Here is a 110,312-nt window from a genome sequence, read left to right on the forward strand (position 1 = left end):
TCGCCACCGTCATTGCCGTTGTCGCCACCGTCATTGCCGTTGTCGCCACCGTCATTGCCGTTGTCGCCACCGTCATTACCATTGTCGCCGCTGGTACTGCCGAAATTAGAGTCAGTACCCTCACCATCGCGCGCAGATGCTGCGGAAGTGGCTGTTGGCAGGTCAGTCAGCACTGTGGCAAAAGCCGGACAGCTTTCCAGCGTTCGTGCCAGGATATCATCGAAATCAGCTCGTCGCTGAATGTACTTCAGCATTCGGGTATCGACGATCGTGCAGGCACATAGAGTGTCTGTCGACACCGACTGCCGCGCCGTTTTGATGTTACATCTTTCTGCTAGCGCCGCACTGGCTGTGATCAGTGGGAATGTCGCTGAAACAAATACAATAGACAATAGTCGAGACTTCACGCACATGGCGCCACTCCTTCAAAACTCGTTACACACTTTGCCGCACAAATTGCGGAGACACATTAATTGGTAATACTATCGTGCCACATTTATTCCCTGATTACATCCGTTTTTGGACACAATTTCAAGGGGAGCATTAGTAGAGTGAATTCGAATGATGCAACTTAAAGTAGAAATTGACCAAGAAACAAAAAGTAAGCCCGCCAATCTGGCGGGCTGTACAGTTTATTAGTGGCATCCTTTGGATGTAAATCTGCCACTGTTGTAGTATTGTTTCACATTTGTGAACGGTACCATTGTCAACCTTAGGCAGACTTAGCCATGCGTTTGCGTTCGTGCGGGTCCAGAAAGCGTTTGCGCAGGCGTACTGCGTTCGGTGTAACCTCGACCAGTTCGTCATCGTCGATATACGCGATGGCTTCTTCCAGCGAAAACTTAACATGGGGCGTCAGCCGGACCGCGTCGTCAGAACCGCTGGCGCGTACGTTAGTCAACTTTTTGCCCTTGAGCGGGTTCACCTCAAGATCGTTGTCGCGTGAATGCTCACCGATCACCATGCCCTGATAGACATCGGTTTGGGGGCCAACAAACATGCGACCACGCTCTTCCAGATTCCACAGCGCATAAGCCACGGCCTGACCATTCTCCATCGAGATCAGAACTCCTGCACGACGGCCCGGTATGGGACCTTTATGGGCCGCCCAGCCATGAAACACGCGGTTCAGCACGCCGGTGCCGCGGGTGTCGGTCAGAAACTCGCCGTGGTAACCGATCAGGCCGCGTGACGGCACATGTGCGATGATCCGGGTCTTGCCAGCACCAGCGGGGCGCATTTCAACCAGTTCGCCTTTGCGCGCACCAGTGACCTTTTCGATCACCGATCCCGAGAATTCGTCGTCCACGTCGATGGTAACCTCTTCGATCGGCTCCATACGCTGGCCGTCCTCGTCACGGAACAAAACCTGCGGGCGCGAGATGCTGAGTTCAAAGCCTTCGCGGCGCATATTCTCGATCAGAACACCCATCTGCAATTCGCCACGACCGGCAACCTCAAATGCCTCGCCGCCGGGGGTGTCGGTGATGCGGATGGCGACATTGGATTCCGCCTCTTTCATCAGACGGTCGCGGATCACACGCGACTGCACCTTTTTACCGTCGCGACCAGCCAGCGGTGAATCGTTGATGCCGAAGGTCACGGTGATGGTCGGCGGATCAATGGGTTGCGCGGGCAGGGCCTCTTCAACCTGCGGCGCCACCAGCGAGTCGGCCACGGTGGCCTTGCTCATGCCAGCGATGGTGACGATGTCACCGGCTTCGGCCACGTCGATGGGCTGTTGCGCCAGGCCACGGAAGGCCAGGATTTTCGAGGCGCGGAAGTTCTCGATCAGCGTTCCGTCACGGCTGAGCGCCTTGAGGCTGTCACCGGCCTTCAGCGTGCCGCTTTCCACGCGTCCGGTCAGGATGCGCCCGATGAACGGGTCACTGCCTAGCGTGGTGGCCAGCATCCGGAAAGGTTCGTCTTTTTTGTCGGCTTGTTTGGGCGCAGGGACGTGATCTACGATCAGGTCGAATAGGGCCGTCAGGCCCTTGCGGGGGCCGTCCAGCTCCATGTCAGCCCAGCCCGAACGGCCCGATGCGTACATGGCCGGAAAGTCCAGCTGATCATCATCGGCACCGAGGTTTGCGAACAGGTCGAAACATTCGTCCAGTGCACGGTCGGGTTCAGCGTCGGGCTTGTCGACCTTGTTCAGAACCACAATGGGACGCAGGCCAAGCGCCAGCGCCTTGGATGTTACGAACTTGGTCTGAGGCATTGGACCTTCGGCAGCATCGACAAGCAGGACCACGCCGTCGACCATGCTGAGAATGCGCTCAACCTCACCGCCGAAATCGGCGTGGCCGGGGGTATCGACAATGTTGATACGTGTGCCTTTCCACTCTACGCTGGTGGCCTTGGCAAGGATGGTGATCCCGCGCTCGCGCTCGAGGTCATTGCTGTCCATCGCACGTTCAGCGACGGCCTGATTTTCCCGGAACGCGCCGGATTGTTTGAGCAGCTCATCTACCAGGGTCGTTTTGCCGTGGTCCACGTGAGCGATGATTGCGATATTGCGCAGGTCCATGAGGTCAGCCTTTGAACGGGAAGTTGCCGCGCGCATAGCGCGGTTTTACCAAATAGGCCAGCCCTAACCGGAGATCAGTGGCCAGCGGTCTTGGAAAACAGGTGAATGATCAGAATTCCGGTCAGAATCATCATAAGGCCAATGACTGCCGGCCAATCCAATCTCTGTCCAAAGACGATAAAGCCGATGATCGCGATGAAAACGATGCCAAGACCGGACCAGATCGCATAGACGATGCCGACCGGCATGAATTTCAGCGTCAGACCCAGCAGGTAGAAGGCAATACCATAGCTGATCACGACCAGAACGGAGGGCCAGAGGCGGCTGAACTGCTGGCTGGCTTGCAGTGCGGTAGTGCCGATTGTCTCAGCAATGACCGCCAGAAAAAGGATCAGGTAAACGTGGGGCACGGTGCATTTCTCGACAGAAGTTTTGCGAGGTTGAGCACGAAATCTGTCAAACGGGCAAGTGAAATCTCTATTCCTCCGCCTGTGTGAAGACGCTGCGTCATTAGCGCTGGCCTTTCGTAAGGTCAGGATAACCTGACTATTTTTTGAGAATGCTTTGTGATAAAAAACCGTTGTTTTTAAAGGTTTTTTGTTTGTGAGTGTTTTTCATGACGAAGTTTGCAAGGTATATCGTATTTGTTTCGGCGTTGATTGTGGCGCTTGGGTGGCTTGCTGGCGGGGGGTCCGTCGACAAAAACGCAGCCAGTTTTGTTGAACGGTTAGATAGTGATCAGGTTTGAGCGTCTGCTGAAACACAGGAAAAAGAGGCCTTTGGGCCTCTTTTTCTTATTTCTAAGTATTGATTGTAGTGGCGAAAAAGGCATCAAGCTGCGGCTGAAGCCATGTCCAAAGGCCCGGTGCGCCGCGCTGTATAGGAGTGCCGACCCGCTGTTCGATTTGGGCGAATGTGACGTTGTAATCCACCCATGAACCACCGCCCGTGGCAAGATTGCCGACCGGGGCCTGAAAGCGATCTATGGCTTTGGCGAACCGGGCATCCGGGCTTTCGGCCGCTTCGAACTCGGACCACAAGGACATAAAGCCCGTTTTCTGATCATCCGGAAGCAACCCGAACAGACGTTCGGCGGCGGCCTGTTCCTCGGCCGCTTGCGCGGCGTGGTCGACCTGACCGTGGATAGGGTGATCTCCGGCATCGATCTCCACAATGTCATGTAGTAACAGCATTTTCAGCGCACGGTCGATCGAAACGCCGGGGGCCGCATGTTCCGCCAAAATCCACGCGTACAGCATGATATGCCATGAATGTTCGGCCGAGTTTTCGAACCGTTTGCCGCTGAGCAGGCGTGAGGCGCGGTAGACCGACTTCAACTGGTCGGTTTCTGCCAGAAAGGCGAGGCGGGTCGAGAACGTGGTTTTCGTCGGTTGGACGCCTTCCAACAGGCTCCGGGCGGCGGCGTGGGCCTCGGGAAACTCGGTCTTCAGATAGGCCGCTCGGCCACCATTCAGATTGTCCTGCACGATTGCACTGTGTTCGGGCAGTGGGTCGGGCGCGCACAGAACCTGAAACATCGGCTGGCACCGATCCAGATATTTGGCGAATTTCGCGTCCGGGCTCTGGTCGGCTTCGAACTCTTGCCACAGGGCAAGACAGTCCGCAGCCTGATCCGCGGGTAACAGGCCGAACAACTCGGCTGCGGCGGCATTCTCAAGCCGCTCGACGGCCTGCCAGTCGGTTTGCAGATGGATAGGATGGTCACCAACGATGATTTCGACCAGATCATGCAGCAATAGCATTCGGATGACCCGGTCGATGCTGACGTCAACACCGGCCAAAGGCTGCATTACCAACGCCCAAAGCGCCAGTTGCCAGCTATGCTCAGCAGCATTCTCCGGGCGGGACTGATCCAGCAGGAAGTTGGCGCGATCAACCGATTTAAGGCTGTCCGCGCGTTTCAGGAATTTGATCTGCGCAGACAGTCTTTCAGTCATTGTTTCTCGATCGCTTTAGTCTTGGCGCGGTGATCCGTCAGCTTCTTGATCACGAATTGACGGGCCTTGCGTTCGGCCAGCCGGACGCGGACTTCGGTCAGGAACGCTTCTTCCAAGGTCTGAGAGGACGCCCCTAGAAGATCACCCACTTCGACAAAGAATCGGTCGTCCCCGGTTTCGTCCATCACTTTCATCGTGTCCTCGGCCAGTTTAGAGGCAAGGGTGGTGATGGTGTCAGACATTAGCGCGTGTTCTCGGTCAGGCGGCGTTTCACATAGTCGCTGACATCGGTGATCAGCGTGTCCATGTGGCGATCCTGGAAGAAGTGATCGGCGCCCTCTACCTCGTTATGAGTGATGGTGATGCCCTTTTGTTCGTGCAGCTTGTTCACCAGTGAGGTGGTGTCAACCGGAGGCGCCACGCGGTCGGCTGATCCATTGATGATCAGGCCGGATGAGGGGCAAGGTGCCAGGAACGAGAAATCATACATGTTGGCTGGCGGAGAGACGCTGATAAATCCGGTGATTTCCGGGCGGCGCATCAGCAATTGCATACCGATCCACGCGCCGAACGAGAACCCCGCGACCCAGCAGTGTTTCGAGTTGTTGTTCATCGACTGCAGATAATCCAGCGCCGAGGCCGCATCGCTCAACTCACCCACGCCTTGATCGTATTCGCCCTGACTGCGGCCCACGCCGCGGAAGTTAAAGCGCAACACGGTGAAGCCCATGTTGTAAAATGCGTAATGCAGGTTGTAGACGACCTTGTTGTTCATGGTCCCGCCAAATTGTGGATGCGGGTGAAGCACGATGGCGATCGGTGCGTCTTTTTCCTTTTGCGGGTGGTAACGGCCTTCCAGGCGGCCTTCGGGTCCGGGAAAAATCACCTCGGGCATGTGTGCTTTGGTCCTGTCTTTTTCTTCTTGGCGCCGGGATATACTTGACGGTTATCGTCAGGCACCTTAGAACGGTTCTAATTATGTTGCTTTGCGCAAGTTGCTGCCTGTCGGAGATACGCACTGGCAGCGGCGGCGTCAATGTTTTCGCGCGGTACCTGCCAAGAGGAAAAGACAATGAAGCTCTCGACCAAGGGTCGTTACGCAATGGTTGCACTGGCCGATATTGCGACTCAGCCTCAGGATACCCTGGTCACACTGGGGGAAATCTCGGAGCGGCAGGATATCTCTCTGCCGTATCTGGAGCAGCTTTTCGTCAAGCTGCGTCGCGCTGATCTGGTGTCCTCGGTTCGGGGGCCGGGTGGGGGCTATCGCTTGGCGCGCCCCGCATCGGAAATCCGCGTGGTTGAGGTTTTGGCGGCCGTAGATGAAACGGTTGATGCGCTGCAAAAGGGTGCAGGGGCGTCTGGTGCGTCATCTGGAAGCCGGGCGCAATCGCTGACCAACCGTCTGTGGGAAAGTCTGAGCGCGCATGTCTATGTCTTCTTGCACCAGACGCGTTTGTCGGACGTGATAAAAAACGATCTGGCCCCATGTCCTGCGGTGCCAAGTCTGTTCGCTGTTGTGGATGAGTGATGTTATGCGTCAGAAATCCGGCAACGCGGTTATTCGCATTTGGAAAAAGGTGAATCCGTGACTCGCATTTACCTGGATCACAACGCGACAACCCCGCTGCGACCCGAAGCGCGTGAGGCGATGATTGCAGCGATGGAACTCTGCGGCAATCCGTCCTCGGTTCATGCCGAGGGGCGCGCGGCCAAGGCGGTGGTTGAACGCGCGCGAGCGCAAATCGCATCCGCTTTTGGGGCGGACGGGGCGGATATTGTGTTCACCTCTGGCTCGACAGAAGGGGCGGCGTTGGCGCTGGGTGGCCGCGATCTGCACGGATCGGCAATTGAACATGATGCTGTAAGGGTTTGGATTTCAGAGGATCTACCCGTTGCGATGTCCGGTCAGGTTCAGGTGTCAGAGCCGGGAAACTCGACCCTGCAACTGGCCAATTCAGAAACCGGAGTTGTTCAGAATCTTCCCAAGGGATTGGCAGTAACCGACGCGACGCAGGCGTTTGGCAAACTGCCAGTTGCGTTCAACTGGCTGGATACTCAGATGGCCTTGGTCTCAGCCCATAAGTTGGGCGGACCGAAGGGAATCGGTGCCGTCGTGATGAAACGCGGCACGGACCTGCCTGCCCAGATAAAGGGGGGCGGTCAGGAAATGGGCCGCCGTTCTGGTACGGAAAATGTCATTGGAATCGCGGGTTTCGGGGCAGCGGCTGAGGCAGCTGCACAGGATCTGGCCAATGGCGATTGGGAGCGGGTCCGGGAAATTAGAAATATTCTAGAAAAGGCCCTTGAGGCTGGGTCTAAATCTACTATTTTTGTCGGGAAAGATCAGGATCGCCTGCCCAATACCTTGTGTTTCGCCACCCCCGGCTGGAAGGGCGAAACGCAGGTGATGCAGATGGACTTGGCAGGTTTCGCGGTCAGCGCGGGCTCGGCTTGTTCCAGCGGCAAGGTCCGCGCCAGCGCGGTTCTAACGGCAATGGGATACGACGAGGTCACGGCAGCCAGCGCTATACGCGTGTCGCTCGGCCCTTTGACCACGCAAGAAGATGTGCTGCGTTTCGCCGAAGCGTGGCTTGAAAAAGAGAAAAAGCATCGCGCGCGAGCTGCGTGATCTGACGGAGTGAAGGATATGGCCGCTTTGGACCAGACCCAGGTAAAAGAAGGTGTCGATCAGGAAACCGTGGATGCGGTGCGCGAGGTCGGCACCTATAAATACGGCTGGGATACCGATATTGAGATGGAATATGCGCCCAAGGGCGTGAACCCGGATATCGTCCGCCTGATCTCTGAAAAAAACGAAGAGCCTGAGTGGATGACCGAATGGCGTCTGTCGGCCTTTGAACGCTGGACCAAGATGGAAGAGCCGACATGGGCGATGGTGCATTACCCGCCGATCGACTTTCAGGACCAGTATTATTACGCTCGCCCCAAGTCGATGGAGGAAAAGCCGAAATCGCTGGATGAAGTCGATCCCAAGCTGCTTGCCACTTACGAAAAGCTGGGTATCCCCTTGAAAGAGCAGATGATTCTGGCTGGTGTAGAAGGGGCTGAAGATGCTCCTGCAGAGGGCCGCAAGGTCGCTGTGGATGCGGTGTTTGACTCGGTGTCCGTTGGTACGACTTTTCAGGACGAACTGGCCAAGCACGGTGTAATTTTCTGTTCGATTTCCGAGGCAATCCGGGAGCACCCCGAGCTTGTTAAGAAATACCTAGGCACCGTCGTACCGGTCTCGGACAACTTCTATGCCACACTGAATTCGGCCGTGTTCTCTGATGGCTCCTTTGTCTACATCCCGCCGGGCGTTCGCTGCCCGATGGAACTGAGCACCTATTTCCGCATCAACGCGGAAAACACTGGTCAGTTTGAACGCACCCTGATCATCGCTGACAAGGGCTCGTACGTGTCCTATCTAGAGGGCTGCACCGCGCCTCAGCGCGACACCGCGCAACTGCATGCGGCCGTAGTTGAGATCATCGTCGAGGAAGACGCTGAAGTTAAGTACTCGACCGTTCAGAACTGGTTCCCCGGGGACGAAAACGGGAAGGGCGGCATCTACAACTTTGTGACCAAGCGTGCCGACTGCCGGGGTGACCGGTCCAAGGTGATGTGGACACAGGTTGAGACCGGTTCCGCCGTGACCTGGAAATACCCGTCCTGCATCCTGCGCGGTAACGAAAGCCAGGGTGAGTTCTATTCGATCGCGATCACGAACAACATGCAGCAGGCCGACACCGGCACGAAGATGGTTCACTTGGGAAAGAACACAAAATCGCGCATCGTTTCCAAAGGCATCAGCGCGGGTAGGGCTCAAAACACCTATCGTGGTCTGGTCTCGATGCATCCAAAAGCCAAGGACAGCCGGAACTACACTCAGTGCGACAGTTTGCTGATCGGTGACAAATGCGGGGCGCATACGGTTCCGTATATCGAGGTCAAGAATAACTCTTCACGCGTGGAACATGAGGCGACGACATCCAAGGTGGATGACGATCAGCTGTTCTACTGCCGTCAGCGCGGCATGGACGAAGAAGAGGCCGTGGCGCTGGTCGTCAACGGGTTCTGTAAGGACGTGCTGCAGGCGCTGCCGATGGAGTTCGCCATGGAAGCGCAACAACTGGTGGCAATCTCACTGGAAGGCTCTGTCGGTTAATGGCGCGGACACCCCGGAATCGCATCCAGAGAGATGATGTGCTGACCTGGCTTGGGTATGCACTGCCAGTATTGGGCGGTCTGCTTGGGGTGGCCTACGTCAACATCTTCTACATGGCTTTCATCAACCCGGTCTGGGCGGTGGGCATTGGGGCAATACTTGGTTGGGTTGCCGCGCGTCTGATCCGCAAAGTGCTGGGATAGGAATTTATCGGGGCCTGGGCGCCCCTTGCGATACGCAAAAGGACAAAACATGCTGGAAATCAAGAACCTGCACGTACGACTTGAAGAAGAAGAAAAGCAGATCCTGAAAGGTGTGGATCTAACTGTTGAAGCTGGCAAGGTGCATGCGATCATGGGGCCGAACGGCTCGGGCAAGTCGACGCTCAGCTATGTGCTTTCGGGGCGCGATGGCTATGAGGTCACCGAAGGCTCGGCCACTCTGGACGGTGAAGACTTGCTGGAGATGGAGCCTGAAGAACGCGCCGCAGCGGGTGTCTTTCTGGCGTTCCAGTACCCGGTCGAAATACCGGGCGTTGGCAATATGACCTTTCTGCGGACCGCCGTGAATGCTCAGCGCAAAGCGCGCGGTGAAGAGGAATTGTCGGCTGCTGAGTTCCTGAAGGTCATTCGAGAGAAAGCCAAGTCGCTCAAGATCGACGCAGACATGCTCAAGCGTCCGGTGAACGTCGGCTTCTCGGGTGGTGAGAAGAAGCGAAACGAGATCCTGCAGATGGCGATGCTGGAGCCCAAGATGTGCATCCTGGATGAGACAGACTCGGGCCTAGACGTCGATGCGATGAAACTGGTCTCTGAAGGTGTGAATGCGCTGCGCGACGAGGGGCGCGGGTTCCTGGTGATCACCCACTATCAGCGTCTGCTGGACCACATCAAACCTGACGTCGTCCACATCATGGCGGATGGTCGTATCGTAAAATCCGGTGGCCCTGAGCTGGCGCTGGAAGTTGAACACAACGGTTACGCCGACATTCTGGCCGAGGTGAACTGATGGCTTTGCCGCAAGCAAAACAAACCGCAACCGAGGAACGGCTGGCGGCCATGACGTTGCCCGAGATGTGCGGGTGCACCAGCGCTGCGCGCGACGATGCCTTGGCCCGTGTGCGTGAGATGGGCCTTCCCAGTCGCCGTGACGAATACTGGAAATACACTCGTCCCGACACGCTGATTTCTCCGGAAGCGCCGCATGCCGCGCTGTTCCACTCGGATGAGGCGACGTTGTTCGGTGAAATCGACCGATTGAAAATCGTCTTCATAGACGGCGTGTTCAGCGCAGAAGAATCGGATGATCTTGAGCTGGAAGGCGTCAACATTGATCGGATCGAGGATATCTGCAGCAAGGATATTCACTGGGCCAAGGAGTTGTACGGCGTTCTTGAGGCGCGTGGGCAGTTTCCGGTGCAACGGCCTCTGGCATCGCTGAACACGGCCTTTGCCGAAGATGGCGTAGCGATTCACGTTACCGGCAAGCCGTCAAAGCCGATCAGTCTGATCTATCGCCATGCGTCAGAAACGTCGGATGCCATGCTGCATCACATTGTCCGTGTCGAAAACGGTGCCGAGGTGACGATCCTGGAAAACGGCCCGGCAGCGTCGCGTTTCAACAAATGCATGGAGATCGACATTGCCGACAACGGTACGCTGCATCACGTGCGCGCGCAGGGTCGAGATCACGAGCGTCGGGCAATGACACATATGTTCACCCGTCTGGGCAGGGAATCAACCTACAAGTCGTTCACCCTGACCGCAAATGGCGTTCTGACTCGTAACGAACAGGTCGTCGAACTGACCGGTGACGATGCGGTGGCCCATGTGGCCGGTGCCTGCGTCGGCGATGGTGATTTCCATCACGATGATACCGTCTTTGTCACCCATGATGCGGTGAACTGCGAAAGCCGTCAGGTGTTCAAGAAGGTTCTGCGCAACGGCGCGACCGGTGTTTTCCAAGGCAAGATCCTTGTGAAGGAAGGCGCGCAAAAGACCGACGGGTATCAGATTAGCCAGTCGCTGCTGTTGGATGACGACAGCCAGTTCCTGGCCAAACCCGAGCTTGAAATCTATGCCGATGACGTGGCCTGTTCGCACGGTTCCACTTCGGGTGCGATTGATGAGACGGCCCTGTTTTACCTGCGTTCGCGCGGGGTTCCGGTCAAGGATGCCACCAATATGCTGACGCTGGCCTTTCTGGCCGAGGCAGTGGAGGAGATCGAAGACAGCGAATTAGCCGATGCGATCGTGACCCGTCTGGAAGGCTGGTTGGCGCGGCGCAGCTGATGCCTGTCACATCGGATATCGTGGCCACGTACCGGGGGCCGGGGCGAGTAATGCGCCGGCTTCTGGACTTGGGTGAACGGGAAGACAGAGCGCTGATCTTTGTCATGGGATTCTGCGTGGTGGCTTTTATCGCGCAGCTTCCCAGCCTAGCCCGGCGTGCGCATCTGGAAGGGCTAGAGCTGAACATGCTGATGGGTGGGGCCTTGTTGGGCACCGTCATCATCTTGCCGCTGTTTTTCTATTTTCTTGCCTTTATGTCCTATGGTGCTGCCCGTTTGATCGGAGGGCGCGGTACAGCTTACGGAGCCCGGCTTTCACTTTTCTGGGCGCTGTTGGCATCAACGCCTCTGGTGCTGTTAAACGGCTTGGTCGCCGGGTTCGTTGGACCCGGCCCGGCATTGACCTTGGTTGGATTGATCTGGCTTGGGGTTTTTGTATGGTTCTGGTTGGCAGGCCTCAAACAAGCACAAAGGCGGTCGGAATGAATTCTACGTCCCTCGCCAACCTTGCGGTTCTGACGGTGACCAACCCGGTCCAGACCGCGCGCCTGTTGCTGGCCATGCGCCCCGGCCGCGAGGTTTTGTGGCTGGGATTCTCTCTGGCCGTAGTGCTGAGCTGTCTGCTTCAGGTGGGGGTCGCGCAACTGCTGCCTATCCCTCCGGACCAGCCTGTTCCCGCGACCGAGCCGGTTCTGCTGATCCTTGCCCGTTCAGCCGGCGCCATTATGCTGAGTATCTTGGCGTTTTTAATGTTCGGGCGTTTGCTTGGCGGTGTCGGGACTTTCGACGACGTTTTCCTTCTGACGGTCTGGCTGCAATACCTGCAGATCGCCGGGTTGGTGTTGTCGCTGGTATCGTTGTTGGTGTTGCCGCTGCTGATCGTCGTAATTACCCTCGCGACAGCTGTGTTGAGCCTTTACGTCACGCTCCATTTCCTGAATGAAGCGCATAAGTTCGGATCGCTCTGGAGATCCTTCGGGGTCATATTGTTATCTGCCTTGGTGGCAGTGCCTTTTGTCCTCGCTTTAACACCTAGCGGCCCGGTATAGGGATAAGAAGACCATGTATGACGTTGAAAAAATCCGTGCGGACTTTCCGATTCTTTCGCGCAAGGTGAATGGTAAGCCGCTGACCTACTTGGACAATGGGGCCTCAGCGCAAAAGCCTCAGGTCGTGATCGATGCAGTAACGCGGGCCTATTCCGAGGAATACTCGAACGTTCACCGTGGTCTTCACTACTTGTCGAATCTTGCGACCGAGAAATACGAGGCCGTTCGCGGCACTATCGCCCGTTTTCTGGGTGCGGAAGATGAGGATGAGATCGTCCTGAACTCGGGCACGACCGAGGGGATCAATCTGGTCGCCTATGGCTGGGCGATGCCGCGCCTGCAGGCGGGGGATGAGATTGTCCTCAGCGTGATGGAGCATCACGCAAACATTGTACCATGGCATTTCCTGCGCGAGCGGCAGGGCGTTGTCCTGAAATGGGTTGATGTGGATGCCGAGGGCGGGCTGGACCCGCAGGCCGTGATTGACGCGATTGGCCCCAAGACCAAGCTGGTCGCAGTAACCCAATGCTCGAATGTTCTGGGTACTGTGGTTGATGTAAAGACCATCACTGCAGGTGCTCACGCCAAGGGTGTTCCCGTACTGGTCGATGGCAGCCAGGGCGCCGTGCATATGCCGGTCAACGTGCAGGATATCGGCTGCGATTTCTACGCGATCACCGGACACAAGCTATATGGCCCGTCTGCCTCGGGTGCGATTTTTATCAAGTCCGAACGTATGGCCGAGATGCGCCCCTTTATCGGTGGCGGCGACATGATCAAAGAGGTCAGCAAGGATCAGGTGATCTACAACGACCCGCCGATGAAGTTCGAGGCCGGAACTCCCGGTATCGTTCAGACCATTGGCTTGGGTGTGGCGCTTGATTACATGATGGACTTGGGGATGGAGAACATTGCGGCCCATGAAGCCGGGATTCGTGACTATGCGATGCAACGCCTGACCGGTCTGAACTGGGTTCAAGTGCAGGGCACTCGCGCGGACAAGGCGGCCATCTTCAGCTTTACGCTGGACGGGGCAGGGCACGCGCATGATGTGTCGACGATTCTCGACAAGAAAGGCGTCGCTGTCCGCGCGGGCCACCATTGCGCAGGTCCTTTGATGGATTTCTATGGTGTAACCGCGACCTGCCGCGCCAGCTTTGGCCTGTATAATACCAAAGAAGAAGTCGACACACTGATTGACGCGCTGGAACTGGCGCATGACCTGTTTGCCTGAACCCTGACCGATCCGGGCAGATTTGCAGTTGCACCCGGATCGGAACAAGGTTAGCTAACGGCCAAGGCACCTGTAGCTCAGCTGGATAGAGCGCTGCCCTCCGAAGGCAGAGGCCAGAGGTTCGAATCCTCTCAGGTGCGCCATATTTTCCAAGAATGCTGATGCAGAAAGGCTGAATATGGCCTTAGCTTGAAGCCATTAGGGTTCGAACTAACCCAACATTTTATCGTCATTATACGTCAGCCGTTCGTAGCGCTAAGCCCGAACCATCAAAAAGTGCCACACGCGTGCGCGATGAATCTCTGGTATTGTGTTGGCAAACCTGTGTTAGCTCTTGTTTTATGGAAACAACAACGCAACCCAGACCGACTGTTCCCTATGCGCTAGCGGTTGGTGGTGTTCTTTTTGCCTCAGTTTGTTTCGGGCTGGTTCCATACTTCACCCGGGGGCTGACTGAGCAGGGCGTTGCTCCATACGCCGTCGCATTTTATCGCTACATCGTTGCCGCAATTCTGCTGCTGCCTGTTCTCTTCATACATCGTAAATCATGGCGCGAGATTTGTTGGGGGCTTGCTGTCGGTGTGGTGATGGGACTTGGGTGGATAGGATATGTGACCGCGCTAGAGACATTGCCCGCTTCGACAGTAGGTGTGCTCTATATGACCTATCCGGTTTTCACGGTGATTATCGCCTGGGTTTTGTTCGCCGATTCACCAACGAGGCGTGCCTTGGTTGCCTCAGGGCTTATTACGTTGGCGGCGATCATAGCGGCTGGCTCACCCGCGTCTGTGCCCCTAGAGCACATCCCAACGCTCTTGATTTCGCTTACAGCTCCTTTTGGTTTCGGCTTTGGTATATGCGTCTTGGTCCATAGGTTGTCCCGCATCGCGCCTCTTGCGCGCATTGCCTCTGTTTCCCTGGGATCTGTTCTTGGACTTTTACCTCTTATGATGAGTGCCGATCTGGCAGAGATTTTCCCCGACGGGCAGTCTGACTGGGCTTTGATAATTGGGATAGGCTTAGTTACAGCGCTTGTCCCACAGCTCATATACACTATCTGTTCCCCGTTGATCGGAGCTTCTCAAACTGCTGTCGTCGGGAGCGTCGAACTGCCCACGATGTTTGTAGTTAGCTTTTTTGCTTTTGGCGAAGCGATTACAGTGCCGCAGGCCATGGCCTGCGTTTTGGTTCTGAGTGCAATTGCAATTACCAGAAGTCGAACGACGCGCACTGTTACCACAGTGATCTCCAAGGAACCAAAATAGAAAGTCGGGCGCTTTGGTAGCAGTGACCCATGTGCTTCGTGGTTGACAGGAATACATGGCGTTTTCGGTTTTACGCTGAGAGCAGACAGCACCTACCGGCAATTAGAAAGGGTGTGAGGGCCTAATCAGTCAGTGTGCGTGGGTTGATAGCCTCCTTTCAGAGACATCACAAATTGCATGGCGAAAGTTAATCAGATGCAAAACCTATACGTTGAGGGAAGCACTTTGCCGACCTCCTGGCCAGTTGATCCGCAGGCTGTGTCACGGATTCAAAAAGTACCGCTTTCTTCACACTAAAAAACAAAGAGCGCCCAAGGGCGCTCGTCGTTTCGAAAATGTCCAGGGATCTTAGCCGCCCCAGCTGCGGACTTCTCCGCAATCCATATGAACAAAGTTCGAGCGGGAGTACTTACCCACACCACCGGCCCGGCAGGACATGGCCGCCTTGGCCATCTGCGAAACCGAACGCGAAGACAGGCGAAGGTCGGCGGCTTGGCCTCTCATATGCAGTGAATTCTTGGCAACCCGACGCGACCGCGACCGCAGCATGGCATTGGTCTTCGGAGAGCGATATCCCGAAAGCAGCATGTACGGTTCGTTCACATCCAGAAGGTTGTGCGAGGCCGCCATGATGTCGATGGTGCGCAGGTCCATGTCCTTGACCTGATCGGTCCGCCAGTCGCGCATGAAATGGTTGACCTCTTTCACGGCGTCCTTGATGTACTTGCCATCGACCCAATAGATCATGTCGATACGTTCGCCAGTGCGGCCGGAATACATGCGTATACGCCGGATGTCGCCACCGCCGCGAAGAAACCCTGCCGCATTGGAAAAAGTCGGTGCTGCCACAACTGCCGTAGCCGCAAATGCGCCCAGAAGGGCACGCCGGGTCAAGCCCGAGGTACTGCTCATCGTCATTTCAGTTTCGTCCCGTACTGTTCCTGCCTGCGCACGATGTTACGCGCGCGTTCTTAATTTTTTCCCATCCCAGATGCGGGATTTATGACACAGTCGCGAAAATCAGCCAAGAAGTCTTTCAAAATCACCTTTTCAAGGGGGAATTTTCGGCAGTTTTTTGCGCAGGTGATGCGATTATGTATAATTCAGAAGCATTTGGCGGCGCCATTTCGCCGGGCGATGCAAACACGCATCACGCACCGATTGATGCGCCGCGTTGATACATTTGTGAATAGACAAGCTGCCCGAGACGCAATCATAGTTGATCGGCACGCTCCCGAGCGGCGTAAAATAAAGAGTAATCAAGGCCATCCCATGTTCTCAGGTTTTCGGACGCGTACTGGTTTCATTTTAACGGCATGTTTTCTGGCTTCGGCATCTGTCTCAAGCGCAGGCACCCAGCCGGCAACGGCTTATCAGATGGCGGTAGCTGAATTTGCCCCGTCGGGGTCCGGAATTGCGGAGTTCTACCGGGAAAACAAATTTGCACCGGTTTGGGTAGGGGAATCGACTGAGCATCTGGCGCGGCGGGCGCGGTTGATCCGGGCGTTGTCGGGCACCGACATGCACGGTCTGCCGCAGGGCTCGTACAGCGTTCAAGCGCTTTTGGATCAGATGCAGAATGCCCGCACGACACGCGATCTTGGCGCGGTCGAGATTCAATTGAGCCGCGCGTTTGTGGAATATGCCCGGAACCTGCAGTCCGGCGCATTGCGGCCCTCTGCAATTGATGACGGTTTGGTTCGAAAAGTCGAACGGACCTCGGCCAAGGATCATCTTCAGGGGCTGATCGCGGCGGAAAACGGAAGCTATTTCGATCAGCTTGCTCCGCAATCAACGCAATACCGGGCGTTGATGAAACAGAAACTGGTTCTGGAAACTCTCGTCAACCAAGGCGGCTGGGGACCGACGGTTCCGGCTTCCAAGTTGGAATACGGTGACACGGGACCAAATGTAATCAAGTTGCGCAACCGGTTGGTTTCCATGGGTTATCTGCGACCTACGGCCAGCCCCGATTTCGATTACGCCTTGTTGAGCGCAGTTCAGGCGTTTCAGACAGACCACGGCCTAGCGGCCGATGGTGTCGCCGGGCAGGGCACAATCACCGAACTCAACCGCAGTGCCTCGGACCGGCTCAAGGCCGTCTATGTTGCGCTTGAGCGCGAACGCTGGTTGCCGCGCGAAAGGGGCGCACGGCACATTCTGGTCAATCAGACCGATTTCTCGGCCAAGATCATTGATGACGGTTTGATCTCCTTCGAAACCCGCGCCGTGATCGGCAAGAACACCCACGACCGCCGCAGCCCCGAATTCTCGGACGAGATGGAGCATATGGTCATCAATCCCAGTTGGTATGTTCCGCGTTCGATCATCACCAAGGAATACCTGCCCAAGTTGAAGTCCAATCCGAACGCGGTAGGTCATATCCAGATTACCGATCGTCGCGGTCGACAGGTCAATCGCGGTGCCGTGGATTTCACCCAGTTCAACGCGCGCAACTTTCCGTTTGCGATGCGTCAGGCGCCTGGCAACAGCAACGCTCTGGGGTTGGTGAAGTTCATGTTCCCCAACAAATACAACATCTATCTGCATGATACGCCTCAGAAAAGTCTATTCGCGCGTGAGGTGCGGGCGTTCTCACATGGTTGTATCCGACTGGCGCAACCGTTTGAATTCGCCTATGCACTGCTTGCCAAACAGGAAGAAAACCCAAAAGCGTTTTTCCACCGGGTCCTGAACACGGGGAAAGAAACAACGGTGCAACTGGATCAGCACGTTCCGGTTCACATCATCTATCGAACAGCTTTTATCGGGCCCAAAGGCAAGGTCCAGTATCGTCGGGATGTCTATGAGCGGGACCAGAAAATCTGGGAGGCTTTGCAGAAAGCAGGGGTAGCCCTGCCGGACGTTCAGGGGTAATCAGCGGGGCAGGTCCTTAAACCGGGAAGCCCGATATGCACTACACCATCCAGCAAATCGCCGACGCCCTTGCGGCGGAAAGCCAGGGGGATACCAGCCTGATTATCGAGCGCGTCGCCGAACCGTCGGATGCGGGGTCCTCCGATCTGGCAATGGCGATGTCTCCGAAGTATGCCGAGGCGCTGAGCGGTGGGTCCGCACGGGCCGCCGTTTTGTGGGAGGGTGCCGACTGGCGGGCGTTGGGTCTGGAAGCAGCGATATTCGTACCCCGGCCACGCATGGCGATGGCGGGGGTGACTGCGATGCTGGACCGCGGGCAGGGGGTTGAGCCGGGGATTCACCCCTCGGCCGTGATCGACCCGACGGCTGAAATCGGTGAGGGCGCCTCGATCGGGCCGCTGGCCGTCATCGGCGCGCGTGTGCGGATCGCTAAGGGCGCGGTGATTGGCCCGCAGTGCGTGATCGGGATGGACGCCGTTCTGGGTGATCATGCGATGCTGCGCGAGATGGTTAGTATCGGCGCGCGGGCGCAAATTGGCGACCGGTTCATTGCACAACCCGGCGCCCGGATCGGTGGCGACGGGTTTAGTTTCGTCACTCCCGAAGTGTCCGGCGCCGAAAACGCGCGCAAGACGATGGGCGATCAAGGCGACGCGCGGGCGCAAAGCTGGCTGCGCATCCATTCTCTGGGAGCGGTAGAGATCGGCGATGATGTCGAGGTAGGTGCCAATTGCACGGTTGATAACGGTACGATCCGCAATACGCGCATCGGCAATGGCTCGAAGCTGGATAACCTCGTGCATGTCGGCCACAACACACGCGTCGGGCAAGATTGCCTGTTGTGCGGCCAAACCGGCGTATCCGGGTCGGTCGAGATCGGCAATAACGTGGTTTTGGGCGGCCAGACCGGTGTGGTTGACAACATCTTTATCGGCGACGGCGTGATCGCGGGGGGCGGCACCAAGATTCTGTCCAATGTTCCTGCGGGCCGCGTGATCATGGGCTATCCGGGCGTCAAGATGGAGACCCATACCGATATCTATAAGGCGCAGCGTCGTCTGCCCCGAATTGCACGTGACGTAGAGGCGTTGAAAAAGGCTGTTTTCAAACAGCCTCCGAGTGATTAAATCATCCTCAACGGGATAATCAGAGGACCGACATGAGCATCACCGACCGCGTCATCGCAATCATTGCTGAGCAGGCCGTGCTGGAGCCTTCTGACGTCACTCCCGAAAGCACGCTTGAGGACCTGGGAATCGACAGTTTGGGTCTGGTCGAAAGCATTTTTTCCATCGAGGAAGAATTCGACATCTCGGTGCCGTTCAACGCCAACGAACCCGCGGCCAGTGACTTTGATATTTCGAACGTGGCAGCCATTATCGCCGGTATCGAAAAGCTCGTGTCGGAAAAGGTCTGACAAAACCTCATGAAACGCGTTGTCATTACCGGCGCCGGGACGATCAATTCGCTGGGCCATTCCGTTGCCGATACGCTGGAAGCCATGCGCGAAGGGCGTTGTGGCATCTCTGAGCTTGAGTTCCGTGACGTCGAACGCCTTTCCATCAAGATCGGCGGTCAGGTCCGAGGGTTCGAGGCCGAAGGGCGATTCAACCGCCAACAGATAAGCCTTTACGACCGGTTCACCCAGTTCACCCTGATGGCCGCCAAAGAGGCGATCGATCAATCCGGGATCGAGTTTCACGGTGACCTTGCCGCCCGGTCGGGCGTCGTTTTGGGCACCGCTGGCGGTGGTGTGTCGACCTGGGACGACAATTACCGGTCGGTCTACGAAGACGGCAAGAACCGGGTTCACCCGTTTGTCGTGCCAAAGCTAATGAACAACGCTGCGGCCAGCCATTTGTCGATGGAACACAACCTCAAAGGCCCGAGCTTTACAGTCTCGACCGCCTGTGCGTCGTCAAACCACGCGATGGCGTTGGCGTTCCAGATGGTGCGCAGCGGGGCTGCGCCTACGATGATCACCGGCGGGTCAGAATCGATGCTGTGTTTTGGAGGCGTGAAAGCCTGGGAAGGACTGCGCGTCATGTCCCGGGACGCTTGCCGCCCGTTTAGCGCCAACCGCAACGGTATGGTTCAGGGTGAGGGCGCCGGCATTTTTGTCTTTGAAGAGTATGAACACGCCCGCGCCCGAGGTGCCGATATCCTGTGCGAGGTCGTGGGGTTTGCCATGTCCTCGGATGCCGCTGATATCGTAATGCCCAGCAAACAGGGCGCGGCCCGGGCCATGGCGGGCGCCCTTGCGGATGCGCGTTTAAATGCGGATCAGGTCTGTTACATCAACGCGCACGGAACCGGCACAGCGGCGAATGACAAAACCGAATGCGCCGCTGTGGCGGATGTGTTCGGTCCGCACGCTGATGATCTGATGATCTCATCCACGAAATCCATGCACGGCCACCTGATCGGTGGAACCGGCGCGGTCGAACTGCTGGCCTGTATCATGGCGCTGCGCGATGGTGTGATTGCTCCGACCATCGGCTATGAAGAACCCGACCCGGAATGCGCGCTGGACGTGGTGCCCAACGACGCCCGCGAAGCAAAGGTCGAGGTGGCGCTGAGCAACGCGTTTGCCTTTGGCGGGCTCAACGCGGTGCTTGCGCTCAAGAAGGTTTAAATCAGGAAGCGAACTAAAGTAACGTCGCCGCTTCGTACGGCGACGTTCTTGTCGTGTTTAGTTCTGGTTCACGTTCAGTCCGTCATACCCGGCTGTGAAGCCCGACAGGGACATTTCCAGTTCCACCAGTTGATTGGGGGCAAGAACCGAAACCATGGACAATTTCGCATTGCTGCCAGCTTTCATAGCATCCACGTCACCCTGAGTGAAACCCAGTTGAGCAATGCACCCGACGGGGTTGCAGGTGTGATAGTTGTAGCGCTTGCCCGGTGCCCCATCGATCGAGAAGGCCAGCTGCGCTTGCAGAAGAATTTCCAGAGGGACGATAACGGTTGCGCCCGCAACGGCCGGGGCCCCCTCGGCAAGCTTTTCAATGGTAACTTCCGCGATGGGCTGACGCTGAGGGCCCAGCAGTATCTGACGCAAGGCGCAGGGGTCATTGTCTGTGCCTGTATTGATGCACGTAACGGACCAGTCTCCGACCTCTTCTTTGACGTATTGTTCGCCAACGCGAGGCCCGCTTTCACCTAGATCAAGATCGGTCCCTGTTTCTGTCTGCGGCGTTTCGGCCGGAGTTTGATCTTCCTGTGCCGTTTCTTGCGCGTACACGGCACCACAGCAAAGCGCAGCAGCCACTACGTTGAAAGAGAAAAGTTTCTTGATCATGAATGCCTCGGCAGATTGATTGATCTTTTTTGTGGGTCATACCACCGTTCGATCATGGTGTCAGGCATTAAGCTGAACAAACGGCCGGATGTGATCAGTTTTCTGCCATTTATCGGTGTTCCCGACCAATGAAAAAGGGAGCCGGTGGAGCGGCTCCCTTCAAAAATGTTCTCCCCGTCGGACTGGCCGACTTAGTTATGCGCAGACGTTACGAAAGGCGGGCGCAGCGGTCAACTGCAAACCTAAAAAATTAACGGCAGATCCAGTGTTCTGATAAAAAAGCCGCGCCCGAAGGCGCGGTCAGTCGACAGGGAGGAAGTTTGCCGCCTTGCTCCATTCGCAACGAAGGCGGCGAATTGACTATCGCAGTCAAAGGTTAACTTTGTATGCTGGGGGCAGATCGGTGGAAATTAAGGCCTTACATACATGGAAAAAAACATCTTTCTGGGTGGCGGGGGTGACGACTATAGCCAGCCTCAATCCCTCACGTTGAAATATGCCAATCGGCACGGGTTGATTGCCGGTGCGACGGGGACTGGCAAAACCGTAACGCTGCAAATTTTGGCTGAGGGCTTCTCAGCCGCAGGTGTTCCGGTGTTTCTGTCCGATGTCAAAGGGGATTTGTCCGGTCTGGCCAAGGCGGGAAGCGACACCCACAAGCTGCATCAGGCGTTTCGAGACCGCGCCAAGCGCATCGGGTTTCAGAATTATGCCTATGCCGCGTGCCCGGTGACGTTCTGGGACTTGTTCGGGCAGCAAGGCCATCCGGTGCGCACAACCGTGACCGAGATGGGTCCGCTACTGCTTTCGCGTCTCATGGACCTGAGCGAGGCGCAGGAGGGCATTCTGAACATCGCTTTCCGTGTGGCGGATGAAGAAGGAATGCCGCTGCTGGACCTCAAAGACTTGCAGGCATTGCTGGTCTGGATCGGCGAGAACCGGGCGCAATTATCCCTGCGTTATGGCAATGTCTCGACTGCTTCGATTGGGGCGATCCAGCGGCGCTTGCTGGTGTTGGAGAACCAGGGCGGGACCAACCTGTTCGGTGAACCAGCGTTGGAGCTTGCTGATCTGATGCGCACGGATGCGAACGGGCAGGGGATGGTGAACATTCTGGCCTCGGATAAGCTGATGGGCTCACCTCGTCTTTATGCGACCTTCCTGTTGTGGTTGCTGAGCGAGCTGTTTGAGGAACTGCCCGAGGTCGGCGACCCGGACAAACCCAAGCTGGTGTTTTTCTTTGACGAGGCACATCTGCTGTTCGAAGACGCGCCCAAGGTTTTGGTCGACAAGGTTGAACAGGTCGCGCGGCTGATCCGGTCCAAAGGGGTCGGGGTCTACTTTATCTCACAGAATCCGGCGGACATCCCCGAGGACATTCTGGGGCAACTTGGCAACCGGGTGCAGCACGCCCTGCGTGCGTTCACGGCCCGGGATCGCAAGAACCTGCGCCTGGCCGCCGAAACCTACCGCGAGAACCCCGCCTTCGACACCGAAGCCGCAATACGTGAGGTCGGGGTGGGTGAGGCGGTGACCTCGATGCTACAGAAAAAAGGGGTGCCGGGGATTGTAGAACGCACCCTGATCCGACCGCCCGGGTCGCAGCTTGGGCCAATCACTGAGGCCGAACGTCAGGCGATTCTGGCGGCCTCTCCGATGCGTTCGAAATACGGCACGCTGAAAGATCGCAGGTCCGCATTTGAAATCCTTCAGGGCCGCGCGGATGAAGCGGCTCAGGCTGCCGCCAAAGCGGAGGAGCAGGAAGAGACGCAGACAGTGGTTGAACGTGAATTTGCCACGGCTCGCCGGTACTCCGGTGGCCGTGTCGGGCGGTCTTCTTCGCGGTTGACGCGTAAGAAGGACACCTTTGCCACCGCCATGAGCGAGGCCGTCATCAAAGAGCTCAAAGGCACCACTGGCCGCCGCATAGTTCGCGGTATTCTGGGCGGGTTGTTTCGGGGCCGATAGGTGTATGGCGCCGCGCGGCGCCGATCCTGTTACTTCAGGCGGCGCTGGCCTTCTTGTCTGCAATAGGCGTCCGCCTCGGGCACCGACATTTTGGCGGCTGGGAAATCAATGGCGCGGTCCCAGGTAACTCGGTCATGTCGATACAATTGGCAGGTCACCACTCCCTTTGGGGTCTGGACCTTGACCGGTGTGGTCTCCAGATCTTCGGGGGACGGGATACATGCGGCCAGGCTGGCGACCATCGGCAGCATGAGGATCTTGGGGATGAAGGAACTTTTCATGTGTCGTCTTCTTACTCTCGAGAGGTGGCCAGTAGTTTCAGCCTTGATTGACTAATTAAACGTGAAGGCGATCTGGCGCAGGTCCGGAACGCGCCCAACAGTAACTTGGTCTATTCATGTTCGGTTCATGAATCAAGAAACCGCGCCAGTTATGCGGCGCGGTTTTCAAATTTCCCCCTGATGCGATCTATTTCTCGGGGATCAGCCCCCTTGGGCTGAATCTGAGAACAATCAGCAAGATCAGGCCCATGGTCAGCAGGCGCATATGCGCGGCACTTTCGATCAGATGCGCCTTGAGCGCACTGCCATCGGGCAACCCTGATGTGATCAGGTTCATCAGCCACAACCCGATGGGTTCGACCTGCACCCAGAGGAACCAAATGACAAACGCTCCCAACACCGCCCCGAGATTGTTGCCCGATCCGCCGACGATCACCATCACCCAGACAAGGAAGGTAAACCGCAGCGGCTGATAGGCGCTTGGGGTCAATTGACCGTCCAGAGTGGTCATCATCGCACCGGCAATGCCGCAGATGGCCGAGCCCAGAACAAAAATCTGCAGGTGGCGGCGGGTAACATCCTTGCCCATCGCCTCGGCCGCGACTTCGTTGTCGCGAATAGCGCGCATCATGCGGCCCCATGGGCTGTGCAGCGCCTTCTGCGCCATCCACAGTAGAAGCAGCAACACGATCAGGAACAGCAGCGAATAGCCCAGCTTGACAGAGAGGGTAGAGGCCGTGACCAGGTCCAGCCCCAACCAATCGGCGCGCGCGATAAAGCCCGGATCATTCTGTAGCTCGACCTCATAACCAACAACGGGGGCGGGGCGCGGGATGCCGTAGACGTTCTTGACGCCACGCGCCAGCCAGTCCTCGTTCTTCATGATAGCGATAATGATCTCGGCGATACCAAGCGTTGCAATCGCCAGATAATCAGACCGCAGACCCAGCGCCGTTTTACCGATCAGCCATGCGGCACCCGCAGCCAGCAGGCCACCCGCGGGCCATGCTAGCAACACAGGCAGATTCAGACCGCCAAGGTTACCCGCGACCGCCGGCTCAATCGCCTCAACAGCCGCCGTGTTGGGATCGAGAACGGCGCGGTACACAAAGAACCCCACGACCAGAATGGCGATGATCGACAGGGTTCGCACTCGGCCTTTCGGCATCTTCTGCGCCACCAGTACGGTGGTTACGACGGTCGCGGCACCCAGCAGCAAGGCCAATACGATACCGTACCCGCCCGCCGACCATGCTCCGGGCGTGGTCGGGGTTGAAACCAGCACAACCGCCAGCCCGCCCAGTGCGACAAAACCCATGACGCCAACGTTAAACAAACCTGCAAAGCCCCATTGCAGGTTCACCCCGAGCGCCATGATGGCCGAGATCAGCCCCATGTTCAGGACCAGGATCGCCGCATTCCAGCTTTGCGTGAAACCCGTTAGCACGATCAGGCCGCCGACTACGGTGAAAAGCAGCGTGTTTTTGACGGACTCGGTCATACAGCTTTCCCTTTAAACAGACCCGTAGGTTTGAACAGCAAGACGATCAGCAGGATCACAAAGCTGACGGCGAATTTGTAATCGGTGGACAGAAACTGCACCAATCCTGACGGCTCCAGGCTTTCGGGTGCCAGATAGGTCAACACCTTCTTCCAGGCATAGGTGATCGTCACTTCGGAAAAGGCGATGATAAACCCGCCCGCGATGGCACCCAGAGGGCTGCCGAGGCCGCCCACGATGGCCGAGGCAAAAATAGGCAGCAGCAGTTGGAAATAGACGAAGGGTTTGAAGCTCTTGTCCAGCCCGTAGAGCACTCCGGCGGTGGTGGCCAGCGCAGCGACGATGATCCATGTGATCATCACCACACGTTCAGGGTTGATGCCAGACAGCAGCGCCAAGTCCTCATTGTCGGAATAAGCGCGCATCGATTTGCCGGTGCGGGTCTTGTTGAGGAACCAGAACAACAGCGCCACGGCGACAACGGCCACGATAACGGTGATACCCTGAGAGGTCTTGATCGCCAGCCCCTCACGCAGCCCGGTCATCGCCTTGAAATCCCGCGCGGAAACAATGAACCGCGCGCCGTCCGAGAACCTCTGATCATCCGGCCCGATGATGAAACGCACAAGGCCGTTCATGATGAACATGACACCCATCGACACGATGACCAGAATAACCGGCTTGGCCTTTTGCTCGCGATAGAACCGATAGACCAGCCGGTCAGTGATCAGCACCAGAACGATACAGCCCAGAATGGCAAAGGGCAGGGCCAGCAGAGCGGTTGGCAGCGGCCCGAAACTGACCCCGGCGGCCTGCAGGCCCCATGTAACCAGCACGGCAATCATCGCGCCAAAAGCCATCGTGTCGCCATGGGCAAAGTTTGAAAACCGAAGGATGCCGTAGATCAGAGTGACCCCCAACGCACCCAGTGCCAGCTGGCTGCCATAGGCAATTGCCGGCACCAACACAAAATTCGCAAGCGCGACTAGCGCGTTCAGTATGTCCATCTCACCTTCTCATTCCGTCGGGTGCGGCCTTATGGCATATCAGCGAGGAAAGACACAATAATTCAGCAGTGTTGAGATGCCGAAATCCAGAGATAAAACGGCAAAAGTGCAACCTTTTGCGCCTCGGAACGGGATGCGCCGGATCAATGGAAATCTACCCGGCGCAGAGAAAGCTTAAATCCGCAAGTTGTAAGATTTGGAACGCGATCTCAGTTTGCGATCTTGCAGGTCCCGCGGTCGTTTCGTTGTTGTCCACCTGTCGCACGAACCTCAAGGTGGCCGGTGTCAGATTTCACTGTATACCCGACGCTTCCACCGGCCAGAACCTGAAGAAACTCCTGCGCTCCAAGACTTGGGTATACGAGAACCTCATGCTCTTGACCTTCAGCGACCAGGAGCCCTTTGGATTGGCCTTCAAATTTCTTCAACGTCACATGACCGGCTGAATCCAATGGCTTACAACCGCTGGACTTGCAGCTTTCGGTAATCTGGCACTCAAAAACAACATCACCTTCCACCGGGTTTTGCGATACGGCCTGCGCGGTCGCAGGTAGGGCAATAGCGGCAAGCGCTGCCAGATATTTCATACTGTGTCTCCTGAATGGGGCTTTTGCCCGAATTAGTTGAGAATCAAATGCACGATTCCCGCTGTTCGCGCGCTGTGAGTACGTGCGGATCGTGGCGAAAATTTAGCCAACGGGAGAGGTTTCAGGAGGTTGACGAACAGCTTTTAGAGCGTTGTAAATGAACGGTTTTGGTTGTTCGTGTTGAAATCTTCAGAAAGCACGATCACAGTTTAGCCGTAATCTAGTAGAGCAAGCGGATCGATAGGTTTTAAGGCGCAAGGACGAAGTTGGAGAGCGCCACAAAGGCGTTGAGGAAATCCATTAGTAGTCTTCCCCGCAGTGGCCGAGAAGAACAGAGATTTCGACCATCCAACCTCTGGTTTGCGTTGTGATCGTCACGTCGGTTGGTTGACCCTTGTGCAACTCGACCTGCATGATGGCTATTTCTTCGTCATTAGTACGGCTTGCTACAAGATCGTCATCTGTCGAAAGCCCTGAGTCAAACTCAAACCCGGCTAGCGGAAATTTGGAGTCTTTGTCTGGCCCGACAGCAAAAGTGTTCAACTGGTTGCCGATGGAAGAAAGCTCCATGTTAAAGCCGCCATCTAGACACTCGACGGCATCACAGTCGTTCGAGATGCAATGCGCGCGAACTTCACACATTTTCACACGACAGTAAGTTTGGGGGACGATTTCGGCATAGGCTATGCTAGTTGAACTGAATCCGGCGACAGTCAAAAAAAGAAAATGTTTCAGTCTTCGCAGAGCAAACACAGTAATCATCCCCCCAAGAAACTCTTCCGAACTTCGGGATCAGCCAGCAGTTCCTTACCCGTGCCGCTATACGCATTCCGCCCCTGAACCAACACATACCCTTTATCCGCGATCTCCAGCGCCTGACGGGCGTTCTGTTCGACCATCAGGATTGGCAGCCCGGTGCGTGAAACCTCGATGATCCGGTCGAACAGTTCGTCCATCACGATGGGTGAGACACCGGCGGTGGGTTCGTCCAACATCAGAACCTTGGGCTGAGTCATCAGCGCGCGGCCCACGGCAACCTGTTGGCGTTGACCGCCCGACAGCTCTCCGGCTGGTTGGTTGCGCTTGTCGCGCAGGATGGGGAAGAGGTCATAGACCTGTTCCATCGTCCCGGAAAAATCATCGCGGCGGATGAAGGCCCCCATTTCGAGGTTTTCCTCGACCGTCATAGACGTAAAGATGTTTGAGGTCTGCGGCACGAAACCCATGCCCTTGATCACGCGATCTTGTGGCGAGAGTTTGGTGATATCCTCTCCATCCAGCCGCACGGAACCGGCGCGGACGTCCAGCATTCCGAACACGGCCTTCATTGCGGTGGATTTACCGGCGCCGTTGGGGCCGACGATGACCGCGATCTCGCCCTTGTCCACGGCGATGGTGCAGTCGTGCAGGATATCCGGCCCCTTGCCATAGCCGCCGGTCATGGTGTCACCAATAAGGAACGGGCCGCCGCCGACGTAATGCGTCTCACCGCTGGACTGGTGCGCGGGCGTCATTGTTCCGGCGCCATGCGGATTGGTGATAGTGGCGTCCTTGTTGCCGTGATCGTCCTGGTAAGGGTTGTCGCTCGCGCCCGCGGTCATGTCTGGGCCTCCAGCTTGTCTTTGTTCTTCAGGCCGGTGCCCAGATAGGCCTCAATCACGTGCTCGTTGGCCTTGATTTCGTCCAGAGTACCCTCGGCCAGAACTTTGCCCTCGGCCATACAGATGACCGGGTCACAGATCTTGCCGATGAAATCCATGTCATGTTCGATAACCACGAAGGTATAGCCGCGTTCCTTGTTCAGGCGCAGGATCGTGTCGGCGATGGTCATCAGCAGGGTGCGATTCACGCCCGCGCCGACCTCGTCCAGAAACACGATCTTGGCGTCGACCATCATGGTGCGGCCAAGCTCCAGCAATTTCTTCTGCCCGCCCGAGACCTGACCCGCCTTGTGATCGGCAAGATGTTCGATGGTCAGAAATTCCAAAACCTCATCAGCTTTGGCCTTTAAGGCGCGTTCTTCATCCGCGATGCGCTTGCGGCCAAACCATGTGTTCCAAAGCGATTCACCTGATTGCGCACCGGGGACCATCATCAGGTTCTCGCGGCAGGTCATCGAAGAGAACTCATGCGCGATCTGAAACGTGCGCAGCAGGCCCTTGTGGAACAGCTCATGCGGGGGCAGGCCGGTGATATCCTCACCATCCATGATGACGCGGCCAGAGGTCGGCGGCAGTACGCCCGCGATCACGTTGAATAGGGTGGTCTTACCGGCGCCGTTCGGTCCGATCAGGCCGGTGATCGAACCCTTTTCGATCTCCAGCGAAGCGCCGTCCACCGCGTGGAAGCCGCTAAAATGCTTATGCACGTCTTCAACGACGATCATGGTATTCCCTTGTCTTTTCCCCGAAAACAGAGGTGCAGCCTTTTGTCACTGAAACAGCCCGGGCACAAGGCCCGGGCTGTTCCGTTTGGTCTGAATTGACGCTGAATTAACGGTAATTAACCGTCTTCATCTCACCGTCGATTACTTCGATCTCACGATACGCGCCAGCGCTTTCACCGGGGCCGATCAGCTCAACGCCCGACGCACCGACATAGTCGATGTCTTGACCGGCGGCGAGCAGCTCCAGACCTTTGGCCAGTTCACCCGGATAGATTTTCTCACCCGGTTCGTTGGCGACATCCATGATCTTTCCGCCGTAGTCCGCCGGGTTGCTGGAACCTGCGGCCTGCATGGCCAGCAGGAACAGAGCTGCGGCGTCATAGGATTCAGGTACGAAGATCGATGAACCGTCAAAGCCTTCGCCTTCGGCCATTGCAAAGAACGAATCCGCGGCCTCGCTTTTCGAACCCGGCGCCTGACCGTACGACCCATTCAGATCCGGACCGACGTTTTCTGGCAGCGAGTCACCGATCATCCCGCCCGGCAGGCCGAACGTGTCAAACGCGCCGCTGTCCAGCGAAGACTGGATGATGCCCAGACCGCCCTGGTCCAGGTAACCAGCCACAACTAGAATGTCACCACCAGCCGACGCCAGAGCGCCAACTTCGGCCGAGTAGTCGGCCTTGCCGTCTTCGTGCGCGGCCACGATGGTTACTTCACCGCCCAGCGCCTCGAACGAGGATTTGATCGCCTCGGATAGGCCCTTGCCGTAGTCGTTGTTGGTATAGGTCAGAGCGATCGAGTTCACGCCACGCTCTTTCAGGATGTCGGCCATGATTTCACCTTCGCGCGCGTCGGACGGCGAGGTGCGGAAGAACAGGTCATTGTCTTCCATTACAGACAAGCCGGGCGAGGTTGCCGACGGCGAGATCATCACCATGCCGTTCGGCACGGCGACGTTCTGCAAAATCGCGCCGGTCACGCCCGAGCAGTCACCACCGACTAGGCCGTTGATGCCTTCGGCAACCAGACGTTCAGCGTTGGCGGTGGCTAGCGCGTTGTCGGCGCAGCCGGTGTCGGCACGTACTGGGGTTACGGTCGAACCGTCCAGAAGCTTGCCCGATTCTGAAACTTCTTTCATCGCCAGTTCCGCACCGGCGGCCATGGCGGGTGAAAGCGATTCAATCGGGCCGGTGAAACCGAACATAATGCCCAGTTTGACATCTTCGGCCATGGCGGTGCCGGCCAGCAGAGCGGTTGCTGCAGTTGCAGTAAGCAGCTTTTTCATGAGGTTACTCCCTGAAGTGGTCTTCATTCTGGGCACGACCCTAGGCAAGCTCTTCGGAAAAGAAAAGTCCTAACGAAAAAGTGTCTTTGCGGCCGGGAACCCTATTTGATCTTATGGGTAAAAGGGCGCAGCTGGCGCAGGAAACGACGGAGGACCAGGATGATCCGGACGACCGCAATCTTGATGCTGGCATGGACCAGCGTCGCATGGGCTGACAGGCTGCAAACATCACAAGGCGCTGTCGAAGTTACTGAAATGGTGGGCGGTTTGGACACGCCATGGGCAGTTGGGCTTTTGCCGGATGGCGGGTTTCTGGTGACCGAACGGGACGGAGAGCTGCTACACATCAAGGACGCCAATAGTCAGCGCGTTTCCGGTGTGCCCAACGTAATGGCTAAAGGGCAGGGTGGGTTACTGGACGTGACCGTGGCCCGCGATTTCAATCAAACCCGAGAGATTTTCCTGACGTTTTCGAAGCCACAGCGGGGCGGCGCCGGAACCGCCCTTGCGGTGGCCCGTTTGTCAGAGGCAGGCGACCAACTGACCAACCTGCGCGTGATCTTCGAGGCTGTACCGGGAGGATCAGGCGGTCGGCACTATGGCTCGCGCGTGGTTGAGGCCGAGGACGGAACCCTGTTTGTCACCATCGGAGACCGGGGTGAGCGTCCCAAGGCGCAGGACAGGTCCAACTTCAATGGCACCGTCATCCGCGTGAACCGCGACGGATCAGTGCCTGCAGATAACCCCTTTGTTCAGGAAGACGGTGCGCGGCCTGAGATCTGGTCCTTTGGCCACCGCAACCCGCAGGGGGCCGGTCTGGATTCGCTTGGGCGATTATGGGTTTCCGAACATGGGGCCAGGGGCGGGGATGAGGTCAATATGGTCCGGCCCGGCCGGAATTATGGCTGGCCGGTAATCTCTTATGGTGTGCACTATTCCGGTGAAAAAATCGGAGAGGGTATTGCGAAACCGGGCATGGAGCAGCCCGCGCATTATTGGGACCCTTCCATCGCGCCCTCGGGGCTGCTGGTTTATTCGGGCAAACTTTGGCCGGATTGGAAGGGAGACATCTTTGTCGGTTCGCTGAAATTCGACTATATCGCGCGGCTGGCGGGATCACCGCTGCGCGAGGTCGAGCAGATCAAAGGCCCCGAGACCGAACGTGTGCGCGACGTCGTCGAAGCACCGGACGGGTCGATCTGGTTCATTTCGGTCGGGCAGGGCGCGGTTTACAGGATGACCCCTTAGTTCTGAGGAGCGTTGAAGGCTTCAATTCTAAGGCGTTAAAATGTTTCGAGTTTTCCTTTCAGCGTTTCTGAGCGTATGCGCGGCTCCGGTGATAGCGGGCGACCTGTTCGCTTCTTACGAAGATTATGCGTCGTTTGTTGACGCAAAGATGAAAAACCGAGATTTTTCCGATTTTATTAATCGGTTAGGCAGCGAGGCCCAGATCGTACCCCAAGAGGTAAGAACTGTTAACAATCAACTCCGTGAAGTGATTCCGTATTATTTGACAAATGCTAATGTCATTAAGCGCGTAGAACTTGAAAACGGATATTGGCAAGAAATGCGCGCTTACTGGAATGGCAAAGGCAGCAACAGATACGTTTACGCTTTTTTACACGAGAGAGACGACGGCCTGGCTGTTCTTCATTTCGCAATTAACACCAATTCCGAAGTCATATTCGGCATGTTCTAGAGATCTAAACTGACAGGCGATCACCCTGCGCACCACGCTCGCGATAGGGCGTCGTGTTGTAATGCGCCCGGTAGCATTTCGAAAAATGCGACGGGCTGGCAAACCCACAGGCAAGCGCCACGTTGATCACGCTCATATCCGTCTGCATCAGCAGGTTGCGCGCCTTGTGCAGACGCAACTCCATGTAATAGCGCTTGGGCGAACGGCTGAGGTAGCGCCGGAACAAGCGTTCCAGCTGCCGAGTCGACATGCCGACATCCTTCGCCAGTATCGAAGGCGAAATCGGCTCTTCGATGTTCTTTTCCATCATCAGGATCACTTGGCTCAGCTTGGGGTGACGCACTCCAATGCGCGTCGGAGTCGACAGGCGCTGGGTGTCCTGATCTGTGCGGATCGAGGAATAGATCATCTGATCTGCCACGGCATTGGCAAGATCTTCGCCATAATCGTCGGCGATTATCTTCAACATCAGGTCAATGGACGACGTGCCACCCGCCGTGGTCATCCGGTTCGCATCGAGGATAAAGACAGACTTGGTCAGTTCAACCTCGTCAAACTCCTCAACGAAACTGTCGGCGTTTTCCCAGTGGATCGTGGCGCGCTTACCGTCCAGAAGCCCGGCCTTGGCCAACGTGTAGGCTGCGGTACACAGGCCACCGATGCGAAGGCCTCGGCGTGCTTCGCGTCGCACCCAGTTCAACACCCTCTTGGTGGTCGCCGCCTGAACGTCCACGCCACCGCAGATCAAAACGACATCATCGCGTTGAAGTTCGACAAGGTCCTGGTCCAACTCGAATGTCGTACCAGCCGAACAATTGACCGTTTCGCCACCTTCGCCCATCAGGGTCCAAGTATACAGCGTCTTGTCCGCCATACGGTTGGCAATTCGCAGGCTGTCCAACGCCGAAGCGAATGACAGCAGCGAGAATTTGTCCAGCAGGACAAATACGTAATTGCGAGGGTTGGCCGCAGTGTCTTCCACCGTGACAACTTGGCGTTGCTCTTGCATGGCGAGGTGTCCTTGATTCGGCGCTTTATGACGTTACGTCCGGCGACAGATTTGACAGCCACCATGATCAAAGCTTGTTTCCCGCGTCAAGAGGCCCAAATCGGATATGGTCAGTCTTCGATGCTTTTTGTATAGAGACGACCTGACTACTTCTGCGGAGATCAAAGCTATGACCGAATGGCAAAAAACGAACTGGCGCAATAAGCCCCGGGTTCAGATGCCAGACTATACCGACGAGGCCGCTTTGGCCAAGGTCGAGGCCCAGCTTTCACAGTATCCCCCGCTGGTCTTTGCTGGCGAAGCACGGCGCCTCAAACAACATCTGGGCGCCGCCGGTCGCGGCGAGGCTTTCCTGTTGCAGGGCGGGGATTGTGCTGAAAGCTTTGAACAGTTCAGTGCGGACGCAATCCGTGACACCTTCAAGGTGATGCTGCAGATGGCAATGGTGTTGACCTATGGCGCCAAGGTGCCGGTGGTTAAAGTTGGCCGCATGGCGGGTCAGTTTGCCAAACCGCGTAGCGCGCCCACCGAGGTTGTGGATGGTGTGGAACTGCCCAGCTACCGCGGTGACATCATCAACGAGCTGGCTTTCACGCCAGAGGCACGCATTCCGAATCCCGGCAAAATGCTGCAGGCCTACACCCAGGCCGCCGCAACGCTGAACCTGCTGCGCGCGTTCTCGACAGGTGGTTTCGCGGATATGAGCATGGTGCATTCCTGGACGTTGGGTTTCACCGACGAACAGGATGTCAGCAAATACTCGGAGATCGCCGACCGTATTCAGGACACGATCGATTTCATGAACGCTGCCGGGATCACTGCGGACACCACTCATGAATTCTCGACCGTTGAGTTCTATACCAGCCACGAAAGCCTGCTGCTGGAATACGAAGAGGCGCTAACCCGTCTTGATTCAACCTCGGGCAACTGGCTGGCGGGATCTGGTCACATGATCTGGATCGGCGACCGCACGCGTCAACCTGACGGTGCGCATGTTGAGTTCTGCCGCGGCGTTCTGAACCCAATTGGTTTGAAATGTGGTCCGACAACCACAGCCGAAGACCTCAAGGTTCTGATGTCCAAACTGAACCCCGAGAACGAAGAAGGTCGCCTGACCCTGATCGCGCGCTTTGGTGCGGGCAAAGCGGGTGAGCACCTGCCGCGTCTGATTCAAGCTGTCAAGGAAGAAGGCGCCAAGGTGACTTGGGTCTGCGACCCGATGCACGGTAACACGATCAAGTCGGCGACCGGCTATAAAACCCGCCCGTTCGATTCCGTGCTACGCGAGGTTCGCGATTTCTTTGGCGTGCACCAGGCCGAGGGCACCATCCCCGGCGGTGTACACTTCGAGATGACCGGTCTGGACGTCACCGAATGTACTGGCGGCGTGCGGGCTGTGACCGAAGAGGACCTCTCGGACCGTTACCACACCGCTTGCGATCCGCGTCTGAACGCGTCGCAATCGTTGGAACTGGCATTCCTTGTTGCCGAGGAACTGACCAACCTGCGCCGGGATCGTAACAAACGCGTGGCCAGCTAAGGCTTGCGTTCGATAAAAAGGAAAGGCGGGCCATTCGGTCCGCCTTTTTTGTTGGCATCAGTCGTCGCGGGACGAAACCAGCCGTAAGTGTGATCCGGGGCGTTTGAACGTATCCTGATCCTCGGCGAAACCGGCAAGCTCGCGTTCCACTTGTTGCAGCGGCGCCTGAACGTCGGATAGCGCCCGAACGCGGGTGTCCGGAATGGTGAACCGGCGAGGTGTTGCACCAATTGCTCCGTCACTGACCATCACGCCCAGCACGCGGCTGACATCGCCAAGATCGCTTTTCAGCGGCAACAGGATTATACGTGCCTGCATTTGGGCACGCCCCAGCCTGCCAGCGGACACAAGACCAAGCTCGGCAATTGCAGGCAGGTCGAAGACCTGTTCCAGCACGTCCGAGATTTCGCCGCGGGCGTTGGGTTCGAAAAACGCAGTCAGGGGCATGCCACGGACTTCCATGCCCGCCAGTTTGTTCAGATGGCTACCGGCCAGACGAAACCGGGCCAGCCCTGGTGCGATGCGCTCCAGAATAAACGTGTATTCCAGAACATTCTCAAGACCACGAGGATCAACCTGCGAACGCCGGGGCACGCCGTCGCCTGTCAGTAACGCGGTCCAGTACGCTTCGACTTGTCGGAGGGGCGAGAGGCTGCGCCCGCTGTCAAAACGATCCATTGCGACGATCTTTCCAAAACTTGACCCGGAACCGTTTCCGAAAAAGGTTTTCATTTTCATTACCCTAGCGTCGATTGACCGTCATTTTCCTAAAATGCCAGATACCGGGACCATTTGCACCCGACCGGCCTCCGGCTCAGGTCAGATTGACACGGGTTAAGTCAATTTTGGTGGAATTCTTTAACGAATGGTTAACTTCTGGAGATCGGCTTACTGTGAGCAAACTCTTGCTCTGTGCCTGCCGATGGCTTTAGGTGCGGCAAGCAAGCAAAAAAGAGCAGCGACGGAAAGGGCAGGCATGATCAGATCCATGACCGGTTTCGCCTCGGGCAAGGGGGCTTTTGGCCCCCATAGCTGGACGTGGGAACTGCGCAGTGTAAACGGCAAGGGGCTGGATATGCGCCTGCGCGTACCCGATTGGCTGACCGGGCTCGAATCCGCCCTTCGTGCGCAAATTTCGAAAGCGTTGAGCCGGGGCAACGTTACCCTGTCGCTGAAGCTGAGCCGCGAAGAAACTGCACCCGATCTTGCCCTGAATGAAACGGCCATGGCCGCCGCGCTGACCGCACTGGCCCGCACACAGGAGATGGCGGCCGCCAGCGGTGTCACGCTGGCGCCGTCCACGGCGGCTAACCTGATCGGCATCAAGGGCATGATGGAGGCCGGCAGCGATGTCGATGACCCCGCGCCGCTGGTCGAGCAACTTACCAAGGAGTTTTCCGCGCTTTTGGCTGCCTTTGTCGACATGCGCCAGACGGAGGGCAAGGCGCTGGCCGACATAGTTGACGGGCAGTTGTCGCAGGTTTCTCACCTGACCGAGCAGGCGGCGGAACTCGCCGAGCAGCGCAAGGACAAGACAGCCGAGGCGCTGCGGGAAAACCTGGCGCGCGTGTTGGGTAATGCGCAGGGCGCCGACCCGGACAGGGTGGCGCAGGAACTGGCGCTGCTTGCCGTGAAATCGGATATCACCGAGGAGATCGACCGACTGAAAGCGCACGTTGTGGCCGCGCGGGACTTGTTATCACAGGAAGCAGCTGTCGGTCGCAAGCTGGACTTCCTGATGCAGGAATTCAACCGCGAGGCCAACACGCTGTGTTCGAAAGCGCAAAGCGCCGAACTGACCTCGGTAGGGCTTGAGTTGAAGGCGATAATAGACCAGATGCGCGAACAAGTGCAGAATGTTGAATGACTATGGGAACGACTGATATGGCAGATCGCCGCGGCCTACTTATCATCCTGTCTTCGCCTTCGGGCGCAGGGAAATCCACTCTGGCCCGCCAGCTGATGGCCTGGGACGAAGATCTGGAGTTTTCGGTCTCGGCTACAACGCGCGCGCCCCGTCCGGGTGAGGAGCACGGGCGCGAATACTACTTCCTGTCCGAGGATGAGTTCAAACAGCAGGTTGCCGATGGGCAGATGCTGGAACACGCGCACGTATTCGGTAACTTTTATGGTTCTCCTGCCGGTCCAGTTCGGGAATCGATCAATGCCGGCCGGGATGTACTGTTTGACGTCGACTGGCAGGGCGAGGTGCAGATCCGCAACTCGGATCTGGGTAAGCACGCGCTGTCGATCTTCATCCTGCCGCCCTCGATCCCCGAATTGCGCCGCCGTCTGGAAACCCGCGGGCAGGACAGCGAGGATGTAATCGCCAAGCGGATGCTGAAAAGCTGGGATGAGATCAGCCACTGGGGCTATTACGACTATGTTCTGGTTAATGACGATTTGGATGCGACCGAAGAAAAGCTGAAAACCATCGTCAGCGCCGAACGGATGCGCCGGATTCAGCAACCGAAACTGCAAAACCACGTGCGCACCCTGCAAAATGAATTCGAGGGGTTGTCATGACCATCTATGCTTTGGGTGAACACGCACCGCAAATTCACGGGGACACCTGGGTTGCACCCGACGCCAACCTGATCGGCAAGGTCGTGCTGGAGCAGGGTGCCTCGGTCTGGTTCGGCTGCACCATCCGCGCTGATCACGAAGAGATTCGCGTCGGCGAAGGCAGCAATGTGCAGGAAGACTGTATCATGCATATCGACGCCGGGTTCCCGCTGACCATCGGAAAAAACTGCACCATTGGACACAAAGTGATGCTGCATGGCTGCACGATCGGCGAAAACACTCTGATTGGGATGGGTGCCATTGTTCTGAACGGGGCCAGGATTGGAAAGAACTGCCTGATCGGGGCAGGGGCGTTGATCACCGAGAGCAAGGAAATCCCCGACAATTCGCTTGTCATGGGTTCGCCCGGCAAGGTCGTGCGACAACTGGATGAAGCGGCGGCGCAGAAAATCACTCTCAGCGCGCTGCATTATCAGCAGAACATGCGTCGGTTCCGTGATGAGATGAAGCCTGTGTCCTGAAGCGTCCGGAAAGATCGAGAAAATGTCTGACGATCTGCTCGCCGAATTTGTCGCAGCCATTCCGATGCCTGCCCTGATGGTCGATCAGACCGAGCGAATTATTGCCGCGAATATGGATGCAAAGACCCTGCTGACGCAGAATATCGTTGGTCGACATTTCGCGACAATCCTGCGGCAACCTCAGGTCATTGAGGCGATAGAGCAGGGTCTGCGCACCAAAGGCCCCTCCAAAACGCGCCACCTGTCCAATGACGGCGCGCAGGACACCACTTTCGAGATCGAATGCCGCTATATGACCGGTGTTGGCGCGGTGTCCGGCGGGGCTTTGCTGGCAACTTTTCAGGATGTCACGCATGTCGATCAGGCCAGCCAGATGCGCCGCGATTTTGTCGCCAATGTCAGCCACGAGCTGCGTACACCTCTGACCGCTTTGATGGGGTTCATCGAAACGCTGCGCGGTCCGGCCCGTGACGATGCCGCAGCCCACGACCGTTTCCTACAGATCATGGCCGATGAAGCCAACCGGATGAATCGATTGGTTGGGGATTTGCTGTCCCTGAATCGCGTTGAAAGCGAAGAGAGAGTACGCCCGAAAGAGCAGCTTGAACTGACGGGCCTGTTGCAGTCCACGCTGAACTCGCTGCGTCCTCTGGCCGAGGATGCGGATGTGCAGTTGACGCTGATGGCGCCAGACGAACCCGTCTTGCTGGTAGGGGACAACGACCAACTGCGCCAAGTATTCACAAACCTGATCGAGAACGGCATCAAATACGGCGGCAGCGGCGGGAGTGTCGAGATTCGCGTGCTTCCGTCCGAACGCGATTCCGCAATGCGGGGCCCGGCGGTCCGGGTTCAGGTGATCGACAAAGGGCCGGGCATTGATGCGGTCCATCTGCCGCGTCTGACCGAACGATTCTATCGTGCCGACAGTCACAGATCGCGGCAACTGGGTGGGACGGGGCTGGGCCTTGCCATCGTGAAACACATTATCAACCGCCATCGTGGGCGGCTGCGGGTGGAAAGTGATCTGGGCGAAGGGGCGACGTTCACCGTTATTCTTCCACGGTGACTTCGTAGCTTCGAAGTCGACAGAGTGGAGTCGTTTACCTATGTGAAAGCTGCATGTCTGCTTTGCGTCGCTTCTGTAAGAAATTCTGCGGACTGTCATATGGCTGTTACAAACCTGTCACAAAAGGCTTACGCGCAGACCTTAGAGGTGGCTGCAAGATCATCATGGGGGTGATCACAAACTACTTTCTCAAGGAGACTGAGATGTCCTTTGTAAAACTGTCGGCTTCGGCTCTTGCTATCGCTGCTGTCTCGGCCACTGCGGCCGCTGCTCGTGATCAGGTTCAGGTTGCCGGTTCCTCGACCGTCCTGCCCTACGCCTCGATCGTAGCAGAAGCCTTCGGTGAGAACTTTGACTTCCCGACGCCGGTTGTTGAATCGGGTGGTTCCTCGGCAGGCTTGAAGCGTTTCTGTGAAGGGGTTGGTGAAAACACCATCGACGTTGCCAACGCATCCCGCCAGATCCGTGAAAAAGAGATTAAAGCCTGTGCCGACAATGGCGTCACCGACATCATCGAAGTTCAAATCGGTTATGACGGCATCGTTTTTGCATCCGACATCAACGGCAACTCGTTCGAGTTCACGCCGGAAGACTGGTATAAAGCCCTGTCCGCGCAGATCGCTGTTGACGGCCAGCTGGTCGACAACCCGAACAAAACCTGGGCCGACGTGAACCCGAACTTCCCGGCGCAGCCGATTGCGGCGTTCATCCCGGGGACCAAGCATGGCACCCGTGAAGTGTTCGAAGACAAAGTGATCCTGGCTGGCTGTGAGCACTTGGGCGACTTTGACGCCTATCTGGCCGCCGCAGAAGGCGACAGCGACAAAGCCAAGAAGAACGCGGCCGAGAAAGCATGTATCGCTCTGCGCACCGATGGTGTTTCGATCGACATCGACGGCGACTATACCGAAACTCTGGCCCGCATCGACAGCAACAAAGACGGCATCGGCGTCTTTGGTCTGGCGTTCTACGAAAACAACACCGACAAGCTGCAGGTTGCGACCATGTCTGGCATTGTGCCTTCGACCGAGTCGATCGCGACCGGCGAATACCCGGTTTCGCGTCCGTTGTTCTTCTACGTGAAGAAAGCACATATCGGCGTGATCCCCGGTCTGAAAGAATATGCTGAGTTCTTCGTCGCCGACGAGATCGCAGGACCCGACGGCCCGCTGGCCGAATACGGTCTGGTCTCCGATCCGGAGCTGGCAAAGGTTCAGGACGCTGTTGCCAACGAATCCGTTCTGGGCGGCGGATCCTAATCACCATTGTGAACGGAACCGGGGCGTTTTAGGCGCGCCCCGGTTCTTTTTGACTCCATCTCTGCCATCCCCACGGAGTTATCATGACGTTATCCTGGCTTTTGCTTATCCTGCTCGCGCTGGCAGTGATCGGATACTTCACGGGTCGGTCCCGCGCCCTGGTAAGCGCGGGAGGTGATGTCCGCGAATTGCATTCTCTGCCATCCTACTATGGCTACAACGTCGCCATGACAGCCTTGGTTCCGGCTTTGGGAGTGCTGATTGTCTGGCTTCTGGTGCAGCCGATGATCGTGAACAGCACCGTATCCGGTCTCATCCCCGATCAGGCGATTTCCGAAGGAACGGATCGCGGCCTGGTCATGAGTGAGGTACGCCGCGTGGCTGACGGCTTGGACGGCGCGGTTGCGACAGGTGCCGTGACTGAAGCACAGGCGCAGAACGCGAACACGGATATTGATGAGCTGACAAAAGCGCTGAAAGACGCGGGGCAGGTACTGACGCAGGATATCACCCAACCCATTCTGGTTGCGGCTCAGAAATACCGCAGCATGACCGGGACCGGGTCGGTGGCGATGCAGGTTGTTGTGCTGGCGTTGGCCCTATTGGGCGCAGCCTTTGCCTATGTGCGGACGAACAAGGAATTCCGCGCGCGCAACGTGGTCGAGCAGGGTGTTCTGGCACTGCTGCTATTGGCAGCGTCGATCGCAATCCTGACCACAGTCGGCATTGTGCTGTCGATGCTGTTTGAAACGATGAACTTCTTCCAACTGCATTCGTGGAAGGACTTTTTCTTCGGTAGTACCTGGGCTCCGAACTTTCGCGGAGGCAGTGAGCTGTCGATCCTGCCGCTGTTGTGGGGCACACTGTATATTTCGCTGATCGCACTGCTTGTGGCCGTGCCGATTGGCCTGTTCGCTGCGATCTACCTGTCCGAGTATGCGACAGGCGCGACCCGATCCATTGCCAAGCCATTGCTGGAAATTCTCGCAGGTATTCCGACCATTGTTTATGGTCTGTTCGCGCTGCTGACCGTGGGTCCGGCGCTGGTGTCGATGTTTGGTGAGGGCGGTATGCTGGGCGTTGGCTGGATGGCCAGTTCCAACGCGGTTCTAACCGCCGGGCTGGTCATGGGAATCATGTTGATCCCGTTTGTATCTTCGCTGTCGGACGACATCATCAACGCGGTGCCGCAGTCGATGCGCGATGGCTCGCTTGGGCTGGGCGCAACCAAATCCGAAACGGTGCGCCAGGTGGTTCTGCCCGCCGCGCTGCCGGGCATCGTAGGGGCGATCCTGCTGGCAGCAAGCCGCGCCATCGGTGAAACCATGATCGTGGTGATGGCCGCTGGTGCGATTGCCAAGTTCTCGGGTAACCCGTTCGAGGCGATGACCACCATCACCACCCGGATCGTCAGTCAGCTGACCGGCGACACCGATTTTGCCAGCCCCGAAACGCTGGTGGCCTTTGCCCTGGGTCTGACCCTGTTCATCATCACGCTGGGGCTGAATATCTTTGCCCTCTACATCGTACGCAAATACCGGGAGCAGTACGAATGACCGATATATCCCAATCCCCTGGCGCTGCTCCTGCTGCAAAGCCGAAAGGCGGGTCGCTGTTCGAAAAGGACCCGCGCACCAAACGCCGTAACGCAGCCGAAGGCAGGTTCAAACTGTACGGCATCGCGGCCATCAGTATCGGACTACTGATGCTGGTCATTCTGGTGACCAATATTGTGAGGGCTGGCACCGGTGCCTTTCAGCAAAGCTTTCTTGAGCTGAACGTCGAGCTGAAGGAAGACAAGCTAGACAAGAAGGGCAACCGCAATATTGAGGATATCAAGAAGGTTTCGACCTTTGGCTATGCTCCTCTGATCTCTGCCGCGCTGGAAAGCGAAGTGGAAAAGCTGGGCATCCAGACCGACTTGAAACCCAAGGCGATGGGAAAAATCCTGTCCAAGGCTGCGCTGGCTGATCTGAGGAACTATGTCATAGCCAACCCAGAGGAAATCGGCAAAACGGTCAGCTTCCGCTTTTTGGTCAACAGCCGTGTCGACGGCTACATGAAGGGCCGCGTCACCCGCGAGTCGATTGCCAACGACAAGAGCATCTCGGTCGAGCAACTGGACTTCGTGGATCAACTGCGAGACGCCGGTGTCCTGTATAAAGCCTTCAATCCCGATTTCATTTTTGGCTCGGATGCCTCTGACCAACGGCCCGAGGCTGCGGGGATTGGTGTCTCCATGCTGGGTTCGCTGTTCATGATGTTCGTGGTTCTGGCGTTGGCGCTGCCGATCGGCGTTGCCGCCTCGATCTATCTTGAGGAATTTGCGCCGCAAAACCGGCTGACGGATATCATCGAAGTGAACATCTCGAACCTAGCAGCCGTTCCGTCCATCGTGTTCGGTATCCTCGGTCTGGCGGTGTTCATCAACTATATGCATCTGCCGACCTCGGCCCCGCTGGTAGGCGGCCTGGTGCTGACGCTGATGACCTTGCCGACAATCATCATCTCGACCCGTGCGTCGCTGAAGGCCGTGCCGCCGTCTATCCGCGATGCAGCACTTGGGGTAGGGGCCTCGAAAATGCAGGCGGTGTTTCATCATGTTCTGCCGTTGGCGGCGCCCGGTATTCTGACCGGAACCATTATTGGCCTCGCGCAGGCGCTTGGGGAAACCGCACCGCTGCTGCTGATCGGGATGGTGGGCTTTATCGCCTCGAACCCGCCGGACGGTATTGTCGCGGGTTTTCTGTCACCGAACTCGGCCATGCCAGCGCAGATCTACGAATGGTCAAAACGCGCCGACCCGGCCTTTTATGAACGCGCATGGGGAGGCATCATCATCCTGTTGATCTTCCTCGTGACAATGAACACCATCGCGGTACTTCTGCGCCGCCGCTTTGAACGCCGCTGGTAAATGGGGGCTACTATGAATGACATGACACGAGTGGAGAGAACCGTGGACTCCAAAGCCATCAAGATCGCTGCGAACAACGTTCAGGTCTATTACGCTGACACGCACGCCATCAAAGACGTGAATGTCCAGATCGAGGACAAGACGGTTACGGCATTCATCGGCCCGTCGGGTTGCGGCAAGTCCACGTTCCTGCGCTGCCTGAACCGGATGAACGACACGATTGATATCTGCCGGGTTGAAGGCGACATCCTGCTGGATGGCGAAGACATCTATGACAAGCGCGTCGATCCGGTGCAACTGCGTGCCAAGGTGGGCATGGTATTTCAGAAACCGAACCCGTTCCCCAAGTCAATCTATGACAACGTGGCCTACGGACCACGCATCCACGGCCTTGCCAAGAACAAGGCGGAACTTGATGACATCGTTGAGAAATCCCTGCGTCGAGGTGCGATCTGGGACGAAGTAAAAGACCGTCTGGACGCCCCCGGCACCGGCCTGTCCGGTGGTCAACAGCAGCGCCTGTGCATCGCCCGTGCCGTTGCTACTGAGCCGGAAGTTCTGCTGATGGACGAACCATGCTCGGCGCTGGACCCGATTGCGACCGCTCAGGTCGAAGAGCTGATCGACGAACTGCGCTCGCGTTATTCGGTGGTGATCGTGACTCACTCAATGCAACAGGCCGCGCGGGTCAGCCAGAAGACCGCGTTTTTCCACCTCGGCAATCTGGTCGAGTTTGGTGAGACCGGGCAAATCTTCACCAACCCCGAAGACCCCCGCACGGAAAGCTACATCACCGGCCGGATCGGCTGAGTAAAGGTACAAAGATATGACTGAACAACATATTGCATCTGCTTTCGACCGGGACCTTGAGGCGATACAGGCGCACATCATGAAGATGGGTGGGCTGGTCGAAGCCGCCATCATGAGCGCCGCACGTTCGTTGGAATCCCGGGACGAGGAGCTGGCACAGCAGGTCCGTCAGGGCGACAAGGCCATCGACGCGCTGGAAGAACTGATCGACGAAGAAACCGCTCGTCTGATTGCACTGCGCGCACCGACCGCCAGCGATCTGCGCCTGGTTTTGTCTGTCCTGAAAGTGTCCGGCAACCTCGAACGGATCGGCGACTATGCCAAGAACATCGCCAAACGGACCACGGTTCTGGTCAATGCGGGCGAAATCAACGGTAGCGCCGCAGCCCTCCGCCGCATGGCGCGTGAGGTCGAGCGTATGCTGCGCGATGCCCTGGACGCCTATATCCAACGCGATGCCGAATTGGCGACCGATGTCATCAATCGCGACGAAGAAGTGGATCAGATGTACAACGGCCTGTTCCGCGAATTTCTGACCTTCATGGCCGAGGACCCGCGCAATATCTCGTCCTGTATGCACTTGCATTTCATCGCCAAGAACATCGAGCGCATGGGCGACCACGTGACCGCAATTGCCGAACAGGTTGTCTATCTCGTGACCGGGGAACGCCCGACCGAGGCGCGCCCGAAAGCTGATGTAACTTCGCATACACCTCAGGAGATCTGACAAATGTCTGCGGATCAGCCCACAGTTCTGGTCGTTGAAGATGAACCGGCGCAGCGAGAAGTGCTGGGCTACAACCTTGAAGCCGAAGGCTTTCGCGTGTCCAAGGCCGCCAGCGGCGACGAAGCCATGCTGTTGGTTGACGAGGAGCACCCGGACATCATCGTGCTGGACTGGATGATGCCCAACCTCAGCGGGATCGAGGTTTGCCGCCGTCTGAAATCCCGTCCGGAAACGCGGTCGATCCCGATCATCATGCTGTCGGCCCGCACCGAAGAGGTCGACAAGGTGCGTGGTCTGGAAACCGGTGCAGATGACTATGTGATCAAGCCCTATTCGGTGGTTGAACTGATGGCGCGGGTGCGTACTCAGCTGCGCCGCGTGCGCCCGGCAACTGTTGGTCTGCGGCTGGAATTTGACGACATTGTTCTGGACTCTGAAACACACAAAGTCAGCCGTAACAGCAAACCTTTGAAACTGGGTCCGACCGAGTTCCGCCTGCTGAGTACTTTCATGGAAAAGCCGGGCCGAGTCTGGAGTCGTGAGCAATTGCTGGATCGGGTCTGGGGCCGTGATATCTATGTAGATACGCGCACGGTTGACGTCCATATCGGACGTCTGCGCAAAGCACTGACTCAACATGGCGGCGAAGACCCGGTGCGTACGGTCCGCGGCGCAGGATATGCACTGGGATAAAATTATGGGGTAGGGGTATGAGTTTTGCTCATGGTTAGATGCGAAACTCTTACTGTCTTTTGCTGGGGCGGCGGGTTAGGTTGCGTCGAAGCTGACTGAGCGGAGAAGCACTATGAACGCCCCAGACACCAAGCCCGCATTGCGTGCCAAGGATGCGCCCGACATGGGCAAGTTCGCGTGGGATGATCCGTTTCGTCTGTCCGATCAACTGAACGAAGACGAACGGATGATTGCGGCCAGCGCGCAGGCTTACGCGCAGGAAAAGCTGCAGCCACGGGTGACTGAGGCGTTTCAAAACGAGGAAACCGACCCCGAGATATTCCGCGAGATGGGCGATATGGGCCTGTTGGGCACCACGATTCCTGAGGAATACGGTGGCCTTGGGGCAGGGTACGTCTCCTACGGTTTGGTTGCGCGCGAGGTCGAGCGTGTGGATTCCGGATACCGCTCGATGATGTCGGTGCAAAGCTCTCTGGTGATGTACCCGATCTATGCCTATGGCAGTGAAGAACAGCGCCGGAAATATCTGCCGAAACTGGCCAGTGGCGAATGGATCGGCTGTTTCGGTCTGACCGAGGCTGATGCCGGCTCGGATCCGGCCGGCATGAAGACAAAGGCCGAGAAGATTGACGGTGGCTATCGTCTAACCGGCAGCAAAATGTGGATTTCCAACGCGCCGATTGCGGATGTGTTTGTTGTCTGGGCCAAGTCTGATGCTCATGACGGCAAGATCCGCGGTTTTGTTCTTGATAAGGGGCTTAAAGGTCTGAGCGCCCCGAAAATTCAGAACAAACTGAGCCTGCGCGCCTCGATCACCGGCGAAATCGTTCTGGATGGTGTTGAGATCGATGAAAGCGCGTTGCTGCCGAATGTTCAGGGCCTCAAGGGACCGTTCGGCTGTCTGAACCGCGCGCGTTACGGTATCAGCTGGGGTGTTATGGGTGCCGCCGAAAGCTGTTGGCACGCCGCGCGGCAATACGGCTTGGATCGGAAGCAGTTCAATCGACCATTGGCACAGACACAGCTGTTTCAACGCAAACTGGCGGATATGCAGACCGAAATCGCCTTGGCGCTGCAAGCGAGCTTGCGTGTCGGTCGCCTGATGGATCAAGCCGAAGCCGCGCCCGAGATGATCTCGATCGTCAAACGCAACAACTGCGGCAAGGCGCTGGATATTTCGCGGATGGCGCGCGACATGCACGGGGGCAACGGCATCTCGTTGGAGTTCCATGTCATTCGACACATGGTCAATCTTGAGACCGTAAACACGTACGAAGGCACGCATGACGTTCACGCGCTGATCTTGGGACGGGCGCAGACCGGGCTACAGGCATTCTATTGAAGATGCCGTGTAATTGGTATTATGGTTAAAAAATGAAAAACCCAAATACCAGATTGCACAACAAATCAAACAAGTTACGGTTTGAACCCGAACCAGCGTTTGGGATTGTGACATGGAACTGAGCGGAAAAACTGTGATTGTCACCGGAGCCGCTCGGGGCATCGGCAAAGGTCTGGCTGAACGTTTTGCCCGCGACGGTGCCATTGTCGTTTGTTCAGATATCGACGCCGATGGCGTTCAGCGTGTGGCTGAGGATATTGGCGGCCACGCATTGGTTTGCGATGTTTCGCAAGAAGCTGACATCCGGATGATAATCGAGACTGTCGAGGATACTTTAGGTCCGATTGATCTGTTCTGTGCTAATGCTGGCATTCTCACGCTTGGTGGCCCGGAAGTTCCTGACGACGACTGGGACCGGACCTGGAAGATCAATGTCATGTCTCACGTTTGGACCGCGCGCCACCTCGTGCCACGTATGATTGCGCGTGGCAAAGGTTACATCATGATCACGGCTTCAGCTGCGGGATTGCTGAACCAGCCGGGCGCTGCGCCGTACGGCGTGACGAAGCACGCAGCGGTCGGGTTTGCCGAGTGGTTGTCTTTGACCTATGGACACAAAGGTCTGCGCGTGTCGGTCCTGTGTCCGCAGGCCGTTCGGTCTGAGATGACGCGCGGACACGAAGTCTCGGTTGCGTCGATCGATGGCATGTTGGAACCTGAAGACGTGGCGCAGGCCTGTGTCGAGGCCATAAGGGCTGAACAGTTTCTTGTTCTGCCACATCCACAGGTTCTGGATTACATCCGCCATAAGGCCGAGGACTACGATCGCTGGATTGGCGGAATGCGTAAGTTAAATCAGAGATTTATCGAAGATACCTAAAGTTTCTTGCGCGCTTTACGCATTAAGCCTTCCTGTGCGACCGACGCGACTAAAGTGCCGTCCTGAGCGAAAATCGAGCCGCGGTTGAAGTTGCGTCCCTGCCCGCTCCAAGGCGATTCCATCGCATAAAGATGCCAGTTTTCAAAGTGAACCGGCGCGTGGAACCACAACGCATGATCCAAGCTAGCATAATTGACCTCGCGGCTGAACAAACTCAGCCCATGCGGCCGCAATCCTGATGTCATCAGGTACATGTCTGACGCGTAAGCCAAAAGAAGATGCTGGGTTACCGGATCGGCGCCCGCGGCGGCGCCCATGCGGAACCAGATTTGATTGTGATCGTCAGATTTTCTGGGGTTGAAGGGGTTAAGGTGGTTCACTTCACGCACCTGAATTGGTCGTTCACGCAACAACTCTCCACGCAGTTTTTCCGGAACCAGATCCACGTAACGCTGCCGTAATTCTGATCGTTCCGGGTAGTTTTCCGGGGCCTCGGTCTGCGGCATCGTATGTTGGTGGTTCCATCCTTCGTCCTGAACATGAAAAGAGGCGGACATGTTAAGGATTTGCTTGCCGTGTTGGATCGCGACCACGCGCCGTGTGGTCATTGAGCCCCCATCCCGTGCTCTATCGACTTGATAAATAACGGGAATGGATGGGTCTCCGGCGCGAATGAAATAGGCGTGCAGAGAATGGCACAGCCGATCTTCTACAGTTCGATATGCAGCCGCCAGCGCTTGGGCAATAACCTGTCCGCCGAAAATGCGGGTTGGGGTCTCGCCACCTGATCCCGTGCCACGAAACAGGTCGACCTCAAGCCTTTCGATGTCCAAAAGGTCCAGAAGGATGCGTTCTGCTTCGGTCATGCTGGGGTCTCCGGTTGATCGTCTCGGGCTTGGGTATCAGCGCCGGAAAGGTCATTCAATCATTGCCCCAAGGACAAGCGCTTTTAACTCAGCCCTCGAAGGGTATGAACTGGACGGCGACAGCTGCGTGAAGAAGACCGTTGTCAAATCGTTCACCCTATCAATCCAGAAAAAGGTCGAGGCCATGCCGCCCCAGCTGAAATCGCCAACAGAGCTCGGCACCCTGGTTCGGCCGGGGTTCAGCGCCACCGCGCCACCCAGTCCGAAACCGGTACCTTCCATGGGTTGTTCAGCAAAGCTCTGCGGTCCCATCGAGGCAATATCGCCCGGTAAGTGGTTTCGCAGCATATAGTCTATGGTTTTTGGCCCCAGCAGGTGTTGTCCATTACCCTGCCCTCGATTCCGCAACATTTCGACAAACCGGGAATAGTCGTCGATTGTCCCAACCAGACCACCACCGCCCGAGAATGTGGTGGTGTGTTCAAACGGAGATTCTCCGGCATGATCAACAAGCCGCAGGGTTTCGCTGCCGGTTTCGGCAGAATTAAGCGCCATCGCGTCCCCGGCCAATGGCGTGTAGAGCGAGGCAAATCGATCCCCTGCCCCCGGCGGCACCCGGAATCCGGTTTCCCGCATCCCCAGCGGCTCGAAGATTTCCTGCGCGAAGAACTGATCCAGCGACTGACCCGTGACCACCTCTATCACGCGGCCCAGAACATCTATGCCGACAGAGTATTCCCAGCGAGCGCCGGGTTGAAACGCCAGCGGAAGATCGGCCAGATCGACCACACGGTCAGCAAGAAGGCCCTGATTTGGTTTGAACATCAGGTCCTGCTCATCCATCGCCTTGGGCAGAACTCCGGGATTGAACGGATAGCTGAAACCGCTTGTATGGGTCAGCAACTGATGCAGTGTCGGTGTCGGAGCATCCTCGGTCTGGTCCAACCGTTCCGCCCCTGGGATCAAAGCCTGCATGTTTCGAAATTCCGGAAGGAAATCTGACAGTTGTGCGTCAAGATTAAATAGCCCGCGCTCGGCCAACATCATAAGTGCCACCGTGGTCACCGGTTTGGTCATCGAATAGATACGTGCGATCGTATCACGCTGAAACGGTAGATCGTTTTCTACGTTTCTTTGACCGAAGGCGTGGAAAAACACCTCGGTTCCCTCGTGCTTTACCAGCAAGGAACTGCCTGCATATTTCCGCTCATCGACGTAGCGTTGCATCCAGTCGGTGATACGGTTCAGGCGATTGGGGTCGAACGCAGCCATCTGTGATTTGCCCTCCGCATTTTTATCCAGATATTGCGGTGTTACGCGCTGAATTGACAGGGAATTCGACCGTAGCGGTACGTCCGACCCAACGGCTGCTACACTGAGTGCGTAGCGGATTCGCTGGTTACGAGTTGGAGATATTTCACCACCCAACCCTCCCGGAGGATAAATATGACGCAACGTATTGAATTATTGTATGATTTCTGTAGTCCGAATGCGTTTCTTGCCTATAAGGCCCTGCCCGCACTCGCTGCCAAACATAGCGCAAAGGTAACACTTATTCCTGTTCTGCTGGCTACGGTTTTCAAGGCCACTAACAACCAGAGCCCGTTTCAGGCGTTCTCGGAAAACCGCCAGAAAACGGCATATCTGACCCATGACCTGCACAGGTTTGCGCGGGCCCGTGGCCTGAGTTTTCACATGAGCCCGCACTTTCCGGTCAATACCAGATTTGCCATGCGCGGGGCGGTGTTTGCGGCTGGAAAATCTTGGGAGAACAAATATATAGACGCCATATTTGACGCTATTTGGATCCATGGCCAAAAGGTCGATGAGCTTGGCGTTCTTACCGAAATTATGCAGGAGAATAAGCTGCCGGTGCGCAAGCTCCGCGAAGCGATGACCAGCGTTGAGGTCAAGCAGCAACTCAAGGATCAGACCAAGGCCGCCGTAAAACGTGGGGTGTTCGGTGTTCCCAGCATGTTCGTGGGTGCCGAGATGTTCTTCGGCAAGAACAGTCTGGGAAACCTGGAACTGGAACTTTCAAAGGACTCCTAGGCGTTTAGCGCGGCCAGACCATGTTGCGCGAACATCGGGACATAGGAACCAAGAACCAAGGCACGCTTCGGGTCCGAGGCGTTGCCATCCTGCGCACGTTTGTAGACGCCCTGCAAGATTCCCGCCATGCGGAAGAAATTGAACGCCAGATAAAAGCCGAAATTGTCGATGCCGGACAGGTCGCGACGCTGGCAATACTGATCGATGAAGGCCTGATCTGTCGGCAGGCCTACGCGGTCCCTATCAATGCCCGCCAGACCGCGACCTTCAGTACCGGGCGGCATTCTCCACTGCATGATCACAGCAGCCAGATCCGCATAAGGATGTCCGATGGTTGAAAGTTCCCAATCCAGTACACCGATGCACCGGGTTCCATGTTTCTCGAACATCAAATTGTCGATGCGATAGTCGCCATGCACAAGCGTCCTTTGCCCGTCATCCTCTGGTGCTGCATGCTCAAGCGCGCCAATCAGCGCATTCATCTCGGGAATCTCTGAGGTTTCGGAGGCGCGGTACTGTTTGGTCCAGCGCGCAATCTGGCGTTCAAAGTAGTTTCCGGGCGGGCCATAATCTGAAAGTCCGGCAACCTCGATATCGACCATATGCAGCGCGGCCAAAACCCGGTTCATTTCATCCAAAACAGCGGTGCGTGTCTCGTTGCTTTCTCCTTTCATGGTGGGTTCAAGAAAGACGCGTCCGTCGAGGTGCTCCATGACATAAAAGTCCGAACCGATCACGCTGTCATCCTGACACAGCAGATGCATTCTCGGGACCGGTACAGCACTTTCAGCTAGAGCTGTCTGCACACGGAATTCCCGGTCCACCGCATGCGCGGACTTCAGCAATACGCCCTGGGGTTTGCGACGCAAAACATACGCTTTCTCAGGGGTTTGTAGCAGAAAGGTCGGGTTGGACTGGCCGACCGAGAACTTGGTTGCCGCCAGCGGGCCTCGATACCCCGTAAGATGGGTGCTGAGATAGGTGTCAACGGCCGCGATGTCCAATTGCGTGCTGCTCATCCTGCGCCTCCGTGTCTCGGCTTAAAAGGCTTCGGCAAAGATGTTACCGGCCGTCACCACATTGATGCCGCCCGACACCGGAATAACCGCGCCGGTCACATAACTGCCGCCGCGACCGCACAGAAACAACATGCAGCCGGCGATATCGTCTTCGCGACCAACCCGGCCCAAGGGAACGGATTTACCAACTTTATCCCGCGTTTTTTCATCGCCTGTGGCAAAGGCAGTCATGCGCGAGACAAAAGGCCCAGGCGCCAGCGCGTTGACCGTGATGTGGTAAGGCGAAAACTCCTTAGCCATGATCTTCGTCAGGTGCAGAACAGCCGCTTTCGACGCCGAATAGCTGTAGGCGCCGTCACCCATGGGAACCTCCCCCATGACCGAGCCGACATTGATAACCCGAGCCGGATCGTCAGCCGAGCCAGAATTCATCAACATTGGCAGCAGCTTTTGGGTCAGGTCGAACAGGCCCGCGACATTGACCGACATGACTTTGTCCCACGCTTCATGGGGGAATTGACCCATCGGCGCGCCCCAACTGACGCCCGCATTATTCATAAGGATATCCAGGCGATCCGTGCGAGCCCTGACCTTGGATGCAAGCGCTTCAACACCTTCTTTGGTCGCGACATCGCCGCCGAATCCCTCGGCCTGACCCGAGGCGTCCAGCGCATTCAGTTCCGCCGCGACAGCTTCGCAGGCCTCGGCCTTGCGCGACGCGATTAGAACTCGCGCCCCGGCCCGCACCAGCGCTTCGGCAGCCATGCGACCGATCCCGGTCGCTCCACCGGTGACAAGCGCAGTCTTGCCCTGCAATGAGAAAAGCGTATCGGGGGTCATTGTCTGCTCCTGTTCGTTTGTGGCGGGCGCATCGCCTTTTGGGGATTTGGTGCTTCGTCGAAACTGGTGGTTTCTTGACAAGACCTGTTGCTGCGCCAAAGCTCGTCCTTACCGAATAACAAGGATAACGGGTCTGATATGCAAGCTTTACTCAGCGTCGCGCCAGGTGGACCGGAAACACTGGAGCTGACCACCCTCCCCGATCCTACCCCCGGACGCGGCGAATTACTGATTGGAATCAGGGCGGCGGGCGTCAATTTTCCAGACACACTGATCATACAGGACCTTTATCAAATCAAGCCGCCGCGCCCCTTTGCGCCGGGCGGTGAAATTGCGGGGGAAGTACTGGCCATCGGTGAAGGTGTAAGCGGGTTCGAAGTCGGTGACCGAGTTCTGGCGCTGACCGGGCACGGTGGGTTCGCTACGCATTTGAACGTCCCGTCGGCTACCGCGATCAAGTTCCCCGACACGATACCGTTCGAAGACGCGGCTTGTTTCATTTTCACCTACGGCACCTCTTATCACGCCCTGAAGGACCGGGCCGATTTGCAGTCCGACGAGACGCTGTTGGTGCTTGGCGCCGCGGGCGGTGTCGGGTCCGCTGCGGTCGAGTTGGGCAAAGCCATGGGCGCGCGGGTAATTGCCGCCGTATCCTCGCGGGACAAGGCGGATTTCTGCCGGAGCCTTGGGGCGGACGAGACAGTTCTGTACGCGCATGACATGGACAAGGAATCTCAGAAGAAATTCACTACAGAAATCAAAGATTTGTCCGCGCCATTGGGGGTGAATGTTGTCTATGATGCGGTTGGTGGAGACTATGCCGAACCGGCGTTGCGCAGCATGGCCTGGAATGGGCGCTATCTGGTGGTTGGCTTCCCGGCTGGCATCCCCAAAATCCCACTGAACCTGCCGCTGCTTAAAGGGTGTCAGATCATGGGTGTGTTTTGGGGCGCTTCGGTGATGCGCGATCCGGTCGGGCATTCGGATAATGTGAGGGATTTGTTTAGGTTATACGGAGAAGCGAAAATCAAACCAAAGATCAATGCGCGGTACCCACTGGACCGCGCATCCGAGGCGTTGGCGCATATGACAAGCCGTTCCGCACTGGGTAAGATCGTAGTGACAATGCCAGTTCACGCCGAAGGTGAGTGACGTAACTTCCTCCATTCGCCTTATGCGCGCGCTGGCCGGTGGACATTGACACCAGTTAGCGTCTATGAATTTCCAATGGGAACAGTGAAATAATGCACAAAGCTCTGATTTTGAACGGCCCGAACCTGAACCTCCTGGGTACAAGGCAGCCCGAGGTTTACGGCGGCACCACGTTGGAAATGGTTGAGGACTTGTGCCTGAGCCATGGGTCTTCCATCGGGGTGCAAGTGTCGTGCTTTCAGTCCAACCACGAAGGTGCTTTGATTGACGCCATCCATGAAGCCAAAGGGGATCAGGACGGGATCGTTCTGAACGCCGGAGCCTATACGCACACCTCCATCGCCTTGATGGACGCCATTGCGTCGGTCGAGCTTCCGGTGATCGAGGTGCATCTGTCCAACATCCACGCGCGCGAGGCGTTCCGGCACGTGTCCTATGTCTCTAAGGTGGCTGTCGGCCAGATTTGCGGATTTGGCGCGCAGGGATATGTTCTGGCCCTGGATGCATTGGCCGCGCATCTGAAAGGCGGGTCATCTGAATGACGCTGGGTGAATATCTGCACTTTCTCAGCTACACCAAAACTCTGGAAGAGCTTTGGGATGCCCATTGTCGTCAGATGGCGAGTTTCGGATTTGATCGCCTGATCTATGGCTACACCCAGTACCGCACTGAAACCTCACTCGGTGACCCCGAAGATTTCGTGATCCTGACCAATCACGAAAAAGCTTATCTGGATGGGTTTCTGCGGGACGGGATGTACTTCCACGCTCCGATGCTGAAATGGGCGCTGCACAATGAAGGCGCGGCCAGTTGGAGTATCGCGCAGGAGATGGTGGCCAACGGAAAGCTGACTGCAAAAGAACTGGACGTGCTCGAGTTCAACCGATCGCAGGGTGTGACTTTCGGGTACACGATCAGCTTCACCTCGGTCTCGATGCGGTCGAAAGGGGCGATTTCCCTGTCGGCCGGGGACGCGGCCAGTCAGGCCGAAGTGGACGCGACGTGGGCGGAACACGGCGATGACATCCTGCTGATGAACAACGTCGCGCATCTGAAAATCCTCACCCTGCCCTACAACGCCCCCAACCGGGCCCTGACCAAACGCCAGCGCGAAGCGTTGCAATGGGTCGGAGACGGCAAGACCACGCAGGACATTGCGCTGCTGATGGGGCTGACATCGGCAACGGTTGAAAAGCACCTTCGCCTCGCACGCGAGGCCCTTTCTGTCGAGACCACAGCGCAGGCCGTTCTGAAGGCGTCTCTGCAGAATCAGATGTTCGTAATGGAGGCCTAGCGCCCCGAAATCTGACGCCAAATTGCGTCAATTTACCCTAGGTAAGGAAAACATGACTTTCCATTCCGGAGGCGGGGTTGCAAAGTGAGATAGTTCCGTGAGTGGTGGCTTTAGCCAGGGAACATTTGGTTGGATCTTTGCAATACCAGAGCTCTTCAGCCGCTCTGACAATAAGGCGCCCATTTGTCCGCGTCTGATTGCCGGAATTTTGGGGGGCCTCGACCATCCCCATCATGCGGGGCCCCTCATTCCTATCTATGAATGCCAAGACGCTTCGGCGTCTTTTTTTGTTTCGACACGAAAAAACCGGCTACGTCTTGCGCAACCGGTTTCGGCATTTTCATGTCCGGACCTCTTGCGAGGCCCGGAGGTATTGTTTAGCCCTGAGCGGCCTTGGCAACTTCGGCCGCGAAGTCTTCTTTTTCGACCACGATGCCTTCGCCAACTTCCAGACGGATGAAGCCGGTGATGGTTGCACCCGCTTCCTTGGCCGCCGCTTCAACGGTCAGGTCAGGGTTCACAACGAAAGACTGGTTCAACAGGGTCGATTCAGCCACGAATTTCTTCATGCGGCCTTCGATCATCTTTTCGATAACCTGCTCCGGCTTGCCGGATTCGCGGGCAATGTCCATCTGAACCTGCTTTTCCTTCTCGACAACGGCCGGGTCCATGTCCGCTTCGGACAGAGCCGCCGGGTTTACAGCCGCGATGTGCATCGCAACCTGCTTGCCGATCGCTTCGTCACCGCCGGTCAGAGCAACCAGAACGCCGATTTTGCCCATGCCGTTGGTGGCTGCATTGTGAACGTAGGAAACAACGGTATCGCCCGACAGTTTGGCCATGCGACGAACCGACATGTTCTCGCCGATGGTGGCGATCTTGTCGGTCAGGGTGTCGGCAACGTTTTTGCCGCCCAGATCGGCAGCCAGCAGCGCTTCGACATTGTCGACGCCTTCAGCGGCGTAAGCGATCTTGCCGACCATTTCCTGGAAATCGGCGTTTTTCGCAACGAAGTCGGTTTCCGAGTTCACTTCGACCGCAACACCGTTGCCGCCGTCGACGTGCACTGCAACCAGACCTTCCGCTGCGGTACGGCCCGATTTCTTGGCCGCTTTGGCCAGGCCTTTGGTGCGCAGCCAGTCGATGGCTTCGTCCATGTTGCCGCCGGTTTCGGTCAGCGCTTTTTTCGCGTCCATCATGCCTGCGCCGGTTGTGTCGCGCAGTTCTTTGACCATTGCTGCTGTGATTGCCATCTTTGGCTCTCCTCAATTCAAACGGATTTGGGGCAGGTCTACCCTGCCCCATATGTCATTTACGGGACGGGCAGCTTACGCTTCGGCTTTGGCTTCCGGCGTGGCTTCTTCTGCAACGGGTGCTTCTTCCGCAACGACTTCTTCAACCGGAGCTTCTTCGAATGCACCCAGATCAACGCCTGCTGCACCCATCTGAGCGGTCATGCCGTCCAGAGCGGCACGTGCGGCCAGATCACAGTACAGTGCGATTGCACGGGCTGCGTCATCGTTTCCGGGGATGATGTAGTCAACACCATCGGGCGAGCAGTTGGTGTCTACAACAGCCACAACCGGGATACCCAGTTTGTTGGCTTCGGCGATGGCCAGCGCTTCTTTTTTTACGTCGATGACGAACAGCAGGTCCGGAACGCCGCCCATTTCGCGGATACCGCCCAGCGATGCCTGCAGTTTGCCCTGGTCACGTTCCATGCCCAGACGCTCTTTCTTGGTCAGGCCTTCGGCGCCCGATTCCATCGCTTCGTCGATCTGGTTCAGACGGTTGATCGACTGGGAAACGGTTTTCCAGTTGGTCAGCGTGCCACCCAGCCAGCGGTGGTTCATGTAGTACTGAGCCGACTTTTCAGCGGCGTCTGCGATCGGCTGAGCAGCCTGACGCTTGGTACCAACGAACAGAACGCGGCCACCTTTTGCGACGGTGTCACGGACAGCCTGCAGCGCCTGGTCCAGCATCGGAACAGTCTGGGTCAGGTCCATGATGTGGATGCCATTGCGCGAGCCGTAGATGAACGGGCCCATGCGGGGATTCCAACGCTGTGTCTGGTGACCAAAGTGAACGCCAGCTTCCAGCAGCTGACGCATGGTGAACTCGGGAAGAGCCATGCTTTACTTTCCTTTTCCGGTTTACGCCTCGGCGGGGGTGAAAGAAGCGGATGCTCCAACCGGCGGGCCAGATAGGGATGTCTCCCCTACAAAGCCCAAACCCCGCCTGCGGGTTTGAATGGCGCGCGTATACGGCAGGTTTTGAGGTAGTGCAAGGTAAGTTTCAAGTTCTCTGGGATTTTGGAGAATTTTACCCAATGTGCTACATTGAAACTCATCCCCGACGAGCAAAGGCTTTTGGGGGTATTATTATTACGAGAAAATCAATTGCCTGAATTTTATACCGTTACATATTTCTCGGAGAACAATAGATGGGTCGCCGAACTACGAGAAAGAAAGCGAACGACGAAAACCAAACAGGATCAGTTTGGCGTTCTCGAATGGCCAGCCTTGCCGGCTTTCTCAAGGACGCAGGGATTATTCTTGCTGTTGTTGCAACCCCAGCTATTTTCATTCTGGCGTTAACGTGGACAGGGGTCGTTCGGCCGTGGCTGGCTTCCGAGCTATTCGAGGAACTTCGAGATAAAGACGAAGAAAAAGCCTACGATGAGCTGACCAAAGAATTTGTTCTAATGACGCTGTCCAACTTTGATGACGACGTTGTTCAAAAGTGGATGAGTCACTCCGGTCCGATAATCGAACGCCTGGATCGGTCTCCCACATCAGAAGATATGACAGTGCTTTTTTCTTCTCCCGAGTTTCGGCAGCAATTTCTAAGAGAAATACTGATGGCGTTGCTCAACAGGCAAGAAGAAAAAGTGAATGAGGTACTTAATGAACATGCCAACAAGGATTTAGTTGAAAGCTGGTTACAAAGCCAAGTTTCCGATCTGTCGCAAACAGTCGTGCAGCAAGTAGATGATGTTCACGTTCGAAGGATGTACTTCAAATATGGAGAAAACGAGCAAGAGAACCCGGATGCAAATACAGTAGATCGATTTTATGCGAGCAGAAATCAGATTTACTCGCTGGAAGTCGATGTTAACGCCTTTGATCACTTTGACGAGGTGGTTGAACAACACAACCGGGCTTTGTTTTTGAAATTGGGTAGCGAGCGTCCCAGAATAATCCGCAATGGCGCTTTATCAGCAAGGGATATTACATGCGAGGTTCGCAAGATCCTGACATCTCCGTCGGGATTTGTCCGATTGGAGGCCGGTGTTGCTGAGCAAGACGGAGTAACTCGCGCCCCCATTCCCAAAGGCGGATTTGACATCACTGTAATTGTTGCGGCGAAAAAAGGGCGAAAGATATGCAGCTAGTATTGGCCGTTTTTGCACTGCTTTTCTTTTTTTCAAGTGCCGTTAGAGCTGAAACAGGCAAGTGGACAGAGACGTATGAAGATAGCGCATTTTGGACAAAAGAAGGTGCTCGCTTTGTTCCGAAGGATAATGACAAAAGGCAGTTTCAGTATACCGCGTTAAGGTTTGATCGATCCCGTTACTCCTACGAGTTATTGGATATTGAGAGGTTACTGGACACTGCATTCCCGGAAAAAACTAAAGATGGCTTTGTATTTGACCAGAGCACGGGCCAATACAGGGTGATTCAAGCCAGCGTACTGCAAGCTTGGGAAGCTTTTCAGGAGGACAAGTCCGTCGTAGCGCTGGTACCAATGGGTTTCGCCAGAACTGCAGGTGAACCACGCATCGTTGGTTACCGGAAAATAGACGGCAAGCTGTTCAGGGGGCTGTTCAGCGCTAGCAATTTAGACACTATTCTTTGCTTGGATGACGTCGGGGACCCCCGTAAGAATAGATACCCTTTTCAAGTGCCTCTGATAGTAGGCATTAACTTTCCAAACCAAAAATTCACTTTCAACTATCTGGGAGACTTGGCGCCAATTAATCTGGCCGGGAAAGAAACGAAAAGCAGCGCCGAACAGATTGATTACTATAAATCACGCCTAGATGCATGTCCCGATGCCGTACAGGTTGGGCCGAGAATTCTACAGCCTCGCGATTACGAACCAGCGGAAAACGCTCCCGGTAGATTGGCCTACAGCATAAATAGTGTCGCCAGCGACAAAAGCACAAGCCGGATCGTGATGCTATACGACTGGAATGGATGGGTAAATTTCGTCAGAACGAGTGGAAACTCAACGCTTTACGATATTGGCACCTTACTCAGTTCTGACGCGTTCTATGACAAGGAACCGGACGACCCCAGAAAATGTAAGTGGGGCCCTCTACCACCTTCTCAGAGCTGCGAGTTATGGGCGGTAACGGTGGCAGCCTTTGATAATGCAGCGGTTGCTATTCGCAAAGGAGCTGAAGTGGAGTTCTGGGGTGATCCAAATGGTTTCACTCCGGGTGTTTTGGTGATCCGAAAACGACCGGAAACAAATACGATCTCCTCGCAAGTCGAAGAAGACCAAATTGAGAACCAGTAACCTGATGCAGCGTATATCTCAGAGCGGGAAATCGCCCTCAATCTCGGGCTCGAACAGCAGCATGAGAATTCCGTATCGCCTGTTCACAATGCGCGGCCAGCGCCTTGCGGTTCTCATAGTCGCTGACCTTGGCCGGTGTATGATAGATCAGTTCTACGTAACCTTGCCTGCGCGCGCCAAGTGTTTTGAGTAGATGCGGCCCGAACTCCATGTCGCCCCACCAGCCATAGAACCTTTCCGGCTGACCTTCGGGTGCGTGAAAGATCACTGAGACCGGCTGGACATACATAAAGTCACGCAGTTCTTCCCCGAAGAACGCGGCGAATAGCGTTGTTTTAAAAGGTAAAACACGCAGCCCGTCGGTTGAGGTCCCTTCGGGAAAAAACAGCAACTTGTGACCGGCTTTCAGGCGGGTCTCGAACACTTTCGTTTGCTCTTTAGCCTTTTTGCGGTCCCGCTCAATAAACACGGTGCCGGTCGCGCGGGCCAACCAGCCGATGCCCGGCCATTTCGCAACTTCTGCCTTGGACACAAAATACACCCGCTTTCGCGCGTTCAGTGCAAAAATATCCAGCCAAGACGTATGGTTCGCAACAACGGCCCCGCGCTGCCACATCAACTCTCCCGAGGTTCGAAAGCCCATCCCGAGGATGCGAAATGCATTGCGGCACACAAACTGACTGATGAATGGTGTAATCGGACGGCGCACGCCGAAAAACGGGACTTCGATCAGACGAATGGTCAGTAGTAAAATCAGACCGCCAAAAACCAGAAGGGCCAGAGGCACACCACGCAGGATGACCAATATCCAACCCACCAGACCCAGATCGATTGGGTCCGGCGCATTCTCACTGTTCCACAGCGCGTCGTTCACCGGGCTACGCTCCGCCATAGATACGTTTCTGCCGCTCGTTCATCCGGGCAGTGTCTAGGATCAGGCAAATGTCAGTTGTGTTGAAGGCGTGATCGATGAAGGCCCCCTCGCCCACGAAACCACCCAGCCGCAGATAGGCTTTGATCAGCGCCGGAACCTGCACCATCGCAACGCGACGATCCAAGTTGTCCGGTGCGACAAGGTCCATAGATTGAAACGCGTCCGGTTGTACCCTAACCCGCAGGTCCGGCGGCGCCAGATGGTTGTGATGCAGCATCGACAAAGGCTGCGCCAGATCCTGAACGTTCGTACCGTGAAAACTGGCCACGCCGAACAGAACCTCGATCCCGCGTTCGGAGACATAAGCAGCCAACCCGTTCCACAAGTGATACATGGCCGTACCACCGCGATAATCGGGATGCAGGCAGGATCGACCCAGTTCCAACAACTTGCGGCCGCTTTGTTTCAGAACGGTCAGATCATATTCGTCCTCGGAATAAAACTGCCCAAGTTCCGCTGCACGTTCGCCCGGTAACAGCCTGTAAACGCCAACTGTTTCCCCGGTCAGGTCATCAATTGCAAGCATGTGGTCGAAATACGGATCGAACTTGTCGCGCTCCAACCCGGTCTCGTGATCGACCATCTCTCCACCACCACCCAGTTCGCGAACGAAAACGTCATAGCGCAGCCGTTGGGCAGCTTGCAGCTCGTCCTCGGATTCGGCGAGTTTGACGGTAAAGGAAGGGCCTGCATCCGGCATCTGTGTTTCCGTTCATGTTTTTGCGCTGATACCGCAGTTTCCTGGGGGATAGCAACAAGAGCGGATTTGCCGGGATGTTAACCATTCCTAAACCAGTTTCACGGATCAAAGACCGGCACCAGGGCGATGCGTGTTCCGTCAATCACCACTTTCCCCTGCTCGCGAAAGTTGACGGTGATCTTGCCTCCGATGTTGGACTGCACCTGTCCAATGCCCCAGTCGGGGAAATCGGGGTGGCGGACATACATGCCCGGTGCAAGAATGGCATTAAGGTCTGACATGTCTGGGCTCCGGTCCGACGGCAGATGCAGCAGGAGGTACGCATGAGCGACACCACAGTCAACCTGGCCGAGCTGATCGGCTCTCGGATCTGCCACGATCTGATCAGCCCCATCGGCGCAATCACTAACGGTCTGGAGCTGCTTGAGATGGTTGGGGGCACCCAAGGTCCCGAGATGGAGCTGATCTCGGGTAGTGTCGGCAGTGCCGGGGCGCGGATACGGTTTTTCCGTGTCGCATTCGGCTCGGCCAGCGACCAGCCCTTGGGACGGACCGAGGTGTCAGACCTGCTGAAGGATGTCGAGCGTGCGGGCCGTGTGCGTGTCAACTGGCAACTGACCGAATCTGTTCCGCGTAATCAGGTGAAATTGGCGTTTCTGGCACTGATGTGCTGCGAAAGCGCTATGCCCTTCGGCGGTGAGGTCACAATCGCAAATACCGGAGCCACCTGGGCGGTGACCGGCTTGGCCGACAAGCTAAACCTGGATAGCGATCTGTGGAAGAACCTTCCTTTGGGCCGGTTTGCCAACAAGGTCACCCCCGCTCAGGTGCAGTTTGCCCTTCTGCCCGAGACCGCGGCGTTGATGGGGCGGCGGGTTGCGGCGGAAACCACCGCAACCCGTATTGTGATCCGGTTTTAGGACCGGGTCGTTCCATTCCCACGCACCAGGTATTTAAAGCTGGTCAACTGCGCGGCGCCCACGGGGCCGCGCGCATGCATCTTTCCGGTGGCGATGCCAATCTCGGCACCCATCCCAAATTCACCACCATCGGCGAATTGGGTCGAGGCGTTGTGCATCAGGATTGCGCTGTCGAGCCGTTCAAAGAACCGCGCGGCGGCGCCTGCATCCTCGGTCATGATACAGTCGGTGTGGTTCGAACCATGCTGACGGATATGCGCGATTGCCGCGTCGATATCCGCCACCGGTTTCGCGGCAATAATGCTGTCGAGGAACTCTTTGCCCCAATCGTCAGCAGTGGCCGCGACCGTGCCTTCTGCGACCAATGCGCCTTCGGTATGTACCTCTACGCCGACAGCCAGCAGAGCCGCAATCACATCCCGACCCAGCGTTTCGGCCACGTCCTGATGGATCAGCAGGCACTCGGCAGCGCCGCAGATTCCGGTGCGGCGGGTCTTGGCGTTCAGCACCACATCCAGCGTTTTCTGCGGGTCAGCGGCTTTGTCGATATAGATATGCACAATGCCTTCAAGATGTGCGAAAACCGGCACGCGGGCTTCGCGCTGCACCAGACCGACCAGGCCTTTACCGCCGCGCGGCACGATGACATCCACGTAGTCGGTCAGTGTCAGGAGTTCCTGAACCGCTGCGCGGTCGCGCGTAGGCACCAGTTGGATGGCGTCTTCGGGCAGGTTTGCGGCCTTCAGCCCTTCAACCAGACAAGCATGGATCGCGCCCGAGGAATGAAAGCTTTCTGAGCCGCCGCGCAGGATCACGGCATTGCCGGATTTCAGGCACAGTGCACCTGCATCCGCTGTCACGTTCGGACGGCTTTCGTAGACGACGCCGATCACGCCCAAAGGCGTGCGCACGCGTTGGATGTTAAGTCCCGAGGGCATGTCCCATTCGGTCAGCACTTCGCCAACCGGGTCCGCTTGTTCTGCCACAGTGCGCAGACCGTCAACCATGCCCTGAATACGCACCTCGTCCAGCATCAGGCGGTCCATCATAGCCGGGCTCAGGCCTTTTTCGCGGCCAAATTCCAGGTCTTTCTTGTTGGCCTCGATGATGTCAGTCCGGTTTGCCCAAACTGCGTCCGCCGCTGCTATCAGCGCGGCGTGTTTACGTTCGGCGCTGGCATAGGCCAAATCTGCCGAGGCTGCCTTGGCGCGTTTTCCAAGATCGGCCATCAGGGTGGGAATGCTGTCGAAATCCTTCATCTCATGTGCCTTTCGGTCGGTCTTTTGGTGTTCTAACATCGCGCGTCTACAGCGCCAAATCGTCCCGGTGGATCAAAACGGCCCGCCCCGGATAGCCCAAAGTCGCCTCGATTTCCGAGGACTTGCGTCCCTTAATCGCATCTGCCTCTTGCGCAGTATAGCGGCTGAGACCTTGCGCCAGACGGCGCGCGGACGGGTCAAGGATGGCCACCGGGTCACCGCGGCCAAAATCCCCGGTCACTTCGACGATGCCTGCAGGCAGCAGGCTTTTACCATTGCCGAGCGCCCGGGCGGCGCCTGCATCCACCACGATCTCTCCCCGCGGTTTCATCGCTGAAATCCAGCGTTTCCGGGCTGCATGCGGATCCAGTGTGGCTGTAAACCAGGTGCAGTTCGCGCCATTCTCTAGCTTTTTCAGCGGGTTCAGGATCGATCCTTCGGTGATCGCCATGTCGCAGCCTGCCGCCGTCGCCATCTTGGCGGCCAGCAGCTTGGTCTTCATGCCGCCCTTGGACAGGCCCGATCCGGCATCGCCTGCCATCTCTTCGATCTCAGGCGTAATGTTGTCGATCACGTCATAGCGCGTGGCCGACGCATCCTCGTTCGGGTTGCCGGTATAGAACCCATCGACGTCCGAAAGCAGGATCAGCTGGTCTGCGCCAACGGTCACCGCGATCTGAGCGGCAAGACGGTCATTGTCGCCGTAACGGATTTCATCCGTCGCAATTGTATCGTTTTCGTTAACAATAGGAACCACACCGAGGCTCAGCAGTGTCTCGAGCGTCGCACGCGAGTTTAGATAGCGGCGCCGGTCGGTGCTGTCTTCCAGCGTCACCAACACCTGCGCTGTGGTGATCGTGTGCGGGGTCAACGCTTCTTCATAGGCCCGTGCGAGCCGGATTTGGCCCACGGCGGCAGCGGCCTGAGATTTCTCAAGCGCCAATGCCTCCATCGGCAGGTTCAACACGCCGCGCCCTAGGGCGATTGACCCGGACGAAACCAGAATGACGTCCGCCCCCTGTCCCTTTAGCCACGCCACATCTTGCGCCAGCGAATGCAGCCATTCCGATCGCAACAACCCTGTTTCCCGGTCCACCAGCAGTGCGGACCCGATCTTGACCACAAGACGTTTGGCAGAGGTCAGGGTTGCCACGTCGTCGCCTCCTCAGCGGGCTTTTGGCGCAGGCGGTTTTCGTCGATCTGAGTGCGCAGCGCCCGCAGCACCTCGGTTACGCCCAGATGCGCCACGCCAGACATGGTCATGACGGGGCCGCCAACGGCCTCTTCCAGTTCGGCCCTGGCCAGATCGCGTTCCTCGTCATCCAGCGCATCGACTTTGTTCAGCACTGTTATGCGTGGTTTTTCAGCCAACTCACCGCCATAAGCCTCAAGCTCATGTATGATGGTCCGGTAGTCCTCAGCCACATTCTCCGAGGTACCATCGACCAGATGCAACAGAACGGCACAACGTTCGACATGTCCCAAGAACCGATCTCCAATTCCACGGCCTTCGTGTGCACCTTCGATTAGGCCGGGTATGTCGGCCACAACGAATTCCACGTTATCCACGCCCACAACGCCCAGATTGGGGTGTAGAGTCGTAAACGGATAGTCCGCAATCTTGGGGCATGCGTTGGATGTAGCGGCCAGAAAGGTCGACTTGCCCGCATTGGGCATGCCCAGCAGACCCACATCGGCGATCAGCTTCAGCCGCAGCCAGATGGTGCGATCTATCCCCGCCTGCCCCGGATTAGCACGGCGCGGCGCCTGGTTGGTGGCTGATTTGAAATGCAGGTTACCAAAGCCGCCATTACCGCCCTTGGCCAGCAAGACCCGCTGTCCGACCTCGGTCAAATCGCAGATCACCGTTTCTTCGTCTTCATCCAGAATTTCCGTGCCAACCGGTACGCGCAGGACGATATCGTCGCCGTCCTTGCCAGTTCGCTGCTGCCCCCGTCCGGGCTGACCGTTCTTGGCAAAGAAATGCTGCTGATAGCGGAAATCAATCAGGGTGTTCAACCCGTCGACGACCTCGGCCCAGACGGACCCGCCTTTGCCGCCGTCCCCACCGTCGGGACCGCCGTATTCGATGTATTTTTCGCGCCGAAAGCTGACGCAGCCGCCACCTCCGGCCCCGGACCGGATGTAGACCTTTGCAAGATCGAGAAATTTCATGGCTGTCCCCTACTGCAAAGGCCCCATCGGCCACAAGTCAGAGTTTTTTACTGTATGTCCAGGTGGGCACGTTTGCATCACGCGCCACCGAATAGGTTTCCGCGTCACCAAGGTATTGGAATCCGCAATGGGTCAGAACCCGGGCCGAAGCCGGATTGTCCTGAAAAACGCTGGCGAACATGGTGGCGTTCTCCAACGGGTTTGCATTGACCAGCGCCTCGACGGCCATCGACGCGATGCCGGTGTTCCAATACACCGGCGCGACCCAATAGCCGACCTCGGACTGATTGCGGTCCAGTCGTGTCAGCGTAATCAGGCCGATCAGTTCCGGGCCGCCATCCTTGGTGGCATCCATGACCCAGACGTCCTCGTCGCGTTCCTCGGCCATGGACCGGGTTACGAAAGCCTCGGTCGAGCCGGGCGGCAACGGATGCGCGATGCTGGTTGTCATGCGCGCCACACGCTCGTCGCCTGCGTAATGTTCGATGAGACCCATATCCGACCGACGCAGCGGGCGCAGGTCGAACCGCTCGGTTTCTATGACCGGCTGGTTTATTATCGTCTCAAGTTTCATGAGTTCGTTCCTCCTCCGAACAACACGTAAATCGCGGACGCAACGGTGAAACCAATTAACGTCCATATCAGATATTTCCGGCCCATCCGATCTTCAACCGCAGGGGCGATCCTGCCCTGAATCAGGGGCGGGATTATGCTTGCTGAGTTTGTCATTGGAGCCATTGTTCAAAATTGCGTTAAAACGAGAAAGGGGACCGGCATTTTCTGCCGGTCCCCCAGGAATGTTTCAAACCTTATGGGTTTCGGCTTACTCTGCGGCCTCCGCCACTGGCAGGACCGAAATAAAGGTGCGGTTCTTGAGGCCCTTGTGGAACTTCACGGCGCCATCGACAGTTGCAAAGATGGTGTGGTCTTTGCCAATGCCCACGCCTTCGCCCGGCCAGAACTTGGTGCCGCGCTGACGCACGATGATGTTGCCTGCGATGGCAGCCTGGCCACCATACAGCTTCACGCCAAGGCGGCGCCCAGCTGAGTCGCGACCGTTACGGGAGGAACCGCCAGCTTTTTTATGTGCCATTCTCTCTCTCCTTAGCCTTGAGCCAGCTCTTTGGCTTGCTCAACCCATTCGGGTTTCACTTTGATGGTGTCGATAGCAGCAATCTGCTCGTCCGACAAGGCGGCCAGAGCGGCAAAGCTTTCGATTCCGGCTTCAACCAGCTTTTTGGCAGCGGCAGGGCCGACACCGTTCAACTTGGTCAAATCGTCAGCGGCGGCGGCGGGTGCCTCTGCTTTGGCTGCAGCTTTCTTGGCGGGCTTTGCAGCAGGTGCCGCTTCGCCAGCCGGAGCCGAACCGGTTGCAGCTTTGATGCCCGACTTGTCAGCGCCCGATGCCAGGATGTCGGTGATTTTGACCAGTGTCAGTTTCTGACGGTGGCCAACGGTACGCTTCGAACTGTGCTTACGACGGCGCTTGACGAACTTGATGACCTTGTCACCTTTGACCTGTTCGATCACTTCGGCCTGTACGCCTGCGCCTTCAACGAAAGGTGCGCCGACAACCGGAGCGTCACCGCCCAGCATCAGAACATCGTTGAATTGAACTTTTTCACCTGCGTCGGCAGCCAGTTTTTCAACGCGGAGCACATCGCCCGCCTGAACCTTGTACTGCTTGCCGCCAGTCTTGAGGACCGCAAACATGCGTCTTTCCTTTTCCAAACCGCGTTCTGTGGTCCCCATCTGGGTGTTTTCGGCCTGAGCCACCTCGAACAGCGCGCCCTTTTCGGGCTGTGTGACGACCCTTGGGGCACGCCCTATGGGTCAATAATAACGATACCCGGCGCGGAAATCCGGCCGGGATGCGCGCTTATCCATAGATCACAGAGGAAAGTCAACATCAAATACGGGCTTAGAGATCGGACCCTTGCAGCACCTGCGCGACGGCTTGACCCAATTGAAAATAGATCGTGTCGAACATCTGGTCAAAGCTTTCGAACAGGGCATCATTGATCGCCCTGCCCGCCTCGGTTCGGGAAAACGCGATATTCTCGCGTATTTGGGCCTCGCTCAGCGGTTGATAGGCCAGCAGAAAGAAGGAATACAGCCAGTTACGGGTCTCTTCGCTCATGCTGTCCTTTTGCGTCAGAAGTTGGGATAAAAGCTCGGCATCATCCACATTACCATCCAGGTCCATCCCGCGGAAAAAGTTGTAATCGGCGCTGATAGAGTTCTGGACGTTTTCTTCAATCAGGTTGTTGATCCGAATGTACTCATCAACCAGCCGGTAAAACACAGACTCTTGGTCCCCGTTCTCATAAGCGTCCTGCGCCATTTCTTCGATGGTTTCATCAGCAAGTGCGATGCGGGCGGTAATTTCAAGCGACACGATGGCCTGGCCCAGATCGCTTTCATAAAAAAGGATGGCGCGGTCCAGATCTCTTTCGGTCAGGGTCTGATCGAAGACCTCCACAACCTGATTGCGCATCCTGTCAGCGTCGTAAATCCGGTCGACCTGCTTCTGAAAAACCTGCCCACCATTGTTGTTCAGAAAGTTTTCCTGCAGGGTTTGGCCCATCATACCACCTTCATCCCGCAAAATCTCGATGATCTCATCCAGTTGCAGGGCTTGTAGCAGACGCTCGACCTTTTCTTCGGCCAGCAGCGGTAAGGTCCACAAAAACAGTGCAGCAGACGCCAAAACCAGTCGCATCAGATGTCCTGTGCCGGGTGCAATTCGGCCATCCGCGAGGCCAGAACTTCGAATTTCATCGCCATGATTTCGTATTGAACCGCATTAAGAAGTTCATAAACCTCCTGCATAAGCGGCTGCTCCAGCGCTTCAGCATAGGCGATGACATCGGCGTCCGAAAAATCCTGATAGGTGTATGCGGCGCCCGCAAGCGCGGATAGTTGCAGCGCTTGCCGCATGCTGGTTTCGTTCTGCTTCATCATTTGCCGCAGCTCATCAGCGCCCAGTTGAAGGTCGATCACTCCGGATGCACTGGCAGCCAGCAGAAAACGCAGTTGGACCTCCTGCAATGCCCTCAACGCCGTTCCGCTGGAATCAATGGCAGCGTTCATGCGTTTAAGGTTTTCGACCCGCATGGATCCTTCCTTGATCAGACCAGCCACGATTTCCTGCCCCTGCTGCAGCTTGGCGTCGTCGTCCTCGACCATGTGAGACGCATTTTCCGCCTCGACCAGACGCTGTCCCAGTTCCGAGGCATAGAATTCGACCGCATGGTTCAGGGCGGCGTCACTCAGAGTCTGTTCCAGGATAGCAACGGCGGTTTCGTGCATGTCTTGGGTATCGAAGACCTCTTCGGTCAGGCGTGCCCAGTCCGAGCCGAACCCTTCGGGATCGATTCCCAGCATCCGAGGGGCCGAGGCCGACGCAAGCGCGATGCTTTCGAGCGCCACGTCAAAACCGGTGGTGGTCAGAAAGGCTTCTATCCGGTCGCGTCCGGCGGCAAAAGATTGCGCAGGTAGCATGGCAAGCGCCAATAGCAACGGAACAAAGGTCAATGCGATGCGGCGAAGGTGATATGTCATACTCAGAAGCCTAGGTGTTTTATGCCATCTGGCAATGGAAAATCCCGTGTCGGTGAGTTTCCGGAATTTTCTGCTTGCACCCCCGCACGTTCCTCACTAAATCCCCCCCTCACAGACCCCCGCGGAGAGGTGCCGGAGTGGTCGAACGGGGCGGTCTCGAAAACCGTTGTGGGTGCAAGCCCACCCAGGGTTCGAATCCCTGTCTCTCCGCCACTATCCATGACGATGACCAATTTCGACCGCCAATGCATACTCCCTTTGGTGTCGCATCGGTTCGCTTCGCCATCGTGTTGTTACCCGTCCAACAACAGGTGGGACCTTATAAATAAAGTCCAAAGTGGTTTCTTCGATTACTCAAGCTTTCCGATTCAATTATCCGATACACGTTGAAAGAACCCACTTCCGGCCCAAATCGGACTTTCGACCAGCCCTCGAGATGCTGCAGAGCGGACCTTCACTGCTGGCGCGAAACGTAACACCACCCAACGTGGATAACACGCAACAAAGTGTAAACCCGTTGCGGCTGATGCCTGCAATCGGTGGTGTAGATTATCAGCACTTTCTAATTGCCGACAGATGAGGTTGTACAGTTTTGCAAGGATAACTTTGGTTCAGTGAACAAAGCTAATCGTCGAAAATGCTCCGGAAGCAGATGCGCCAAACTGGTAAAAAACCTTTGCGCTTGGTGTTTCAAACACTCCGTCACAAGGAAAACCAACAGGCTAACAACGATTTTCATTTTTCTCCTCCCAAAGCCTAAGATTCGAACCAACCAGATGAACGTCCCCCAAAAATCAGTTTCAAGTCGGAAGGTAGAAAACAATAGCTTCGGTGTTGCGTACTCTGACAAATGACTCTGCCTTAGATCTCGGCTGGTCTCTTCGCCAATGGGCTCACTGTAGGAATAGAAGGCCGCGCGCCACACACGCGCACTGGATTTTTCTTTTTGCTGAGAAAGATTGCAGAGACGCGATAACAGTCTGATCTATAATCATTTAAATAAATGATTAGGCAAATCCTAATGTTTAGTGAGGAAGTCAATTCTTAGGAGGATTACGCAGCCCGTATATACCCGATTGAAAATTCGCGGTGCTCAGGGAGGCGCAATTGTCTGACAAGGAAAATATCGCGATTGACGTGCGGGACGCGGTAAAACGCTACGGCGATTTTACGGCGCTGAAGAAGATATCGCTGTCGATCATGGACAATGAGTTCTTTACTCTTCTGGGTCCGTCTGGTTGCGGCAAGACCACGCTGCTGAGAATGATCGCCGGGTTCGAGGCCGTAACTGAAGGCGCGATCTATCTATTTGGGGATGAGATCGAGAACCTGCCGCCCAACAAGCGCCCAGTGAACACGGTTTTCCAGAACTACGCCCTGTTTCCGCATATGACCATTCTGGACAATGTGGCCTTCGGGCTGGAAATGCGCGGGAATTCCAAATCGGATGCTCTTAAGAAAGCAGGCGAGATGCTGGAACTGGTTCAACTCTCCCAGTTTTCGGCCCGCAAGCCCAGCCAGTTGTCCGGCGGTCAACAGCAGCGCGTTGCGTTGGCGCGCGCCCTAGCGCCTCAGCCAAAGGTTCTGTTGTTAGACGAACCCCTGTCGGCACTGGACCTGAAGCTGCGCAAGGCAATGCAGCTTGAGCTGAAGCACCTGCAACGGGAAACCGGGATTACCTTTATCTTCGTCACCCACGATCAGGAAGAAGCTCTGACCATGTCCGATCGTATCGCGGTTATGTCGGCAGGTGAGTTGCAGCAACTGGGTGCGCCAACGGACATCTATGAACGCCCACACAACATGTTCGTGGCGGATTTCATCGGCGAGACCAACTTGCTGGAGGTTTCGGTAGATGGCGTCCAAAACGGTCGTGCGACATGTCACTTGGGTGGTGGGCATGAGCTGACTTGCAACGCCGTAGAGGGGATCGACGTTGGTTCCAAGGTACACATGTCGATCCGCCCTGAGCGGTTGTATATGTCCGACACTCCTGCAGAAACCGAAAGCCTGAAGGGGCGGATCAAAGAGAACATCTTCGTCGGAACAGACATCACCACCATCGTGGATTTGCAGGATGGCCCTGATTTTGTCGTGCGAACGTCGAACTCCGACCGCGGGAACAAACGTATTTTCGAACCAGGTACCGAGATGTTCGTCAACATGGAGCTGGGGGCTGGACGCCTCCTGGTCGACTGATGGCTGCGGGTGCAGCAAGCGGCGGCAGCGCAACGACGGATACCTATAAAGAGGCTCGTACCTGGCTCTTGCTACCTGCGTGGGTGACACTGGCCATTCTCGCTTTGGCACCAGTAATCATGATGCTGATTTACTCTTTCCTGACGAAAGAGTTCAGGGGCGGCGTGATCTGGGAATTCTCGCTGTCAGCCTATGATCAGTTCTTCTTTGACCGAGGGCTGTTCGGTGACGACCCGCCCAAAATCGAATGGACCTATATCACGATATTCTGGCGCTCAATCTGGCAGGCAGGTGCGGCGACGTTGTTGAGCCTCGCGATCGGTTTTCCAACAGCCTACTTCATCGCGACCCGGTCCGAGAATATGCGACCGGTTTGGGTGTTCCTTATTACTATCCCCTATTGGGTGAACCTGTTGATCAGGACCGTGTCGATGAAATTCCTTCTACGCGATCAGGGACCGCTGAATGACTTTCTGATGAATATCGGTCTGATCGACAGCCCATTGCATATCGTCAACACCAATTTCGCGGTACAGCTGGGTCTGTTCTATTCCTATCTGCCGTTCATGGTGTTGCCTATCTATGCAGCGGTAGAGCGCTACAATTTTGCCCTGTCTGAGGCTGCAGCCGACCTCTACGCATCGAAATGGACCACGCTGCGCCGCGTGCTGCTTCCTGCGGTCAAACCAGGCGTATTTGCGGGCTGTATTCTGGTCTTTGTCCCTTCGATGGGTTCGTTCCTTGCACCCGATCTGTTGGGCGGAGCCAAGAACTTTATGATTGGCTCGCTGATTGAAGAACAGTTCAAGGGCAATGCAGGCAACTGGCCGTTCGGAGCAGCCGCGTCGATGATCCTGCTGACGATGGTTCTGATCATTCTGATGTTCTCGGCCCGACAGCAGGCCAAAGCCGACAAGGCGGGGGACTGACCAATGGCAAGCAAGCAATTCGACATCAAGTCATACACTGGCTTCAAGGGGATCACCCTGCTGTGTCTGGTTATTCTCTATGCGCCGCTGGTTGTGGTCACGATCTACAGCTTCAACGCGTCTCAATCGCTGACCAATTGGGAAGGCGTCTCGCTGCGCTGGTATGCGGATGTGTTCACCGGCCCTGAAAGCGGCAAATTCAAAACAGCCGCCAAGAACAGCTTTATCATCGCGATCGTCGCTGCGACCACGGCGACCACGATCGCCACGCTGGCCGCTACGGGCATGGTGCGAGGAGGCAAGTTTCGCTTTCGTACGTTGTCCTTCGGTTTGATCAGCCTGCCCCTAATGGTGCCCGAGATTGTGCTGGCCGTTGCGACGCTGATCTTTTTCAATTCGATCGGTTTTGAGCGTGGGCTTCTTACCATCCTGCTGGCCCATATCGCCTTCTGCATTCCTTTTGCCTACCTGCCAATCTCGGCACGGATGCAGGGGATCGAAGACAGCTATGAACAAGCAGCACTGGACCTCTACGCCACCAAGCGGCAGGCCTTCACCAAGATTCTGCTGCCATTGATGATGCCGGGGATTATTTCGGGCTTTCTGCTGGCATTCATCGTCAGCCTGGATGACTTCATCATCACAAACTTTGTCAAAGGCGCTGGGGTCGAGACCTTGCCAACGGCGATCTTTGGATCGGTCAAACAAGGTATCAAACCGAATATCATGGCGATTTCGACCATGTTGCTGAGTGTGTCCATCATCATGGTCACGATCAGTTATTTCGTTAGCAAGTCTGACAACACAAAATAACCAACAGATGGAGAGACACATGAAACAAATGATGAAAAGCGGCGTCGCTGCTCTTGCTCTGGCAATTGGCGCAAATGCTGCCGCAGCCGAAGGTGAGTTGGTTCTGTACCACTGGTTCGAATACATCCCCCAGGAACTGCTGGACAAATTCACCGAAGAAACCGGCGTCAATGTCACCATGGACACCTACGACTCGAACGAGGCGATGCTGGCTTCGCTAAAGGCCGGTGGCATCGGAACCTATGACGTGTCAGTGCCGGGTGACTACATGGTATCGATCATGGCGGGTGAAGGCATGTTGGACACAATCGCTGATGGCGAGTTGAAGAACAAAGGCAACATCGCCGAGGAATGGGCCGATCCCGGTTTTGATCCCGGTCGCCAGTCCTCGATCCCGTATCAGTGGGGCTCGACCAGCTTTGCGGTCAGCCGCGATGCTTATGACGGTGACATCCAGACCACTGATATTCTGTTCAACCCGCCCGCCGAGTTGCAGGGCCGGATCAACATGCTGGACAGTCAGGGTGAAGTAATGGCCATGGCTGCGTTGCATATGGGTATTCCGCAATGTTCCACCGACCGTGAGCAATTGAAGGCGCTGAATGCCATGCTGCAAGAGGCCAAAGTGCACTGGGCCTCGTTCAATTCGGACACCGCGAAAGAGGTGCTGGTTTCGGGTGACGCCGCCGTGGGTCAGATCTATGATGGGTTCTCGGCTAAGGCGCGCGAAGAAGGCGCCAATGTGGAATACGCCTTTCCGACGCAAGGTTACATCGCTTGGATGGACAATGTCGTTCTGCTGAAAGACGCTCCTAACCGCGAGAACGCGTTGATCTTCATGGACTTCTTGTTGGAGCCTGAAAACATCGCAGCCGTGTCAAACTTCGCGCAGTACAACGCCGGTGTGAACGGGGTGGAAAGCCATCTTGATCCGGCGCTGGCGGAACAGCCGGAAAAGAACCCCCATGCCAATGCAGGTCCGGGAGTATTTATCGAAGTGTGTGATGAAGAAACCCAGGCGGTGTATGACCAGATCTGGACGAACCTGAAGAAGTAGTTGGGATTACATCCTTCACTTAACGCCCCCGGTTTTTCCGGGGGCTTTTTGCCTCCAGCAAGTATTTTACTGTTTATCGACTGATGTCCTGCAGGATGCGATCCATCATCGCGTCGCAGGCGTTCAGTTGGTCAATCTCCAGATACTCATCCGGTTTGTGCCCCTGGCCTTCCATTGATCCGGGGCCGCAAACGACCGTGGGAACGCCAAGTTCGCTAAAAAACCCGGCCTCGGTTCCAAAGGCAACTTTGGTGGTGGCGTTGCTTTGCGCGAGTTTTTGGGCATAGGCGATTACACCTTCTGTCTCAGCGACCTCCAGCCCGGGATAGGCGTTATACTGTTCGACCTCGATGCGCGCCTCGGGGCACTGGTCCTGATACATCGCACCGACCCTGCCGGCCGCGTCCTGTATCTGTAACAGGATGTCCTTCCCAAGATCCGACGCAAGGTGGCGATACTCAAAGGTAAGTTCAGCGCGATCTGGCACGATGTTCAGCGCCTTGCCGCCCGACATCATTCCAACATGGAAAGTGGTGTAAGGCACCGAATAGGCCGGATCGCTGTTGCCACTATTGGCATAGGTTTCTTGCAGCGCGCGCAGTTCGGCCACAAAGTCGTTTGCCAGATGCAAAGCATTGACGAACTTTGGAGCCAGCGCCGAATGCCCGCTTTGGCCGTGGCAAACGGCTCTCAACGCTGCCTTGCCTTTATGGCCCACAGCCACCTGCATTTCGGTCGGTTCGCCCACAAAACAGGCGCGAGGCTGGCCCAGCATCGGGGCAAGCCGGTCCAGCATGTGCTGAATGCCAACGCAGCCCACCTCTTCGTCATAAGACAGTGCGATCTTGAGCGGTTCGCGCAGATCTGCCTCGGCAGTTCGATTGGCAAGCGCCATGACCGACGCCACATATCCCTTCATATCCGTAGTGCCGCGCCCATAGACGCGGTTGCCTTCCCGGGTCAGTCGAAACGGGTCCCTCGTCCAGCTTTGGCCTTCGACCGGGACCACGTCAGTATGCGCCGACAGCAGGACGCCATCGCCTTCGGGCCCTTTTTCTGCATAGAGCCCGGTTTTGTCACCGCCGGGATCGGTGATGCGGTGAACAACAAAACCGCGCGCCTCCAGAAACTCTTCGACATAAGTGGCTAGCTCGAGATTCGAGTTCTTGCTGACCGTATCGAAGCCAACAAGTTTGTCGAGAATATCCAGTGTAGAGGTCATCGGATCGAACCTGTCTCTTGAATTGGCCGCCCCTTTGTATTTGGGGACATTCTCACCAAGCCTATACGACAGGCAGAATAATTAAATCCGGGAATGGCGAAGCACAGGTTAGGAGACTTCTAAGACCCGGTGATCACTCTTGCTCCCGCGCACAAAGACCTGGAAGCGCTCCTGATTTCACGGCCTGCGTACAGTGTTCGATGAAAGCCTTTGACGTGTTCGTCTCATTCTCGGCGCGCGCGCGGAGAAGGCCAAGACGCATTGGGCGCAACTCTCCGGCCAAAGGTACAAAGATCAGCTTCTTCCCGTCCGGTGATAACGTATTCAGCGGGCGGATATTGGCAATCGAAAACCCAAAACCGTTGGCGACAAGAGACCGCATTACCGACATGTCCGCTGTGCGTTCTGCAATATTCGGTTTGATATTGGCTTCACGGAAAAACGACAGAAAATACTCACCGCTGAACGGCAGGTCCAATAGGACCATTGGGCTGTCCTGCAGATCTGGGATCGTCAGCTCGGCACGGTTTGCCAAGGGATGACCTTCGCCCAAAGCGACGTAAGGTGGCAGTTCATGTAGGGCTTGAAACTCAAGGTCGGCCGGAATGTCCAGATCATAAGTCAGGGCGATGTCCAGCTCGGCCCGGCGCAATTGGCTGAAGATATCGGCCTGATTCAGTTCACGCTGTTCGATGCGGACATCCGGATAGCTATGTTCGAAGTCGCGCCGCAACCCCGGCAGAACGATTTGAGCGAATGTCACAAGACAGCCAACGGACAGAATGCCCTGAACCTTGCCGGTGATTTCCCCAGCAAGAGTTGCCAACAGTTCAGCTTCGCGCAAGACAAACTCGGTACGCTCCATGAACTTGTGCCCGGCCTTGGTCAGCGATAGGCCGCGCGCGTGTTCGCGTACAAACAAGGTGACGCCGAATTCCAGCTCGAGCTGGGTGATCGCCGCCGAGATTGACGGCGATGACACGTTCAGTTTGTCGCTGGCGGCGGCGATGCTGCCAGCCTTTCCCACTGCAACAAAATACTCAAGCTGCCGCAGCGTGTATCTGAAAGGCAATGGCATATCTCCGCTTGATCGCGGATCAGGCCTTGTACTTGATCCACGTAGTCTTCAAAGCAGTATACTTATCAAGCGAGTGCAATGACAAATCACGCCCAAAACCCGACTGCTTCATACCGCCAAATGGCGTCATCGCCGATAGAGCGTCCACCGTGTTCACCGAAACTGTGCCTGCCATCAACCTGTCCGAAATCCGACAGGCACGGGACAGGTTGTCGGTCCAGACCGATGCAGCGAGACCATAAATCGTGTCATTTGCCATGGCGACGGCTTGTTCTTCGGTATCGAAAGGAATGACCGACAAGACCGGGCCAAAAATTTCATCGCGCGCCAGTGGGTTGTCATGGGCGACGTCGTCAAAGATGGTTGGCTGAACAAAACAGCCCTTGCCATCTACAGTGACGCGCTCACCGCCTGTCACCAGATTGGCTGCTTTCTTGCCGACTTCAACAAAGCGCATGATGCCTTGCGTTTGCTTTTCGTCGACAATAGCACCCATTTTCGATGCGGGATTCAGCGGGTCGCCCGGTTGCGTCGCTTGCGCACGCGCGATCAGCTTTTCGACAAACGCATCCTTGATCGATCGTTCGACATAAAGCCGTGAGTTGGCCGAGCAGACCTCACCCTGATTGAAGAATATGCCGAAGGCGGCCATGTCAGCGGCGGCGTCCATATCCTCGCAATCGGCAAAGACCAGATTGGGGCTTTTGCCACCGGTTTCCGGCCAGACCTGTTTCAGGTTCGATTGACCCGAATACTGCATGAACATTTTGCCGATCGCGGTCGAGCCGGTGAAAGCTAGGCAATCGACATCCATATGCAGACCCAGCGCGCGGCCCGCTGTTGCACCAAAGCCGGGAACCACGTTAAAGACGCCGTCTGGAATGCCGGCTTCGGCCGCCAGTTCCGCCAGACGCAACGCTGACAGCGGAGACTGTTCGGCCGGTTTAAGGACAACGGAGTTTCCTGCAGCCAGCGCAGCCGCGGCTTTCCAAGTGGCCATGTCCAGCGGGAAGTTCCAAGGTGTCACCGCACCAACGACGCCCAGAGGCACACGGCTGACCAGCGCCAGATCGCCGGGGCCGGTTGGGGCGACTTCGTCATACACTTTATCGATGGCTTCGGCGTACCACTGGAAAAAATGCGCAGAACCTGGCGCATCGATAGTCACTGCATCTGTCACCAATTTGCCCATGTCGAGGCTGTCCAGCAGCGCCATCTCTTCCAGGTTATCGCGGATCAGGTCAGCCAGCTTCAGCATCACCGCCTTGCGATCGCCGGGTGCCATACGTGACCAGCGACCATCCTCGAACGCGGCACGACCTGCGGCGACCGCGCGATTGATATCTTCCTCGTCACATTCTGCGACCTGCGTCAGCACTGAACCTGTGGCCGGGTTGATACTGTCAAAGGTCTTGCCCGATGCGGCTCCGGTGAACTTGCCGTCGATAAAAGCCTGCCCGCGAAACGACAGACCGGCGGCGCGACTTTTCCAATCCTCGTGGGTATAATCCAACATTGCGTGTCTCCCTGATCATTCGTCGCCCGGGACGCCGTAAGAAGGCGCTTCGCGCGGGTCGAGCGCGCGCTGGGTGTAGGCGTCAAGTTGCGGTTTGTAGATATTCCAGGCGGTTGCGATGGCCTCGATCGGGCATTCCTCGGTCCAGTCGCAGCGCAGATCAGCCACTGGCCAGCTGACCTTGTCGACGATCTTCATTCCCGCCGAATGCACCGGGCCTGCTTCGCCACCGGCGGCCAGACCGGCGCGCATTGCAGCTATCAGGCGGTCTCCGATATGCCCCAAAGATGACAGGAACCCGTCGACGATGGCTTGTGGGATGCCGTCATTGTCCAGAAGGTTGCCGCCAGAGGCAACGTTTTCGGCCGCTGCCTGCGTCCAGATGCCTAGGCTGTTGGGACCGGAATGGATCGCCGTGCGCCCGCTGGTGTCCACCGCCAGAACCTGGCGGTATTCAATGAAATTGGCTTGGGTTTTCATAGCGTCGATCGCCTGAGGCGCGGACATGCCCTGTTCCATCAGGTCCAATGTCAGCGGACCAAGGCTGGGGTCTGTCACGTTCTGCGATGCAACCGCGCCAACACCAGCTCGGGCAAAGGAGCAGCGTGCGGCGACTGCGGGTGAGGACGACGAAATCGCCAGACCAAACATTCCGGTATCGGCGCAGCGAGCGACCAGTGAAAAAGTCATAGGGACCTCCTTAACGGCAAAGACCGGGCTGCGCGGGGTGAGAGCGTATTTGCGCAGCCCGGTATCCTCAATTGATCGGCAAGATCAGTCGGGAATGACAGCGGTGCCGTCGATCTCGACCAACCACTCGGGACGTGCCAGCGCCTGAACAACAAGGCCGGTCGAGCAAGGATAAACCCCTTTGATATACTCGCCCATGGTCCGATACACGGCTTCGCGGTGGCGGACGTCGGTGATGTAAACGACGACCTTGACCAGATGCTCCATCGAGCCGCCGGCTTCTTCGATCAACTGCTTGATGTTCTGCATCACCTTATGGGTCTGTTGGACCGGATCATGGCTGTCGATATTGACGGCATCATCCAAATTCTGCGGGCACTGGCCGCGCAGATAGACCGTTTTTCCGCCCTGCGTAACAACGGCCTGACAAAGGTCATTGTCGAGGTTCTGCTCTGGGTAAGTCTCTTTGGTGTTGAATTTACGAATGCGTGTATGCGCCATTTCGGTGTCCTGACCTAGTTATTCTGCAGCAGTTGACGCGACTATTGCCGCTTCGCCATCGTATTCGGCATATGCACGCTGAATCGCGATCTGATCAGCGATGTATTTTGCGTCGTGCCAAACACCCCAAAGAAAGGTCGAACCGCGACGGGACTGCCAGGGAAGACCCAGGAAATATACGTCTGGTTCAACCGAAACGCCGCGCTGATGCATCGGCGCGCCTTTGTCGTCAAAAGCGTTTGCTTTGATCCAGCTGAAATCCTGTCGGAAACCAGTTGCCCAGATAATTGTAGTGATGCCTTCCTTTGCGAAATCGACCGAAGCAAGCGGGTTAGTCAGGCTGTCTGGATCAGCAAAAGCTTGGCGCGCCTTAGGTTCTTCCGGCAGATCAATACCCGTGCGTTCAACATAGGCGTCCGCCAGATCCAGCATTTCGTTGTAGTTGGCGTCTCCGGCCGCCACGTTGCGCTGCAAATCATCTGCAAAGCTGAGCACACCGTTTTCAAAGCTCTTGGTCAGCCCCACAAGGGTGACGCCCTCATTGCCCAGACGACGGAAGTCCATCGTGTGCCCGCCATATGCACCACTGACCGAGATTGTCACATGTTCGGTGCCGGGCTTCAGTGCAGCGATATCCCAAAGACCCAAGACGCCCAGCCACCAGACAAAGTCCCGGCCCCGGTAACGGCGCGGTGGGCGGTCATGCGGACCAACTGACAGAAAGACCTTGCGTTCAGCACGGTTCAGCTCATCTGCGATCTGCGCTCCGGATGATCCAGCTCCCACAACCATCACGGCACCATCAACCAGTTGGTCAGGGTTCTTGTAATAGAAGGAGTGGATTTGTTCGACGCCAGCCGTTTCTGGCACGATTGGCGGAATGACCGGATGCTGGAATGCGCCGGTTGCGGCGACAATACGGTTGGCATGGATTTCACCGTCAGTCGTTTCAACTCGGAAACCACCTTCACCGGGCAAACGCTCGGCCTTGAGCGCTTCAACACCCTCGCGGATAGGTGCGTTCACCATTTCTGCGTATTCGACAAGGTATTCGGCGACACGGTCCTTGGACACGAACGCATCCGGGTCATCCCCCTTGAACAAAAGGCTGGGAAATCGGTCATGCCATGCCGGGCCATTGGCGACCAATGCATCCCATCGACCGGTGCGCCAGGCTTCGGCAGTCCGGTTCTTTTCCAGAATGATGTGCGGCACGTTGTTGTTTCCAAGGTGCTCGCTTAGCGCAATACCTGCCTGTCCGCCGCCAACAACCAGCGTATCCGTCATTTCAATGGACATGTGTCGGTTCCCTTATTGTGTCTTGATCCGACCCGAATGGTCAAAACTCTACTTTGCACTGGGCTGGGCCTGGTATTGCCGTCAAAGCTGAACAGCTCGTGCAACCACCAGAATCGGAGCATTATGTGACGCTCCAGCACACCTTGCGCGTTTCGACGACAAGGTCCCACAAGTTGAAAACCGGCGAAATTATTGTCTCACTTACCGTTAATTAGGCTTTGGCTAACGTGGGTGGATTTACGGGTTCGTTTCCTTTGCCTGCCTACGATCAGACAAGTAAGGCGCGACCAGATAATACAGTTCTCCCTGCGAGGATATCTGACACTTCTTGTAAAGCTGCTTGCGTATGACTTTTACCGTTTGCGGGCTGATCCCAAGTGTTAGACCAATCGAAACGGATGAGTGCCCCTGAAGAATCAGAATCGCGATTTCCGCCTGCCTTACGCTTAAGGCAACTCCGCGTTCTGCGCTCAAACGCTGGCGTAACTGCGCAACCACGTCTTCTGGTGTATCCTCATTGCGCGGATTGAGATTGGCCCAGTTCTGTTTGACCAGAGCATTCACGATTGGGGCGATGCGTGTTGCCTCATTCAGATCGCGCGCAGAGAATCTTGATCGTGTGGAGGCATCACGCCCGATGCAAACCGTCATCGAAACGCCCGCCGACGGTGAGGAGAAGAACGCAACTTCGTCTGCCAGCGTGGTCTGATGGTAGTAGGACTTATAGTATTCGTTACGTTGAAACTGGTCTGGCGCGATATCGGTCAAACGATACACGCCCTCCGCCGCTCGATTTGCATGCAGTGAATAGAACGGGTCAAGCAGATAAGCGCCGGTGATGTAATGGCTGTTCATGCGTTCAAAAACACGCCGTTCTGCAGCGTGGGCCAAAAAGACCTGGGGTTGCTGGTGGTCGAAAAACGCAACGATCGTCATATTGTCGAAGCGCAGACAGGCATTGAGCCACTGGTGAAGCCGTTCCGCGAATCCGGCAACCCCGATTTGCAGGATTGCTTCTGCCAATAGATCAGCATTCGAGGTTCGGGTCACGGGTTCATACCTCCCTGGGGGTATATACCCCTTAAAAAAAGAGTATTACCAATATTAGTCAAATTAGAGGGGTATATCCACTTCGGATTTTTCCCTGTCGAAGGATAGTTTGACCGAAAACAGGTCGAAACCGCCAGATGCCCAAGGGAGATCCAGCTATGCGCGACCCACGCTATGAAATTCTGTTTGAACCGATGAAAATCGGCCCTTTGACTGCCAAGAACCGGTTCTATCAGGTGCCGCACTGTAATGGCGGCGGATATCGCGACCCATCGGCGGCGGCCGCAATGCGTGGGATCAAGGCCGAAGGAGGCTGGGGCGTCATCTTCACCGAACAGTGCGAGATGCACCACACGTCTGAGATCACACCATTTATCGAACTCCGCCTGTGGGAAGACAAGGACATCCCACAACTGCGCAAGATGTCCGAGCGGATGAAGACGCATGGTGCGCTTGCGGGTATTCAGCTGGCCTATTCCGGCATCAACGGGCCCAATTTGTACACCAAAGAGGTGCCGCTGGCCCCTACGGCCATGCCGATCCGCACCTTTACTAATGACCCGGTTCAGGCGCGCGCGTTGGACAAGCAGGACATCAAAGACCTGCGCCGTTGGTTCGTGAACGCCGCGAAACGCTCAAAGGACGCAGGTTTTGACTTGATCTGCCTGTATGGCGCCCATGGGTTTGGCATCTTCCAACACTTCCTCAGCCGGGCGACCAACCAACGCAGCGACGAATATGGCGGATCATTGGAAAACCGAGCGCGGTTTAGCCAAGAGGTCATCGCTGATATGCGCGATGCCGTGGGTGACACGATGGCGATTACGCTTCGGGTGTCATTGGACGAAACCATTGGCAATCTCGGTTTTTCGAACGCCGAGGTGCGCGATTACATCGAAATGAACAAGGATCTGCCTGACCTCTGGGATCTGGCGCAGGGTACTTGGGAAGACTGTTCCGGACCCTCTCGGTTCAAAGAAGAGGCAGCGCAAGAAAAACTGGTGCGCGGTATTCATGAATTGACCGACAAGCCCATCGTTGGTGTTGGACGCTTCACATCCCCAGATGTAATGGCCAAGATGGTCAAATCTGGCACATTGGATTTCATCGGCTGTGCGCGGCCGTCTATCGCCGACCCGTTCCTGCCGAAAAAAATTGAAGAAGGCCGGATCGAGGACATCCGCGAATGCATCGGCTGCAACATCTGCATCACTGGCGACATGACCATGTCGATCAGCCGGTGCACCCAGAACCCGACCTTCATGGAGGAATGGCGCAAAGGCTGGCACCCCGAGAAGATGAACGAAAAGGGTGACAGTTCGAACGTGCTGATCGTGGGCTCGGGACCGGCCGGGCTTGAGGCCGCCTGGGCGCTGAGCCGTCGTGGCTATGACGTCGCCGTGGCTGAAGCGCGTGATATGATCGGCGGTCGCGTTGCCCGCGAACGCCTTTTGCCGGGCCTGTCGGCCTGGGGCCGTGTCGTGGATTATCGCGACTACCAACTCAGCCAGCGTCCGAACGTGGAAATCTATCGTGAAAGCGAGTTGGATGCCGAGAGTATTCTGGAGTTCGGCTTTGAAAACGTATGCATCGCCACGGGGTCCACTTGGCGCAATGATGGGGTCTCGCGTCAGCACGTTGTGCCGATGCCGATTGCCGAAGGGGCCACGGTCTATACACCGGACGATCTGATGGATGGCACAATCCCGTCGGGCCGCGTGGTGGTGTATGACGATGACCACTATTACATGGGTGGAGTTCTGGCCGAACTGTTGGCCAAGAACGGCGCGCAAGTGACCCTGGTCACCCCATCGGCTTACGTCAGTGACTGGACCAACAACACACTGGAACAGATCGCCATCCATCCGCGGCTGGTCGACGCTGGGGTCGAGATTGTCCTCAATCAGGGTGTCACAGAAATCCACCCGGATCATATGGTTTCGAATTGCGTTTACACCGACCGCACTTGGAAGATCGAGGCGGATGCCGTTGTGGTGGTTGCGTCGCGGTTGGAAAACAACGGCGTATTCAATGACCTGAAGGCACGACAAGCTGAATGGGGGGATGCAGGTATCAAGTCAGTCAAACTGATTGGTGACGCCAACGCTCCGGGTCCGATCGCTTGGGCGACCTATGCCGGCCACCGCTACGCGCGTGAACTTGATGGCAAGGATATAGGTGATGATCTGCCCTTCCGCCGTGAAATCACAGAACTTGCGGTGGACTGAGATCATTGGTCAGTTTAGTGCGGTAGACGTCGAACTCTGCCGCCTAATACACTTGAACACCAACTGCCATCTGCGATGCTTCAATAGATGCGACAGTATTCGGTGCGTCCCAGAGTTCGCGTTCTCCAGTCAGCGGCGAATTCTTAGAAGTTCTCCACGATTTTGTAACAGCATGATTTTCTGCTTTAGCTTCGAAACAGTTAGCCGTTAGCAACAGCCGCGAATGACTGCTCTCCGCACTTTTGGGAGCGATACCTCCTTTCTGAACAAAAACTCAAAAAGCGCGCTCAAAGCATTTCGCTATGCCCCCCCCCTCCCCGCTTTATATGCCGAGATTGCCAAATCTGCCGTCACAAAGCTCTTATTCTATTGATTTGACCCTTCTGGGTATGCCCTCGGAAACGGTCTCGAAAACCGGTGTGGGTGCCCGCCCAGAGTTCGAATTCCTGTCTCCCGGCCATTAAGATTCAGAGCATCATAGCGTTTTCGAATGAAGCTCAGAATGACCGAGACCCCAACGTTTCCCAATGCTTAAAGCCGGTCTAAACACCACATATGTTCAGCACGCGACAGGCTATCATGTCCGTATGTCTAAACTTGGTCCTCAAACATCAATTCGATGTTCTGTTGCGTGGCAACACTTTGGCAGCACAGAATAAGCCCCTGGGAAATATCATCGTCTTCAAGCGCAATGCGGTTCCGCATATGGACAGTTCCATCGGTCAGGCGGGCCATGCAGGCGCCACAGACGCCAGACTGGCAACTGAATGGCGGGTTTAGTCCGCCTGACCGGGCGGCTTCGAGTATGGTTTGACCGGCAGCAACCGGAACGTCTTTCCATGCGCCGTTCAGCTTTATTCGGGCCGTTGCCGCAATCCCCGATACGCTTAGGTCACTTTCGGTATCTCCGCCGAAGCTCTCCATGTGAATGCGACCATCGGGAACGTCCAGATTTTGTAACGCCTTCCGAATGTCGGTGTTCATGCTACCGGGACCGCAGATCCAGTATTGGGCGTCTTGTGCAACCGGGGGTGTTTCGGAAATAGCGGCCTCAATGGCGTTTGCCTCCAACCGCCCCGTGCGCCAGGGGGTAAACCAACTGAACATGGAAGGTCGGGACAGGACGTGGCGGAGGGTGAACCGCTGTGGGTATCGCGCTTGCAGTTGCTCAAGTTCCTCCCGGAAAATGATGCTGTTCGTGTCTGAGTTACCAAGGACCAGATGCGCCGCGGAATGCGGCTCATCTGCCAGAACAGCCTTAATCATCGCGTAGAGCGGAGTAACGCCACTGCCGGCGCCAAAGAAGTAATGGGTATGCCGTTTCAGGGTGCTGGGAGACAGCATGAAATGTCCGAAGGGAGGCATCACCTCGACCGTATCCCCTGCCCTCAGGGTGTCGCCGACATGGTTCGAGACAATTCCCCCTTTGACGCGTTTGACAGTGATACGCAACGCGGCCCCCGGCGGGTTTGAGATAGTATAGCTGCGCCTGTGCTCCTCTTCTTTGATCAGAAACCTGACCGTCAGATGTTGCCCTGCGGTCCATTGGAACAAGCCTGTCAGAGAAGATGGAATGTCGAAGATGACAGTGGTTGCCGCGCCGCCGATCTCCTTGCGGATTTCCGAAACCGTCAGTGTATAAAAGTCACGTTGCATGGAGGGCTCCAATCACCGGTAGTCGTAGGTCGTGGTCAAAGACCGGAGCACGGCCCCGCCAAGGTAAGATGCAAAGGCGAATTCGTCCGTCTGACGCATTCTGCCCGTATAGCCTTGCCAGTCATAGTCGACATGGGTCACTGCGGTGATGTGGGATACGCCATCTTCAAGTCGCGAAGAAATCTCGGGCGCGGATCGTGCGGTTTCCGTGTACCCGTGCAGCGCCTTTGCGATTTCGGAGTCATCCAGACCGCTGTCCTCTGTGACCCGGTATGAAAAGACGTCATCCGGTTGCCCCATTCCGTATTTGAGGACGATTTGATGCGTGGCCTCGGGGTGCCAGTTGTCCCATGTAGCCAGCAGGCTTTGTTCGTCCTGTGCCTGCAGGATACGCTCGGCAATATCTTTGGGCGCGTCTGCTTGGGCCGTCAGAACCAGAGAGGACGCGAGTAAAATGCCAATCAGAGTTGCTTGAGCAGGCTTCATGATAACTCTCCGCGGCTCTGGTTTTCTTGCATGAAACTCAGCACCGCTTTCTGGTGCTGAGTAACCGGGCTCTCGCCAATCCCGGCAGGACCGACCTCCATGTAAGGGCTTTTCAGAGACTTCTGCTGCTGTTCGCAGGCATAAATATCCTCAGCCGTGAAGTCACCGGAAGCCATAGGGTCGTCTGCGCCGGTGGCATCGTCCGCTTGGTATTTCGCGCCGCCAAAATCCTTCCAGAATCCCCAGCTTTTCCACTGTTGCTTCTGAAAAGCCCAGTCCGATGCGTTGGCCAGCTTTGTGCGGTTCTCGACACGTGTCAGATCGGGAGCCAGCGGTGTTATGATGAACAGGTTCCAGCTTTCCTCACTTGCACCGATGCCAATGCCCGGAAAAAGCATCGGAACCCAAGCACCAACATGAGGTTCGGGGATCGTGCGCGGCATCGGCAGCTTGGCTTCGTGTCCTTTCGCGTAAGCGGCTGATGGGGGCTCCCAGAAATGATAGTGCGGCCCCTTCCACCCGTATTCGGCCTTGGCATGGTCATACATGTGCAACGTATTCGAATGCAGATGGCTCAGGTGGTAGACGTCGATGTAATTCTCAACGACGATCTTCCAGTTGGCCTTGATCTCGTAGGTATTTCGCCCTTCGGCAAATTCGACCAGTTCTTCCGGCTTGTGAGGACCGAGATGCGAGTCAACTTCCCCGAACCATTCCGCCAAAGTCGGCGCATCCGGGTCGGGGTGTACGAACAGCATGCCGCGCCAGACATCAACGCTGGCCGGTTTGAGGCCAAGGCAGGATTTATCGATGCCGTTTGGAAACTCGGATGGCTCATCGGGAACCGAAATCAAGTTACCTTCCAGATCATAAGTCCAGTCGTGATACGGACATGTCAGCGCCTTTTGCGTTTTGCCAACCGCCCGGATCAGCTGGGTGCCCCGGTGGCGGCAGATATTGTGAAAGGCGCGCAGGCGGTGGTCGCGTCCCATTACGATGAACAGGTTGTTCAGACCCGCCTGAACCGACAGGTAGTGCCCCGGCCCCTCAATATCTTCAACCAGACCGGCAAACCGCCAGGTGCGTGAGAAAATCTGGGTCTGTTCCCTCTCGAACCAATCCTGCGAGGTGTAGGCCTCGACCGGCAGGTGGTGATACATTTTGGTCATCTCAGTTCCTCAGGTAAGCAGATAGGCGTATTGGGGAAACAGGCTTGCGGCGATCATCATCATCCCCGACAAAGCCCAGAGGCAGACAATGGCCCAGTAGAGAAACGGGTCGTCGTCCCGATTGATCTCAAACATCAAAAAAGCCTGTCCGTTCAACAGTGACGGGACGACCCACCAAAGGAAAAGCAACCCCCATACCCAGTAGAGACCAAGCACCGCGGCCACCAACAGGATGGGCAAGGCAATGTAGTTCGTGGTTCTCGCAAGACTCATTGCTGCGCCTCCAGAACCGAAGCCAGAAGCGTTGCGGCCTGTCTTAACTCAGAGCGCCATTCTTCTGGCGGATTCAGCGGGGTCAAAGCGTCCAAACTCACGAAAATCGCCGATATTCCCTGAGTAACTGCGCGAATGCTTGTGTCGGGCACCGTAGGAGCCGCCCGCGCAAGGATCGCCTCGACCAAATCAAAGAAATCCGTGAGGCTGTCCATGAGACCTTGCCGAAGATCCGGCCGGTCCGGAACCACCGTCACCAACGCCTGATAGGCCAGCATCAATCGCGGATCGGTTCCAGCCCCTTCGGAAAACAAAGCGTCCACAAGATCTGAAGGCGTCGCGTTTTTTGGCAGTGCCTGACGTAGCCCTTCCAACGAAGCGGCAAAACCGGCAATGGTGTGGTCGGCCAGTGCGGTTATCATTTCATCCTTGTTTCCAAGGTAGTGACGCAAAAGAGGACGCTTGACGCCAGCTTCCACTGCAATCCGTTCCTGTGTCGCACCATCGAGCCCGAACCGCGCTACACATGTGAGGTAAGCGTCTAGAATCTCATGTGATCTTTGATCTTTCAGCGAAGGTCTTGGCATTTCGGCCCCATAAATTGTCACCACTGACAAATAATGATCAACTCTACTTTGTCAATGGTGACAATCTACTTTTTGAACCAGCCACTAAGACGAAACCGCCCAACCAATTGCAAAGTCTTACCAAGTGTTGCCGAAACTATGCATTGGAGGTTTTCAAACGAGGTTTGCCTGCCACCAACCTCTGCATCGCAACGGGATCGGCAACCAGTGACTTCAGCATCCGTTCGGACCACTGCAATGCGCCCGAAGTTAAAAGAAACGTCTCAGGCACGACGACCCACTCTGCAATCCAGACGCCGCCGGACCGCTCGTGTTCTTGCAGGGTCAGTTCCCCAATCTGTTCAGCACGCTGGCGTCCCAGACGGGCAACCGCTTCGCCGAATTCCGAAGCCCGTTGGTTTTTTTTGTGCGCCATCGCAGAGGATGCACCTTTGCCCGGCTCATGCACCTCGGCAAACTCACCAATGTCGGACGATGAAAGCTGATTGACGTTATGAGCGGTTTTGCAAAGCGTCCCGCACAGAGCCCCCATAGCCATGACGATGTCAGCCACCCCGTCTCGCGCGTTCTGCCAATGTGGCTCGACCACGTTCAACCCAAGTGAGCCCGCAACTCCTTTTTTGACTTGCTGGCCAGTGCCGTTTTCGTACCCGCGCAGATCACCCACGGGACCACCGATCTGAACATTCAAGCCACGTTCCGCCGCTGCATCCAACGCCTGAGATCGGCGTTCCAGTTCCGATCGCCAGACCTTGAACTTCGTCGCCAAATCGATTGGAACGGCGTGTTGACCATTGGTGCGCCCCATGATCATCGTGCCCTGACAGGCTGAGATGTGATCGTCGATCAACGCCACAACGGTGGAAAGACATCTTTGGACTTGCTCAAGCCCAAGTTTCATCTGCAGGACCATCGCGGTGTCCATAATGTCCTGCGTCGTCGCTCGAAAATGTACATGGGCCGCATAGTCCGGCAGCAATTTGCGCAACTGCTGGACCAGCCCTACGATTGGGCGGCCGACAAGCATCATCTCTGCCTGCAACTCGGCCTGGTTCAGCTCACAGATTGAAATCGCTTCGATAGCCGCAGCAGCTTCATTCGGGATCAACCCGGCTGAGGCCTGACGCGCGGCAAGAACCTGTTCGATCTTGAGCCAGGCAGACATTGTGGCATGTTCCGACCAGATGGCGCGCATGTCGGCACTGGAAAAACAGTCCCGATAGATACCATATTCAAGCATCTTCCAGTCCTCCTTGTGCGATCCGCCGTTCCTTGAGGATCCCACGGATTCGGAACGCCATGGCGGCGAGCCCGACAATCAGGAAGGCCAACGCAATCGGGCGCTCGATAAAGATCGTTGCGCCGCCCTCGGACATCAGCAGCGACTGGCGGAAGGTCTCCTCGGCCCCCTTGGCCAGCACGAACGAGATCACGAAAGCCGCGACGTTGAAGTCGTATTTTCGCATCAACCAGCCGACAAATCCCGCAATTGTCATGACCGTCACGTCGAACATGGACCCGCGCGCCGAATACGCCGCGACAAACGCTGTCAGGAAGATCAGCGGATATAAAACGTTGGTCGGAATCTTGAGGATCAGACGTGCAACCTGCGTTGCGCCGAAATAGCCGATCAGACCATAGGCCAGTATTCCCAGCATGCCGCAGGCGAACAGTTTGTAAATCAGTTCCTTGTCGGTCAAAAACAGGGTCGGGCCGACTTGAATGCCATGAATCAGGAAAACACCCAGCAGGATCGCCCCGATGGTCGAGCCCGGAATACCCAGCGTCAGCAGCGGCGCCATCGAAGGGCCGGAAACCGCGTTGTTGGCGGCCTCGGGCGCGGCGACACCTTCCAGTGCACCCCTGCCCCACATCTCGGGATTTTTTGCGCGCCGCTTGCCTTCACCGTAAGAAATGAATGCCGCGATGGCCGAGCCCAGGCCGGGCAATACACCGATGCCAGCACCGATGAAGCCGCCACGAAAAGCATGCGGCAGGCAGGGCCGATATTCTTCCCAGGTCAGTGTGTTGCCGTCTTCGGTGCTTTCATTCTCTTCGGTCTCGCCCGTAGCTTTGCGGCGTGTTTCCAGCTGGGCAAAGACTTCGCCCAGAACGAACACACCGATCATCAGCGGCACAAGGCCAATGCCGTTGGACAGCTCGAACGACCCAAACGTATAGCGCTCTTCGCTCGAGATAGGATCAAGCCCCACCATGGCGATCAGGATACCCATCAGAGCCGATGCCAGACCCTTGACGATGGAGTTCCCGATGACAGAGCCGATGACGACGAAGGCGGCAAAGTAGATTGCAAAGGTCTCAGGCGGACCCAATTTCAGGGCGATGGCCGCGATGAAGCCGACGCCGATGACCAGCAGGATATCCCCCATCAGGTCACCGATGATCGACGAGATCGTGGCGACCTTCATAGCCTTGCCAGCCTTACCGGCACGGGCAAGCGGGTAACCGTCGATCTGCGTTGCGGCGCTGGCCGCCGTACCGGGCGTATTGAACAGAATGGCTGCGATCGAGCCGCCGTACCGCCCGGATTTTCCGATCACGTACAGAAATGCGAGAGCAAATAAAGGCGACATGTAAAAGGTGATGGGCAGCAGCATCGCAATCGCCGCCGAAGCAGTCAGGCCGGGTGTGGCACCGACGATCATTCCCACAACTGCGGCGAGGAAGATGGCAAAGAGCAGCGTGGGATCGGTAATAACCGAAAGAAGTGCAGGAAAGATTTCCATGATGTTTTACCCCTGAATCCAGCTGAGCAGGTCGAAAACCTCGCCATAGGGAGGGAAGACGCCAAGCAGGACGAAAAAGATGAGGTGGAAGACCAGAGGGCACAGAACAACAGACAAGCCCAGCCCGATCCAGCTGCGTACGCCGAAGAAGTAAAGGATAATCGGTGCAACCACGGCCGTGGGCAGCAAGTAGCCAAACCAACGGAAGGACTGCTGATAGATCAGGGCGATGATGAACAGACCGATGATCTGAAGGGTCGCACCGTCATCTTGATCATGGCTCGTGTTTCCCGCCGTTTGGCGCGCCGCGCCCAAAAGCATCAAGCCTGACAGGAACAGCAAGGCAACCGATGCAGAAAATGGTACAATACCTGCCCAGGTATCTCCCGGAGATGCGGCGGGCACTTGCCAGGCCCCCCAAATGGCAAATATCGAAACAAGGCCAAGAACCAATCCTTCTGCATAGGCTCGCATAACTTTCCTCCCGGAATCCGGCTGATAGAAGATGGGGCCGGATGGACATGACCCACCCGACCCCGAGGACTTTAGTTGGTCAGACTTTGGACCAAGGGAGCGGCGTCCTCCTTCATGGCGGACAGCGTTGCTTTGGCATCCGCACCATTCTGATAAACCGGACCGGTTCCGCGCGAGGCGAGAAGCTCGGCAAATTCGGGCTTGGCGGCGATCTGCTCCAACGCGGTTTCCATCGCCGCAACCACTTCTTCTGGTGTGCCTTTGGGTGCGAATACGATCACTGGTGAGGAGACAGCTGCGAATGGAATGTTCAACTCACCAAACGAAGGGACGTCTTTCATGATGCCATCACGGTCCTGGCTGTTGACGGCCAGCGCACGCAATTGCTCTTCGAAACCTGCAAGCTGCTGAACGCCGAGAAACCCGAAGTCTGCCTGCTCACCAATCAGTGCGGCACGGGTCGGTCCACCCCCTTTGAATGGCACGTCTTGCGCCTCGATTCCGTTGCTGGCCAAAAAGCCCATTCCGCCGACATGGTGGAACCCGCCTCGGCCTGAATGGGCCCAACGCAACTCGCCGGGGCTTTCCTTGGCCGCTTCGATCACGTCCTGAACGGACTGGAACGGGCTGTTGGCCGGCACCATCAGCGAGGTCTGCAACTGACCGACCTGAGCGACAAAATCAAAGCTGTCCAGAGCGTCGATGTCCGTGTCACGGGTCATGGTCGACAAGAGAAACGACCCGCCAGAGGTCATCATCATCGTATAGCCATCGGGACGGGCGCCAACGACGGAATTGGCGCCGTTCAGGCCACCGGAACCGGGCTTGTTAACGACAACCACCGGCACATCCAGAATACCTTCGGCGGCGGCCGATATAGCGCGGGCATAGGCATCGGTGCCTCCTCCAGCTTTGTAAGGAACAACCAGGTTGATCGGACGTTTCGGCCAATCTGCGGCAAAGCTTGCGGTAGCTGTTGCGGTGACCGCAACGGCAGCGATTGCGGCACTAAGAAGAGTTCTGCGTTTCATGAGTAACCTCCCAATTTCACTTGGGATCAATCTACGCCGAGTCTTCAATTGTAAAAAATGCAAAGATGTTATTTACTCTTGCAAAATACGAAAGCGTGGAAAATGAATATCAAAGCCCTGCGTGCGTTTCGCGCGACATTGTCCGAAGGCTCGCTTGTCGCCGCGTCGGAGGTACTTCACCTCAGCCAGCCGGCAATCAGCCGCCTGATCTCGGGGCTTGAGGCAGAGCTTAAACTGACGCTTTTCGATCGCAGTGGTCGAAACCTGACACCAACGCCAGAGGGGCTGGCCTTTTACAAAGAGGCCGGACGAATCCTCGATAACCTCGACGAGGTTCCGCGCATCGCTGCTGACATCAAGGCGGGTCGCACTGAAACACTGCGCATTGTGACCATGCCAAGGATCGCGCAATCCCTGTCGGCCCCGGCCGTTGCACGGTTCACGAAAGCCAATCCAGGAACCAATGTCAGCCTGGACGTCCGCGCCCGAAGAGAAGCGGGGAAATGGTTGGCAGGGCGGGAATACGATATCGGGATTGGCGCGTTGCCTGTCGATCATCCAGGCATCATCACTAAACCTTTGTTGAGAGTGCGGGCCCAGGTCGTCCTACCCTTGGTTCATCCACTTTCAACTCGAACAGAGCTGACGGCAGGTGATCTTGCAGGTGAGACTGTCATACGTCTGATGCACGGCTTGTTGTTGCGCGACCAACTTGATGACATCTTCCATTCGGCTGGTGTTACACCGGTCCAAACTTGCGAAGTCGCTGCCTCTCAGCTTGCTTGTTCGTTGGTTGCCGAAGGTGTGGGATTAACTATCGCAGATGAATTGGTTGCAGCGCAGGCCAAACCAGAGAAGGTCGCGCTTGTACCTGTTACACCCGAACGTTGGATGACCTTTGGCCTGCTCTACCCTGTGTCTAACACAAGGTCCAATGCACTTGTTCAGTTTGAAAAGGCGTTGTTCGAAGTGGTTGAGGGGTTGGCGCAACAAAGCACGACACTCGAACTTGCAAATTGATTGTGTCTACTTGTTCACGCGCTGCGGCGTCCGGCCCCAAACAAAGGCCGAACCCGCGCCAAGCCTCCATCGCTGCGCGATCCCGCGCACGGATGGGGAAGCGTCGGTCGAACTCGGCCCATCAGTCCACGCGACCAGAACGCGACTCCTTTAGGTCCGGAAGCATCTTTGCGAACGGGCTTTTGCCCGACCCGTTTGCGTCCAGGACGACCAAAGTCGTGCCGGCTTCGAAATCCATAGACAGAAGACGGAACACCGACCGGTCCCGGCACCCAAGAGCCAGATCGCGGATTCGCAGAACAGCCGACATCAGATCATCGTGTAAGTCGAAAGCCATAGAAGCGCGGACAGCGCCAGAGCGTCCGCAACCAGAACCGGCACGCTGAATTCAGTCAGACAGCCTCCCCGCTGGCTAGCGCTGTTTTCTGTTAAGCGCTCCGTCATCGAGTTGCCCTGCAAGACCCAGCGTAGGCCCGAAGATCAGACGATGCCGAGACGAAGTGCGCCCCAAGCGTGCTGCAGGATCGGGTTTCAGATTTCCAAAACGACAAGAATATCACCTGCCCAGCTTGGACTAGGCATAACAGATGCAAGGTTTTGGACGGCAAAGACCGTTTGGAACCTTTTCATCCCCTATGAGTCACCCCACCCAGATTGGAAACAATTTGGATAGCAGGTCACCAGACTTGCGGTTCGACGCTGTCCCGATCCTTCTCTGGCAATTGCCAGTCGCCGATCTCGGATAGCTCACCCCCGACAGTTGCGGGCGAAGTCACGGATTGATTTTTTTCAGAGCTGCACCGTATACCCCTTAACCACCCCGCTCGACGCGGGCGGGAACCATCGCGGCTCCAACACGCGATCCGAGTTGGTTCAAAAAAAACGCGCCATGAATCGTTAGGCTGGCCGCTTGGCTTCCCGTTGACCCATGAAAGCGCTCGACATCCCTATAACCCAGCATATGGGCAGCCGGTCAAAACCAGCTGGAGTTTGGTGTTTTCCCGATTTCTTCGGGCCCGGTCGAAAGCTAAGAGGGAAACCCTTGGTACTTTCGCGCGGCTTTGGCTCTGGCGAGCAGAGAACTCGGCGGAATACGCGCCTTGGCACCGTCCGCTCCGTGCTAGTCAGAGCTCTGCAGGCAATCAAAACCGCTTAACCACGCTTCGGCCAGCCGCGCCGCATCCTGCCCCGCTCGATGCGGTGGCGGCCCTGCACTTTCTAACGTGTGATAGACGCGTGCGACCGCTGCGTCCTCGGTCAGGCTCATCCGGACATAGCTGTCAAAGTCGAGAAGCTGGACTTTGGGAAAGGGCATTTCCGTTTCCAGCAGCCGTATAAGCCACCGCCGTTCAAACTCCGGATTGTCCGTTACAGCAATTCCGGTGTTTCTTGCCTTGAACCATTGCGCAACCCTCTGGGGATCGCCGCCCTCTGCTTCAAGATAGGCGCGGCTTAATCCGTGGATTCGTGCACTGACGTCCGACCAGCCCGCCGCGTCCCAATCAGGGTGGGGTTTGATAAGACGCGATCCAGTGATCACGTTGCCGTTGACAGCGCGTGCAATCCCAATCTCAATTGGCCAACTGATCGCGCTTAGTGAGCTGGCTTCGAAATCGAGGAAATATGCGGGCTGAGTCCGGACTAGATTCTGGGTTTTCTCGGTCAAAACAGGCTATCCATTCTATGCGCGATACGCTTGTACAAAGGGCATCAAGCTTAAGCTGCTAGTTCGAGGCAGGAACACTCACTTTGAACGCCGTTCTTGGATCGGCTGACGTCCAAGAGCGCAATGATTTTGCGCGGTCTTCGAAAAGAACGGTGCTTCCGATCACCAAAGTGGCAACAGAACCGATAGTACATTTCCAACAATCACAAGCAGTCCGCGCTCGAACAAAAGTGTTGTGGCATGTTATTGCCGTTGCGGATCAACGGATAGGCATAGCACGGCTCAATCCACGGATTTGAAAAGAATTTCCGGGATTTCCCCTTTGCATCCGATTAGATTTAACCCATCTCGGCGAGACATTTTCCAAAGGAGAGACACATGTCGCGCACTATCCTATTAGCTGTAGCCATCGCCGCCATCGGCGCTGGCGCGTATTATTACTTTACTCAACCTGAACCCACGCCTGCTGAGCAATTGCAATCGGCGGCACAAGACGCTGGCGACGCGGTCAGCGAGGCCGCCCAGGATGCAACCGATGCTGTAAGCGAGGCTGCAAGCTCGGTCGCGGATCAGGCAACCGAAGGCGCCTCATCCATCGCGGAACAAGCTACTGATGCGGCCGAGCAGGCCGGTGAAGCGGCCACCGATCTGGCCAATCAGGCCGGTGAAGAGGTTGCTGCCTTGGCGACCCAGGGTCAGGACCTGCTGAACTCGTGGGTCGAGAACGGCGCGCTGAGCCTTGAGAATTTCGACTATGACACGATGGTGGCTTCGATTCAGGAAAGCGAACTGGCGCAGGACATGAAAACGCAGGCCATCAAGATTCTGGACGACATCAAAGCTTCGCCAGAGACAATCGCGGTGAAGATTCAGGAACTCCGCGACCTGCTGTCGGGACAGTGAAGCAGACGGGTCGCCCGGTTCGGGCGGCCCATATTGCGGGCGTGGCGCAGGTTCCATCCACGTCAGGGCGTCGGCCGATTGACCCGCGACGGCTCATTTGTTTGGCTGTCGTCGAGTTGGAATAAACCCAGATCCATGTTTTTCACGACGCGGTTATGAGTAGCCGCCAGTGACCGGGTTTCATCAACGATACGTTCAGTTCAGAAACAAGGAACGACCATGACCACCCTGCCCTCGACTATGTTTGCCACTGTTCTTTTACACGACGGCTATTCCGGCGAATCCACCGGCCCTTATATCCGTGATGCTGCTGACTGGTTGGCCGAGGCCGAGCTGCCCGTTCCCGAACCCGGCCCCGGACAGGTTCTGGTCAAGCTGCGCGCGGCATCGGTGAATCCGTCTGATATCCACTTTATCAAAGGTGAATACGGGCAGCCTCGCTTCAAGGGGGCCGCCGCCGGGTTTGAGGGCTGCGGTGACGTGGTTGCAACCGGAAAAGGCGCCGAAGCGTTGCAGGGTCAGCGCGTTGCATTTATCACTGCCAGTTCCGGCGCTTGGGCGGAATACGTTCTGGCTCCGGCAATGATGTGCATCCCTTTGCGCCCCGAGATTTCCGACGAAGACGGTGCGGCGCAGATCGTGAATCCTCTGACCGCCATGGCGATGGTTGATATCGCACGGGGCGCCGGGGATGCATTTGTAATCTCGGCAGCCACCAGCCAGTTGGGCAAGCTGATGTGCGGCCTCGGGCGCGATCTCGGGCTGAAACCTATCGCGCTGGTCCGGCGCGGGGAAACTGTCGACATATTGAAAGATCACGGAGCGGCTGAGGTTCTGGTGACCACCGATCCGGACGTTGCTCAGAACTTTGCCAAAGTCAGCCAGGCACTGAAACCCCGCGTGTTCCTGGATGCCGTGGCCGACCAATTGTCCGAGCAGGTGTTCTGCGCCATGCCCAACCAGGCGCGCTGGATCTGCTACGGCAAGCTCAGCGCCGAACTGCCGCAACTGACACAGATGGGCCAGCTGATCTTTATGGGCAAGCAAATCGAAGGGTTCTGGCTTACCAATTGGGTCACCTCAACCCCACCGCAAGATCAGGCGCGTGTCGTAGCCGAGGTGCAGGCCCGGTTTGCTGATGGCCGCTGGAAAACCGATATTTCCGAACGACTTGCGTTGAAGGATTTAATCCCAAATCTGTCCGAAGCCCTGAAAAAGAGTGACGGGAAGGTGATTATCACGCCATAGTAGAACAAAGCCCCGGGTGACGGAGGACCCCCGGGGCGTTCAATATGCCGGGCGCACCGGCGTGGGAGGGTGAAATTGGACAACGCGCAGCTGCTGATCAGCGGGCTGGCAAATGGCTGTGTCTATGGCCTGATCGCGCTTGGTTTCGTGTTGATTTACAAAGCGACCGAGGCGGTGAACTTCGCGCAGGGCGATTTCATGATGCTGGGCGCCTTTGTCACCATCGGGCTTACCAATACCGAATATATGGGACTGCCCTTCTGGCTGGCCCTTCCGATCTCGCTGGGGATCATGGGGGCTCTCGGGTATCTTTTAGACCGCCTGATCATCCGCCGCCTGTTTGGGGAAAGCCAGACCGCAGTGGTGATCCTGACAATCGCTTTGGGCTTTGTGATCCGGTTCGCCGCGGGTCTGATCTGGGGACATGAACCGCAAACTTTGCAGAACCCTCTGGCTGGAAAGGAATTCCGTTTCGGAGGCATTGTTCTGGGAATGGAGGATGTGGCTGTCATCATTGTCACCGTAATGCTGACTTGGGGGATGTATGTGTTCTTCAACCGAACCAAGCTGGGGCTGGCAATGCAGGGTGCGTCGCAGAACCAGTTAGCGGCCTACTACATGGGCATTCCTGTCAAACGTGTTCAGGGGTTCATCTGGGCCCTGGCCGGAGTGGTGGCCGGTATTGCGGGCGTGTTGTTCGCCGCCAAGGGCGCGGTCGACCCGACAACTGGCCTTTTGGGGATCAAAGCCTTCGCTGCAGCTGTAATTGGTGGGTTAGGCAGCCTTCCGGGCGCGCTGGCCGGAGGGTTGATCGTCGGCGTCATCGAACCCTTTGCCAGCCGCTATATCGCTGCGGGCTACAGTCAGATCGCGCCATACGCGCTGCTGCTGGCAGTGCTGATCTTCCGCCCCAATGGGCTGTTCAGTCAGGTTCGGGTCAAGAAGGTCTAGGCCCATGCGGATCGTGTTCAAAACCAACTATATACAGGATATCCGCCCCTGGACGGATCGCTATCAGCTCATCCTCTACCTGATCCTGCTGGCACTTGTCGCCCTGGCGCCGAGGTGGCTGGATGATTTCTACCTCGGAGAACTGACGAATGTCCTGATCTGGGCCATCGCCGGGCTGGGTTTGATGGTTCTAACCGGCCATACCGGGCAGGTCAGCCTGGGCCATGCCGCCTTTTTGGCCATTGGGTGTTATGCGAACGTCATCCTGATCGAAGCGGGTGTTCCATTTCTGGTCGCCTTCCCCTTGGCTGGTGTCCTTACGGGGATTGCCGGTGTGACGGTTGCTATCCCTGCCCTGCGACTGCACGGAATCTATCTGGCGATCTTCACCCTGGCGCTGTCGATCCTGATGGATGACGTGATCGTTCTGGCGGAACCGCTCACTGGTGGCGTGGCGGGCAAGTATCTGGGCGGCGTCGAGGTATTCGGCCATCTGGTTGATCGCTGGGCCACACCCGATCAGTTTTTCTGGCTGGTTCTGGGCGTGGCCATTCTGGTCACCCTCGGCTATATCAATCTGCTGCGTGCACCTTTGGGGCGCGCTTTCATCGCGGTGCGCGACTCCGAGATTTCAGCGCAGGCGATGGGCATTGATATCGCGCGCACCAAGATGATCTCGTTCGCCCTGTCCTGCGCCGTCACGGGCTGGGCGGGCGCGCTGATGGGCATGTATGCTGGCGCGTTCAACAACGAAACCTTCAGCGTTCTGATTTCAATCCAATTGCTGATGATGATCGTGATCGGTGGGCTGGGGTCGATCCACGGAGCGTTCCTTGGTGCCATCGTGATCGGATTTCTACCGCAATTCCTGTCGATATCGAAGGAATATGTGGGGGCGCTGTTTGGAGGCAACACGGTCGCAATTCCGGGGCTGGAGTTCGGCATCTTCGGGATGATCCTGATCGCCTTCATCCTGTTCGAACCGATGGGCATGTACGGGCGCTGGCTGAAGATCCGCACCTGGTTCGAGTTGTTCCCCTTCTACCGAAAGGACATGTTCAAGCGACAGAAATCCTATCTCAAGACGGAACGTCTGCGATGAGCCTGTTGGAGTTAGAAAACGTCACCCTGAAGTTCGGGGGGCTAATTGCGGTCAACGATCTGTCCTTCTCAGTTGACCAAGGTCAGGTTTTTGCCATCGTCGGCCCGAACGGCGCGGGCAAATCCACTGTCTTCAACCTGATATCGCGGTTTTATGAGCCATTTTCGGGGACAATCCGTTTTGACGGCCATGACCTGTTGCAGGTCAAACCGTCGGGCGTGGCGGCCTTTGGCGTAGCGCGCACGTTCCAGAATATCGAACTGTTCGAACACGCCACTGTCCTGCAGAACCTCCTGGTCGGACGGCACCGTCATCGCCGCACCAACATGTTGTCTGAGTTGCTGTTCCTGCCCTCCGCCCGACGGCAAGAGGTCGAAAACCGAGAAAAGGTGGAAGAGATTATCGACTTCCTCGACCTCCAGGCGTATCGCGACAAGATGATCTCGGGCCTGCCTTATGGCGTGCGCAAGGTGGTTGAGGTCGCCCGTGCACTGGCCACCGATCCCAAACTGCTGTTGCTGGACGAACCGGCATCGGGGCTGTCCGTCGAAGAAACCACGGACATGCGTTGGTGGATCGACGATATTCGGCGGCAAATGGGCATCACGGTGCTGATGGTCGAGCATGACATGGGGCTGGTGTCGGGCGTATCCGACAGGGTTCTTGCCATGGCCGACGGCGCGATGCTGGCGCTTGGCACGCCCTCACAAGTTCAATCCCATCCTGCGGTGGTTGAAGCGTATCTGGGGAAAGCCTCATGAGCGATCCTGTCCTGACCATCCGCAACGTCGAAAGTTTTTACGGTCCCATCATGGCCATCCGGGGTGTGTCTCTGGACTTGCACCACGGACAGATCGTCTCGATCCTCGGCGCCAATGGTGCGGGGAAGACAACCTTGATGAAAACCGTCTCGGGCGTGATGGACCCCGAAAAGGGCAAGATCACGTTTGATGGCATCGAAATACAGGGGTCGGAGCCGCACAAGGTAGTCGAGATGGGTATCGTCCACGTCCCCGAAGGACGTGAGGTCTTTCCCCTTCTGACCGTAGAAGAAAACCTCAACCTTGGCGCTTATACTCTGGCCGACAAATCCCGGATCGATCACCACCGGGAGCTGGTATTTTCCTACTTCCCGATCCTGAAAGAGCGGCGGAGGCAAGAGGCCGGCACTCTGTCGGGCGGCCAGCAGCAGATGCTGGCTATTGGGCGTGGCCTGATGGCCAACCCGAAAATCATGCTTCTGGACGAACCGTCACTGGGTCTGTCTCCGCTCCTGGTGCAGGAAATCTTCGGCATCTTGAAGCGCCTGAACGACGAGCAGAACATGACTATGATGCTGGTCGAGCAGAACGCAAAGGCCGCGCTGGAACTGGCCCAGCACGGATATGTGATGGAGGTTGGCCGCATCGTCATGGACGGCGCGGCGGATGTGTTGCTGCAGTCCGAGGATATCCAGAATTTCTATCTGGGCGTTCAGGAGGACGGTGCGCGGGAAACCCGACGTTGGAAACGCAGAAAGACATGGAGGTGAGCGGTTGAACATCAGCACCCTGCCCCCTCAGACCAGTATCAACGGCGTCTGGTTCAACGCCACCGCCGGTCAGCGTCCGGTGCATGTAGATGAATGCACCACCATCACCCAGCTGTTCAAGAAACGCTGCGCCGCACTGGCTGACCGTACCGCGCATCGTGAAAAGGATCTTGGGATCTGGAAATCCTATTCATGGGACGACTATTGGCAACACGCCAAATGGATCGGGCTGGCCCTGCGCAAACTGGGTCTGCAACGGGGCGAGGTCGTCTCGATCCTGTCCGAAGACCGCAAGGAATGGGCCTGGTTCGATATGGGCATTCAGGCCGTCGGCGGTATCGCGTCGGGCGTTTACACAACAGACTCGGCCAACCAGTTGAAATATTTGATCAATGATAGCGGCAGCCGGTTCCTGATCGTCGAAGACGAAGAGCAGTTGGACAAGTATCTTGAGGTCGAAACCGAGGTACCTGGCTTGCAGTACGTCATCATTCTCGAGGATGAGGGCCTGCACGACCTGACTCATCCCCGCTGTATGATCATCAACGACCTGTACAAGCTGGGTCAACAGGCCGAGTCCGAAGATCCTACGCGGTTCGAGGCCGAATTGGCGCTGGCGTCCCCTCAGGATACGGCCCTGCTGATTTATACCTCAGGCACCACCGGCGAACCCAAAGGCGCCATGCTGAGCCACGAGAACATTCTGGCCGCCATCGAAAGCGGTGCCCGCGCCCTGCCCGCCTTTGAAACCGACGAACAGCTGTGTTTCCTGCCGCTTTGCCATATCCTGGAACGTGCGGTCTCGATCTATTTCCCTCTGGCCGCGAAATGCGTTGTGAATTTCGCCGAAAGCCCCGAGACCGTTTTTACTAACCTGCAAGAGGTTTCCCCCACCACCTTCGTTGCCGTGCCACGCGTGTGGGAGAAGATCTATTCCCACGTCCAGATCATGGCGCAGGACGCGACCCCAACGGGCCGCGCCGCTTATCAGTTGGCGCTGAAGGCTGGGGTTGCGCGGACTCATTATCTGTGCGCTGGCCAGCCCGTTCCAGCAGGTGTTTCGGCACGGTTCTGGTTGTGGGATCGTCTGGTGCTGCGAAACCTGCGACGAATGCTGGGGCTGGATAAAATACGCCGGGGCGGCACCGGGGCGGCTCCGATCTCACCCGAATTGCTGAGATGGTACTGGGCCATCGGCGTACCGCTGATCGAAGGGTTCGGGATGACCGAAACCTCGGGGCTGGCAACGATAAACAGCGTTGAGAGCAACAAGATCGGCACCGTTGGTCCGGCGATCGCCAGCAATGACATTCGCATCTCGGACGAAGGTGAAATCCAGTTGAAGGGTCTGAACATCTTTCAGGGGTATTGGCGCAACAATGCCAAAACGGCCGAGACCTTCACCGCCGATGGTTGGCTGCGGACCGGCGATCTGGGGCGTATCGACGATGAGGGCTATGTCACCATCACGGGGCGGCTGAAGGACATCATCATCACCGCCGGGGGCAAGAATATTACCCCGGCCGAGATTGAAAGCCGGTTGAAGTTCAGTCCCTATATCTCGGACGCGGTGATCATTGGGGATGCCCGGAAATACCTGACCGCCCTGATCATGATCGATCGGGAAAACGTCGAGAAATACGCGCAGGATCAGAAAATCCCGTTCTCGAACTTCGCCTCGCTTTGCGCGGCACCCGAGGTCAGAGATCAGATCGGAGTCGAAGTCGCGGTGGTCAACAAGGAGTTCGCGCGCGTTGAGCAGATCAAAGATTTCCGCCTAATCGACGTGTTGTTGACCGCTGATGATGACGAACTGACCGCGACGATGAAGCTGAAACGCAGCTTCGTGGAACAGAAGCACGCGCATCTTATTGAAGACATGTATAAATAATGGAATTCACAGGGAGGAGTAATCATGACCAATGGGATTAAAGGTTTTGCAACCGCGGCCGCTCTGGCGGTGTCAGCAACAGTGGCCAATGCCCAGACGCAGGGCGTCACGGATGATGAGATCGTTATCGGTTCGGTCAATGACCTGAGCGGTATTTTTGCCGCCGTTGGCGTTCCGGCAACCAAGGGCGCGAATGTGGTGTTTGATCGGGTCAACGCGGCCGGTGGCGTACACGGCCGCACCATCCGCTATGTGGTCGAGGACAACGGTTATCAGATGCCACGCGCGATGCAGGGCTATAACAAGCTGCTGAACCGCGACAAGGTGTTCGCCATGCTGCAATCATTAGGAACCCCGATGAACCTTGCCGGGTTCAAGCTGCTCGATCCCAAGGGCATTCCGAACGTCGCCCCCCTGACGGCTTCAAGCCAGATGCTGCAGGAACCGATGAAAAACAAGTTCATCTCGTTTTCCACCTATTTCGACCAAAGCCGTATTGGCGTGAAATACCTGGCCGATCAGTTCGACTCGCAAAACGTCTGCACCATGTACCTACCGACGGACTTCGGCGAAGAAATCCTGGAAGGCAGCAAGGCCGGTGCCGAAGAGGCCGGCATCGCCTTTGTGGCAGAGACGACGCACAAACCGGATGAGACCGACTTTGTCGGCTCGCTGAGCAAGCTCAAGGAAGAAGGCTGCGAAATAGTCACGATAGCGCTGGGTGTGCGTCAGGCGATCACAGTTGTGGGCACAGCCAAAAAGATGGGCCTGACAGACATGAAGTTTCTTGGCACAGCTGCAAGTTTCCTGACTGTTGTGGCGCAGGTTCCGGGTGGTGTGACGGACGGGTTCTACGCGGCCGCCTCCTGGCAGGATCTGTGGGCGCGTGCCGATGATCCCGCCCCGGCCGCGTTTATTGAGGAATACAAAGCCGCAACCGGCGAAGACCCCGTCGGGTTTTCTATGTTGGGCTACTCCTCTGCTGAAATGATGGTCATGGCGCTGGAGGCCGCAGGCCCCGATCTGACTCATGAAAGCTTTATCGCGGCCATGGAAAGCCTGGACTATGACGACGAGTTGGTTGGAAACCGCCTCACCTATGGTCCGGATGATCACCAGGGCGCCGACATTGTCTTTGTCAACGTGGTGGAAGACGGGGCCTGGAAGTTGGTTTACGAGGAATAAGCCTTAACACTCACAGTCTTTTCCAGAAAACTGCGCCCGCCGATCCCCGGCGGGACCGCCAGTACGTTCAAGGCGCCCGTCCGAACGTCGGCTCAGTTTACGCTGTTACAAAACTGTTATAACTAGGCAGCATGACAACCGCTCGAATAGAAAACATGTTGAAGCTGACCAATTGCGACGTCATTGCGCAAGGGAACCGGCAGTTTGTTTACCAACATCCTGACGCGCCGGATACGCTTCTCAAGATACCTCAGCCTGACACAATGGATGGTCGGGCCAATCTTGTAACAGACACGTGGTTTGATCGAACATTTCGTCGATCCACGGTTTTCAAAGGGTTCCTGCGCGAGTTTCACGAGTCCTTCGACCTGATGGTTCGCTACCAGAACCGAGATGATCCTATTCCGGTTTGCGAGGTTCGTGGCGTCGTTCAAACGGATATGGGCCTTGCGCTTATGTATGAACGGATATCCGAGCCGGATGGGCAGTTGTCACCCAGCCTGAAAGAATTGGCAAATAGTGGGCGCCTTACACGTGAACATCTGACCGCACTGCACAAACACTTTGACCAGTTGATCGAGCAACAAGTTCTGATCAGCAACAAGAACACCGGTAACATTGTGTATCAGACGTTTCCTGACGGATCGGCACGATGGGTTTGGATAGACAGTTTCGGCTGCAAGCAGGTCATTCCTGTGCGCCGCTGGTTTGGGTTCTTGAACAAACGCAAGATCAATCAGATCAGGGAAAGGTTCATCAGTGTTGCCGAGACGGCTTTGAACAAAAAGTCGGCTGAGAAGACCGAGGCATAGAAGCTATATTATTATAGGTCGTCGTTTGACCCGACAAAGCAAAACGGCCGCAATTTCTTGCGACCGTTTGAAATTTGTATTCCGTAGCGATTAACGCTTCGAGAACTGGAACGAACGACGCGCTTTGCGCTTACCGTATTTCTTACGTTCCACAACGCGGCTGTCGCGGGTTAGGAAGCCTGCGGCTTTCAACGCGCCACGCAGCGACGGATCGTACAGTTGCAGCGCTTTCGAGATGCCGTGCTTGACCGCACCGGCCTGACCGGTCAGGCCACCGCCTTTGACGGTTGCGACAACGTCGAACTCACCTTCAACACCGGCAACCTGGAACGGTTGGCGCAGGATCAACTGCAGAACGGGACGAGCGAAGTACTTGTCCTGATCTTTGCCGTTCACGGTAACCTTGCCGGAACCCGGCTTGATCCAAACGCGTGCAACAGCGTCTTTACGCTTGCCGGTGGCGTAGGAGCGGCCCAGCTCGTCACGTACGGGTTCACGCACGATGACTTCTTCGGCCACAACCTCAACGCCTGCAACGGCGCTCAGCTCTTCGAGAGTATTGATCTGATCAGCCATGGTCATTAGCTCCGGGTGTTTTTCTTGTTCATGGACTTAACGTCCAGAACTTCGGGCGCTTGCGCCTCATGAGGATGCTCGGCACCGGCGTAAACGCGCAGGTTGGTCATAACCTGACGCGAAAGGCGGTTACCCGGCAGCATGCGCTTGACCGCCTGGGTCACGACGCGCTCGGGGTGTGCACCCTCGAGGATCTGCTGCTTGGTGCGCGACTTGATGCCGCCCGGGTGGCCAGTGTGCCAGTAGAAGTTCTCGTCGCGCTTCTTGCCGGTCATCTGGATTTTGTCAGCGTTGATCACGATGACATTGTCGCCCATGTCCATGTTCGGGGTGAACGACGCTTTGTGCTTGCCACGCAGACGCATGGCGACGATCGAAGCAAGACGACCCAGAACAACGCCCTCGGCGTCAATCAGGATCCATTTCTTGTCGATGTCTGCAGGTGTTGCAGAAAAGGTTTTCATGGCAGGATAGTCCTGTTTGATGTGAAAGACCGCCCAAAGACAGAGCGGCCCGAATTCGATGGAGCGTATTTAGAGGGGAGTGTTGCGCAGGTCAACAACACTAATGGCTTTTAAATTACGTAATTTCAAATACTTAAAAAATAGGTATTATTTTACCCCAAGTTTTTGGGCCTATACCCCTGCCCCGCCTTGCCCGCTATAGTGATAGAGCAAGCGGACCATGGGAGCGCGGACACTATGGAGTGGCAACAAACCATCGCTGATTACGGTGCATCCTGGCAAGAGACAGACCCGGATAAGCGCCTCTTGCTTTTGACGAAGTGCTTTGCTGAAAATGGTCGCTATGTCGACCCGACCGCAAATGTGAATGGCCGCGCGAACCTGTGCGATCATATAGGTGAGGTTCTTCAAAGCTCAGGCGGACGCGTTGAATTGACGAGCAAACCCTCCAATCACCACGACGTTGTCCACTTCACGTGGCACATGATCGCTCCGGACGGTAGAATCTTTGTGTCAGGCCACGACTTTATTCGGTTGGATGTCGACGGTAAAATCGCTTACTTGGCGGGTTTCTTTGGCGACCCGGCCCCATTGGATTGAAGGATCAGACACTGATCTGTTCAGGCGGATTGTCCAGCAGTCGCCGCAACCGCTGCATCGCGTCCTCAAACCGTTCCAGTGACACGTGTCCATTCATCGCGATGCGAACGGCATTCGGGGCCCGCCCGTCTCGCAGGGCAAATTCATCAGCGGACCTGAGTTGTATCCCTTCCCGCTCTGCCGCGCGTGTAAACGAAGCGGCGCGCCAACCGGACGGCAGGTTGAGCCAGACAAAAGGCACGTCCGGTGCCCAGTTGAGGTCAAACCCACCCAGCGCATTCACCGCCACCCGGACATAGTCGCCCATCCGAACGCGAACATCCCTGGCGATCTGAAGAGTCCGGGGATCGGACAGCAGCAACCGGGTGAGTTCTGCCAGCGGCTGCGCCAGCCCGAAGTAACCGTATTCAGCCGAACGCCGCAGATCGACGCTCCTCTCTCGGGGTGCAATGGCAAACCCGACGCGCAGCGACGGTGTCAGGATTTTCGATATCGAGGACACATGCCACCCCCGTTCAGGGGCCAGAGCCCGATAGCTGGGCTCACGCGCGTCACCCATGCGATAGCAGTCATCCTCGATGATCTGCAGGTCAAAACGCCGGGCGACCTCGACAACCTCCTTCCGGCGTTCAAGCGGCGTGTGTGAACCCGTCGGGTTCTGCACTTCTGGCGAAACACAGACCGCCTGCGCCGCGGTTTGGCGCAACAGATTCTCCATTGCCCTGGGGTCGATTCCCCATTTATCCATCTTCACACCAATCACATCGGCGCGCATCAGTTCCCCGGCGCGGCGGAAACCGGCGTAAGACAGGTCTTCGACCAGAACCACGGGCTTGGGCCCACGCAGAATGGTTTGAAACACCAAGCAAAGACCATTTTGCCCACCATGTGTCAGTACAATGTCGTCATGGGTCAGCGCGCCCAACGGCAGATCCGACAGCCACTCGACGACTGCCTGCCGCATGGGCTGATATGCATCACGGGTCGGATAGTTCAGAAACAAGCCCGGATCGGCTTGTGACACCTTCTGCAAACACTCCCGGATCAGAGACACCTGCCCCATATCCGCCAACCGCGGGCTGAAAAGGCTGACATTGGCGTTGTATTTGTCATCCCGCAGATGCAGTTGTCGGGCCCACACGTCATCCAGAATTGGGGATTTCGGTGGGGCCACAAATGTACCACGCCCGACCTCAGCTTGTAACAATCCCTCATCGGTCAGAATCGTGTAGGCCCGTGCGACAGTGCCCGGCGTAATTTGTAATCGATACGCCAGTTCTCGCACCGGAGGCAGCTTCGTGCCGACCTCGAGCAGCTTGTTATCAATGGCTTTTCGGATTGTGTCAGCGACCAGAGTGTACTTCGGCCCCTTGGATTTTGGCAGCGCCTCTGGCCAAATTGTATCCATTACAATTCTTCCTTTGATTTTGACACAATCCTGAATGTATCAACTATATATACCGAACAATATCGCTTTGTGTCAATACAATTTGAAAGGATATCCACAATGACACGCGCAATGCACAACCCCGCCCTCATGCTGCTGAACGACAGTCCCCGGCTGCCGCTGATCGCCGCGCTGGCCGTGCGGTTTGCGGCGACAGTGACAAAGTGGGAACGTCAACGTCGCAGCCGTGTTAATTTGTCCAATCTGGACGACAGGCTTCTGAAAGATGTCGGCCTGACCAAATATCAGGCCCGCAATGAGTATACCCGCTACTTCTGGCAGGATTGATAATTCCCCAGTCCCTTGACGGGACCTCTTCCTGGCCGGGCTCTGCCCGGCCCTTTTTTACCCAAAAGCCGCAGCCACAGAACCCTCAGGTGGAAGCGAATAGGTCATGGTCGCCCGGGCCACCGGTTTGTCAGACCCTTCCGAGAATATCAGAACATCTCCAACCGCCAGACTGCGGCCCAGTTTCAGCAAGCGGCAATGCGCGATCAAGTCCTTACCGCCTTCGGGTTTGCGCAAAAAATCCAATGAGCTGTTTGTAGTCACCGCCAGTGATTGTCGTCCCTTGCGGGCCAGAACCAAAGCATAGACGCTAACATCGGCCAATCCGAACATGGACGGCCCGGACACGGTTCCGCCGGGGCGAAGATGTCTGTCTTCGACAACCAGACGCATGACAATCGAATCTTCTTCCAATTCTTCGACGACGAAATCCCGATGCACCTGCGGAAAGATTTGCTTAATATACTCCATCAGGTCTTTCCGACCCATTACCAACGCCATGCTTCCCCTCCTCGACTTGCCGACTTAGAGTTGGCCAACATCAGATCGGAGGGCAAGATGGCAATTCTGGAACGTAACGACACCGACGCGGTCGCCACCCTTATAATGAACGCGCCCGAGCGCCTGAATGCCCTGAGCGATGAGATGCTGGCCGCGCTACAGGCCGAGTTTGTCGCCCTGCGGGATGACAATTCGATTCGCGCCGTGATCCTGTCGGGGGAAGGTAAGGCGTTTTGTGCCGGACATGATTTGAAACAGATGACGGCTGGGCGCCAGTCCGAAGATGGCGGCAAGGCCTACTTCCAGGATCTGTTTGCCAGATGCGCACAGATGATGCTGTCAATCCAGTCTCTGCCCCAACCCGTCATCGCGCAAGTCCATGGTATCGCGACTGCTGCGGGGTGCCAGTTGGTCGCCACCTGCGATCTGGCTGTTGCCGCTGAGGGCACTCGATTTGGCGTCAACGGCGTTAACATCGGGCTGTTCTGCTCTACTCCAATGGTTGCGCTCAGCCGGAACATCCCGCGCAAGCGTGCATTCGAGATGCTAACGACCGGCGACTTCATCTCGGCCGAAAAAGCGGTTGAGCTGGGTCTGATCAACCGTGTGGTGCCCGAAATGTTGCTGGAACACGAAACGGCAACCCTTGCCGGTCAGCTTGCGGATAAGCTGGGATCAGCCGTGAAGACCGGCAAGCAGGCTTTCTACAAGCAGTTGGATATGTCGATTGAACAGGCCTATGCCTATACCGGCGAAGTAATGGCACAGAATATGCTGCACCGGGATACCGAAGAAGGGATATCCGCATTTATCGAAAAAAGACCGCCAAATTGGCATCAATAAGGCGATTGTTGCTAACATTTTTAAAGACTGTCCTCATTTTTGCACTTTCCAAAAAGGCGACACTGTGGCAAAGCTGGGTCAGAGCGTATGCTCTGGAGACACTTTTGGGTCGCCGTGGGCGGAAGGTCCCTCCAAGCTGGTTTCTCTCACCAGCGTCGACATTCCCGCAGCGGTGACCCCAAAATCCCCTTAAATCGTAAACGATGCGGCTTGTGTTGCGTTGATCGATCCTGTGCCCTATGTGGCACCGCATGACACAGAAATTGCATATCGTGGGCGGCGGCATGGCCGGGTCCGAGGCCGCGTGGCAGGCGGCGGAGATGGGCGTGGACGTTGTGATCCACGAAATGCGGCCTAAAGTAGGCACCTTTGCGCACCAGACCGGCAACCTGGCCGAGATGGTGTGTTCGAACTCGTTCCGCTCAGACGACGACGAACAGAACGCGGTTGGCCTTCTGCATTGGGAAATGCGCGAAGCCAACGGGCTAATTATGACCACTGCAGACGCACATCGCCTGCCCGCCGGTGGTGCGCTGGCCGTGGACCGCGATCCCTTTGCCGAAGCGGTCACCGCCAAACTGCGCGCCCACCCCCGGGTTGAGGTCACAGGAGAAGAAGTGATTACCCTGCCGGACGATGGACGTTGGATCTTTGCCACTGGCCCGCTGACCTCGGCCGCGCTGGGTGAGGCCATTCGAACCGAGACCGGCGCCGAGTCGCTGGCTTTTTTTGATGCGATCGCCCCCATCGTTTATGCCGACAGTATCGATATGAGCAAAGCGTGGATGCAGTCACGCTATGACAAGGGCGAGACTGAAGAAGAACGCGCCGCCTATTTGAACTGTCCCATGGACCGCGATCAGTATGAGGCGTTCATCGACGCCCTGTTGGCCGCCGACAAAACCGAGTTTCACGAGGGTGAAACCGCTGGGTATTTCGACGGCTGCCTGCCGATCGAAGTGATGTCGGAACGGGGGCGCGAAACCCTGCGCCACGGCCCGATGAAGCCCGTTGGCCTGACCAACCCGCACCAGCCAAACGTGAAACCTCATGCGGTGGTGCAGCTGCGCCGCGATAACGCCCTTGGCACGTTGTTCAACATTGTGGGCTTTCAGACCAAGATGAAATACGGCGCGCAGACCGAGGTGTTCCGCATGATCCCCGGGTTAGAAAACGCCAGCTTCGCGCGTCTGGGCGGTATTCACCGCAACACGTTCATCAACTCGCCCACCTTGCTGGATTCGCAGATGCGTTTGAAATCCAAGCCCAACATCCGTTTCGCCGGACAGATCACCGGAGTCGAGGGCTACGTCGAAAGCGCCGCCATGGGGCTGTTGGCCGGTCGTCTGGCCGCGGCCGAAATGTTGGGCCAGTCCCTGCCCGAAGTGCCGCAGGACAGCGCCATGGGTGCCCTGATCCACCACATCACCGGCGGGGCCGAAGCCAAGACCTTTCAACCCATGAATGTTAATTTCGGCCTATTCCGCCCCGTTGACGGGCTAAAGGGCGGGCGTCGAGGCCGCAAGGATCGTTACAAGGCTTATACTGATCGGGCCAAGGGCGAATGGACAAACTGGCTGAGGCATTGCTGACTGGACGCACCCCTGCCAGAAGTCCTAACATCGGTATATGAGCGACAATAAGATCAAAGAAAGCTATGGTTTAGATACGCCCGAGGCCTCGCGGGCTCACTACCAGAAATGGGCTTCCTCCTATGATGCCGAAGTCGGTGCACACGGCTACGCGACCCCCGGACGCGTGGCCGAGGCACTCTGGTCCAAGATGCCCGAACCTCAAACACCTGTATTGGACTATGGATGTGGCACAGGCCTGTCGGGTGAAGCCCTGCACGCCGCCGGTTTTCAGGTGATTGACGGGATAGACCCAACCCCCAAAATGCTGGAAGGAGCCGAGGCTAAGGGAATTTACCGCAAGCTTTCCTCTTTCGAGATCACGGACCCGAACCCATTGGAGGAAGGTGCCTACAAAGCGATTGCCGCCATTGGCGTTATCAGTGTTGGAACAGCGCCGCCCGAGGTGTTTGATATGCTGATGCACGCCCTTCCCAGAAATGGCCTGATGGCTTTTTCCTTTAACGATCATACGCTTGCGGATAAGTCCTATACCAATCGGCTGAATGACTGGCTGGATATGGGGGCCGCGCGACTTCTGTTCCGGGAATATGGCCCTCACCTGCCTGGCATGGACTTGAAATCAGACGTATATGTTGTTGAAAAAGCGTGATATTTAAAACTCGTTTCGCGCCATCTCCCACTGGCCCCCTGCACTTTGGCCATG

General features: G+C 56.6%; 114 protein-coding genes, 2 tRNA genes, 1 pseudogene and 1 riboswitch (1 of these 118 running past the window's edge). Of the genes and pseudogenes, 60 read left to right on the forward strand and 57 right to left on the reverse strand.

The window, feature by feature from the left end:
* The 6 genes and pseudogenes from AC2FEE_RS08370 to AC2FEE_RS08395 all read right to left on the reverse strand — a co-directional run.
* Positions 1–254: pseudogene (locus AC2FEE_RS08370) on the reverse strand (hypothetical protein); the annotation flags it as partial.
* Between the two features lie 458 nt (positions 255–712).
* Entirely contained in the window at positions 713–2,530 is a 1,818-nt protein-coding gene (typA, locus tag AC2FEE_RS08375) for a translational GTPase TypA (RefSeq protein WP_496864401.1), read from the reverse strand.
* A gap of 74 nt (positions 2,531–2,604) precedes the next feature.
* Entirely contained in the window at positions 2,605–2,940 is a 336-nt protein-coding gene (locus AC2FEE_RS08380; protein WP_496864402.1) for an SMR family transporter, read from the reverse strand.
* A gap of 390 nt (positions 2,941–3,330) precedes the next feature.
* Positions 3,331–4,488: an HD domain-containing protein gene (locus AC2FEE_RS08385; protein ID WP_496864404.1), complete on the reverse strand. Its 1,158-nt coding sequence runs from the start codon at positions 4,486–4,488 to the stop codon at positions 3,331–3,333.
* Positions 4,485–4,730 carry a hypothetical protein gene (locus AC2FEE_RS08390; protein ID WP_170442834.1) on the reverse strand — a complete coding sequence of 82 codons (246 nt, stop codon included), beginning with the start codon at positions 4,728–4,730 and terminating at the stop codon, positions 4,485–4,487. The genes AC2FEE_RS08385 and AC2FEE_RS08390 overlap by 4 nt, the downstream gene beginning before the upstream one ends.
* On the reverse strand, positions 4,730–5,383 hold the full coding sequence (locus AC2FEE_RS08395; RefSeq protein ID WP_496864406.1) for an alpha/beta hydrolase: 654 nt from the start codon (positions 5,381–5,383) through the stop codon (positions 4,730–4,732). The genes AC2FEE_RS08390 and AC2FEE_RS08395 overlap by 1 nt, the downstream gene beginning before the upstream one ends.
* Positions 5,384–5,560: 177 nt before the next feature.
* Between AC2FEE_RS08395 and iscR the strand changes: the two genes are divergently transcribed.
* The 11 genes from iscR (at position 5,561) to AC2FEE_RS08450 (ending at position 14,497) form a co-directional block, all read left to right on the forward strand.
* On the forward strand, positions 5,561–6,019 hold the full coding sequence (gene iscR, locus AC2FEE_RS08400) for a Fe-S cluster assembly transcriptional regulator IscR (protein WP_480588917.1): 459 nt from the start codon (positions 5,561–5,563) through the stop codon (positions 6,017–6,019).
* Between the two features lie 57 nt (positions 6,020–6,076).
* Positions 6,077–7,120, forward strand: a complete 1,044-nt coding sequence (locus AC2FEE_RS08405) for a cysteine desulfurase family protein (RefSeq protein ID WP_496864408.1) — start codon at positions 6,077–6,079, stop codon at positions 7,118–7,120.
* Between the two features lie 18 nt (positions 7,121–7,138).
* Positions 7,139–8,659 (forward strand): Fe-S cluster assembly protein SufB, encoded by a 1,521-nt coding sequence (gene sufB / locus AC2FEE_RS08410; protein ID WP_496864410.1) that lies wholly within the window; start codon positions 7,139–7,141, stop codon positions 8,657–8,659.
* On the forward strand, positions 8,659–8,862 hold the full coding sequence (locus AC2FEE_RS08415; protein WP_496864411.1) for a hypothetical protein: 204 nt from the start codon (positions 8,659–8,661) through the stop codon (positions 8,860–8,862). The genes sufB and AC2FEE_RS08415 overlap by 1 nt, the downstream gene beginning before the upstream one ends.
* A gap of 49 nt (positions 8,863–8,911) precedes the next feature.
* Positions 8,912–9,667 (forward strand): Fe-S cluster assembly ATPase SufC, encoded by a 756-nt coding sequence (gene sufC, locus AC2FEE_RS08420; RefSeq protein WP_496864413.1) that lies wholly within the window; start codon positions 8,912–8,914, stop codon positions 9,665–9,667.
* A complete protein-coding gene (sufD, locus tag AC2FEE_RS08425) occupies positions 9,667–10,950 on the forward strand; it encodes a Fe-S cluster assembly protein SufD (protein WP_496864414.1) in 1,284 nt (427 codons plus the stop codon). Before sufC ends, sufD begins: the two co-directional genes overlap by 1 nt.
* A complete protein-coding gene (locus tag AC2FEE_RS08430) occupies positions 10,950–11,435 on the forward strand; it encodes a YIP1 family protein (RefSeq protein WP_496864416.1) in 486 nt (161 codons plus the stop codon). The genes sufD and AC2FEE_RS08430 overlap by 1 nt, the downstream gene beginning before the upstream one ends.
* Positions 11,432–11,998: a YIP1 family protein gene (locus tag AC2FEE_RS08435; RefSeq protein WP_496864417.1), complete on the forward strand. Its 567-nt coding sequence runs from the start codon at positions 11,432–11,434 to the stop codon at positions 11,996–11,998. The genes AC2FEE_RS08430 and AC2FEE_RS08435 overlap by 4 nt, the downstream gene beginning before the upstream one ends.
* Before the next feature lie 13 nt (positions 11,999–12,011).
* On the forward strand, positions 12,012–13,232 hold the full coding sequence (locus AC2FEE_RS08440; RefSeq protein ID WP_496864419.1) for a cysteine desulfurase: 1,221 nt from the start codon (positions 12,012–12,014) through the stop codon (positions 13,230–13,232).
* 66 nt (positions 13,233–13,298) lie between these two features.
* Positions 13,299–13,375 (forward strand) — tRNA-Arg (locus AC2FEE_RS08445).
* Positions 13,376–13,573: 198 nt separating this feature from the next.
* On the forward strand, positions 13,574–14,497 hold the full coding sequence (locus tag AC2FEE_RS08450) for a DMT family transporter (RefSeq protein WP_496864421.1): 924 nt from the start codon (positions 13,574–13,576) through the stop codon (positions 14,495–14,497).
* 348 nt (positions 14,498–14,845) lie between these two features.
* Here AC2FEE_RS08450 and mepK read toward each other — a convergent pair whose 3' ends face one another.
* On the reverse strand, positions 14,846–15,415 hold the full coding sequence (mepK, locus tag AC2FEE_RS08455; RefSeq protein WP_496864422.1) for a peptidoglycan L,D-endopeptidase MepK: 570 nt from the start codon (positions 15,413–15,415) through the stop codon (positions 14,846–14,848).
* A gap of 354 nt (positions 15,416–15,769) precedes the next feature.
* Here mepK and AC2FEE_RS08460 point away from each other — a divergent pair, with 354 nt between their 5' ends.
* From AC2FEE_RS08460 to AC2FEE_RS08475, 4 genes are read left to right on the forward strand one after another with little or no spacing between them, the layout of a single operon-like run.
* Entirely contained in the window at positions 15,770–17,374 is a 1,605-nt protein-coding gene (locus tag AC2FEE_RS08460) for a L,D-transpeptidase family protein (protein WP_496864424.1), read from the forward strand.
* Between the two features lie 35 nt (positions 17,375–17,409).
* Positions 17,410–18,501, forward strand: a complete 1,092-nt coding sequence (gene lpxD, locus AC2FEE_RS08465) for a UDP-3-O-(3-hydroxymyristoyl)glucosamine N-acyltransferase (RefSeq protein ID WP_496864425.1) — start codon at positions 17,410–17,412, stop codon at positions 18,499–18,501.
* Positions 18,502–18,533: 32 nt separating this feature from the next.
* Positions 18,534–18,791: an acyl carrier protein gene (locus AC2FEE_RS08470; RefSeq protein WP_496864426.1), complete on the forward strand. Its 258-nt coding sequence runs from the start codon at positions 18,534–18,536 to the stop codon at positions 18,789–18,791.
* A gap of 9 nt (positions 18,792–18,800) precedes the next feature.
* Entirely contained in the window at positions 18,801–20,009 is a 1,209-nt protein-coding gene (locus AC2FEE_RS08475) for a beta-ketoacyl-[acyl-carrier-protein] synthase family protein (RefSeq protein WP_496864428.1), read from the forward strand.
* A gap of 57 nt (positions 20,010–20,066) precedes the next feature.
* Here AC2FEE_RS08475 and AC2FEE_RS08480 read toward each other — a convergent pair whose 3' ends face one another.
* Positions 20,067–20,675: an invasion associated locus B family protein gene (locus AC2FEE_RS08480; protein WP_496864429.1), complete on the reverse strand. Its 609-nt coding sequence runs from the start codon at positions 20,673–20,675 to the stop codon at positions 20,067–20,069.
* Between the two features lie 426 nt (positions 20,676–21,101).
* Here AC2FEE_RS08480 and AC2FEE_RS08485 point away from each other — a divergent pair, with 426 nt between their 5' ends.
* Positions 21,102–22,643, forward strand: a complete 1,542-nt coding sequence (locus AC2FEE_RS08485; RefSeq protein ID WP_496864430.1) for a helicase HerA-like domain-containing protein — start codon at positions 21,102–21,104, stop codon at positions 22,641–22,643.
* Between the two features lie 29 nt (positions 22,644–22,672).
* On the opposite strand, the gene AC2FEE_RS08490 is transcribed toward AC2FEE_RS08485, so the two are convergent.
* The 8 genes from AC2FEE_RS08490 to AC2FEE_RS08525 all read right to left on the reverse strand — a co-directional run bounded on the left by AC2FEE_RS08490 (position 22,673) and on the right by AC2FEE_RS08525 (position 29,693).
* Complete coding sequence (locus tag AC2FEE_RS08490) at positions 22,673–22,924, reverse strand: hypothetical protein (RefSeq protein WP_496864432.1); 252 nt, start codon at positions 22,922–22,924, stop codon at positions 22,673–22,675.
* Between the two features lie 187 nt (positions 22,925–23,111).
* Positions 23,112–24,425 (reverse strand): branched-chain amino acid ABC transporter permease, encoded by a 1,314-nt coding sequence (locus tag AC2FEE_RS08495; RefSeq protein ID WP_496864433.1) that lies wholly within the window; start codon positions 24,423–24,425, stop codon positions 23,112–23,114.
* Positions 24,422–25,432, reverse strand: coding sequence for a branched-chain amino acid ABC transporter permease (locus AC2FEE_RS08500; protein WP_480588866.1), 1,011 nt, complete (start codon positions 25,430–25,432; stop codon positions 24,422–24,424). The genes AC2FEE_RS08495 and AC2FEE_RS08500 overlap by 4 nt, the downstream gene beginning before the upstream one ends.
* 209 nt (positions 25,433–25,641) lie before the next feature.
* A complete protein-coding gene (locus AC2FEE_RS08505) occupies positions 25,642–26,019 on the reverse strand; it encodes a hypothetical protein (RefSeq protein WP_496864434.1) in 378 nt (125 codons plus the stop codon).
* Between the two features lie 300 nt (positions 26,020–26,319).
* Positions 26,320–26,781: a hypothetical protein gene (locus tag AC2FEE_RS08510; RefSeq protein ID WP_496864435.1), complete on the reverse strand. Its 462-nt coding sequence runs from the start codon at positions 26,779–26,781 to the stop codon at positions 26,320–26,322.
* Positions 26,778–27,620, reverse strand: a complete 843-nt coding sequence (locus tag AC2FEE_RS08515) for an ABC transporter ATP-binding protein (protein WP_496864436.1) — start codon at positions 27,618–27,620, stop codon at positions 26,778–26,780. Before AC2FEE_RS08515 ends, AC2FEE_RS08510 begins: the two co-directional genes overlap by 4 nt.
* Positions 27,617–28,405, reverse strand: coding sequence for an ABC transporter ATP-binding protein (locus AC2FEE_RS08520; RefSeq protein WP_496864438.1), 789 nt, complete (start codon positions 28,403–28,405; stop codon positions 27,617–27,619). Before AC2FEE_RS08520 ends, AC2FEE_RS08515 begins: the two co-directional genes overlap by 4 nt.
* 106 nt (positions 28,406–28,511) lie before the next feature.
* The gene (locus AC2FEE_RS08525) at positions 28,512–29,693 is read right to left on the reverse strand and encodes an ABC transporter substrate-binding protein (RefSeq protein WP_496864439.1); all 1,182 of its coding nucleotides are present in this window, start codon (positions 29,691–29,693) and stop codon (positions 28,512–28,514) included.
* A gap of 159 nt (positions 29,694–29,852) precedes the next feature.
* On the opposite strand from AC2FEE_RS08525, the gene AC2FEE_RS08530 reads away from it, so the two are divergent.
* Positions 29,853–30,941, forward strand: coding sequence for a PQQ-dependent sugar dehydrogenase (locus AC2FEE_RS08530; RefSeq protein WP_496864440.1), 1,089 nt, complete (start codon positions 29,853–29,855; stop codon positions 30,939–30,941).
* Positions 30,942–30,981: 40 nt separating this feature from the next.
* Positions 30,982–31,392, forward strand: coding sequence for a hypothetical protein (locus AC2FEE_RS08535; RefSeq protein ID WP_496864441.1), 411 nt, complete (start codon positions 30,982–30,984; stop codon positions 31,390–31,392).
* A gap of 4 nt (positions 31,393–31,396) precedes the next feature.
* On the opposite strand, the gene AC2FEE_RS08540 is transcribed toward AC2FEE_RS08535, so the two are convergent.
* Complete coding sequence (locus AC2FEE_RS08540; RefSeq protein ID WP_496864442.1) at positions 31,397–32,401, reverse strand: GlxA family transcriptional regulator; 1,005 nt, start codon at positions 32,399–32,401, stop codon at positions 31,397–31,399.
* A gap of 169 nt (positions 32,402–32,570) precedes the next feature.
* Between AC2FEE_RS08540 and AC2FEE_RS08545 the strand changes: the two genes are divergently transcribed.
* A complete protein-coding gene (locus AC2FEE_RS08545; RefSeq protein ID WP_496864443.1) occupies positions 32,571–33,941 on the forward strand; it encodes a class II 3-deoxy-7-phosphoheptulonate synthase in 1,371 nt (456 codons plus the stop codon).
* Positions 33,942–33,998: 57 nt separating this feature from the next.
* On the opposite strand, the gene AC2FEE_RS08550 is transcribed toward AC2FEE_RS08545, so the two are convergent.
* Positions 33,999–34,673, reverse strand: a complete 675-nt coding sequence (locus tag AC2FEE_RS08550; protein WP_496864444.1) for a PAS domain-containing protein — start codon at positions 34,671–34,673, stop codon at positions 33,999–34,001.
* Between the two features lie 244 nt (positions 34,674–34,917).
* On the opposite strand from AC2FEE_RS08550, the gene AC2FEE_RS08555 reads away from it, so the two are divergent.
* The 12 genes from AC2FEE_RS08555 (at position 34,918) to AC2FEE_RS08610 (ending at position 46,682) form a co-directional block, all read left to right on the forward strand.
* Positions 34,918–35,808, forward strand: a complete 891-nt coding sequence (locus AC2FEE_RS08555; protein WP_496864445.1) for a YicC/YloC family endoribonuclease — start codon at positions 34,918–34,920, stop codon at positions 35,806–35,808.
* A gap of 17 nt (positions 35,809–35,825) precedes the next feature.
* On the forward strand, positions 35,826–36,467 hold the full coding sequence (gene gmk / locus AC2FEE_RS08560; RefSeq protein ID WP_496864447.1) for a guanylate kinase: 642 nt from the start codon (positions 35,826–35,828) through the stop codon (positions 36,465–36,467).
* Positions 36,464–36,988 carry a gamma carbonic anhydrase family protein gene (locus tag AC2FEE_RS08565; RefSeq protein ID WP_496864449.1) on the forward strand — a complete coding sequence of 175 codons (525 nt, stop codon included), beginning with the start codon at positions 36,464–36,466 and terminating at the stop codon, positions 36,986–36,988. Before gmk ends, AC2FEE_RS08565 begins: the two co-directional genes overlap by 4 nt.
* 22 nt (positions 36,989–37,010) lie before the next feature.
* Positions 37,011–38,057 carry a sensor histidine kinase gene (locus AC2FEE_RS08570; protein ID WP_496864451.1) on the forward strand — a complete coding sequence of 349 codons (1,047 nt, stop codon included), beginning with the start codon at positions 37,011–37,013 and terminating at the stop codon, positions 38,055–38,057.
* Between the two features lie 203 nt (positions 38,058–38,260).
* The gene (locus tag AC2FEE_RS08575; RefSeq protein WP_496864452.1) at positions 38,261–39,316 is read left to right on the forward strand and encodes a substrate-binding domain-containing protein; all 1,056 of its coding nucleotides are present in this window, start codon (positions 38,261–38,263) and stop codon (positions 39,314–39,316) included.
* 83 nt (positions 39,317–39,399) lie between these two features.
* Entirely contained in the window at positions 39,400–40,872 is a 1,473-nt protein-coding gene (gene pstC / locus AC2FEE_RS08580; protein ID WP_496864453.1) for a phosphate ABC transporter permease subunit PstC, read from the forward strand.
* Complete coding sequence (gene pstA / locus AC2FEE_RS08585; RefSeq protein ID WP_496864455.1) at positions 40,869–42,230, forward strand: phosphate ABC transporter permease PstA; 1,362 nt, start codon at positions 40,869–40,871, stop codon at positions 42,228–42,230. Before pstC ends, pstA begins: the two co-directional genes overlap by 4 nt.
* 12 nt (positions 42,231–42,242) lie before the next feature.
* Positions 42,243–43,040, forward strand: a complete 798-nt coding sequence (gene pstB / locus AC2FEE_RS08590; protein ID WP_496864456.1) for a phosphate ABC transporter ATP-binding protein PstB — start codon at positions 42,243–42,245, stop codon at positions 43,038–43,040.
* 16 nt (positions 43,041–43,056) lie between these two features.
* Positions 43,057–43,767, forward strand: a complete 711-nt coding sequence (gene phoU, locus AC2FEE_RS08595; RefSeq protein ID WP_496864458.1) for a phosphate signaling complex protein PhoU — start codon at positions 43,057–43,059, stop codon at positions 43,765–43,767.
* A 3-nt stretch (positions 43,768–43,770) separates the two neighbouring features.
* Positions 43,771–44,460: a phosphate regulon transcriptional regulator PhoB gene (phoB, locus tag AC2FEE_RS08600; RefSeq protein WP_496864459.1), complete on the forward strand. Its 690-nt coding sequence runs from the start codon at positions 43,771–43,773 to the stop codon at positions 44,458–44,460.
* Positions 44,461–44,572: 112 nt separating this feature from the next.
* Positions 44,573–45,802, forward strand: coding sequence for an acyl-CoA dehydrogenase (locus tag AC2FEE_RS08605; protein WP_496864461.1), 1,230 nt, complete (start codon positions 44,573–44,575; stop codon positions 45,800–45,802).
* 112 nt (positions 45,803–45,914) lie between these two features.
* Positions 45,915–46,682: an SDR family oxidoreductase gene (locus AC2FEE_RS08610; protein ID WP_496864463.1), complete on the forward strand. Its 768-nt coding sequence runs from the start codon at positions 45,915–45,917 to the stop codon at positions 46,680–46,682.
* Here the strand turns inward: AC2FEE_RS08610 and AC2FEE_RS08615 are convergent.
* Both AC2FEE_RS08615 and AC2FEE_RS08620 read right to left on the reverse strand, forming a co-directional pair.
* Positions 46,679–47,548: an acyl-CoA thioesterase gene (locus tag AC2FEE_RS08615; protein ID WP_496864465.1), complete on the reverse strand. Its 870-nt coding sequence runs from the start codon at positions 47,546–47,548 to the stop codon at positions 46,679–46,681. The two genes, AC2FEE_RS08610 and AC2FEE_RS08615, sit on opposite strands and share 4 nt — an antisense overlap.
* A 51-nt stretch (positions 47,549–47,599) precedes the next feature.
* A complete protein-coding gene (locus tag AC2FEE_RS08620; protein WP_496864466.1) occupies positions 47,600–48,820 on the reverse strand; it encodes a serine hydrolase domain-containing protein in 1,221 nt (406 codons plus the stop codon).
* A 174-nt stretch (positions 48,821–48,994) separates the two neighbouring features.
* Here AC2FEE_RS08620 and AC2FEE_RS08625 point away from each other — a divergent pair, with 174 nt between their 5' ends.
* On the forward strand, positions 48,995–49,600 hold the full coding sequence (locus tag AC2FEE_RS08625; protein WP_496864467.1) for a 2-hydroxychromene-2-carboxylate isomerase: 606 nt from the start codon (positions 48,995–48,997) through the stop codon (positions 49,598–49,600).
* Here the strand turns inward: AC2FEE_RS08625 and AC2FEE_RS08630 are convergent.
* Positions 49,597–50,619 (reverse strand): phosphotransferase family protein, encoded by a 1,023-nt coding sequence (locus AC2FEE_RS08630; protein WP_496864468.1) that lies wholly within the window; start codon positions 50,617–50,619, stop codon positions 49,597–49,599. The genes AC2FEE_RS08625 and AC2FEE_RS08630 overlap by 4 nt on opposite strands.
* Before the next feature lie 21 nt (positions 50,620–50,640).
* Entirely contained in the window at positions 50,641–51,459 is an 819-nt protein-coding gene (locus AC2FEE_RS08635) for an SDR family oxidoreductase (protein ID WP_496864470.1), read from the reverse strand.
* Between the two features lie 138 nt (positions 51,460–51,597).
* Between AC2FEE_RS08635 and AC2FEE_RS08640 the strand changes: the two genes are divergently transcribed.
* The 3 genes from AC2FEE_RS08640 to AC2FEE_RS08650 all read left to right on the forward strand — a co-directional run bounded on the left by AC2FEE_RS08640 (position 51,598) and on the right by AC2FEE_RS08650 (position 53,905).
* Positions 51,598–52,611: an NADPH:quinone oxidoreductase family protein gene (locus AC2FEE_RS08640; protein ID WP_496864472.1), complete on the forward strand. Its 1,014-nt coding sequence runs from the start codon at positions 51,598–51,600 to the stop codon at positions 52,609–52,611.
* Between the two features lie 92 nt (positions 52,612–52,703).
* Entirely contained in the window at positions 52,704–53,153 is a 450-nt protein-coding gene (aroQ, locus tag AC2FEE_RS08645; protein ID WP_496864474.1) for a type II 3-dehydroquinate dehydratase, read from the forward strand.
* A complete protein-coding gene (locus AC2FEE_RS08650; protein WP_496864476.1) occupies positions 53,150–53,905 on the forward strand; it encodes a helix-turn-helix transcriptional regulator in 756 nt (251 codons plus the stop codon). The genes aroQ and AC2FEE_RS08650 overlap by 4 nt, the downstream gene beginning before the upstream one ends.
* 377 nt (positions 53,906–54,282) lie before the next feature.
* On the opposite strand, the gene tsf is transcribed toward AC2FEE_RS08650, so the two are convergent.
* Entirely contained in the window at positions 54,283–55,158 is an 876-nt protein-coding gene (gene tsf / locus AC2FEE_RS08655) for a translation elongation factor Ts (protein ID WP_496864477.1), read from the reverse strand.
* A 75-nt stretch (positions 55,159–55,233) separates the two neighbouring features.
* Complete coding sequence (rpsB, locus tag AC2FEE_RS08660; RefSeq protein WP_496864478.1) at positions 55,234–56,037, reverse strand: 30S ribosomal protein S2; 804 nt, start codon at positions 56,035–56,037, stop codon at positions 55,234–55,236.
* A 380-nt stretch (positions 56,038–56,417) separates the two neighbouring features.
* Here rpsB and AC2FEE_RS08665 point away from each other — a divergent pair, with 380 nt between their 5' ends.
* Together AC2FEE_RS08665 and AC2FEE_RS08670 are read left to right on the forward strand one after the other, a co-directional pair.
* Entirely contained in the window at positions 56,418–57,299 is an 882-nt protein-coding gene (locus AC2FEE_RS08665; protein ID WP_496864479.1) for a hypothetical protein, read from the forward strand.
* Positions 57,290–58,429, forward strand: coding sequence for a hypothetical protein (locus AC2FEE_RS08670; RefSeq protein ID WP_496864481.1), 1,140 nt, complete (start codon positions 57,290–57,292; stop codon positions 58,427–58,429). Before AC2FEE_RS08665 ends, AC2FEE_RS08670 begins: the two co-directional genes overlap by 10 nt.
* Positions 58,430–58,466: 37 nt before the next feature.
* Here AC2FEE_RS08670 and olsA read toward each other — a convergent pair whose 3' ends face one another.
* From olsA to AC2FEE_RS08685, 3 genes are all read right to left on the reverse strand, one after another.
* Positions 58,467–59,321, reverse strand: a complete 855-nt coding sequence (gene olsA / locus AC2FEE_RS08675) for a lyso-ornithine lipid O-acyltransferase (RefSeq protein WP_496864483.1) — start codon at positions 59,319–59,321, stop codon at positions 58,467–58,469.
* Complete coding sequence (gene olsB / locus AC2FEE_RS08680) at positions 59,308–60,063, reverse strand: L-ornithine N(alpha)-acyltransferase (RefSeq protein WP_496864484.1); 756 nt, start codon at positions 60,061–60,063, stop codon at positions 59,308–59,310. The genes olsA and olsB overlap by 14 nt, the downstream gene beginning before the upstream one ends.
* Before the next feature lie 98 nt (positions 60,064–60,161).
* Entirely contained in the window at positions 60,162–60,344 is a 183-nt protein-coding gene (locus tag AC2FEE_RS08685; protein WP_496864485.1) for a DUF3553 domain-containing protein, read from the reverse strand.
* Positions 60,345–60,386: 42 nt separating this feature from the next.
* Here AC2FEE_RS08685 and AC2FEE_RS08690 point away from each other — a divergent pair, with 42 nt between their 5' ends.
* Complete coding sequence (locus AC2FEE_RS08690) at positions 60,387–60,983, forward strand: histidine phosphotransferase family protein (protein ID WP_496864487.1); 597 nt, start codon at positions 60,387–60,389, stop codon at positions 60,981–60,983.
* Here AC2FEE_RS08690 and AC2FEE_RS08695 read toward each other — a convergent pair.
* The 8 genes from AC2FEE_RS08695 to AC2FEE_RS08730 form a co-directional block, all read right to left on the reverse strand.
* Positions 60,980–62,242 carry a glutamate-5-semialdehyde dehydrogenase gene (locus tag AC2FEE_RS08695; protein ID WP_496864677.1) on the reverse strand — a complete coding sequence of 421 codons (1,263 nt, stop codon included), beginning with the start codon at positions 62,240–62,242 and terminating at the stop codon, positions 60,980–60,982. The genes AC2FEE_RS08690 and AC2FEE_RS08695 overlap by 4 nt on opposite strands.
* 46 nt (positions 62,243–62,288) lie before the next feature.
* On the reverse strand, positions 62,289–63,395 hold the full coding sequence (gene proB / locus AC2FEE_RS08700; RefSeq protein ID WP_496864489.1) for a glutamate 5-kinase: 1,107 nt from the start codon (positions 63,393–63,395) through the stop codon (positions 62,289–62,291).
* A complete protein-coding gene (gene obgE / locus AC2FEE_RS08705) occupies positions 63,383–64,417 on the reverse strand; it encodes a GTPase ObgE (protein ID WP_496864491.1) in 1,035 nt (344 codons plus the stop codon). Before obgE ends, proB begins: the two co-directional genes overlap by 13 nt.
* A 37-nt stretch (positions 64,418–64,454) precedes the next feature.
* Complete coding sequence (locus tag AC2FEE_RS08710; protein WP_496864493.1) at positions 64,455–64,991, reverse strand: GNAT family N-acetyltransferase; 537 nt, start codon at positions 64,989–64,991, stop codon at positions 64,455–64,457.
* A gap of 249 nt (positions 64,992–65,240) precedes the next feature.
* Positions 65,241–65,510, reverse strand: a complete 270-nt coding sequence (gene rpmA, locus AC2FEE_RS08715) for a 50S ribosomal protein L27 (RefSeq protein WP_050602452.1) — start codon at positions 65,508–65,510, stop codon at positions 65,241–65,243.
* 11 nt (positions 65,511–65,521) lie between these two features.
* Positions 65,522–66,130, reverse strand: coding sequence for a 50S ribosomal protein L21 (locus AC2FEE_RS08720; protein ID WP_496864495.1), 609 nt, complete (start codon positions 66,128–66,130; stop codon positions 65,522–65,524).
* Between the two features lie 208 nt (positions 66,131–66,338).
* Complete coding sequence (locus AC2FEE_RS08725) at positions 66,339–67,139, reverse strand: DUF2059 domain-containing protein (RefSeq protein WP_496864496.1); 801 nt, start codon at positions 67,137–67,139, stop codon at positions 66,339–66,341.
* The gene (locus AC2FEE_RS08730) at positions 67,139–67,981 is read right to left on the reverse strand and encodes a DUF2059 domain-containing protein (RefSeq protein WP_496864497.1); all 843 of its coding nucleotides are present in this window, start codon (positions 67,979–67,981) and stop codon (positions 67,139–67,141) included. The genes AC2FEE_RS08725 and AC2FEE_RS08730 overlap by 1 nt, the downstream gene beginning before the upstream one ends.
* 123 nt (positions 67,982–68,104) lie before the next feature.
* On the opposite strand from AC2FEE_RS08730, the gene AC2FEE_RS08735 reads away from it, so the two are divergent.
* The 5 genes from AC2FEE_RS08735 to AC2FEE_RS08755 all read left to right on the forward strand — a co-directional run bounded on the left by AC2FEE_RS08735 (position 68,105) and on the right by AC2FEE_RS08755 (position 72,979).
* Positions 68,105–68,194: transfer RNA gene (locus tag AC2FEE_RS08735), tRNA-Ser, on the forward strand.
* Positions 68,195–69,088: 894 nt separating this feature from the next.
* On the forward strand, positions 69,089–70,180 hold the full coding sequence (locus tag AC2FEE_RS08740) for an ABC transporter ATP-binding protein (RefSeq protein WP_496864498.1): 1,092 nt from the start codon (positions 69,089–69,091) through the stop codon (positions 70,178–70,180).
* The gene (locus AC2FEE_RS08745; RefSeq protein WP_496864500.1) at positions 70,180–71,109 is read left to right on the forward strand and encodes an ABC transporter permease; all 930 of its coding nucleotides are present in this window, start codon (positions 70,180–70,182) and stop codon (positions 71,107–71,109) included. Before AC2FEE_RS08740 ends, AC2FEE_RS08745 begins: the two co-directional genes overlap by 1 nt.
* A gap of 3 nt (positions 71,110–71,112) precedes the next feature.
* Positions 71,113–71,922 carry an ABC transporter permease gene (locus tag AC2FEE_RS08750; protein ID WP_496864501.1) on the forward strand — a complete coding sequence of 270 codons (810 nt, stop codon included), beginning with the start codon at positions 71,113–71,115 and terminating at the stop codon, positions 71,920–71,922.
* Between the two features lie 19 nt (positions 71,923–71,941).
* Positions 71,942–72,979, forward strand: coding sequence for an extracellular solute-binding protein (locus AC2FEE_RS08755; protein ID WP_496864503.1), 1,038 nt, complete (start codon positions 71,942–71,944; stop codon positions 72,977–72,979).
* A gap of 73 nt (positions 72,980–73,052) precedes the next feature.
* Here AC2FEE_RS08755 and argE read toward each other — a convergent pair whose 3' ends face one another.
* The 7 genes from argE to AC2FEE_RS08790 all read right to left on the reverse strand — a co-directional run bounded on the left by argE (position 73,053) and on the right by AC2FEE_RS08790 (position 80,335).
* A complete protein-coding gene (gene argE / locus AC2FEE_RS08760) occupies positions 73,053–74,201 on the reverse strand; it encodes an acetylornithine deacetylase (RefSeq protein ID WP_496864504.1) in 1,149 nt (382 codons plus the stop codon).
* Positions 74,202–74,334: 133 nt separating this feature from the next.
* A complete protein-coding gene (locus AC2FEE_RS08765; RefSeq protein WP_496864506.1) occupies positions 74,335–75,273 on the reverse strand; it encodes a LysR substrate-binding domain-containing protein in 939 nt (312 codons plus the stop codon).
* Between the two features lie 25 nt (positions 75,274–75,298).
* Positions 75,299–76,795 (reverse strand): aldehyde dehydrogenase, encoded by a 1,497-nt coding sequence (locus AC2FEE_RS08770; protein ID WP_496864507.1) that lies wholly within the window; start codon positions 76,793–76,795, stop codon positions 75,299–75,301.
* A gap of 15 nt (positions 76,796–76,810) precedes the next feature.
* Positions 76,811–77,485 (reverse strand): DUF1028 domain-containing protein, encoded by a 675-nt coding sequence (locus tag AC2FEE_RS08775; RefSeq protein ID WP_496864508.1) that lies wholly within the window; start codon positions 77,483–77,485, stop codon positions 76,811–76,813.
* A gap of 84 nt (positions 77,486–77,569) precedes the next feature.
* Positions 77,570–77,986 (reverse strand): RidA family protein, encoded by a 417-nt coding sequence (locus AC2FEE_RS08780; protein ID WP_496864509.1) that lies wholly within the window; start codon positions 77,984–77,986, stop codon positions 77,570–77,572.
* An 18-nt stretch (positions 77,987–78,004) separates the two neighbouring features.
* Positions 78,005–79,285, reverse strand: a complete 1,281-nt coding sequence (locus tag AC2FEE_RS08785) for a flavin-containing monooxygenase (RefSeq protein ID WP_496864511.1) — start codon at positions 79,283–79,285, stop codon at positions 78,005–78,007.
* A gap of 237 nt (positions 79,286–79,522) precedes the next feature.
* Positions 79,523–80,335 (reverse strand): helix-turn-helix transcriptional regulator, encoded by an 813-nt coding sequence (locus AC2FEE_RS08790; protein ID WP_496864513.1) that lies wholly within the window; start codon positions 80,333–80,335, stop codon positions 79,523–79,525.
* A gap of 158 nt (positions 80,336–80,493) precedes the next feature.
* On the opposite strand from AC2FEE_RS08790, the gene AC2FEE_RS08795 reads away from it, so the two are divergent.
* Positions 80,494–82,563, forward strand: coding sequence for an oxidoreductase (locus AC2FEE_RS08795; protein ID WP_496864514.1), 2,070 nt, complete (start codon positions 80,494–80,496; stop codon positions 82,561–82,563).
* Between the two features lie 591 nt (positions 82,564–83,154).
* On the opposite strand, the gene AC2FEE_RS08800 is transcribed toward AC2FEE_RS08795, so the two are convergent.
* The 9 genes from AC2FEE_RS08800 to AC2FEE_RS08840 all read right to left on the reverse strand — a co-directional run bounded on the left by AC2FEE_RS08800 (position 83,155) and on the right by AC2FEE_RS08840 (position 90,986).
* Positions 83,155–84,219 carry a 2Fe-2S iron-sulfur cluster-binding protein gene (locus tag AC2FEE_RS08800; RefSeq protein ID WP_496864516.1) on the reverse strand — a complete coding sequence of 355 codons (1,065 nt, stop codon included), beginning with the start codon at positions 84,217–84,219 and terminating at the stop codon, positions 83,155–83,157.
* Positions 84,220–84,231: 12 nt separating this feature from the next.
* Positions 84,232–84,705, reverse strand: coding sequence for a hypothetical protein (locus AC2FEE_RS08805; RefSeq protein WP_496864518.1), 474 nt, complete (start codon positions 84,703–84,705; stop codon positions 84,232–84,234).
* A complete protein-coding gene (locus AC2FEE_RS08810; RefSeq protein WP_496864519.1) occupies positions 84,702–85,874 on the reverse strand; it encodes an aromatic ring-hydroxylating oxygenase subunit alpha in 1,173 nt (390 codons plus the stop codon). Before AC2FEE_RS08810 ends, AC2FEE_RS08805 begins: the two co-directional genes overlap by 4 nt.
* 9 nt (positions 85,875–85,883) lie before the next feature.
* On the reverse strand, positions 85,884–86,147 hold the full coding sequence (locus AC2FEE_RS08815; protein WP_496864520.1) for a hypothetical protein: 264 nt from the start codon (positions 86,145–86,147) through the stop codon (positions 85,884–85,886).
* The gene (locus AC2FEE_RS08820; protein ID WP_496864521.1) at positions 86,144–86,734 is read right to left on the reverse strand and encodes a TetR/AcrR family transcriptional regulator; all 591 of its coding nucleotides are present in this window, start codon (positions 86,732–86,734) and stop codon (positions 86,144–86,146) included. Before AC2FEE_RS08820 ends, AC2FEE_RS08815 begins: the two co-directional genes overlap by 4 nt.
* 136 nt (positions 86,735–86,870) lie before the next feature.
* A complete protein-coding gene (locus tag AC2FEE_RS08825; protein ID WP_496864523.1) occupies positions 86,871–87,974 on the reverse strand; it encodes a lyase family protein in 1,104 nt (367 codons plus the stop codon).
* On the reverse strand, positions 87,967–89,481 hold the full coding sequence (locus tag AC2FEE_RS08830; protein ID WP_496864524.1) for a tripartite tricarboxylate transporter permease: 1,515 nt from the start codon (positions 89,479–89,481) through the stop codon (positions 87,967–87,969). Before AC2FEE_RS08830 ends, AC2FEE_RS08825 begins: the two co-directional genes overlap by 8 nt.
* 6 nt (positions 89,482–89,487) lie before the next feature.
* On the reverse strand, positions 89,488–89,955 hold the full coding sequence (locus AC2FEE_RS08835; RefSeq protein WP_496864525.1) for a tripartite tricarboxylate transporter TctB family protein: 468 nt from the start codon (positions 89,953–89,955) through the stop codon (positions 89,488–89,490).
* A gap of 71 nt (positions 89,956–90,026) precedes the next feature.
* Entirely contained in the window at positions 90,027–90,986 is a 960-nt protein-coding gene (locus AC2FEE_RS08840) for a tripartite tricarboxylate transporter substrate binding protein (RefSeq protein ID WP_496864526.1), read from the reverse strand.
* 102 nt (positions 90,987–91,088) lie between these two features.
* Here AC2FEE_RS08840 and AC2FEE_RS08845 point away from each other — a divergent pair, with 102 nt between their 5' ends.
* Positions 91,089–92,006: a LysR family transcriptional regulator gene (locus AC2FEE_RS08845; RefSeq protein WP_496864527.1), complete on the forward strand. Its 918-nt coding sequence runs from the start codon at positions 91,089–91,091 to the stop codon at positions 92,004–92,006.
* Between the two features lie 121 nt (positions 92,007–92,127).
* On the opposite strand, the gene AC2FEE_RS08850 is transcribed toward AC2FEE_RS08845, so the two are convergent.
* Positions 92,128–92,343, reverse strand: coding sequence for a hypothetical protein (locus AC2FEE_RS08850; RefSeq protein WP_496864528.1), 216 nt, complete (start codon positions 92,341–92,343; stop codon positions 92,128–92,130).
* Between the two features lie 317 nt (positions 92,344–92,660).
* Positions 92,661–92,866, reverse strand: a riboswitch (cobalamin riboswitch).
* Positions 92,867–93,126: 260 nt separating this feature from the next.
* Positions 93,127–93,672 (reverse strand): hypothetical protein, encoded by a 546-nt coding sequence (locus tag AC2FEE_RS08855; protein WP_496864530.1) that lies wholly within the window; start codon positions 93,670–93,672, stop codon positions 93,127–93,129.
* Positions 93,673–94,050: 378 nt separating this feature from the next.
* Here AC2FEE_RS08855 and AC2FEE_RS08860 point away from each other — a divergent pair, with 378 nt between their 5' ends.
* The 9 genes from AC2FEE_RS08860 (at position 94,051) to AC2FEE_RS08900 (ending at position 103,295) form a co-directional block, all read left to right on the forward strand.
* Positions 94,051–94,575 carry a hypothetical protein gene (locus AC2FEE_RS08860; RefSeq protein ID WP_496864531.1) on the forward strand — a complete coding sequence of 175 codons (525 nt, stop codon included), beginning with the start codon at positions 94,051–94,053 and terminating at the stop codon, positions 94,573–94,575.
* A gap of 219 nt (positions 94,576–94,794) precedes the next feature.
* Entirely contained in the window at positions 94,795–95,823 is a 1,029-nt protein-coding gene (locus tag AC2FEE_RS08865; protein WP_496864532.1) for an alcohol dehydrogenase catalytic domain-containing protein, read from the forward strand.
* A 75-nt stretch (positions 95,824–95,898) separates the two neighbouring features.
* A complete protein-coding gene (locus tag AC2FEE_RS08870) occupies positions 95,899–96,774 on the forward strand; it encodes a branched-chain amino acid ABC transporter permease (protein WP_496864534.1) in 876 nt (291 codons plus the stop codon).
* Positions 96,775–96,778: 4 nt separating this feature from the next.
* Positions 96,779–97,876 carry a branched-chain amino acid ABC transporter permease gene (locus AC2FEE_RS08875; RefSeq protein ID WP_496864536.1) on the forward strand — a complete coding sequence of 366 codons (1,098 nt, stop codon included), beginning with the start codon at positions 96,779–96,781 and terminating at the stop codon, positions 97,874–97,876.
* The gene (locus AC2FEE_RS08880) at positions 97,873–98,637 is read left to right on the forward strand and encodes an ABC transporter ATP-binding protein (RefSeq protein ID WP_496864537.1); all 765 of its coding nucleotides are present in this window, start codon (positions 97,873–97,875) and stop codon (positions 98,635–98,637) included. The genes AC2FEE_RS08875 and AC2FEE_RS08880 overlap by 4 nt, the downstream gene beginning before the upstream one ends.
* Positions 98,634–99,407: an ABC transporter ATP-binding protein gene (locus AC2FEE_RS08885; RefSeq protein ID WP_496864538.1), complete on the forward strand. Its 774-nt coding sequence runs from the start codon at positions 98,634–98,636 to the stop codon at positions 99,405–99,407. Before AC2FEE_RS08880 ends, AC2FEE_RS08885 begins: the two co-directional genes overlap by 4 nt.
* A gap of 4 nt (positions 99,408–99,411) precedes the next feature.
* Entirely contained in the window at positions 99,412–101,298 is a 1,887-nt protein-coding gene (locus AC2FEE_RS08890) for an AMP-dependent synthetase/ligase (RefSeq protein ID WP_496864539.1), read from the forward strand.
* 24 nt (positions 101,299–101,322) lie between these two features.
* On the forward strand, positions 101,323–102,483 hold the full coding sequence (locus AC2FEE_RS08895) for an ABC transporter substrate-binding protein (protein WP_496864541.1): 1,161 nt from the start codon (positions 101,323–101,325) through the stop codon (positions 102,481–102,483).
* Between the two features lie 131 nt (positions 102,484–102,614).
* Complete coding sequence (locus AC2FEE_RS08900; RefSeq protein ID WP_496864543.1) at positions 102,615–103,295, forward strand: YrbL family protein; 681 nt, start codon at positions 102,615–102,617, stop codon at positions 103,293–103,295.
* Positions 103,296–103,385: 90 nt separating this feature from the next.
* On the opposite strand, the gene rpsI is transcribed toward AC2FEE_RS08900, so the two are convergent.
* Together rpsI and rplM are read right to left on the reverse strand one after the other, a co-directional pair.
* A complete protein-coding gene (gene rpsI / locus AC2FEE_RS08905; protein ID WP_058271904.1) occupies positions 103,386–103,871 on the reverse strand; it encodes a 30S ribosomal protein S9 in 486 nt (161 codons plus the stop codon).
* A 5-nt stretch (positions 103,872–103,876) separates the two neighbouring features.
* Positions 103,877–104,335 carry a 50S ribosomal protein L13 gene (gene rplM, locus AC2FEE_RS08910; RefSeq protein WP_496864545.1) on the reverse strand — a complete coding sequence of 153 codons (459 nt, stop codon included), beginning with the start codon at positions 104,333–104,335 and terminating at the stop codon, positions 103,877–103,879.
* 237 nt (positions 104,336–104,572) lie between these two features.
* On the opposite strand from rplM, the gene AC2FEE_RS08915 reads away from it, so the two are divergent.
* On the forward strand, positions 104,573–104,935 hold the full coding sequence (locus AC2FEE_RS08915; protein ID WP_496864546.1) for a nuclear transport factor 2 family protein: 363 nt from the start codon (positions 104,573–104,575) through the stop codon (positions 104,933–104,935).
* Between the two features lie 4 nt (positions 104,936–104,939).
* Here the strand turns inward: AC2FEE_RS08915 and AC2FEE_RS08920 are convergent, their stop codons facing one another.
* Positions 104,940–106,343 (reverse strand): aminotransferase-like domain-containing protein, encoded by a 1,404-nt coding sequence (locus tag AC2FEE_RS08920; protein ID WP_496864548.1) that lies wholly within the window; start codon positions 106,341–106,343, stop codon positions 104,940–104,942.
* Positions 106,344–106,442: 99 nt separating this feature from the next.
* Here AC2FEE_RS08920 and AC2FEE_RS08925 point away from each other — a divergent pair, with 99 nt between their 5' ends.
* Positions 106,443–106,670 (forward strand): DUF1127 domain-containing protein, encoded by a 228-nt coding sequence (locus AC2FEE_RS08925; RefSeq protein WP_170330054.1) that lies wholly within the window; start codon positions 106,443–106,445, stop codon positions 106,668–106,670.
* Between the two features lie 57 nt (positions 106,671–106,727).
* Here AC2FEE_RS08925 and AC2FEE_RS08930 read toward each other — a convergent pair whose 3' ends face one another.
* On the reverse strand, positions 106,728–107,171 hold the full coding sequence (locus tag AC2FEE_RS08930) for a PaaI family thioesterase (protein WP_496864549.1): 444 nt from the start codon (positions 107,169–107,171) through the stop codon (positions 106,728–106,730).
* A 57-nt stretch (positions 107,172–107,228) separates the two neighbouring features.
* On the opposite strand from AC2FEE_RS08930, the gene AC2FEE_RS08935 reads away from it, so the two are divergent.
* From AC2FEE_RS08935 to gluQRS, 4 genes are all read left to right on the forward strand, one after another.
* Entirely contained in the window at positions 107,229–108,014 is a 786-nt protein-coding gene (locus AC2FEE_RS08935) for an enoyl-CoA hydratase (RefSeq protein WP_496864550.1), read from the forward strand.
* Positions 108,015–108,265: 251 nt separating this feature from the next.
* A complete protein-coding gene (gene trmFO / locus AC2FEE_RS08940) occupies positions 108,266–109,606 on the forward strand; it encodes a methylenetetrahydrofolate--tRNA-(uracil(54)-C(5))-methyltransferase (FADH(2)-oxidizing) TrmFO (protein ID WP_496864551.1) in 1,341 nt (446 codons plus the stop codon).
* Between the two features lie 37 nt (positions 109,607–109,643).
* Complete coding sequence (locus AC2FEE_RS08945) at positions 109,644–110,258, forward strand: class I SAM-dependent DNA methyltransferase (RefSeq protein WP_496864552.1); 615 nt, start codon at positions 109,644–109,646, stop codon at positions 110,256–110,258.
* Positions 110,255–110,312, forward strand: partial view of a tRNA glutamyl-Q(34) synthetase GluQRS gene (gene gluQRS, locus AC2FEE_RS08950; protein ID WP_496864553.1) — the start only. 836 nt of this gene lie beyond the right edge of the window; 58 of the gene's 894 nt are visible here — the first part of the coding sequence; its start codon is at positions 110,255–110,257; its stop codon lies off the right edge, out of view. Before AC2FEE_RS08945 ends, gluQRS begins: the two co-directional genes overlap by 4 nt.

This window comes from Ruegeria sp. YTSC199 (assembly GCF_059609725.1).

Excerpts from the sequence above, each read along its gene's own strand:
- AC2FEE_RS08725 (WP_496864496.1), bottom strand. The coding sequence starts at position 67,139 with ATGCGACTGGTTTTGGCGTCTGCTGCACTGTTTTTGTGGACCTTACCG.
- rplM (WP_496864545.1), bottom strand. The coding sequence starts at position 104,335 with ATGAAAACCTTTTCTGCAACACCTGCAGACATCGACAAGAAATGGATC.
- argE (WP_496864504.1), bottom strand. The coding sequence starts at position 74,201 with ATGACCTCTACACTGGATATTCTCGACAAACTTGTTGGCTTCGATACG.
- AC2FEE_RS08500 (WP_480588866.1), bottom strand. The coding sequence starts at position 25,432 with ATGGACATACTGAACGCGCTAGTCGCGCTTGCGAATTTTGTGTTGGTG.
- AC2FEE_RS08605 (WP_496864461.1), top strand. The coding sequence starts at position 44,573 with ATGAACGCCCCAGACACCAAGCCCGCATTGCGTGCCAAGGATGCGCCC.
- AC2FEE_RS08505 (WP_496864434.1), bottom strand. The coding sequence starts at position 26,019 with ATGAAATATCTGGCAGCGCTTGCCGCTATTGCCCTACCTGCGACCGCG.
- AC2FEE_RS08545 (WP_496864443.1), top strand. The coding sequence starts at position 32,571 with ATGACCGAATGGCAAAAAACGAACTGGCGCAATAAGCCCCGGGTTCAG.
- AC2FEE_RS08895 (WP_496864541.1), top strand. The coding sequence starts at position 101,323 with ATGACCAATGGGATTAAAGGTTTTGCAACCGCGGCCGCTCTGGCGGTG.
- aroQ (WP_496864474.1), top strand. The coding sequence starts at position 52,704 with ATGCACAAAGCTCTGATTTTGAACGGCCCGAACCTGAACCTCCTGGGT.
- sufC (WP_496864413.1), top strand. The coding sequence starts at position 8,912 with ATGCTGGAAATCAAGAACCTGCACGTACGACTTGAAGAAGAAGAAAAG.
- AC2FEE_RS08460 (WP_496864424.1), top strand. The coding sequence starts at position 15,770 with ATGTTCTCAGGTTTTCGGACGCGTACTGGTTTCATTTTAACGGCATGT.
- AC2FEE_RS08415 (WP_496864411.1), top strand. The coding sequence starts at position 8,659 with ATGGCGCGGACACCCCGGAATCGCATCCAGAGAGATGATGTGCTGACC.
- AC2FEE_RS08835 (WP_496864525.1), bottom strand. The coding sequence starts at position 89,955 with ATGCGAGCCTATGCAGAAGGATTGGTTCTTGGCCTTGTTTCGATATTT.
- AC2FEE_RS08730 (WP_496864497.1), bottom strand. The coding sequence starts at position 67,981 with ATGACATATCACCTTCGCCGCATCGCATTGACCTTTGTTCCGTTGCTA.
- AC2FEE_RS08820 (WP_496864521.1), bottom strand. The coding sequence starts at position 86,734 with ATGCCAAGACCTTCGCTGAAAGATCAAAGATCACATGAGATTCTAGAC.
- AC2FEE_RS08840 (WP_496864526.1), bottom strand. The coding sequence starts at position 90,986 with ATGAAACGCAGAACTCTTCTTAGTGCCGCAATCGCTGCCGTTGCGGTC.
- AC2FEE_RS08860 (WP_496864531.1), top strand. The coding sequence starts at position 94,051 with ATGTCGCGCACTATCCTATTAGCTGTAGCCATCGCCGCCATCGGCGCT.
- pstC (WP_496864453.1), top strand. The coding sequence starts at position 39,400 with ATGACGTTATCCTGGCTTTTGCTTATCCTGCTCGCGCTGGCAGTGATC.
- AC2FEE_RS08755 (WP_496864503.1), top strand. The coding sequence starts at position 71,942 with ATGAAACAAATGATGAAAAGCGGCGTCGCTGCTCTTGCTCTGGCAATT.
- gmk (WP_496864447.1), top strand. The coding sequence starts at position 35,826 with ATGGCAGATCGCCGCGGCCTACTTATCATCCTGTCTTCGCCTTCGGGC.
- AC2FEE_RS08815 (WP_496864520.1), bottom strand. The coding sequence starts at position 86,147 with ATGAGTCTTGCGAGAACCACGAACTACATTGCCTTGCCCATCCTGTTG.
- AC2FEE_RS08535 (WP_496864441.1), top strand. The coding sequence starts at position 30,982 with ATGTTTCGAGTTTTCCTTTCAGCGTTTCTGAGCGTATGCGCGGCTCCG.
- AC2FEE_RS08845 (WP_496864527.1), top strand. The coding sequence starts at position 91,089 with ATGAATATCAAAGCCCTGCGTGCGTTTCGCGCGACATTGTCCGAAGGC.
- AC2FEE_RS08865 (WP_496864532.1), top strand. The coding sequence starts at position 94,795 with ATGACCACCCTGCCCTCGACTATGTTTGCCACTGTTCTTTTACACGAC.
- sufB (WP_496864410.1), top strand. The coding sequence starts at position 7,139 with ATGGCCGCTTTGGACCAGACCCAGGTAAAAGAAGGTGTCGATCAGGAA.
- AC2FEE_RS08875 (WP_496864536.1), top strand. The coding sequence starts at position 96,779 with ATGCGGATCGTGTTCAAAACCAACTATATACAGGATATCCGCCCCTGG.
- AC2FEE_RS08795 (WP_496864514.1), top strand. The coding sequence starts at position 80,494 with ATGCGCGACCCACGCTATGAAATTCTGTTTGAACCGATGAAAATCGGC.
- AC2FEE_RS08825 (WP_496864523.1), bottom strand. The coding sequence starts at position 87,974 with ATGCTTGAATATGGTATCTATCGGGACTGTTTTTCCAGTGCCGACATG.
- AC2FEE_RS08830 (WP_496864524.1), bottom strand. The coding sequence starts at position 89,481 with ATGGAAATCTTTCCTGCACTTCTTTCGGTTATTACCGATCCCACGCTG.
- AC2FEE_RS08685 (WP_496864485.1), bottom strand. The coding sequence starts at position 60,344 with ATGTCAGACCTTAATGCCATTCTTGCACCGGGCATGTATGTCCGCCAC.
- AC2FEE_RS08475 (WP_496864428.1), top strand. The coding sequence starts at position 18,801 with ATGAAACGCGTTGTCATTACCGGCGCCGGGACGATCAATTCGCTGGGC.
- AC2FEE_RS08610 (WP_496864463.1), top strand. The coding sequence starts at position 45,915 with ATGGAACTGAGCGGAAAAACTGTGATTGTCACCGGAGCCGCTCGGGGC.
- AC2FEE_RS08385 (WP_496864404.1), bottom strand. The coding sequence starts at position 4,488 with ATGACTGAAAGACTGTCTGCGCAGATCAAATTCCTGAAACGCGCGGAC.
- AC2FEE_RS08435 (WP_496864417.1), top strand. The coding sequence starts at position 11,432 with ATGAATTCTACGTCCCTCGCCAACCTTGCGGTTCTGACGGTGACCAAC.
- AC2FEE_RS08785 (WP_496864511.1), bottom strand. The coding sequence starts at position 79,285 with ATGTCCATTGAAATGACGGATACGCTGGTTGTTGGCGGCGGACAGGCA.
- AC2FEE_RS08810 (WP_496864519.1), bottom strand. The coding sequence starts at position 85,874 with ATGACCAAAATGTATCACCACCTGCCGGTCGAGGCCTACACCTCGCAG.
- AC2FEE_RS08900 (WP_496864543.1), top strand. The coding sequence starts at position 102,615 with ATGACAACCGCTCGAATAGAAAACATGTTGAAGCTGACCAATTGCGAC.
- AC2FEE_RS08395 (WP_496864406.1), bottom strand. The coding sequence starts at position 5,383 with ATGCCCGAGGTGATTTTTCCCGGACCCGAAGGCCGCCTGGAAGGCCGT.
- tsf (WP_496864477.1), bottom strand. The coding sequence starts at position 55,158 with ATGGCAATCACAGCAGCAATGGTCAAAGAACTGCGCGACACAACCGGC.
- mepK (WP_496864422.1), bottom strand. The coding sequence starts at position 15,415 with ATGACGATGAGCAGTACCTCGGGCTTGACCCGGCGTGCCCTTCTGGGC.
- AC2FEE_RS08575 (WP_496864452.1), top strand. The coding sequence starts at position 38,261 with ATGTCCTTTGTAAAACTGTCGGCTTCGGCTCTTGCTATCGCTGCTGTC.
- AC2FEE_RS08805 (WP_496864518.1), bottom strand. The coding sequence starts at position 84,705 with ATGAAGCCTGCTCAAGCAACTCTGATTGGCATTTTACTCGCGTCCTCT.
- AC2FEE_RS08525 (WP_496864439.1), bottom strand. The coding sequence starts at position 29,693 with ATGAAAAAGCTGCTTACTGCAACTGCAGCAACCGCTCTGCTGGCCGGC.
- AC2FEE_RS08470 (WP_496864426.1), top strand. The coding sequence starts at position 18,534 with ATGAGCATCACCGACCGCGTCATCGCAATCATTGCTGAGCAGGCCGTG.
- AC2FEE_RS08495 (WP_496864433.1), bottom strand. The coding sequence starts at position 24,425 with ATGACCGAGTCCGTCAAAAACACGCTGCTTTTCACCGTAGTCGGCGGC.
- AC2FEE_RS08630 (WP_496864468.1), bottom strand. The coding sequence starts at position 50,619 with ATGAGCAGCACGCAATTGGACATCGCGGCCGTTGACACCTATCTCAGC.
- AC2FEE_RS08930 (WP_496864549.1), bottom strand. The coding sequence starts at position 107,171 with ATGGCGTTGGTAATGGGTCGGAAAGACCTGATGGAGTATATTAAGCAA.
- AC2FEE_RS08690 (WP_496864487.1), top strand. The coding sequence starts at position 60,387 with ATGAGCGACACCACAGTCAACCTGGCCGAGCTGATCGGCTCTCGGATC.
- pstB (WP_496864456.1), top strand. The coding sequence starts at position 42,243 with ATGAATGACATGACACGAGTGGAGAGAACCGTGGACTCCAAAGCCATC.
- AC2FEE_RS08650 (WP_496864476.1), top strand. The coding sequence starts at position 53,150 with ATGACGCTGGGTGAATATCTGCACTTTCTCAGCTACACCAAAACTCTG.
- iscR (WP_480588917.1), top strand. The coding sequence starts at position 5,561 with ATGAAGCTCTCGACCAAGGGTCGTTACGCAATGGTTGCACTGGCCGAT.
- AC2FEE_RS08915 (WP_496864546.1), top strand. The coding sequence starts at position 104,573 with ATGGAGTGGCAACAAACCATCGCTGATTACGGTGCATCCTGGCAAGAG.
- AC2FEE_RS08625 (WP_496864467.1), top strand. The coding sequence starts at position 48,995 with ATGACGCAACGTATTGAATTATTGTATGATTTCTGTAGTCCGAATGCG.
- AC2FEE_RS08670 (WP_496864481.1), top strand. The coding sequence starts at position 57,290 with ATGCAGCTAGTATTGGCCGTTTTTGCACTGCTTTTCTTTTTTTCAAGT.
- AC2FEE_RS08520 (WP_496864438.1), bottom strand. The coding sequence starts at position 28,405 with ATGATCGTCGTTGAAGACGTGCATAAGCATTTTAGCGGCTTCCACGCG.
- AC2FEE_RS08935 (WP_496864550.1), top strand. The coding sequence starts at position 107,229 with ATGGCAATTCTGGAACGTAACGACACCGACGCGGTCGCCACCCTTATA.
- AC2FEE_RS08720 (WP_496864495.1), bottom strand. The coding sequence starts at position 66,130 with ATGTTTGCGGTCCTCAAGACTGGCGGCAAGCAGTACAAGGTTCAGGCG.
- obgE (WP_496864491.1), bottom strand. The coding sequence starts at position 64,417 with ATGAAATTTCTCGATCTTGCAAAGGTCTACATCCGGTCCGGGGCCGGA.
- AC2FEE_RS08920 (WP_496864548.1), bottom strand. The coding sequence starts at position 106,343 with ATGGATACAATTTGGCCAGAGGCGCTGCCAAAATCCAAGGGGCCGAAG.
- olsB (WP_496864484.1), bottom strand. The coding sequence starts at position 60,063 with ATGCCGGATGCAGGCCCTTCCTTTACCGTCAAACTCGCCGAATCCGAG.
- AC2FEE_RS08510 (WP_496864435.1), bottom strand. The coding sequence starts at position 26,781 with ATGATTACTGTGTTTGCTCTGCGAAGACTGAAACATTTTCTTTTTTTG.
- AC2FEE_RS08565 (WP_496864449.1), top strand. The coding sequence starts at position 36,464 with ATGACCATCTATGCTTTGGGTGAACACGCACCGCAAATTCACGGGGAC.
- typA (WP_496864401.1), bottom strand. The coding sequence starts at position 2,530 with ATGGACCTGCGCAATATCGCAATCATCGCTCACGTGGACCACGGCAAA.
- rpsB (WP_496864478.1), bottom strand. The coding sequence starts at position 56,037 with ATGGCTCTTCCCGAGTTCACCATGCGTCAGCTGCTGGAAGCTGGCGTT.
- AC2FEE_RS08885 (WP_496864538.1), top strand. The coding sequence starts at position 98,634 with ATGAGCGATCCTGTCCTGACCATCCGCAACGTCGAAAGTTTTTACGGT.
- AC2FEE_RS08490 (WP_496864432.1), bottom strand. The coding sequence starts at position 22,924 with ATGAAAAGTTCCTTCATCCCCAAGATCCTCATGCTGCCGATGGTCGCC.
- phoU (WP_496864458.1), top strand. The coding sequence starts at position 43,057 with ATGACTGAACAACATATTGCATCTGCTTTCGACCGGGACCTTGAGGCG.
- AC2FEE_RS08665 (WP_496864479.1), top strand. The coding sequence starts at position 56,418 with ATGGCCAGCCTTGCCGGCTTTCTCAAGGACGCAGGGATTATTCTTGCT.
- AC2FEE_RS08515 (WP_496864436.1), bottom strand. The coding sequence starts at position 27,620 with ATGACCGCGGGCGCGAGCGACAACCCTTACCAGGACGATCACGGCAAC.
- AC2FEE_RS08775 (WP_496864508.1), bottom strand. The coding sequence starts at position 77,485 with ATGACTTTTTCACTGGTCGCTCGCTGCGCCGATACCGGAATGTTTGGT.
- AC2FEE_RS08540 (WP_496864442.1), bottom strand. The coding sequence starts at position 32,401 with ATGCAAGAGCAACGCCAAGTTGTCACGGTGGAAGACACTGCGGCCAAC.
- AC2FEE_RS08640 (WP_496864472.1), top strand. The coding sequence starts at position 51,598 with ATGCAAGCTTTACTCAGCGTCGCGCCAGGTGGACCGGAAACACTGGAG.
- AC2FEE_RS08850 (WP_496864528.1), bottom strand. The coding sequence starts at position 92,343 with ATGGCTTTCGACTTACACGATGATCTGATGTCGGCTGTTCTGCGAATC.
- AC2FEE_RS08770 (WP_496864507.1), bottom strand. The coding sequence starts at position 76,795 with ATGTTGGATTATACCCACGAGGATTGGAAAAGTCGCGCCGCCGGTCTG.
- AC2FEE_RS08925 (WP_170330054.1), top strand. The coding sequence starts at position 106,443 with ATGACACGCGCAATGCACAACCCCGCCCTCATGCTGCTGAACGACAGT.
- AC2FEE_RS08750 (WP_496864501.1), top strand. The coding sequence starts at position 71,113 with ATGGCAAGCAAGCAATTCGACATCAAGTCATACACTGGCTTCAAGGGG.
- AC2FEE_RS08440 (WP_496864419.1), top strand. The coding sequence starts at position 12,012 with ATGTATGACGTTGAAAAAATCCGTGCGGACTTTCCGATTCTTTCGCGC.
- olsA (WP_496864483.1), bottom strand. The coding sequence starts at position 59,321 with ATGGCGGAGCGTAGCCCGGTGAACGACGCGCTGTGGAACAGTGAGAAT.
- rpsI (WP_058271904.1), bottom strand. The coding sequence starts at position 103,871 with ATGGCTGATCAGATCAATACTCTCGAAGAGCTGAGCGCCGTTGCAGGC.
- AC2FEE_RS08615 (WP_496864465.1), bottom strand. The coding sequence starts at position 47,548 with ATGACCGAAGCAGAACGCATCCTTCTGGACCTTTTGGACATCGAAAGG.
- AC2FEE_RS08620 (WP_496864466.1), bottom strand. The coding sequence starts at position 48,820 with ATGGCTGCGTTCGACCCCAATCGCCTGAACCGTATCACCGACTGGATG.
- phoB (WP_496864459.1), top strand. The coding sequence starts at position 43,771 with ATGTCTGCGGATCAGCCCACAGTTCTGGTCGTTGAAGATGAACCGGCG.
- trmFO (WP_496864551.1), top strand. The coding sequence starts at position 108,266 with ATGACACAGAAATTGCATATCGTGGGCGGCGGCATGGCCGGGTCCGAG.
- sufD (WP_496864414.1), top strand. The coding sequence starts at position 9,667 with ATGGCTTTGCCGCAAGCAAAACAAACCGCAACCGAGGAACGGCTGGCG.
- AC2FEE_RS08945 (WP_496864552.1), top strand. The coding sequence starts at position 109,644 with ATGAGCGACAATAAGATCAAAGAAAGCTATGGTTTAGATACGCCCGAG.
- AC2FEE_RS08530 (WP_496864440.1), top strand. The coding sequence starts at position 29,853 with ATGATCCGGACGACCGCAATCTTGATGCTGGCATGGACCAGCGTCGCA.
- lpxD (WP_496864425.1), top strand. The coding sequence starts at position 17,410 with ATGCACTACACCATCCAGCAAATCGCCGACGCCCTTGCGGCGGAAAGC.
- AC2FEE_RS08695 (WP_496864677.1), bottom strand. The coding sequence starts at position 62,242 with ATGAAGGATTTCGACAGCATTCCCACCCTGATGGCCGATCTTGGAAAA.
- AC2FEE_RS08480 (WP_496864429.1), bottom strand. The coding sequence starts at position 20,675 with ATGATCAAGAAACTTTTCTCTTTCAACGTAGTGGCTGCTGCGCTTTGC.
- AC2FEE_RS08550 (WP_496864444.1), bottom strand. The coding sequence starts at position 34,673 with ATGAAAACCTTTTTCGGAAACGGTTCCGGGTCAAGTTTTGGAAAGATC.
- AC2FEE_RS08710 (WP_496864493.1), bottom strand. The coding sequence starts at position 64,991 with ATGAAACTTGAGACGATAATAAACCAGCCGGTCATAGAAACCGAGCGG.
- AC2FEE_RS08450 (WP_496864421.1), top strand. The coding sequence starts at position 13,574 with ATGGAAACAACAACGCAACCCAGACCGACTGTTCCCTATGCGCTAGCG.
- AC2FEE_RS08800 (WP_496864516.1), bottom strand. The coding sequence starts at position 84,219 with ATGCAACGTGACTTTTATACACTGACGGTTTCGGAAATCCGCAAGGAG.
- AC2FEE_RS08780 (WP_496864509.1), bottom strand. The coding sequence starts at position 77,986 with ATGGCGCATACACGCATTCGTAAATTCAACACCAAAGAGACTTACCCA.
- AC2FEE_RS08555 (WP_496864445.1), top strand. The coding sequence starts at position 34,918 with ATGATCAGATCCATGACCGGTTTCGCCTCGGGCAAGGGGGCTTTTGGC.
- pstA (WP_496864455.1), top strand. The coding sequence starts at position 40,869 with ATGACCGATATATCCCAATCCCCTGGCGCTGCTCCTGCTGCAAAGCCG.
- AC2FEE_RS08485 (WP_496864430.1), top strand. The coding sequence starts at position 21,102 with ATGGAAAAAAACATCTTTCTGGGTGGCGGGGGTGACGACTATAGCCAG.
- AC2FEE_RS08570 (WP_496864451.1), top strand. The coding sequence starts at position 37,011 with ATGTCTGACGATCTGCTCGCCGAATTTGTCGCAGCCATTCCGATGCCT.
- rpmA (WP_050602452.1), bottom strand. The coding sequence starts at position 65,510 with ATGGCACATAAAAAAGCTGGCGGTTCCTCCCGTAACGGTCGCGACTCA.
- AC2FEE_RS08880 (WP_496864537.1), top strand. The coding sequence starts at position 97,873 with ATGAGCCTGTTGGAGTTAGAAAACGTCACCCTGAAGTTCGGGGGGCTA.
- AC2FEE_RS08745 (WP_496864500.1), top strand. The coding sequence starts at position 70,180 with ATGGCTGCGGGTGCAGCAAGCGGCGGCAGCGCAACGACGGATACCTAT.
- AC2FEE_RS08635 (WP_496864470.1), bottom strand. The coding sequence starts at position 51,459 with ATGACCCCCGATACGCTTTTCTCATTGCAGGGCAAGACTGCGCTTGTC.
- AC2FEE_RS08390 (WP_170442834.1), bottom strand. The coding sequence starts at position 4,730 with ATGTCTGACACCATCACCACCCTTGCCTCTAAACTGGCCGAGGACACG.
- AC2FEE_RS08430 (WP_496864416.1), top strand. The coding sequence starts at position 10,950 with ATGCCTGTCACATCGGATATCGTGGCCACGTACCGGGGGCCGGGGCGA.